The sequence below is a fragment of the Desulfospira joergensenii DSM 10085 genome, from assembly GCF_000420085.1.
Lineage (GTDB): Bacteria > Desulfobacterota > Desulfobacteria > Desulfobacterales > Desulfobacteraceae > Desulfospira > Desulfospira joergensenii.
Genome location: NZ_ATUG01000001.1, coordinates 115,343 through 230,685, shown reverse-complemented (window position 1 = coordinate 230,685; position 115,343 = coordinate 115,343). Strand labels below are relative to the sequence as shown.

The window sequence follows — 115,343 nt, the reverse complement described above, 5'->3', positions numbered from 1 at the left end:
AGAACATGAGCGATGTCTTTTTTGAGGAACTGGGAATCCGGAATCCGGATTACAATCTGGGGGCGGGCGGGGGAACCCATTCTGAACAGACGGCAAAGATTATGGTTGAATTTGAAGCCATCTGTGAAAAAGACAGTCCCGATCTGGTCATGGTTGTGGGGGATGTCAACTCTACCCTGGCCTGTTCCATTGTTGCCAAGAAAATGCACATCAAAGTGGCCCATGTGGAAGCCGGCCTGCGCAGTTTTGACCTGAATATGCCCGAAGAAATCAATCGGATGGTAACAGACGCCATTTCAGACCTGTTTTTTGTTACTGAAGAGCAGGGCATGGCCAACCTCAGGAAGGAAGGTAAACCGGATTCAATGATCCATTTTGTAGGCCATGTAATGATCGATAACCTCTATTATCAGCTTTCCAAACTGGAGAAAATGGCCAAAGATAACCTGGAATCCGGCAAATATAAATCGACTCATCCCCAATATGGTGTGGTAACCCTTCACCGGCCTTCCAACGTCGATCACCGGGAAACTCTGGAGGCGATATTTGATTGCCTTGCCCGGATATCCCGAACCCTTCCCCTGATTTTTCCCATCCATCCCAGGACCCGGAAAAACATGGATGCCTTTGGTATTCAGCCTCCCCCGGCCATTACCCTGACCCGGCCCCTCTCTTATATGGAATTTCTCAACCTCTGGAAAGATGCGAAGCTGGCCCTAACGGATTCCGGCGGCCTTCAGGAGGAAACAACTGCCCTGGGGATTCCATGCCTGACCCTTCGCGAAAATACAGAGCGGCCCATAACCGTCACCCAGGGAACCAATGAACTGGTCGGTACCTCCGGTAAAAAAATTCTGGATGCCTTTGAACGGATCATGGCCGGTCAGTGGAAAACAGGCCGGAAGCCGGAGTTCTGGGACGGACATGCAGCCGAAAGAATCACTGAAATTATCCTCGGATAAATGCAATTGGTCGTGAGGTGAATATGGAAACCGCAAAATTATTCAGGAACGGCAATTCCCTGGCCGTAAGGCTTCCCAAAGCATTCCGGATGCCGGGCAAGGAAGTGAGAGTTTTCAGGAACGGGAACCAGGTGATTCTGGAGCCCATTGAACAGACCTGGGATCTGCTGGTGGAATCCCTGGATGAGTTTCCCGAGGATTTTTTAGAACAGGAAATCAAGGAGCCAAACAGGGAATAATGCGATATCTTCTGGATACAAGCACCTGTATCAGGCTCATAGGAAAAAGATCACTGGAAGCGGTCGTAAACCTTTTGCACCATCCTCCCAGGGATATGGCCATTTCCGTGATATCCTTTTTTGAACTTCGCTGCGGGATTGAAAAAAGCAGATCCCCCGGGCGGGCTGAAAAGGCCCTTGACAAATTCCTGGGGTCCTTTAATCTGATTTTCCTTGACGGGTCTGCAGCCAATGAAGCGGCAAGGATCATGGCCCATCTGGAGACAAAAGGGATTTCCATCAGCCATCCGGATCTCTTGATCGCCGGGACCGCCCGGTCAAGAAAGATGACCCTGGTAACCGATAAAATCGAAAAATTCAAAGGGATTCAAGGACTTTATCTTGAAAATTGGGTTGATCCGGTATAAAAGAGAAGGCTAACTTTTATCTTATTGCATCTTATTGCATGAACGGTACGGAAAAAAACATGGAGAAAAACAAAGATCTTCTGGTGGATCTGCTCGTTGACGATAAACAGCATCAGCTTCTCAAACAGCTGATCTCCACCATGCCCGATGTGACCCTGAACGACAGACAGATATGTGATTTCGAGCTTCTTGCCACAGGAGTCTTCTCTCCCCTCAAGGGATTTTTGAAACAGATCGACTATGAGTCCGTGCTGGATCGCATGCGTCTGGAATCCGGGGAACTCTGGCCTGTTCCCATCTGCCTGGATATCGGGGAAACCCTGGCCTTCACCCTTGAGATCGGCCAGTCCGTAGCGCTCCGGGATCAGGAGGGCTTTATCCTGGGGGTGATGAATGTGGATGACATATGGTCCATGGATGCGGAAAAAGAGGCCATGGCCGTGTACGGTACCCGGGATAAAACCCATCCCGGAGTCGATTATCTGTACAATAAATCAGGCAGAACCTATATAGGCGGGGAAATCCAGGCCCTTAACCTGCCCATCCACTCGGACTTCAGGCGGATCCGGAACACTCCTGGGGAAGTGAGGAAGATCTTTTCAAAGCTGGGATGGAAGAGGATCGTGGGCTTTCAGACCCGCCAGCCCCTGCACCGGCTCCAGTACGAGATGACCATCCAGGCCATGAGGGAAACCCGGGCCAATCTTCTTCTGCTGCCCGTGGCCGGAGTGACCAAGCCCGGGGACTTTGACCATTTTACCCGGATGCGGTGTTATGAAAAAGTGGCGGCCCATTATCCTCCGGATACCCTTGTGATGAATCTGATCCCCCTGGCCATGCGCATGGCAGGACCCAGGGATGCCATCCTGGACATGATCATTGGAAAGAATTACGGCTGTACCCATTTTATCATCGATCAGGACCACTCCTCCCCGGGAAAGGACAGCAATGGGGACCGCTTCTATAAACAGCATGATTTTAAACAGCTCAGCCAAAAAGCCACGGAGGAACTGGGTGTTGAAACCGTGACCTTTGAGGAGATGGTCTATCTTCCCTTTGAAGATGAGTACCAGGTGGCGGAGAAAGTACCTGAAAACACAGAGACCATATCCTTTACCGGGGACGATATCCAGAGGCGGATCCGGACGGGCAGGCGGATACCGGACTGGGCCACCTTTCCCGAGGTGATACAGGAGCTTGAAAGATCCTACCCGTCCCCCGCCCACCAGGGATTTACGGTTTTTCTGACCGGCCTGTCCGGGGCCGGAAAATCCACAATTGCAAAGGTTCTCTACGCCAGGTTTTTGGAGATGGGCACACGTCCCGTGACTCTCCTGGACGGGGACATTGTCCGGCGCAATTTATCCAGCGAACTCAATTTTTCCAAGGAGCACCGGGATATCAATGTGAAACGCATCGGGTTTGTGGCTGCCGAAATAACCAAGAACCGGGGAATCGCCATCTGCGCCCCCATCGCCCCCTATGAAAAGACCCGGCGCAGTATCCGGGAATCCATTGAAGATTACGGCGGTTTTTTTGAGGTTCATGTATCCACCCCCATCACCGAGTGTGAAAAAAGGGACCGGAAAGGCATGTACGCCAAGGCCCGGGCAGGACTGCTCAAGGGATTCACCGGGGTGGATGATCCCTATGAGGCTCCGGCCGATCCCGAGTTGAGGATCAACACCACGGATCTTACCCCGGACGAGGCAGCCCAGGAAGTCCTGCTATTTATCAGTCAGAACCATTATATTTAGAATCAGTCTTAAAAGACAAATATTCACGGAAGGAGAAGTTTGAATGAACATAACGATTATCGGAACCGGTTATGTGGGCCTGGTTACAGGTGCCTGTTTTGCGGAAATGGGCAGTCGGGTGACCTGTGTGGATGTGGACGAAGGAAAGATAAAGGGACTGAAGAGTGGTATCCTTCCCATTTATGAGCCCGGACTGGAAAACCTGGTCGTGTCCAACTACAAAGAGGGAACCCTTTCCTTTACCACCAGCCTGGAAGAGGCATCCAGAGATTCAAATATCTTTTTCATCGCCGTGGGAACCCCTCCGGGAGAAGACGGGTCTGCCGATCTTCAATACGTTCTCCAGGTGGCCAGAGAGATCGGTCAAAACATCACCGAATATTCCGTGATCGTGGATAAGTCCACCGTTCCCGTGGGAACCGCCGACAAGGTCGGCCGGGCTGTCCGGGCCGAGCTGGATAAAAGAGATATGGATCTCGACTTTGACGTGGTTTCCAATCCTGAATTCCTAAAGGAAGGGGCTGCGGTAAATGATTTTCTCAAACCGGACAGGATTGTGGTGGGTGCCAATTCAGAGCGTGCCGCTAAAATCATGAAACGCCTCTATGCCCCGTTTTCAAGGAACCGGGAAAAGGTGTTGCTCATGAATGTGAGGGATGCGGAGATGACCAAATATGCGGCCAACTCCATGCTGGCCACCAAGATTTCCTTTATGAACGAAATCTCCAATATCTGCGAGAAACTGGGCGTGGATGTGGAAAATGTCAGAAAGGGGATCGGCTCCGACTCCAGGATCGGGTACTCCTTTATTTACCCGGGCTGCGGTTACGGAGGCTCATGTTTTCCCAAGGATGTCAAGGCCCTGATCCGGACCAGCCGGGAAATCGAGTTTGAACCGGATCTCCTGGCCGCCGTGGAAACCCGGAATGAAAGGCAGAAAAAAGTTCTGGCCCAAAAGGTAAAAACCCGGTTCGGAAACGACCTGTCCTCAAAGCAGTTCTGTGTCTGGGGGCTTTCCTTTAAACCGGGAACAGACGACATGCGGGAGGCCTCCTCCCTTGTCCTGATCCAGGAACTGATCAAGTCCGGGGCAAGGATTACAGCCTATGATCCCGTGGCCATGGAACAGGCAAAAAAAGAGATGCCGGCAGACTGGTTTTCGGACTCGAAAATCATCATGGTCAACAACCAGTACGACGCCCTTGAGAATGCCGACGGCCTGATTCTGGTCACGGAATGGAAAACATTCCGGCAGCCGGATTTTAAGAAGATGGCCGGGATCATGGGGCAGGCAATCATCTTTGACGGAAGAAACCAGTACGATCCAGAAGAGGTCCTAGAAGCCGGGTTTGAATACCATGGGATCGGCAGGGAAGATACCCCTTAATATACTCAAGACCCGACAAATAGATTTAATCCGGCAAACGCCGGGGAAGTGCATCATGAAAAAAGCATTGATTACGGGAATAACAGGTCAGGACGGAGCATACCTTGCAGAGTTTTTACTTGCAAAGGGATACGAGGTCCACGGGATAAAAAGACGGGCATCCCTGTTCAACACGGACAGGATCGATCACCTTTACCAGGATCCCCACGAAAAAAAACTGAACATGGTTCTTCATTACGGGGACCTGACCGATGCCAGCAATCTCATCCGCATCCTCCAGGAGGTCCGTCCGGACGAGGTTTATAACCTGGCCGCCCAGAGTCATGTCCAGGTCTCGTTTGAGTCCCCGGAATATACGGCGGATGTGGATGCCCTTGGCACCATGAGGCTGCTGGAGGGAATCCGGCTTCTGGGCCTGGAAAAGACAACCCGGTTTTACCAGGCTTCCACCTCGGAGCTTTACGGCCAGGTCCAGGAGGTTCCCCAGACCGAAAAAACCCCTTTTTATCCCCGGTCTCCCTATGCCTGTGCCAAGCTCTACGCTTACTGGATCACGGTCAACTACAGGGAAGCCTATGATATTTATGCCTGCAACGGCATCCTTTTCAATCATGAATCCCCCATCCGGGGGGAGACCTTTGTGACCCGGAAGATCACCCGGGCCCTGTGCCGGATCCACCTGGGAATGCAGGACTGTCTATATCTCGGGAACCTCAACGCCTTAAGGGACTGGGGTCATGCCCGGGATTACGTGGAAATGCAGTGGCTCATGCTCCAGCAGGATTCTCCCGAGGATTATGTCATCGCCACAGGCGAGCAGCATTCAGTCCGGGAGTTTGTGGATGGCTGCGCCCGGGAACTGGGCATGGCCGTGGAGTGGAAAGGAAAGGGGATCGATGAAAAAGGCATCAACGCGGCCAACGGCAAAACCATCGTTGCCGTGGACCCCAGGTACTTCCGTCCCACTGAGGTGGAAACTCTTCTCGGAGACCCGTCCAAGGCCAAGAAGAACCTTGGCTGGGAACCGAAAATCGGTTTTGAGGAACTGGTCCGGGAGATGACCCGGTCAGACCTTGAAGGGGCCAAACGGGACGAGCTCTGCCGGCGGGCAGGATTCCAGGTATACAATCAGAATGAATAAGTCAGACAAGATCTTTATTGCCGGGGCCTCGGGCATGGTGGGAAGCGCCCTGATACGGAATCTGGCGAACAAAGGATACACCCACCTGATCGGCAGCTATCACTCCAGGGCCCTGGATGAGCTCAAATCCCTGCCCGTGAAGCTGATCCAGATGGATTTACGGCGCCAGGAAGCCGTCCGGGAGTTCTTCCGGATTGAAAAACCCGACCATGTCTTCCTGGCAGCGGCAAGGGTAGGGGGGATTCATGCCAACAACACCTATCCGGCCCAGTTTATCTATGACAATCTGGCCATGCAGAACAACATCATCCATTCCGCCTATGAGGCCGGAGTTAAACGGCTGCTATTCCTTGGATCGTCCTGCATCTATCCAAAACTTGCCTCCCAGCCCATGAAGGAGGAGCATTTGCTCACAGGCCTGCTGGAACCCACCAATGAACCCTATGCCATTGCCAAGATTGCCGGTATCAAAATGTGCGAGTCCTATAACCGCCAGTATGGAACCCGGTTTTTCGCAGTGATGCCCACCAATCTTTACGGAACCAATGATAATTTTGATCTTGAAAATTCCCACGTTCTTCCGGCCCTGATCCGAAAATTCCACGAGGCCAAGGAGACCGGGGAAAAACAGGTCACGGTCTGGGGAACCGGATCACCGCGCAGGGAATTTCTCCATGTGGATGATATGGCCGATGCCAGTGTCTATGTCATGTTAATGGACGATTCCGATATAGGCATCCATCTGACTTCCTACCCCTCTCCCTGCTTTGTCAATGTGGGGACCGGAGCAGACTGCACCATCAGGGAGCTTGCTCTGATCGTCAAAGATCAGGTCGGATTTAAGGGAGAACTTGTGTTTGATACCACCAAGCCGGACGGAACCATGCTGAAACTCCTGGATGTTTCCAGGCTGGCGGATCTGGGCTGGAAGGCCAAAATCCCTCTGGAAAAGGGTATTGCCAAGACCTATGAGTGGTATAAGCAGAACCTTGGAATATAGATTCATTTACGAGGCTATTTTGGCCAAGGTGGCTTTGAATGCCTGAGAGCTAAGCCTTTGACGTTGAATAGCCAATATATTAAAGGTTAGCTTTCTAAATTTTTGTAGATCTTGATTTTTATAAAACCTCAGTTCTTAGACTAGTGTCCGTCCATAAGTTTAACTATTCGAAATTATAGAGGAAGCGCATTGGATGGTGAGTTTTTCCATCTTGCTGTAGGAATTCAAAAGTCGACAACTGATTAATATTACGACATATTTTATAAAAGGCCAGCCAAACAATGCACCAAAAAAGACAAAAATAAATACCTCTGATGAATCCCGTTACAGATCATGCACAAAGCCAAGAGTTGAAAATCATCAGCGAGATCATTGATGAAAAATCCAACACTTATGATCTGGTTCCGCAAGATCTGCAAAAGGGTCGAGATACAAGTCGTAAAAAAGGCGCTAATGGAATGAGCGCTGAGCAAGTCTTGCTGTTTGCTATCGTTAAAGTGCTTTTTGGCTAATCTTATCTGGATTTGGCATTTCACACAATTGATTCCAAAATCCCGGGTTGGTTTCGCCGATAAGGGGTTTAAAAAATTCGCTTTGAACAAAAATATCAAAGACGAAGTCTGATCTTCCATTTGAAAAAAAACAAAGAGTTATGAAAATCCGGCCCCATGAAATCCATTTCTTTTATACCCTGACGGACCAGGCAGGGGAGGGGAAGATTACCAGATGGACGGGATTGATCCATCCGGACGAGGCCGCCAGATCCCGGGAATTTGGGCTTGAGAAAAAAAGAAAGGAGTTCATCTCCACAAGGGCCCTAACCCGGTTTGTTCTTTCGGAATTTTCAGGCATACCGGCCCGGAAATTGGAGTTCATCAAGAACCGTCACGGAAAACCGGAACTCAAACCCGGAGAAACAGGGCTGAAGTTCAGCATTTCCCATTCAGGAAACATGGTTGCCTTTGCCGTGGCACTTGAGCAAAATCTGGGAATTGACGTGGAAGATCTTCGCCGGAAGGTCGACCTGAAAATCGCGGACCGGTTTTTTACGAAATCGGAAATCAGGCGAATCAAGACGGGGCCCGGCGAAAAAAGGGGGGCCGCAGACCGGTTCCTCGAGATCTGGACCCTGAAGGAATCCTATATCAAAGCCCGGGGCAGGGGCCTGTCCATCCCCCTGGATCAATTATCCTTTCACCTGGACCCGGGGGGGGCGTCCATCCGGTTCAGCGAAACCATGGACGACACCCCTGAAGACTGGATCTTTTTCAGTTTTGGTCTTCCTTTTTCCCATCAGGCGGCTGCTGCCCTGAACTCTCCTGCAGGCACAGACAGCCAGCTTAAGATCCACCGCTGCCTTCCCTTTGAATCCATTGAGTTTGAACGCTCCCTGTTTCACCCTTGAGACGGTTCACCCCGTTTTCCTTCCTGATTTTTTTTTAATTCTATTCCCCTGCCAGCCTCTGGTCATACATTGAGCCCACCCCGTATTCGTCCCGCCTCATAAAGCGGTCCAGGGGAGGCCCGATAAGCTGCATTTCAGGGTTTGCCCTCTGAACTTCCCAGGCGATTTTCATCTCCTTGGTACATCCGGTGGAGTAAGTTGAATCCTTTCCGATCCACTCCGGCGGGATCTTTTGTTTCATGAGGATAAAGCTCTGGGCGATATCGTCGGCTGTCTGGAACCGCCAGATGTCGATGAATCTGCTTCTTTGGACAATTTCCCACATATACATCAGGTCATCCGCATCCATGCCCGGTTCATAGTACAATGAAGGATTGATGATGAAAAGGTCTGCAGACTGCTGATGGAGATAGTCGATAAACAGGGTCATGATCTTTTTGGCCACGTCTATCTTGCCCGGGATGGAACCGATGATGCCGCTGTAGAACATCACGGTCATGTTTTTGGCCTTGGCCGCTTTCATCTGGTCGATGATGGCATTGGCCTTTTCTTCCAGTTCCTGGTGGGAAAAATTGATGAAATCGGGATGACGGGGCTTATGGGTAACGGACAGAGTATTGTCCCGGGAGCTGATGTTGATGATATCCCGGGTAAATTGAAACCGGGTTAAAATCAACCTGTACTCCTGGTCACTCCCCCGGGAGATGATCACATCCGCCTCCTTGAATATCCGGGCAAAGGTGGTGGAGGCCAGAAGAAGATTCAGGTTCTCACTTGTCCCGTCGGATACCACGTAGATGTTGGCATCCTGTTTGAGGCGCTGGACCAGTTTGTTTTTGCTGATTGCCTTTTCATAGATAAAGTGGGCGGATTCAAGTTCCTTGACCAGAACCGGGTCTGTCCGGGTGTCGGTGAGGGAAACTTTTTTAAAAAAGGATCCTTCCTTGACCGCTAAAATCACGGTGTGACCCAGCTCGGCCAGGAATTTGGCAATGCGGATATCCACCAGTACGGACCCGGCCTCATCCGTGAGCCAGAGAATCTTATTTTTCCTGGCATGGATCAATTCCAGGAGCGCTTCCAGCCCGTTCCCCTTTATATCTGTGCAGAAAATATCCTTAAAGGTTTCCAAAGAGGGAATTTGGAGTTTTTTGTTTTCCCACAGATCTGCGGCCGAGTAAAGACTTAAAAGCCTCCTGAATTCAATCTCTTTTATCTTTTTTCTCAAATCTTCCAGGGAGTATTTGTTCATGTCGGAAAAGGAACCGTCTATCCGGTTCAGGGCCTTTTTAAAGGTTTCAGACTCCAGCAGCCTGGCTGCCTGTTTGTTCTTGTGCTGTTTTTCCCGGGAATAGGGATCTTCTATGTGGGTCCGGCTTAAAAAGATCTTATAGAGCCGCTTTTCAAGCCTTGAGGGAATGATCAGCCCGCTTTGGATCTCATGTTCATATTTTATATTGATCAGGGATTTTAAAAACAGCCGGTCATACTCCTGCTCGATGAATTCATCCACCAGTCCCATGACCTTGTCATAGGCTTTTTTGTAAAGATCCTTTAAAAATTTGTTTTTTTTCCGGGACATGATGGTTTCAAAGGTCTTGTCGGAACAGGGATAATATGCTTGGTTGTTTTCGGGATAAACCATGAATTCGGTCTGCTCCGGGGTTCCCACTTTATTGGGATAGGCAAAGGGATCAATATGGTTTTCAAGGAAAAAAGCGGTAAACCAGGCATCCCGGTCAGGATCGGCCGGAGTTTGGGCCGGCTTTGAATTGTTTTTTGTCATTTTCAGGTCCATTATGGATTTCCCTTTTCATTGGACTGCGGGTTGATTTTCGGGAAATCTACCATTTTAAATATGGTTTTTCAATCAAAGTCGGAGATCGGTTCTGAATCGGGAGAGTTGACTATCCATGGGGTTTGGCCTAATAAAGGAATATGGATAAAAAACGGGCATTCCAAATACTGGGGCTGGGTGAAAACGCCACCCCGGAAGAGGCAAAAAAGGCTTTTCGGCGCCTGGCCAAGATTCATCATCCGGATAATTTTGCAGGAAACCCTAGCCGGGCGGACCAGGAAGAAGCCTTGATGAAGCAGATCAACCTGGCCTTTCATTTTTTACTGCCCAGGCTTTTATCTGAAAAGAGTTTGCCCAGCAAGGATAAGGATGAGCCGGAAGCAAGGCCAGCCGATCCTTGCAGGGCCTCGTTTTTTTCCGCTGTCTTCAAGACCTTTGAAAAAGGGTTTCTGAGAAATAGGGGAAAAAAACAGCAGACCCAGATCCGGACCTGGAACAGGAAGAGGGGTTCCGGCATAAACAAAGGACCTGGAATGCCCGGACCTGAGTTTGATCAGGTCTTCAGCCGGGCTTGTAGAGGTTCCCGGCATGAAAGACAGAGCCTCTCCGGACCCAGGGCAGGGAGGAGATTGAAGACCCTGGGTAAAAAAAGGTTTTCTCCCCGGGGGGCCGGCCCGCCGGACCCGGGGCTGTCCAACCCTGCCTATGCCAATTTCATGAAGCATATGGCTCTGAAGAATTGTGTTGAGTCAAGAACCCGGACCTATGATACAGGGGATCCCGGGAGCGTGGAAAAGATTCAGCCGGTCAAGGGAGTCCCGCAGGTTACCCGCAGGGGCTGAAAAAACATGGAAAAAGGGTGTGGCTCTTTAGGGTCGGCTATTCAAAATTGAGGGAAAAAAGCACCTTTCCCGTTTTCAGTTCTAGAATCCGGATTTCTTCCCGGTCCATGATCCCGTAGGTGGCTGTCTGGTTCCTGGGGCTTGTGATGGAGCCGGGGTTCACGAAGATCTTCTTGTTCTTTTTTTCCAGATGGGGAAAGTGGGTATGCCCCTGGATAACGATTTCACTGTCCCGGGGAAGGGCAGGGCGGGCGTGGCCGTGGTGGAGGAAAATTTTTTTACCAAGGCGGTTGAGTTCAAGGCAATGATCATACCCCGGTAAAAATGCCGGGACATCACAATTCCCGTAGACATAATAAAAAGGGGATTCCATGGAGAGAATATCCTGCCTGATGGAGTCCGGCCTGAAATCGGGGTGGGAAAAGCTGCCGTAGCGCGTGTCAAAAAGGTCCCCGGCAATGACCAGGCCGTCCCCCGGTTCAAGAAGAGCCCGGACGGTCAGCCAGGTGGAAAAGTTGCCATGGACGTCTGCAGTGATAAAGAGTCTGTTCATCCGATCTTTCTCAAGGCCTTGATCCGTTCCAGAACCGGTGGATGGGAATAGTTCAAAAAAACGTAAAAAGGGTGGGGGGTTAGATTGGAAAGATTATGGACAGACAGCTTTTTCAGGGCCTCAATCAGGGGAGCACCGCTGTCCAGGGTCTGGGCGGCAAACCGGTCTGCCTCGTACTCATCCTTTCTGGAAGAGATCTGCAGAATAAGGGATATCACCATATCAATGGGGGTAAAGAGCATGGTAAAAAAGACCAGTCCGGCATAGACCGAAGGTTGTTCAACGAAAAATGCCCTGAACAGGCCCGGGTGGGAGATGAATATGGATATAAGGAAAAAGATGGCTCCCATCTGGCAGATGCCCAGGATCAGTCTTTTGAGGATGTGCTTTTTTTTGAAATGGCCCATTTCATGGGCCAGGATGGACACCAGTTCCGGGTCTGTGTGGCGGCTGATCAGGGTGTCAAAGAGTACGATCCTCTTGTTTTTCCCGAATCCCGTGAAAAAGGCATTGGATTTGGTGCTTCTTTTGGAACCGTCCATGACAAAAACATTGGAAAGGGAGAAGGAAATGGAATCGGCATATTTGAAAATGGCTTCTTTCAGGGATCCCTGTTCCAGCGGGGTGAACTTATTGAACAGGGGCATGATCCATGTGGGAACAATATACTGGACCATAAGGATGAACAATCCGCTTGCCATCCAGCAGTAAATCCAGGCCAGGGGACCCCAGGACTCGAAAAACCAGATGATCAGGGCCAGGAGGGGGCCTCCGAGAATGGCAGTCAAGGCCATGGACCGGATAAGGTCAAGGATAAACAGCTTCAGGGTGGTTTGATTGAATCCGAATTTTTCTTCAATTACAAAGGTGGAATAAAGGCTGAAGGGGAGGGAAACCAGAAATTTTAAAAGGAGAAGAACACCCGTGAACACCAACCCCGTGATAATTGAACCCTGTCCCAGATTTCGGGCAAAAGCGTCCAGGATCCTGAATCCCCCGCAGAACCAGAAGATGAGAATAAGGGATAGGTCAACGGTGGCGGTCACAAGTCCGAACCAGGTGTTGGTTTTCAGGTATTCCTGGGACTCTTCATACTTGGCCGGATCATAGATGCCGGAAAATTCTTCCGGCATTTTACGGCCCAGGTTTACAAGATTGAGAAGATCGGCAACGGCATGGAGCAGATAACCACCTGTCAGGGCAATCAATATGATTGCCGTGATCAGGTTTTCAGAAAAAAACATGTTTAAAATGGGAACGGTGTTAAGAGTTGATGAGTTCTCTCAGTTTTCCGGAGCATTTGAAGGTAACGACTCGTCTGGCCGGCAAAGTCATTTCTTCATCGGTTGCAGGGTTCCTGCCTTTTCTGGCTTGTTTCTCATTCACGCAAAACTTTCCAAAACCGCTGATCATGATGTCTTCACCACTTTCAATGGTTTCCTTGATAATTTCAAGAAACTCTTCCATGATTTCATAGGTGGTGGTTCTGGACAGATCCAGTTCATCCTGGATTTTTTCTGCAATTAAGGTTTTTGTTACAGCCATAAATTTTACTCCTGCAATCTAATCAGTCATTTACCAGTCTGGTCAAAACAAAATTGAGAGCTAAAATACTTTAAAAACCATGGGCTTGTCAAGTAAGACCGTGCCGGTAAGGGTTAAAATTCAAATAAAAACTTCTTTAAAAGAAAACAGCCCCTCTGGAACATTCTATTATTGCCTGTAATAATAGATTCAAATCCGATGCGGATTCGCTTTGGGATTGTTTATTTGCCTATGGTTTGCTATTTTGTGTTCTGAATTTTATATGGATGGATTCTAAGGAATATATTATTAAAAGTCAAATGATTTTAATATCTTAAAGTTTTAATACGGAGTGGTTATGACAAACTTAGAGGCAATAAGTCCTTTGGACGGGCGATACGCCCGTCTGACCCGGGAACTTGGACAGATCTTCAGCGAGTACGGATTGATCCGTCACAGGGTTGAGGTTGAAATTCAATGGCTTAAGTTTATTCTTGGAGATCTGAATCTTGCGCCGGGTCAGAATCTTGAAATAAGCCGGATTGACAGGATCGTTACGGATTTCAGCCTGGAGGATGCCCAAAAGGTAAAGGATATAGAGAAAAAGACCAACCACGATGTAAAGGCGGTTGAGTACTTTATCAAGGAGAAGCTTGATGATGCCGGTCTTTCAGAGATCCGGGAGTGGGTTCATTTTGCCTGCACCTCCGAAGACATCAACAACACCTCCTATGCCCTCATGCTGGACAAGGGCAGGAACGAGGTGGCCTCCCTTTTGCGGGAACTCGTTGAAATGCTGGAACAAAAGGCCCTGGCCCATAAATCCGTGCCCATGATGTCAAGGACTCATGGACAGCCGGCCACGCCCACCACAACGGGAAAGGAGTTCGTAAACTTTGCCTGGCGGATTCTCGAGGAGACCCGGACATTGGAAGGAAAAGCCATCCAGGCCAAAATCAACGGAGCAACCGGGAATTACAATGCCCACCATTTTGTATTTCCGGAAATTGACTGGATCGCGGCATCGGAAAAGTTCATTACCCATTCCCTGGGTCTTGAACCCATCCTGTTCACCACCCAGATCAATCCCAATCCCTCCCTTTCCCATATCCTCCATTGTCTGATCCGTTCCGCGGCCGTCATCATCGATTTTAACCGGGACATGTGGGGATATATCAGCCTGGGCTACTTCAGACAGAGGGTGCAAAAAGGAGAGACCGGATCTTCCACCATGCCCCACAAGGTCAATCCCATAGATTTTGAAAACAGCGAAGGGAACATGGGCATCGCCATTTCCATGATGGAACATCTGGCGGTAAAACTTCAGAAATCAAGGTTCCAGAGAGATCTGAGCGATTCCACGGTACTCAGAAGTCTGGGTTCGGCCTTTGCCTATTTTTCCATTGGCGTGAAAAACTGCCTCAAGGGACTGGGAAAAGTCGATCTTGACACCGCTGCGACCTCAAGGGACCTTGAGGTAAATCCCGAGCTTCTGGCAGAACCCTTTCAGACGGCCATGAGGGTCTTTGGGGAAGAAAACCCCTATGAACGGCTCAAGGAGTTGACCCGGGGGCAGAAAGTGGGTAAAAAGGAACTCCAGACATTTGTGAATGGCCTTGAAAAAGTCCCCCAGGATTTTAAAACCAGAATGGAAAGGCTGACCCCGGATACCTATGTCGGCCTTTCGGAAAAACTGGTGGATCTATATTTTGCCCGGCGAAATTAACCAGGTGAGGGTATGGCCCATATTAAAACAAATACATTCGATGAACAGATCGTTTTCGCCGGTGAAACCGATTCCCGGCTTCCCGTAAAAGACAGGGGCGCGCCCTTGGAATACCAGTGGAAGATCCTTGTGGTGGACGACGAAGATGAAGTCCATCGCATCACAAGGATTCTCCTGAAGGACTACCGGTTCGAGGATAAAAAGATTCAGATCCTGAGTGCCTATTCCGGCGAAGAGGCCAGAGACATTTTAAACCGGGAACAAGACATTGCCCTGATTTTCATGGATGTGGTCATGGAAGAGGATGATACGGGGCTGAAGCTGGTGGACTATGTCCGCAAGGAAATGGACAACTCCATTGTCCGCATCGTGCTCAGAACCGGACAGCCGGGCAAGGCCCCGGAACAAAGGGTGATCTTTGAGTATGACATCAATGAATACCGGACCAAACCGGAATTTACGGCCCAGAAGCTGTTTACGTCGGTGACGGCCTGCCTCCGGGCGTACAAGAGCCTGAAAAGCATCCAGAGGAACAGGGAGGGACTCGAATCCATCATCAACTCCTCATCCGGGATTTTTCAACATCAATCCGTGGCCAGTTTCGGCCGCCAGGCCCTTGGCCGGCTTCTCGATATCCTTAAACTGAACCGGGACCAAAAAATTGACAGCGCCTGTTTTACCGGCATGAGGGGGGAAAATCTTCTTCTCAGGGCCGGAACCGGGATATACTCGGGCAAAGAGAGGGCAGAACCGGGCAGGATCCTGCCCAAAGATATCTGGGCCCGATGCAAAGATCTGCTGGAGTCCGGCGGCGAATTTTTTCTGTCCGGCGCCTATGCCGGGGTGTTTACATCCAAGGAGGGGTTTGCCTGCCTGCTTTATATCGATACGGAAAGACCCCTTTCCTTTACGGAAAAATACCTCTTAAGAATCTATGTCAACAATATTGCCATTGGTTTTGACAATATCTGTCTGGCCCAGGATATCATCAAAACACAGAAAGAGGTGATCCTGACCCTGGGAGAGGTGGTTGAAACCCGGTCCAAAGAAACAGCCAATCATGTCACCCGGGTGGCTGAATTCTGTTATTTTCTGGCCAGGAGATCGGGGTTGGGAAAGGAGGATGCAGACCGGCTCAGACTGGCCTCTCCCATGCACGATGTGGGAAAGATAGGTGTCCCGGAAGCCATATTGAACAAGCCCGGCAAACTGACTCAAGAAGAGTTTGAGGTGATGAAGCAGCACACCCAGACTGGCTACGATATCTTGTGCAAGTCTGACCGGCCCATCATGAAAGCCGCCTCAATCATCGCCCTCCAGCACCATGAGCAATGGAACGGAAAAGGGTATCCCAGGGGACTGGCCCGGGAGGATATCCATATATTCGGCCGGATCGTTGCCATTGCAGACGTGTTTGACGCCCTGAGCCATAAAAGGTGTTATAAGGAGGCCTGGCCGCTTGAAAAGATTGTGGATCTGATCCAGAACTCCTCAGGCAGCCATTTTGATCCGGACCTGGCCGGGTTGTTTATTGATAATGTGGATGAGTTCATGAAAATCAATAAAAAATTTCCGGAATGATCCTGTTATGGAAACTTTTTGAACCAGTGTTGGAAAAGTTTCCAATTTCATTTCTGCTTCTCTGGTTGCGTTCTTTTCTCTTCCTCCCACAAAAGGGTCTTGGTGTGGTTCGTTTTGTTTCCATCTTTTGGGGCAGGCGTCCACCTTTGATCGGAAATATCTGGATCTTGTGTTAAAAAAAATCTTTGATATCAATGGGTTAATAAAAAATAGCAGACTCTGTATTTTTTTTAAAAAGTGGCAAGCTATTTGCTAATTATAACCGATGTTATCATCAATATGGTTATCAACCCAAGTATGGAGGAAAGCAAAAATGATTGTAGGAATACTCAAGGAAATCAAACCCCAGGAAAATCGTGTGTGCATGACCCCTTCCGGCGTGGACCTGATGAAATCCAAGGGCCATACCATCTACGTTGAAAAGAACGCAGGCCAAGGATCCGGATTCAGCGACGAGATGTATGTCCAGGCCGGGGCCGTCATTCTGGACACCCCCAAGGAGGTCTATGACAACTCTGAAATGGTGATGCATGTCAAAGAGCCCCAGCCCTCCGAGTACGGTCTGATCAGAAAGGGTCAGATTGTTTTTACCTATCTCCACCTGGCTGCAGACAGGGACCTGACCGATGCTCTGCTCAAGACCGGTTCCATTGGTATCGCCTATGAAACCATAGAGGACGGAAACGGGGGGCTTCCCCTTCTGGCGCCCATGAGCGAGGTGGCCGGCCGGCTGGCCACCCAGCAGGGGGCAAAATACCTTGAAAGAACCTTTGGGGGCAGGGGGCTTCTTCTGGGCGGGGTTACGGGCACGCCCAATGCCAATGTCCTGATCATCGGCGGAGGTGTCGTGGGAATCCATGCGGCCCAGGTTGCCTGCGGAATGGGGGCCAATGTGACCATGCTGGACATGGATATCGAACGACTCCGGTATCTGTCTGAAATCATGCCGGCCAACTGCACCCCGCTCATGTCATCCCCTGCATTGGTAAGGGAGCTAGTTCAAACGGCCGACATGGTAGTTGGTGCCGTTTTGGTGGCCGGAGCCAAAACTCCCAAGCTGATCACAAAAGAGATGCTGACGACCATGAAAAAAGGTTCCGTTATCGTGGATGTGGCCATTGATCAGGGAGGATGCTTTGAAACTTCAAAGCCCACCACCCATGGTGACCCCATCTATGAGGTTGACGGGGTCATTCATTATTGCGTTGCCAACATGCCGGGAGCCGTGCCCCTGACATCCACCATTGCCCTGACCAATGCAACCCTTCCCTATGCGTTGAAGATCGCCGATAACGGCTGGAAAACGGTCCAGGATGATCCGGGATTTGCCAGGGGAGTTAATTTTGTCGGGGAGAAGCTGGTGTGCAAACCCGTGGCAGACGCCTTCGGTATGGAATACACCCGGCTGGACAGCCTGTTTTAGAAGGGGATTCTCCAGATGGTCTGGGGCAAATAAATAGATTTTGGGGACCTGGCACTGATTGCCGGCCCCGGGCCAAATCAGCAAAGCCCGGTGAATTCACCGGGCTTTGTTTTTGGATGGGTTTGCCTTTGCCAGGACTATTGAATGGGGATATGTGCCCTGAAACTGCTGAGATACCAGGGGGCGGATTTGTACATCAACTGGTTAAGTCCCTTGGTTTCAAAGGAAGTTACGGCAAGCTGAAAGGTGTGGTAATCGATCTCAATATCGGGCCACCCCAGGTATTGCAACCTTTTGTTTGCCTGGGTATGGGACATATCGGGATTGATCAGAAATGCATTGGCCAGACTCCGTATGAACCCGGGAATCAATGAGGCTTCCACTCCGTTTTCCATGAGTTTGTGAATAAGTTTTTGATCAAGCATTTTCATAATATAAGGTCTTTGATTTCGTCAATTTCAACAAGTCTGTTAGGCGATTGTCAGAGGCAGTATTTAGTTGATCTATGGTATTCGAGATCAATAGTCTAGTCAATCCGGATTAAAAACCGTTCAAAAATCTTGCTGTTTGGCATTTCTTTTAAAATGAGTGGTTCCACGATTTTTAATTAAGGTTGCTTTAATAATTTCGCTCGTTTTCTTTAAAATTCTCCATATTTTAATGATTTTGTCATGAATAATTTAAATCTTTGTTCCATGGGAATTTTAAAAATTCCTTTTTTCTCGGCCAAACCAATGCTACTCTGCCTTTGGGAAAATTTAGGCCTGTCCCGGAAATTGCGGCACCGAACCTTTTGTTTTTTGGGCGGGCAAATCCGGGGACAAGAGGCAGGAACAGAAAAAAGACGGAACAGGTTATGGGAAAACAATACTCAAAAACACACCGGGAGGCTCTTCTCAAATTTGCCAGGTCATCCATTGCGGCCAAACTGGGCAGGGCAGGGGAATTGCCCGATGAAAAAATAGCCCATCTTTCCCCGGTTCTTATGGAAGAGAAAAGAGGGGTGTTTGTTACACTGCATAAAAAAGGGAATCTCAGGGGGTGTATCGGGAATATCGAACCGGTAAAAAGCGTCAGGGAAGGCATCCGGGAGAATTCGGAACATGCCGCCTTCCGGGATACCCGGTTTTCCCCCCTTACCCCGGAAGAACTGGATGAAATTGATATCGAGGTGAGCATTCTAACGGACCCGGAGAGGGTCAGGTACAGGGAAGCCCGGGACCTGGTTTCAAAACTGACCCCCAATGTGGACGGGGTCATTCTCAAAAAGGGGCACCAGAGGGCGACCTTTCTTCCCCAGGTCTGGGAACAGCTAGACGATCCGGATGATTTCTTGAGCCATCTATGTGTCAAGGCCGGGTTGAAGGGCGATGAATGGAAAAAAGGGGAGCTTGAGGTATACGTGTATCAGGTGGAGAGTTTTGAAGAGTCAAAAAGATCCTGAAAACAGTGCAATTATAAATAATTTAGAAATACAGGTATAGACATGGCCATTGACCGGGAATTACTGAGGGTGATTTCATCCATAAAAGATTTAGATGAACTGAACCGGTTTTTTAGGGATATCTTTACTCCGGCGGAACTGGACGATATCTCGCTGAGGTGGAAGCTGCTCAAGGATCTTCACCAGGGCATGACCCAGAGGAAGATTTCGGAAAAATACGGGATCAGTCTGTGCAAGATCACCCGGGGATCAAAGGTCCTTAAGCAAAAGGGTTCCGTGGTTCTCAAGGTCCTGGATGCCGGGGAGTAAAATAATCTTCTATAGCCATGGCCTCTGCCCGGAGTTCCGGGCTTTGAATACAAGACGAAGATTATTTTTGGGAAAGATCAAAGAGCTCCAGGGCCAGTTCAGACCAGAGTTCCATATTGAGTTCTTTCAGCGAAGAGGTATCCACCCATTTGAAATCAAAAAGCTCAGGGCCGGGGGTGTACGCTTGGGGTTCCCGGGTGAGTATCCTGAATACGGCGCCCAGGTGAACACTGCCCACATCGGTGAGTTCTTCATTGATAATGCCTGAGAACTGAGGGATATCCCGGTTCGGCCTTTTTTCAAGCTCTTCCGTCAGTTCCCGGATCATGCCGGCCTCTAAAATGTCCTGAAAAGAGTCGATCCGGGAGGAATTGTCCACGGGGTTGATATGGCCACCGATCCCCAGGGACCAAAGGTCATGGAGCCGTTCCTCACTTCCCTGGCGGTTGTAGACCGCGGTCTGGCCAAGGTCCGAGGTCTGGATGACAATATAGGGAATGATCTGTTTCAGGGAATTGTCCTTTTCCGCCTTGGACCGGGCAATGAAATCAAATCCAGCCTGGGTGCACTGGTCAATAAATTTCTTGAACCCTGAAGGGGCAACACTTTTCTTCTCAACCCATGTCCTGGGCAGCCGGTTTCTGGGAATACATAAAACTTTTTCTGAAGCCAAAAGAAATCCTTACATTATAGTGAACAATGACCCGGCTTAATTATCATAATAGGCCTTTCAAAGAAAGGATAAATACTCCATTCTTGCTTTCCCTGATTGGCCTGTGGTATGGGGAAATGAAAAACACAAATCTTAAGGAGCACCATGCTGTATCTGAACAAAGAAAGTATAAGTCAAATTGACCGGTCAATGATCCAGGAAGCGGTCAGGCACGCCTACCACCTTGTTCTGGACAAGGCCTTTAACATGCCGGACAGGATGCATGTGGCAGACAATGAAAATATGCTGCTTTTAATGCCCTGTTTTTCAGAAAAATATTTTGCCACCAAGCTGGTGTCGGTATTTCCCGAAGCAGGGAAACACGGTCTGCCGGCGGTGAACGGGGTTCTGGTACTGTGTGACAATCTTACGGGCCAGCCCCTGGCCTTTATGGACGGGGCGGCGGTCACAGCGGAGAGAACCGGGGCTGTCGGCGGTTTGGGTGTGGACTGCCTTGCTCCGGACAAGGCTGCCACGGCAGGCATTTTCGGGGCAGGGGTCCAGGGCCGAAGCCAGGCCAGGTACCTCTTGCTTAACCGGCCGGTAACAACCCTCTGGGTCCATGACCTCTTTCCCGAGGCTTCCCAGAAAATGGTTAAAGACCTGGAATCTGAATTCCCGGATCTTGAATTCAAAATCGCCCGGGATCCTCTGGAACTGGTCAGGGAATCCCAGATTATCATAGCGGCCACAACCACCAAGAATCCTCTGTTTGAAATTCCAGCGGACAGGGTTTCAGACCTGACAAGGTCAAAGACCTTCGTATCCATCGGATCCTTCCGGCCGGATATGAAGGAATTCCCAGACCCTGTTATTCTCGCCGCCGATACCGTTTACGTGGATACTCCCTTTGCGGCCCAGGAATCCGGTGATATCTGCATTCCTTTGAAAGGAGGGATTATCGGAAAAGAAAAAATTGAAGAATTTGCATCTTTGATGAAGAATCCTGTCCCCAGGGAGGGAAAGACCTATTTTTTCAAATCCGTCGGCATGGCCCTGTTTGACCTGGCAGTTGCCTCGGCAGTCTATGATTTTGCCGTAAAGGAAAGTATCGGCCAGGACCTGTCATGGTAATTTGAAAATCGGGGGAGAGGAAGTGGAGCGGGAAACGGGATTTGAACCCGCGACTTCGACCTTGGCAAGGTCGCACTCTACCACTGAGTTATTCCCGCTCAGCAAAACCGGATCTTTTCTATAGTAAAAACCGATTTTTGTCAAGCGGTTTTGTTGCAGATCTGTCTGTATGAAGGATTGAGGAAATCAGCATGAAAAATGTAATGGTAACGGGGGGAGGCGGTTTTCTGGGAAAGGCCATTGTCCGGGAATTGCTTAAAAGGGATGTCAGGATCACTTCTTTTTCCCGCCAGGCCTACCCCGCCCTTGAGGAAATGGGGGTCAGACAGATCCGGGGAGATCTGGCTGATCCGGCAGCTGTGATTTCCGCCTTCAAGGGGGTGGACACCGTCTTTCATGTGGCTGCCAAACCCGGGATATGGGGTGCCTATGACGACTTTTACCGGGCCAATGTCATGGGGACCCAGAATGTGCTGACCGCATCCAGGAAGAACCGGGTCCGATGTCTGGTCCACACCAGTTCCCCCAGTGTGGTTTTTGACGAGTCGGAAATGGAAAACGTGGACGAGTCTGTTCCCTATCCGGACAGGTACCTGGCTCCCTATCCCGAGACCAAGGCCATTGCCGAAAGAAAGGTGATCCAGGCCGCCCGTGACGGTCAGCCGGTGATCATCCTGCGCCCCCATCTCATCTGGGGACCCGAAGACAATCATCTTGTCCCTGGAATCGTCAGCCGGGCCGGGCGGTTGAAGACAATCGGGAGAAAAGATGACCTGGTGGATACCATCTATGTGGATAATGCGGCCCAGGCCCATATTCTGGCGGCAGATGCCCTCATGGATGATCCATCCCTTTCCGGAAACGTCTACTTTATCAGCCAGGACGAGCCTGTCTCCAAATGGGAGATGGCCAACGCTTTCCTGGATGCTGCCGGGCTTCCCCCCATAAAGGGCCATGTCTCCGCCCGGACAGCCTATGCAGCCGGATGGATTTTTGAGATTCTGTACACGATATTCCGAATTAAAAAGGATCCCCCCATGACCCGGTTCGCGGCCCGGGAACTGGCAACCTCTCACTGGTTCAATATTTCCAGGGCCAAAAAAGATCTGGGATACCGGCCCCAAGTCTCCACCCGGGAGGGACTGGCCAGGCTTAAACTATGGATGCAAGGGGGCTGAAATTCTGGCGGGGCAGGATCGGCAGTCAGGCTTCGGTGGTGATCTTGAAAAAGTCCTTGATATCTTCTTCTTTTCTTTTCAGTTGATCAATGGTTAATCTGAGAATATTTTCAGCGATCCCGATTTTTTTGGAGACGTTTTTTATGGTTACCGGAACCGGATTGCCGCTGTGACCGATTCCGGCCTTCTGGGTCAGGTAATTGGCCAGGTTGATGATCAGGGCCTGATGCCGGTACTGCACCGGGCATGATTCAGGGCTGTGGTGGAACCGGCAGGGGATCATGATGGACTGGGGAAACTGCCACCGTTTCATGAGCAGAGCGGATAAAACGGCATGGTCCAGTTTAAGGATCTCATTCTCCGTGTGGTAAAGGGTTCTTTTGTTCTCTATGGCAGCCTGCCTGACCTGCATATACTCTTTCTTAAAATAAATGGAAAAGATGATTTTACCCATATCGTGGAGAAGTCCGGGGATGAAGATCTTATTGGCAATGGCGGGGTTGGTTCTCATGGCCAGGGCCTTTGATGTGGTCGCCACTCCGATGGCATGGATCCAAAGGGCTTTCATATCCAGACTCATTCCGGATTTGTCTGAAAAGGATGAGAGGATTCCCATGCCCGTGGCAATACCGATGATCTCGTCAAACCCGATTACGGAGATGGCCCTCTTTATGGTGGCCACCCGGGTTTTCTGCGCATAATAGATGGAGTTGGAAAGCTTCAAAAGTTTGGTGGTCATTCCTTGGTCATGGGAGATGAGATCGGCCAGATCTTCGGTGGTAGTCTTTTCACTGGAGGCCGCACTGATGATTTTGTCTATCACAATCGGAAGTGAGGGAATAACACTGTCCCTCTTTTGAATCATTCCCAGGATTTTGGTTTTTACGTCCATTTATTCTTTTGAAGAAAATGTATTGTAACTAATTTTGTCATGGTGGAGGGAATCCTTTCCATGCCCCTTTTTAACCTCATCGGGATATCCCACCGCAATAATTGATTCGATCATAATATGATCGGGAATTTTCAAGGTTTCCTTGATAAAGGCGTCTGCATTTTTTGTCTGATCATGGTCTCGTTTCCGGATCTGGATCCAGCAGGAGCCCAGTTCCAGGGAATGGGCCGCCAGATGGATGAACATGGAGGCGATGGAGCAGTCTTCCACCCAGACATCACTGGCAGAGGCATCGCCGCAGACAACAATGCCCAGGGGGGCGGATTTTAAAAAGGAGGCCCCGTGGGGCTTTGCCCTGGAAAGGGTTTCAAGTAGGTCCGGCCTGTCCACCACGATGAAGCGCCAGGGATTAAAGCTTCTTGAAGAGGGGGAGCGTAAGGCTGCCTCCATGAGCCGGTCTATTTTTTCCTTTTCAACGGGTTTGTCCTTGAACCTGCGGATGCTTCTTCTGGTCTTTATCAAATCAAAAAACATAGGTTTTCCTTTCCCTATCCTGCGTATTTGGGCGTTGTTTTGTATCAGTGAAATCGGTTGATATCAATGGTTCCCCGGTCTCTCATCTCATTGAATTTTTTTCTTAAGAAGGTCTTGAAGCGGTTCCTTGTCACGGGCCAGAGCAGAAAAAGTCCGAATGCATCCGTGATCAGGCCGGGAGTAATGAGAACCAGGCCGGCAATAAATATAATCAGGGCGTCGATGAGTTCTTCTGCAGGCATGATATTGTTCTGAAGGTTCATCCTGACCTTTATCATGGTGTTCATGCCTTCCATGCGGGCCAGCCATGCCCCTGCAAATCCGGTGAAGATCACCAGAAGGATGGTGTTGAAGCCGCCGATGACACTTCCCACCTTGATTAGAAGGTAGAGTTCGACCACGGGTATGATCGTGAAACATAAAAAAAGCCTGAACAGCATAACCTTCTCCCCAAAGAGTTTTTGTATTAGGAAATTATGATGATGAATCAGGGTTTGTCAAGGTAAATCGGCTTTCCCGGCTGTCCGGCTGGTCTTTTCAGGGGCGTATCGGTTTTTTATCGGATGGATTCCGGATTTTTTTCAAGGGGGATGGGATCAAGAAAAACATGGGGGTTCCAGAGTTCGGGATCTGCCTCTTCCCGTACGGACTTGCTTAAGAGGTTGAGAAAGGCATGCCGGGAAATCTCGACTCCCCCCATATTGATCAGATGCTCCGAGGTGACCTGGCAGTCGATAAAGTGAAATCCATGGATTCTCAGATGGTTGGCAAGAGCCACCAGGGCCACTTTAGATGCGTCATTTTCCAGGCTGAACATGGATTCGCCGAAAAAGGCCTTTCCAAGGTGGATGCCGTAGAGTCCCCCGACCAGCCTGTCCCGGGACCAGGCCTCCACAGAGTGGGCAATTCCCAGACGGTGAAGCCGGATATAGGCTTGGATCATCTCCCGAACCAGCCAGGTTCCCTCGTTCTCCTGTCTTCTGGGACGGGCGCAGAACCGGATGGTGGATTCAAAGTCATTGTCCACGGTGATCTGAAAACAATTTTTATTGATGGTCTTTCTCAGGCTCCGGGAAATTTTGATATCCTGGGGGAAAAGCACCAGCCTGGGATCCGGAGACCACCATAAAATGGGTTCGTTTTCCGAAAACCAGGGGAAAATTCCCCTTTTATAGGCAAGGACCAGTCTCTCGGGCGCAAGGTCCCCACCGATACACAGCAGGCCGTCGGATCTTGAAAGCCGGGCCGGCGGGAAATCAATCTGTTCTGAAAGTCTGAAAATAGGCATTCAGCTTTTAAAATTAAAGGTCAGCTGGTCATTTTTCAGGCCAATGGAAAGTCTGCCTCCTTTTTCAAGTCTGCCGAAAAGGATTTCATCGGTGAGCCTATCCTTAATCCTTGTCTGGATGATTCTGGCCAGGGGACGGGCGCCGAATTTGGGATCATACCCCTCTTTGGCCAGAAAAGACCTGGCATTGGCCGAGTAGCTCAGGGATATATTTTTGGTCTTGAGCATGGTTTTCAGCTCTTTCATGTTCTTGTCCACGATCATCTCCATCACCTCTCTGGTGAGGGGATTGAACTGAACAATCCCGTCAAGCCGGTTCCGGAATTCCGGACTGAAGGTTTTTTCAACCGCCTTGAGGCCTTTGCCGTCCAGGGAGGCTGTCTGGGATCCGAATCCGATGCTGTTTGCATCCATCTCCCTGGCCCCGGCATTGGAGGTCATGATGATGACCACGTTCCTGAAGTCGGCGGACTTGCCGTTATTATCGGTGAGGGTGGCATAATCCATGACCTGGAGCAGGATATTGAAAAGATCCATGTGGGCCTTTTCAATTTCGTCCAGAAGCAGGACCGAGTGGGGGTGTTTCCGGATGTTGTCCGTAAGGATTCCGCCCTGGTCAAATCCCACATACCCGGGAGGGGCGCCGATGAGCCTGGAAACCGCATGTTTCTCCATGTACTCGCTCATGTCGAACCGCAGGAACTCAATTCCCATGTGGGCGGCCAACTGCTTGGCCACTTCGGTCTTTCCCACCCCTGTGGGGCCGGAGAACAAAAAGGATCCAATGGGCCGGTCCGGTGCGGCAAGGCCTGCCCTGGACCGTTTAATGGCCGTGGTCAGGGTGGAGATTGCGTCATCCTGGCCGTATATGACCCGGCCCAGCTTCTCCGGAAGGGATTCCAGGTTGGCCTTGTCCGTAGAGGTCACACTGGTCACCGGAACCTTGGCGATCTTTGCCACAATTTTTTCTATGTCCTTGGGGCTGACATTTTTCCGGGTGCCTGCGGCCTTGAGCCTCAGGTAGGCCCCGGTTTCATCGATAACGTCAATGGCCTTGTCCGGAAGGAAGCGGTCATTGATATACTTGTCCGAAAGATAGGCGGCCGCCTCAATGGTCTTGTCCGTATATTTGAGTCCGTGGTGTTCCTCATAGTAGGGCCGAAGTCCTTTGAGAATCAGGGCGGTTTCATCCACGCTGGGCTCTGAAACTTCAATCTTTTCAAACCGTCTTGAAAATGCCCGGTCCTTTTCAAAGTGGTTTTTATACTCTTCGTAGGTGGTGGTGCCGATGCATTTGATATCCCCGGAGGAGAGTGCCGGTTTGAGAATATTGGAGGCATCCATGGAACCGCTGGTGGTGGCCCCGGCCCCCACAACCGTGTGAATTTCGTCAATGATGAGCAGGGCGTTCTCTTTCTGCTCCAGGGCATTGATCACATCCTTGAGCCTCTGTTCAAAATCTCCCCGGTATTTGGTCCCGGCCAGAAGTGTCCCCATATCAAGGGAAAAAAGTTCACAACCGGCCAGCAGATCCGGCACCTGGTCATCGTTGATCTTAAGGGCCAGGCCCTCGGCAATGGCGGTTTTTCCCACCCCGGGGTCCCCCACCAGAATGGGATTGTTTTTCCTTCGCCTGCACAATATCTGCATTACCCTGTCCGTCTCATTGTCCCGGCCGATGAGGGGGTCGATTTTATTGTCCTTGGCCTTTTGCAGCAGGTCCGTGGTAAAGCTTTCCAGGGGGTCTCTTTTCTTTTGGCGCTTGGTTTTTCTGTCATCCATTTTGAACATCTTCTTGGACGGGTCAGGATCAGGTCTGGATTTCTTTTCGATCTCTTCGGAATGGGAGAGCTGCTTTAGGACATCCAGGCGGGTGATACCTTCGGATTCAAGGTAAAACGCAGCATGGGAGTCTTTTTCCTGGAAGATGGATGCCAGGATGTCTCCCAGGTTGACCTCGCTCTTCTCCGCCGACCGGGCGTGGTTGATGGCCCTTTGTATCATGCGCTGGAAACCGATGGTCTGCTGAAGCACGTACTCATCCTTAGAATCGATTCTCGTCAGCTTTTCATCAAAGAATTTTTCCAGTTCCTCTTTTATCTGTTCCGGGCTTCCGCCACATTTTTCAATGGTTTCCGAACCGGTTTCATGGTTAAGGATCGCATAAAGAACGTGTTCCACACATACATATTCATGCCTTCTTTTTTTTGCCTCACGTACGGCAAAACCAAGGGCTGTACTGAGTTCTTTGCTAATCATACCTACTCCTTTTCCATTGTGCTTTTTAAGGGAAATCCTTTGCTGCTGGCCAGATTGTGTACGGTTTCAACTTTGGTCTCTGCGATTTCTCGTGGGTAGATGCCGCAAACTGCCTTTCCCCTATTATGTACATTAAGCATTATTTGGGTTGCTTTTTCAAGTGATTTTCCAAAAACAGTGATTAGAATTTCAACAACAAATTCCATGGTAGTATAATCGTCATTATGAAGGATAACCTTATACATGGGAGGAAGCTGGTTCCTCGATTTTGACGATATAAGTGTTTTGGTTTTTGAATCGGTTGATGCCATGTTCTGCTCCGGATGTTAGGACATGCAGCACTTTTTATATTTTTTACCGCTGCCGCAGGGACAGGGATCATTTCTTTTAATCTTCTGGGAGGACCTTTTCACGGGTTGCTTTACACTGCTGCCGTCGGAATGGGAAAAGGTCAGGTCCTCCTGCTCGTTCTTTTTCATCTCATCCACCTGGGAAGGGGTGGAGATCTGGATCTTAAATAAGATGTCCACCACTTCTTCCTTGATCCGGTCCATGAGACCCTGGAACATCTCAAACCCTTCTTTTTTATAGATCCGCAGAGGATCCTGCTGGGCATATCCCCGGAGCCCGATGCCTTCCTTTAAATGGTCCATGGAAAGCAGGTGTTCCTTCCACCTTGTATCAACGGTCTGAAGGATGATAAAGCGTTCCAGCTGTCTGGCCTGCTCGTCTCCGATAAGAGCCATCTTTTTATTGTACATCTCTCTGGCCGTTTCATACAGATTTTCAGAGAGTTGTTCCGGGGAATCGTTTCGCTGGACCGCGGTCTCAAGATCCGGATCAAAACCGAACAGGGACTTGACAGCCGTCCTAAGGCCCTCCAGATTCCATTCTTTGATCGGGGTTTTATCCTGGGAAAATTCATCCACCAGGTCATAGGCCTTGTCTTCAATCATTTCAAGCACAACGGATTTCAGATCGGTTTCTTCCAAAGCCTGGCGCCGCTGGCGGTAGATGACCTCCCTTTGCTGGTTCATGACATCATCATATTCCAGGAGATGTTTTCGGATCTCAAAGTTATGACCTTCCACCTTAGACTGGGCGTTTTCAATGGCCTTGGAGATGAAGGTGTGTTCAATGTGCTCCCCTTCCTCGATGCCCAGTTTGTCCATGACCGCATGGATCCGGTCCCCGCCGAAGATTCTGAGGAGGTCATCTTCCAGGGAAAGGTAGAACCTTGAGGAACCCGGGTCTCCCTGACGGCCGGACCGGCCCCTGAGCTGATTGTCGATGCGCCTGGACTCATGGCGGGAGGTGCCCAGGATGTGGAGGCCGCCCAATTCCTTTACCCCTTCCCCCAGTTTGATATCCGTGCCCCGGCCGGCCATGTTGGTGGAAATGGTAACCGCCCCTTTCTGACCGGCATTGGCCACGATCTCCGCCTCTGCCTTGTGGTGTTTGGCATTGAGAACGTTGTGACGAACGCCTTTTTTCTTAAGCTTATTGCTCAGGTCCTCGGATACGTCAATGGAGATGGTGCCCACCAAGACGGGCTGGCCTTTTTTATGAAGCTGGATGATCTCCGTTATGGCGGCGTCGTATTTCTCTTTCTGGGTTTTATAGATCAGATCGGGAAAGTCCTTGCGGACCATGGGCTTGTGGGTGGGGATAACCAGGACGTCAAGGTCATAGATCTTTTTGAATTCAGGCGCTTCGGTCTCCGCCGTACCGGTCATGCCGGAAAGCTTGTCATACATCCTGAAGTAGTTCTGGAAGGTGATGGAGGCCAGGGTCTGATTCTCGTTTTCGATCTTGACGTTTTCCTTTGCTTCCAGGGCCTGGTGCAGGCCTTCGCTGTATCTCCGGCCGGTCATGAGGCGGCCCGTGAATTCATCGACAATGACCACCTGGTTGTTTTTGACGATATAATCGGTGTCCTTCTTGAACAGGGTATGGGCCTTTAGGGCCTGATTCAGATGGTGAAGGATTTCAATGTTGGAAGGGTCATAGAGGTTGTCGATCTGGAGCAGTTTCTCTCCCTTGGCAATTCCCTCTTCGGTCAGGGAAACGCTTTTGGACTCTTCGTCCAGGGTATAGTCGGTTTCCTTTTTAAATGCCGGCATGACGGCGTTGACCTGGGTGTAGAAGTGGGTTGATTTTTCAGCAGGGCCCGAGATGATCAGGGGAGTTCTGGCCTCGTCAATGAGAATGGAGTCCACCTCATCCACAATGGCAAAGTTCAGAAATCCCTGGGCCAGGGATTCGCTTTCGAATTTCATGTTGTCCCTGAGATAGTCAAACCCGAACTCATTGTTGGTTCCGTAGGTGATGTCCGACCCATAGGCGGTTTTCCGTTCCTGGTCCGTGATATCATGGAGGACGACCCCCACGGAAAGCCCCAGAAAATTATAGAGCTTTGCCATCCACTCGGAGTCGCGTTTGGCCAGATAGTCATTGACGGTGACGATGTGAACCCCTTTTCCGGACAGGGCGTTCAGATAGGCGGGCAGGGTGGACATCAGGGTTTTTCCCTCACCGGTCTTCATCTCGGCAATGGTCCCCCGGTGAAGGGCGATGCCTCCGATGAGCTGGACATCAAAGTGGCGCATGTCCAGGGTCCGAACAGAGGCTTCCCTGACCAGGGCAAAGGCCTCGGGCAGAAGATCCTCCAGGGTTTCCCCATGTTCCAGGCGACCCTTGAACTCATAGGTTTTACCCGCCATTTCATCATCGGACAGGGCCTGCATTTGAGGTTCAAAGCTGTTTATCTGATCAATAAGAGGCTGGAGGCTTTTCAGGATCCGATCATTGTTTGAGCCGAATACCTTTGTGAAGAATTTGAGTACCATATTAAGAGTTTACCTGACCTTTCTATTTTATCTGTCCCGGCTGCTCCCTGTTTAATCTATTTGTCCGGTGTTCGGCATTGTCCGGGTACGGTTTTTTTTTGCTGTAAAACATATAAGCATTAATTGGAGAAATGAAAACATAAAATTTAAATTTAATAAAACAGAGATGGATTTCAGGGGCAAACCAGCCGGCGCTGACGGTACCCAACCACCGTTGAAAAAGGATTCAGCAATATCATCCAAAAGAAGGAAATGCCTTAAATAAGGATTGGGGAAACTAATTCAGGATATATTTTAAGGGGTTAACCGGAAGGCCGTTGATGATGACTTCGTAGTGGACATGGGGGCCGGTGCTCTGGCCGGTGTTTCCCAAAAGAGCGATCACCTCGCCCCGTTTCACTCTTTGCCCCGGCTTGACCAGAATCTTCTTCAAATGTCCGTATTTGGTCGTTTTGCCGTACCCGTGGTCAAGGATGACCAGGTTGCCGATGTACATTTTCCGGCCTGCGTAGGAGACTCTTCCGTTTGCCGTGGAGATGATCTTGGTTCCTGTTTTATTGGCAATGTCCAGTCCGGAGTGAAAGGAGCGCTGGCCTGTAAACGGGGATTTTCTGTATCCAAATTTAGAGGTGATCCAGCCGTCAACCGGCCGGATGGAAGGGGTAGACGCCAAAAGGTTCTTTTTCTTTTCAAGCTGGGAAATCAGGCTGTTGAAGTCTGTTTTCTGATGCTTTGCCGCAAGGATGGTCTGGTTGACCTGGGTGTGCATTTCCCGCAGGAGGCTGTTGTGCTTTGCCTCCAGAGGAAGATCCGGATCCAGGTCGTTGAGGGGGATGCCGCCGATACCGATGAGACCGCTCTGGTCCCCTTTCTTCTGGATGTCGGCGATGAGTCTGACCCTGTCTTCCAGTTCGGACAGGACCGTCACCTGGTTTTTAAGGGAGTCAATGCTTTTGGCGAAACTCTGAATCTGCATGCGCTGGCTTTGAATCTCCGCTTCCCTGGCCTCGAGATTTTCGGCAAGGGATGCATTGTCGTAAGCCGCGCCTTTTAGCTGGTAATAATCATATCCCACCCATGAAAGCATGGGGAGACAACCCAGGACAATGAGGCTTAAAAACCATAAAAGATATGCAGGAAGGGAAATCTCTTTGATATCCGAGCTGGTGCCTGAATGAAACCATATTTTGATCCGTTTGCTCATTGTCCTTTCTCTTTAGTTATATATTGAGTTTATGTCAAGCATAATCTTACCTGATTCCGCAGGTAAAGTCTATCATTAAAGCCTTTTCCGGGCCGGGCCCAAGATTTAAAAGCAAAGTCTTGGACAATGGGGTAAACATACTTTACACAATAGCAAAACAACAGCAAAAACTGTTCCACAGGAATATAAGAACCATCGGCAGGAGTAGGGCCGGAATTTACTTTTGAATGAAAAATAAGCTGTCCAGGCCTGTGTTGACCGCTCACCATATGCTGTGGATATTTCGTCATATTTTTTTTGCATCATCATTGAAACGGTTAAAACAACAGACCCAACGGCAAAATTTGGGGATACTTCTGCCGCAGGATGTCATGAAATTGACAACCCTGTCCGTTTTTCATAATTTTTCCTGTCAAGGAGAACAGCCGCACTCCCGGGAAAGGGCTCCCGGATCGGCAGGGGCTAATGAAGAATCTGGCTTAAGAAGAGTTTTGTCCGTTCGCTCTGGGGGTTGTTAAAAAATGCCTGGGGTTCGTTTCCTTCGATGATCTCCCCTTCGTCCATGAAAAGGACCCTGTGGGCAACGCTTTTGGCAAACCCCATTTCATGGGTAACCACGATCATGGTCATCCCGTCCCGGGCCAGATTGATCATGACCTCCAGCACCTCTTTTACCATTTCCGGATCCAGGGCAGATGTGGGTTCGTCAAAGAGCATAATATTGGGTTTCATGCAGAGACTCCTGGCAATGGCCACCCTCTGCTGCTGCCCCCCGGAAAGTTGACCGGGGAATTTTTGTGCCTGTTCCGCAATCTGTACCTTTTCAAGGTAATACATGGCGGTTTCTTCGGCCTCTTTCTTGGGCACCTTTCTGACCCAGATGGGGCCTATGGTAAGGTTCTCAACAATGGTGAGATGGGGAAACAGATTAAAGTGCTGGAAAACCATTCCCACTTCGGACCGGACCTTTTCAATATTTTTCAAATCCTTTGTCAGCTCGATTCCGTCAACGATGATCTGTCCTTTTTGATGCTCTTCAAGCCTGTTGATACATCGGATGAGCGTGGATTTCCCCGAACCGGACGGGCCGCAGACCACAATTCTTTCGCTTTTTTTAACCTCCAGGTTAATGTCGTTTAAAACGTGGAAATCCCCGTACCACTTATGCATGTTGGAGATTTTAATGATGGTTTCCTGGTTCGAAACATCTACGGTATTGGTTTTTTCCTGGTTCATAACTCGTCGCTCAAAAAAATTTTGGTTTATTTACAATATTCATAACCCGGTATCCAGTTCCCTTTCCAGTTTCCGGCTGTAGTTGGACATGAAAAAACAGCACAAAAAGTAGATCAGGGCAATAAAAAGGTAGGCCTCTGCTGAAAATCCCATCCATTTGGGTTCGGACAATGTGGTCTGGGTAGTTTTCAGTAAATCGTATAATCCGATAATGACAACCAGGGAGGTGTCCTTAAAAGCCGATATCAGAATGCTGACAGAAGGCGGAATTACAATTTTTAATGCCTGGGGTAAAATGATCAGTCTCATGGTCTGGGAGTAATTTAGGCCGATGGAGTCAGCCGCTTCAAACTGCCCCTTGTTCATCCCCTGGAGCCCCCCCCGGACCACTTCGGCAATATAGGCGGCGGTAAAGATGATGATGGCCACCTGGGCCCGCAAAATCCCATTTATGGTGACCCCTTCGGGAAGAAACAGGGGAAAGACAACCGAAGACATGAACAATAGACTGATCAGGGGAACCCCCCGGATTAATTCAATGTAAAACACGCTAAAGGTTTTGATTACGGGCATTTTGGACTGCCGTCCCAGGGCCAGGATCACGCCCAGGGGATAGGCTGCGGTCAGGCCGAAAACCGAGAGCAGCAGCGTCAGGATCAGTCCGCCCCAGGTTTCAATTTCGACATGCTCCAGGCCGAAAATCCCCCCCCTGAGCAGGATACCCATCACAAAAAGAGAGATAATCCAGGCATACCCAAGATAGGCATTCCAATATTTCCGGTTCCGGCTGATAAAGAGGAGGGAGATCAATAAGGCGATGGCGCTTACAGGACGCCAGAGAATATGCTGGGGATAGAACCCGAACAGGATGATCTTGTAGTTGCTTGTGATAATGGACCAGCACGCGCCCGTGGCCTCCCTGCAGTTGGCGTCCGGATGCCAGCAGGCGTCCAGAAAGGCCCATTTGATAAAGGGAATCATTGTAAACCACAGGCCAGAGCCAATGACAAGGGTTAAAGCCGTGTTTAAGGGGGAGCTGAACAGGTTTTGTTTCATCCATCCCAGAACCCCCACACTGGCAATGGGGGGCTTGACGGTTTCTTTGCCCTTTTTTCCGGTTTCCGTGCCCATAAGATCCTGTTCCATATCCGTTATCTTTCCACCAGGGCCATTTTTTTATTGTACCAGTTCATGAAGGCGGAAGTGGATAAACTGAAGATGAGATATACGATCATGATTAATAAAACCCCCTCAATGGCCTGTCCGGTCTGGTTGATGGCTGTTCCTGCCACGGAAACGAAGTCCGGGTACCCGATGGCCACGGCCAGGGAGCTGTTTTTCGTCAGATTCAGCATCTGACTGGTCAGGGGCGGAATAATCACCCGGAGAGCCTGGGGAAGAATGATCAGGTTCAGCACCTGTCCGGGTCTCAGCCCGATGGCCATTGCCGCCTCGGTCTGACCCTTGGATACGGACTGAATGCCGGCACGGACCACCTCGGCCACAAAGGCGGCTGTATACAGGACAAGGCCCAGGAGCAGGGCAGTGAACTCAGGACTGACCGAGATTCCCCCTTTAAAATTAAACCCTTTTAAAACAGGGAGGTCCATTTCTGTGGGGGCGCCGCCGATCACCCAGCAGGCCAGGGGCAGTCCCAGAAGCAGGGCCACCGAGGTCCAGAAAACTGGAAATGGCTTGCCCGTGGAGTATTGTCTTTTTTGGGCCCATTTTTTGAGCAGAAAAATCAGAACAAGGGCGACCATCAGGGCAGCGGCAACATACTTGTATACAGGATGGGCCTCGGGGATGCCGAAGATAAGTCCCCGATTGCACAGAAACAGACCGCGAAAAGGGCTTACGGCTTGTCTGGGCGAGGGGAGCATCTCGTAAAAAAAAGCATACCAGAAAAAAAGCTGAAGCAGGACCGGGATGTCCTGGAACAGCTCAATATAGAATGCCGCACACTTATTGATCAGCCAGTTCTTTGACAGTCTTGCCACCCCGATAAAAGTCCCCAGAATCACCGTCAGGATGATCCCGATAAAGGATACCATCAGAGTATTTAAAAAGCCCACGGCAAGGGCCCGGGCATACCGGTCCGCCGCAGAATACTCGATCAGGGATTCCCCGATCTCAAAGGCGGCTTCATTGTTCAGGAATCCGAATCCCGTGGCAATGGACTGTTTTTCAAGGTTGGTCATGGTATTGGAAATCAGATACCATGCCACAAATGCAAAGAACAGGGCCGCTCCGACCTGGTAAAGCAGGGATCTCTTGTCCGGATCATACCAGAAGGAAATCGTTTCGGAAGTATGGGGTGATTGGGTCATTATATGATTTCAAAGATTGAAAAGAGCAGGGCGCAAAGCCGATTGCACCCTGCTCTTTTCATGGGTTGGATTTATTTGAACGGGGGAGAGTACATCAGTCCGCCATTGGTCCAGAGTGCGTTGAGCCCTCTTTCTATGCCCAACTGGGTGTTGACGCCGACGTTTCTTTCGAAAACCTCGCCGTAATTGCCCACCATTTTGATGATGTTATATGCAAATTTTTCATCCAGGCCCAGGGCTTTGCCGTTGCCGGGAGTGACGCCCAGAAACCTTTTGATTTTTGGATTGTCGCTCTTGAGCATTTGATCGACATTTTTGGAGGTAATGCCCAGTTCTTCGGCATTGATCAGAGCCAGAACCGTGTAGTTGACAATATCTTTCCACTGGTTGTCTCCGTGCCTGACGGCAGGGGCCAGAGGCTCCTTTGAGATGATGTCGGGAAGGATCATGTAATCACCGGGATTGGGTGCCACGGCCCGGGTCCCGGCAAGCTGGGACGCATCAGAGGTCAGGCAGTCGCACCGGCCGGCGAAAAAGGCCTTGGCCAGTTCTGCCGTATTCTCAATGACCACCGGATTCATCTTCATTCCGTTGGACCTGAAGTAATCGGCAACGTTGAGTTCCGTGGTGGTCCCGGGAAGAACGCATACGGTGGCTCCGTCCAGCTCCTTGGCGCTTTTGACGCCTAGTTTTTTGGGAATGAGAAATCCCTGGCCGTCGTAATAGTTGACCTGGGCAAAATCAAGACCAAGGGCGGTATCCCGGCTCAGGGTCTGGGTGCAGTTTCTAAATAAAACGTCGATTTCGCCGGACTGAAGGGCGGTAAATCTGGTCTTGGCGGTCAAGGGGGTGAATTTTAATTTATCCGGACTTCCGAATACGGCAGCGGAGACCGCCCGGGCACAGTCCACATCCAGGCCCTTCCAGACACCCTTTTCATCTGCCTTGCCAAAACCGAAGAGGCTTCCGTTTACGCCGACCTGGATAAATCCCTTGGCTTTGACATCCTCCAGAGTTCCTGCCACGGCAAAAGTTGACATTGCAAGAACAATCATGCAAACTGCTGAAATTTTTAACAACTTCATAGGTAATCCCCTCCATTTCCTTGAATTAAGTGATTGCGGTACTTCCAACGAATTGTTTGTTTTTATAACATGATATTTAAAACCTCTGTCACTATTAGCACAACAGGAAAATTTATCAAGCTCTTTCTGGAAATAAAGCAAGGGTTTTCGCCTGCAGATCCGAAGATGCAACAACAGGATTTGGTTAGAATAATGTAAAACTTTTATCAAAGCGTTGAATATTTTTTCAAATCAGGCTTAAGTCCTTTTATGTGCGCATGTTCAAAAATTTTCCGGGAGCCCGTAAACACCATCACCCACATGGCAGGAGCCCTGGGGTCAGTGGCCGCCCTTACCCTGATGATCGTGTTTGCGGCCTTCCGGGCCGATGCCTGGCATATCGTCTCCTTTTCCATATTCGGGTCTAGCCTGATCCTGATGTATACGGCAAGTTTTCTCTATCATGGGCTGAGGATTTCCGATAAAGGCCTGGGGATCCTTCGCCGGATCGACCATATCATGATTTTCATGGTCATTGCCGGATCCTATACTCCCCTCTGCCTGGTCCCCTTGCGGGGTCCCTGGGGCTGGAGCCTTTTCGGAACCGTATGGGGGATCGCCCTGGCCGGTATCGTCCTTAAGATCTGCTGCATGAACGTGCCCAGGTGGATCTCCACCCTGATCTACCTCACCATGGGATGGCTGTGCGTCATTGCCGTTTTTCCCCTGGTCCGGACCCTTGAGCCCGGCGGCCTGGCCTGGCTGGCGGCAGGGGGCCTGTTCTACTCCGGGGGGGCCCTGGTCTATGCCCTGAAAAAACCAAATCTTTTCAGGGGCCTGTTTGGGTTCCATGAAATCTGGCACCTGTTCGTTCTTCTGGGCAGTGCCTGCCATTTCTGGCTGGCGTTCCGGTATCTCATGTATGTGGCTTAGCCAAAAGTCAAAAGGCCAAAGCTGAAAGCCTTATTCGCTTTAACTGTCCGGATTATCAAATCCCTACGATGTATTCATTTGATTCTTATTTCATTGACTGGCAATTTGTTTTTCCATACTTATCTTGGAATGAGGATTGATTGAATATCTTTGTCAAAGGAGTAAAAATGAGGATTACCCGGGTCGAAAAGATCACCGATCTCAAACACTTAAATCTTTTCTCCATGGAATACCGGGACAGAAAGGAGCAGGAAAAAACCTGGGTTTATGCGTCCCGAAAAAAGATTGCTCCGGACCCGGACAGAGCCGATGCAGTGGTGGTGGTGCCCTTCCATGTCCGGGAAGAAAAGCTGGTGGTCATAAAGGAGTTCCGGGTGGTCCTGGGCGGTTATCAGTACGGGTTCCCGGCAGGGCTGGTGGACCCGGGAGAGGACCTTATCCAGGCCGGAAAAAGAGAGCTGTTTGAAGAGACCGGACTGAAACTGACCCGGGTCCTGGGGAAGAGCCCTCCGGTATATTCTTCGTCGGGAATGACCGATGAATCGGTAAGCCTGATCCATGCTGAATGCGAGGGCGCACCGAGTTCCAGGTTCAATGAAGATTCTGAAGATATCGAGGTAATGATGCTGTCCAGGGAGGAAGCCGGAAGCCTGATAAAAGAGCCCGGCCTGAAGTTTGATGTGAAAACCTGGATCATCTTGAATACCTATGCGTCAAAGGGAATATTATAACTCATAAGGAAGAATGGGAAATTTACCCATAAGGACTTGTTTTGTTTTCAAATTTTTTATATTTTCTCATCGCCCTGGTGATCTACACCTCTTCCGAACTTTTTGACGGGCCCGACAGGGTGAATCCCATGGGGCTGGTCTACAGCCTGGCCCTGGTTCTGGCGTTTGCCCTGGTTTGCCGGTTTTCTTTCCAGCGTCTTGAAAAAAGGGCTGCCGGGATCGGCCCAGCCGGCCTGGACCATCGCATCAACATCCTCATGTCCAGGCTCTCCATTACCGCCCTGGCCATGTTTGCCCTGAATATCTATGTATTTAGGTTGAATCTTCTTGTCTTGGATCTGTCCCTGTTCAAAACGATTCCCACCCTGGCCGCGGTTCTTTTTCTGGGGCTGTTTCTTTTTTATCTCGTGATGATCTGGAATTGGGCCTACGGGGTACAAAGAGGCTTTTTTTCAGGAGGCGTGACCAAAAGGGAATTTATCCGTTCCAATATATCCTTCTGCCTTCCCGCATTGCTGCCCTGGTTCTGTCTCTCTTTATTCGCAGACATGATCCGGTTTCTTCCCTTTCAGGCAGTAAAGGATTCTCTGAATACCACGGCCGGGGAGATCGGCTATATTCTGGTGTTTCTGATCGTCGTGTCCGTGTTCGGACCGGTGTTGATCCAAAGGCTGTGGAACTGCTCTCCCCTGGAATCCGGGCTTTCACGGGATCTCATCGAGAGAGTCTGCCGAAAGGCCGGACTCAAATATGCAGACATCCTTAAATGGGAGCTTTTCGGAGGGACCATGATCACAGCCGGGGTCATGGGCCTGGTGGGCAGATTCAGATACATCCTGGTGACTCCGGCCCTGCTCAACTCCCTGGAAGAGGAAGAGATCGAATCTGTGATCCTCCACGAAATCGGACATGTCCAGAGGCATCACATGCTATTTTATCTGATGTTTTTTGCCGGATTTATTGCCTGTAATTTTGTCTTTTTTGAACCGGTTATGCTGCTTCTTTATTTGGCAGGCCCCCTGTATGATGGATTTGCTTTACTGGGGGTGGAAAAGGGGAATGCCCATGCCTTGATGATCACCGCTTTTCTGATTTTCTGTTTTGTCCTCTATTTCAGGTTCGGTTTCGGTTTTTTTATGAGAAACTTTGAACGCCAGGCCGATATCCACGTCTACAGATTCAAACCCGACGCATCAGCCATGATTTCAACCTTTAAGAAAATCGCATTTTTAAGCGGTCAGTCCATGGATAAACCCAATTGGCATCACTTCAGCATCGGTCAGAGGATCCGGTTTCTGGAGAAGTGCCAGACTGAGCCTGAACGGGTGGGGCTTCACCATAACCGGGTGAAAAAACTGATCCTGGGATATCTTGGGCTGGTGTTCCTGGTTTTCTTTGCCGGATACAGCATCAATTACGGGTTTGCCAGGGAAGGATTTTCACAGTTTATCACCCAGCAAGTCCTGTTCCAGGAGCTGAAAGTAGATCCGGATAATTCAGATCTTTACGTATTTGTGGGGGATTACCACTATGATAAAAAAGCCTATGAAAAGGCTGTGGAAGCCTATGAAAATGTAATCCGGATAGACCGGGAAAATATCCACGCATTGAACAATCTTGCCTGGCTCCTGGCCACCTGTCCGGACAGGAAATTCAGAAATTATGAACAGGCCCTTGACCTGGCGTCCAGGGCGTTGGCCCTCAAGAAAGAGGCCTTTATCCTGGATACCTATGCAGAGGCTCTGTTTGTGAACAACCGGGTTGACGAAGCCATCCTGGCTGCCAAAGAGGCCCTTGCCATCAGCGACTCGAAAAAATCCTATTATCAGGAGCAGGTAGAGCGGTTTGAGGGGCTCCAGGCAGCCATGTGACGTTTTATAGCCCGATGGGGATAAAGGCCGTGGTGGCAGCCGTATGGACAACCTTAGTGATCAACCGGCCGGACTGGGACGAGACAATGAGGGCCATGGTGTCCTGGAGGGAGATAAGTTTCCCAAAGAGGCGTTCAAAGCTCAGGTTCTTAACAGGCCCGTCGATTTGGTTGGTTTCCAGAACCAGTCTGCCGTCGGGCAGGATCCTGTTTTTAATCCGCCATACAAAGATCTCAATATTCCGGGCGCTGTTGTAAAGGCTCTGCTCATCCAGAAAGTCAACCATATAGAGTTCGCATCTGCCGGAATAGGACTTGAAAATCATGGTATAGAGGCCGTACATCATGGCAAAGATCCGGTCCCCGGGGTAGTCCGGTTCAAATCCAAGCAGGATGGCGTCGATGCTCTCCTTCCGGTCAAGTTCTGAAGATTCCGCCCCGGGCGGGCACTGGAATATCCTCCGGACCTGGGCGTCAACGCTTGCCCCGGGGGTTTTCTTCAGCTCGGCCGGGTTCATCTTATACAGCTTTCGGGTGAGGGATTCCAATAGGGCGGTGGCCTCCTTGATATGGACGTCCGCCACCACGTCTATGTCGGCCTTTGCCAGATTTTGGATCCGGAACCGGGAATCTGTCCCGCATCCGCCCAGGAGCAGGGCCGGCAAAAGGAGCAGGAGGAGGGCGGTTCTTATTTGTTTCCGGATTTTAACTCTTGGATCCCCTGGTGCATGGTTTTGACGGCCAGCTGGATACAATGATGCTTTTTTTCCGGAATGTTTTCAAGGGCTTGAAAGACATCGCCGTCATTTACCCCAAGGGCATGGTCAAGGCTTTGCCCCTTTACCAGGTCCACTGCGGCCATGGCAGCGGAAATGGCCCCTGCGCAGCCGGTGATTTCATATCGGACATCTTCAATGATTTCATTGTCGTCCACCTTGAGGTAGATCTTCATTATATCACCGCAGGAACCGATCTTTTCCGACACCTGACTTGCATTCTCTATGTGCCCCATATATTTTTTTTCAAGAAAATAGTCGATGGCAGGTGCTCCGTATCCGGCATCGGCAAGCATTTTTCGTTCAGATTCCCTGGATGTGATTTCAGTGACCACTTGTTCTTCCTTTTGTTTTAGCGCTCTTGGTTATCTCAATCTTTTACCGGATTCTGGGGCAAAAGATCTGCTTTAAAAACGTATCGCTTCTTAAAATAATAGATATCTTTTTTATGTCAAGCGAAATGGTGTCAATCTGATATAAAATAGCGGTGACCAGGAAAATTTCCTTGACAGGATTTTAAAAATAAAGTCATTAATGTATCATAATACAAATCAGCAGATCCTTTTCCCGAGGGCATTTATGGAACCAGGTCAATACCCCTTTCCGGAACCGAATGGTTCAAGACCGATAAAATCCAGAATAGTGCGTCTAAAGCTCATTGACGGAACCTTAGTCAGCGGTCAGGTCAATATCAATCAGGAATACGGGTATGACCGGCTTTCAGATCTGCTGTCCAGCCGGAAAGAATCCTTTCTGGTCCTGTTTAAGGTGGCGGTTTACGATGAAAAATCCGGAAGTCCCGTAAAACACGAGACCCTTTTTATCAATAAAAGGCAGATTATCTGGGCGGAACCGGATGATCAAAAATAAAACTTGTGATTTAAGAGCGTTATGGTATGCTTGGAAAATCAGGAATACCGACTTAGGTCTTGCAGATCAATTTTCATTACGCATGGTTGTTAGCATTATATTGTATATTCACCTTGGCAGAAAGAAAAGGAGATCCCGCTATGAAAGAGTTGATCGAGTACATTGCTCAGGCACTGGTTGACAATCCCCAGGAGGTTGACGTGCAGGAAATCAAGGCCCAGCAGACCCTGGTTCTTGAGCTAAGGGTGGCAAAAGAGGATCTGGGAAAAGTCATCGGGAAAAAAGGCAGGACAGCCCAGGCCATGCGGACCATTCTATCCTGTGCCTCAGCCAAAGAGCAAAAAAGGGTGATTCTTGAAATCGTTGAATGATTTGAATTCAAGGTTTTCGAAACCAATCCAATAACCGGTATTTTTTAATATATTACCCGGGTGGACTCTGCATCAAACAGATGCATTTCATTCAGATTGAGTGAGAGTTTCAGCGGGTCTCCCGGGGATACAATTCGTCTTCCTTCGCATTTCGACAAAAATTTTATTCCCTGAATCGTCACATGGAGGTGGGTCTCGTTTCCCAGGGGCTCGACCACCAGGACTTCAGCCTCAATATGCCAGGATCGTTCCGACGAATCTTCCTCCTGGGCAGGAACGATCTCTTCGGCCCGGATTCCCATGATCACTTCCCTGCCCAATGTCAGTTCCGTGCCGGGTTTCTCCGGGATGGGGATGGTCAGGCCGGAATCAAACTCCAGGTGAAGTCTGCCGGGCCGGCCCATGATTTTTGCCTCTAGCAGATTCATGGGAGGGGTCCCGATAAATCCGGCTACAAAGGTGTTGGCCGGGTGGGCGAAAAGTTCCAGGGGCGATCCCACCTGCTCAATGATCCCGTCCTTTAAAACAACGATCCGGTCGGCCAGGGTCATGGCCTCCACCTGGTCATGGGTGACGTAGATGATCGTGGAGTCCACCCGCCGGTGGAGCAGTTTGATTTCCGCCCGCATCTGAATCCTGAGCTTGGCGTCCAGGTTAGACAGAGGTTCGTCAAACAGGAAAATGGAAGGTTTCCGGACCATGGCCCGTCCCATGGCTACCCTCTGGCGCTGCCCCCCGGACAATTCGTGGGGTTTTCGTAGAAGAAGATCTTCCAGTCCCAGGATGGTTGCGGTTTCCTCCACCCTCTGCTGGATTTCCTGTTTCGGCGTCTTTGACAGTTTTAATCCAAAGGACATATTGTCCAGGACATTCATATGGGGGTAAAGGGCGTAGTTCTGAAACACCATGGCAAGTCCCCTGTCCTTGGGGGCAATGTCATTGACCACCTGCCCATTGATACTGATGGTCCCGGAAGATATTTCCTCCAGCCCGGCCACCATTCTGAGCAGGGTGGACTTGCCGCACCCGGAGGGTCCGACCAGAACCAGAAATTCCTTGTCCTTCACATCCAGATTGACACTGTGGATAACTTCGGTTTTGCCATATTTTTTGATTACATTCTCAAATTTGAGTTCTGCCATCTCATTCCTTTGGTTTAAGATTGGGTAATCAGAATTTTGGGTTGTTCAGAGGTTATAAACAAAATTTGACACGATTGAAATATTTTTTTTAAAACTCAATTTAACCTTGACTCCCCAAGTCAATCCGACTAAAAATCAAGAATCTGGAGTAAATTTCAGTTGCGAAACAATGACCATTGATCGATCCACAGTAAATTTTGTCAAGGAGGGAATCAAAATGAAAGCGTCCAGGTTTTTAGTGTTATTGATCGTTGTTATCGGTCTGGCATTCCCAATGTCAGCCTTTGCAAAGCCGATTACCATTAACTGGTGGCATGCCATGAGAAGCGCCAGGGGGGAAGTGGCCGCAAAAATGATTGCGGATTTCAACGCGTCCCAGTCGGATTACAGGGTCGTGGGAACCTTTAAGGGAAATTACGATGAAACCATGAATGCCGGCGTGGCCGCTTTCCGGGCCAAAAAACAGCCCCACATTCTCCAGGTGTTTGAAGTGGGAACCCAGACCATGATGCTGTCCGGAGCCATATATCCTGTGTTTGAGCTCATGAAGGATGCCGGGATAGATGTGGACTGGTCCAATTATCTCCAGGCAGTCCTGTCCTATTACATGAACGCCGACGGCAACCTCATGTCCATGCCGTTCAACTCCTCAACCCCTATCATGTACTATAACGTGGATATGTTTAAAAAGGCCGGGATTGAACCCCTTTCCAAATCCGAGCCCATTACCTGGGACGAACTGGGCAGGATCACCAAAATCATCGTGGATAAGGGCATTGCCCCGGCCGGTATGGTGACGGCATGGCAGTCATGGGTCCAGATTGAAAACTATTCGGCCATTCACAACCTGCCCTTTGCCAGCAAGTCCAACGGCTATGAAGGTCTGGACTGTGAGCTGGAGATCAACAATCCCAAGGTTGTCAATCATATTACAAGACTCAAATCCTGGGCCGATGACAAACGGTTCATGTACGGGGGACAAAAATACCAGGGCCCGAAATCCGAGTTCATCGCCCAGAATGCAGCCGTATACATGGATTCCATTTCCGGCATCGCCAAACTCAAAAAAGCGGTCAAGGATTTTACCTGGGATACCGCCCCCCTTCCCGTGGAAGCCTGGATGAAAAAACCCCAGAACTCCATTATCGGCGGGGCATCCCTCTGGGTTCTCCAGGGGCATTCCAAGGAGGAGTACAAGGGTGTGGCCAAATTTCTCGAATTCCTGGCAACCAATGAGATGCAGGAATACTGGCATAAGGAAACCGGGTATTTCCCCATTACCCTCAATGCCTATAACTCCTTGAAAGAAAAAGGGTATTTTGATGCCAATCCCTTCCAGGAAGTGGGTATCAACCAGCTGAACCGGGCCATTCCCACCAAGATCTCCCGGGGTCTGCGTCTGGGATACTTTGTCCAGATCCGGAACATCATCAACGAGGAGCTTGAGCTGGTCTGGAACGGATCAAAATCTCCCCAGAAAGCCCTGGATGATGCTGTATCCAGGAGCAATGCCCAGTTAAGGGCCTTTGAGAAAACTTATCAATAAACCCATGTAAAGAAAGGGCGCCGGGAGGTTTGTTCCCGGTGCCCGGTTTCAACTATGATCAAGCGCGCCCATTTTAAATCCAGAACCCTGCCCTATATCCTGATCCTTCCCCAGTTGGTGGTGACCCTGACCTTTTTTTACTGGCCGGCCATCCAGGGAATCATCCAGTCTTTTCTCCTGAGTGATCCCTTTGGCAGACAGTCCAAATTTGTCTGGTTCTACAATTATCTGGAGCTGTTCAAGGACCCCCTTTATCTGAAATCCATCGGCATCACCATCGTATTCAGCATTGCCACGGCCGCGGTATCCATTTCCTTGGGCCTGCTGATCGCCTCCATGGCCAATCGGGCGCTTAAGGCCAAGGCCCTGGTCAGGACCCTGCTGATCTGGCCCTATGCCGTAGCCCCGGCCATTTCCGGGATTATGTGGCTGTTCTTGCTCCACCCCTCTTACGGGGTGGTGGCCCTGGCGATCAAAAAATGGCTGGGAGTCGACTGGAACCCGGTACTCAACGGGACCGACGCCATGATTATGATCGTCATGGCCAGTGCCTGGAAAGAGGTTTCCTATAATTTCGTATTTTTCATGGCCGGTATGCAGGCCGTGCCCAAATCCCTGATTGAGGCCTCGGCCATTGACGGGGCAGGGCCCTTCAGGAGATTCTGGACCATTACCATGCCCCTGCTGGCCCCGACCTTTTTCTTTTTATCGGTCATGAATATCATCTACTCGTTTTTTGAGACATTCGGCATCATCCACACCGTCACCCAGGGAGGGCCGGGCGGGTCCACAAATATCCTGGTGTACAAGGTCTACCAGGACGGATTCGTGGGCCTCAACCTGGGCTCTTCCTCGGCCCAGTCCGTGGTGCTCATGTCCCTGATCATATTCATCACCTTCATGCAGTTCAGATTTGTTGAAAAGAAAGTCCATTACAGCGGATAAACCATGGTAGAAAAAACACCCATACTCGATACACTGACCTATGCCTTTCTGATGCTGGGAATTTTCATCGTCGGATTTCCCATTATCTACAGCCTTATTGCCGCCACCCAGCCCCTTTCCGAAGTGTCCAAGGTGCCCATGCCTCTGATTCCCGGAGACCAGTTCTGGGTGAATATGAGGGAAGCCTGGAGCCGGGGAAATCTGGGAACCCAGATATTCAACTCCTTTGTCATGGCCTCGGGCATCACCCTGGGAAAGATCGCTGTTTCCATGATCGGGGCCTTTTCCATTGTTTATTTTGACTACAGGTTCCGCAAGATCGCCTTTGCCTCTGTGTTCTGTACCCTGATGCTGCCTGTGGAAGTCAGGATCCTGCCCACCTACGAGGTGGCGGCCAATGTCCTAAGCCCTCTCCAGCCGGTATGGGATTTTCTGCATATGGACGGTCTTATTTCCTGGTTTGCCGGCCACGGCCACGATATGAGCATCACTCTGGACTGGAGCCTGCTGGACTCCTATACCGGACTGATCCTGCCCCTGGTGGCCTCTGCCACCTGCACCTTTTTGTTCCGTCAATTCTTCCTGACCGTTCCCGAGGAGTTGTGCGAGGCAGCCAAGATAGACGGTGCAACGCCCATGACCTTTTTCAGGAAGATCCTGTTTCCCTTGTCCAAGACCAATATTGCGGCCCTGGTGGTCATCGAATTTGTCTACGGGTACAACCAGTACCTGTGGCCCCTGCTGGTCACCACCAATCCCAAGATGACCACAGCCGTCATCGGGCTCCAGAACCTTATCCCCCAGGCCGACGATCTTCCCGAGTGGAACATTGCCCTGGGCGCTGCCGTCCTGGTCATGCTGCCGCCCATTCTGGTGGTGCTCTTCATGCAGAGGTGGTTTGTCAAAGGATTGATCGAAAAAGAGAAATAAGCTTAGAGCCTGGCCCGGATAATCTCTGCCAGATCTCTGTCAGACAAGGGGACGGGATTGTTTTTGAGTCCGGTTGATTTGACGATGGATTCAATATCAGATGTCTGCACACCGAATTCGCCGAGTCTGGGAATTTCAAGTTTTCCTGTCCAATCCTCCAGAATGCGGATCAATACCCCGGCTCCCTTGGCAGGGTCTTCCGGTAAACCGGAATCTTCAGATCCCTGGATCAATGACCCGGCCCGGGCATATTTGAGAAGACCCGGGATTTCATTCCTGCGGATCAGAACATCGATGTTCTTCCGGGTGGTTTGAGCCACCAGGGTACCGCAGACCACGCCATGGGGGATGTCAAACCTTCCCCCCAGGACCGAGGCAAATCCGTGAACCACCCCAAGGCCTGCATTTGCCAGGACCAGGCCCGAAACATAGGATGCATAGCTTAGATTTGTCCGGACTTTGATATCGCCCGGAGTCTCCAGGACCGCCCGGACCAGGGAGTCGCCCAGATGCTCCAGTCCCGAGGCGGCAAGGGCGTCGGTCATGGGGCCGGCCTTTGTGGAGACAAAGGCCTCCAGAAGCTGGGTCAGCGCGTCCATGCCGCAGGCAGACGTAATCCGGGCAGGACAGTCCAGGGTCAGCTCCGGATCCACCAGGGCAATGTCCGGGATGAAATGGTCATGGCGGAGGGATTTTTTGTATCCTTCAGGCCCCACCTGGCTGAGCACTGCGTTTTTGGTGGCCTCGCTGCCGGTTCCGGAAGTGGTGGGCACGGCAATAAAGGGAATCTTTCTTCCGTTGTGTGTTCTTGAGCCCACACCTTCAAGAAACTCCATGACCGAGTCTTTTGGGGAACAGGGGAGCATGGCCGATACTGCCTTGCCTGCATCCAGAACGCTTCCCCCTCCGATGGCCGCGACACAATGGATGTTTTTACGGCGGAATTGCTCCGTGATGGTGTCCACAAGGCCGGGAGAGGGCTCCGCTTTTACCCGGGCCAGGGTAAAGCAGAGAGCATTTTTTTCCAGACTCTGCTTCAACTCCTTCCAGGAAGGACTTTCCATAAAAGAGGCCCTGCCGGTCAGAACCAGCAGGTTCTGCCCGTAACGGGCAGCCAGTTCCGGCAGAAGGTTGAGCCTGCCCGGTCCGAAGATCAGGTGCGGGTTTGAAGAAAAATCAAAATTCATAAAGTTTGCGTCTAATCCGTCTAATCAAAGGCCATTTCAGTCTTCCATTCCTTCCATACATTGCCCACCAAGTCCGGACCCGGATTCAGGGTCTTTTTCCCGGCATCCCGGTATCTTTACAGATTCTGACTCAGGAAGTCCAGCCCGCCCAGGGCCTGATTATCTGTGGTGTCACACCGGATGGGGGTGATGGAGATGGAATGATCCAATACCGCATGGATATCCGTGCCCGGTTCGGCCTGGCCGTTATTTCCCCCTCCGTACCAGAAATAGGGTCGGTTCTTGGGGTCGATCCTCCGGTCAAATTCCCTGGACAGGTTGTTCAGGGACTGGCGGGTGATTTCTACCCGGTTCACCTGAGCCATGGGGATATCCGGTCCGTTAACGTTCAGAAAGGTTCCTGGGGAGAGTTTCAGATCCGGCCACTTGCTGACCAGTCCCAGGGTGAATCCGGCCATCCCCTGATAATCCATGACCTTCCCCTGCACCAGGGATACGGCCATGCCGGGCAGGCCGTTTAATACACCTTCCCTGGCCGCGGAGGCTGTTCCCGAGTAGTTGATGTCAATGCCCAGGTTTCCGCCGGCATTGATTCCGGATATCACCAGATCCGGCGGGGTTTCAAAGATCTCAAACAATCCCAGTTTAACGCAGTCGGCCGGAGTGCCGGTGACCGCGTATCCTTTGCCGCTGCTCTCCAGATCAACCTTTTTAATGCGCAATGGAGAATTCAGAGTGATCCCATGGCTTACCGCGCTTTTTTCCGTATCAGGAGCGATCAGGACAACCTCATGATCCTCAGTAAGGGCTTTGTATAAAGCCTGGATTCCAGGCGCCTTGTATCCATCATCATTGGTCAGAAGAATTCTCATTATTTTCCCTACAATTTATATACATCAACCCCTTAAGGCTTATCATAAACAGGGAACCATTTCATCCTTAAATTTTTCTGAAACAGGAATATACTAATTGGCGTCCTGCACAGGAAAGAGATTTAAAAAACTTGCCCAAATTTACAAAATGTGATTGATGCAGGGGAAGAATAGGTCTTGATTCAACGCTGAAACCCCGGGAGGGATAGTGAAAGTATTATTCTGGTATTGCGACCGGTTTGCCTGGACCCCGACCCTGAAAACCCTGGATCAGGTTCCTGATTCCCAACCCGATGAATTTACAGATACCGTGGTCGCCTTTGTTCACGTGGAGCCCAAGGACCTTGAAACGGGAAGTTCCGCCGAAACCAAGCTTCTGAAAAACGCCAAATGGCTGGCCCGCAAATGGGATGTGGAGAAGATCCTTTTGCACTCCTTTACCCATCTTGCCCGGGAAAAGGCAGATCCGGGCCGGGCAAAAGCTCTTCTGGACCGGGCCGAAGCCAGGCTCAGCAAAGCCGGATATCAGGCGTCCCAGACCGCCTATGGGTATTTCAATGATCTGAGCATGGAGGCCAGGGGCCACCCCCTGGCCCGGATTTTCAAGGAATTCTGATCCGGTCAGAGCGGATTTTCCCTATCTGCCCCGGATCTGCTCAAATGCCCAAAGGTCGCAGGCAGTCTCCTTTTTCTGGCCCCATTTGTTTTTGATGTGGGCGATCTCATGCAGAACCAAATGTTCAAGAAAAAGCATGGAATTGGATGCAAAGAGTCTATTTGCGTGATCTGCCAACCCGGGATGGACCATGGAGCTTTCCCGTTTCATCATTGCCAGAATCACACTCAACTGCTCGGTTATGCTTATGGTTTTTGGGAAGAGAATTCTATCCCTCCTGCCGGGAGAGCCCCACTTTGAAAGCCCGATCCGATTTCCGATATCGCTCCGGGACTCTACGAGGATTAACTCGGCATTCACGTATCTTGCGATGATCTTTTCTATGAAGTCTTTATGACGCGTTAAATATAGATGGCTTAGATTCTCCATCGGTTCATTATTTCATAATCCTCTTATTTTTCAAACGGAAATTTGATGTGAAAGATTAGGTATATCATATTGTCTGATGTTCACCGGTTCGTGTTTTTGTTTATAATGGGAAATCAGATTTTTTCTTTATTTGAGGGAGTTCGACATGATTAAAGGGCTGTGATATTGCCAGCCTTGTGGCTCAATTTTCAAAATATGAGTAAAGGCTGAAGAGTATCAATCGATATTTGACAGACGGACTATGTATTTCTTGGAACAACCTTTATTTCAAGAGCAACTTCTCCATATCCCAGACACTCAATCCCCATATCAGGGCACCTTATCTGACGCATAAAATGGAAGTCATTGGGACACAACCCCTCTAAGCCTTTCATTGATCAAGGCAACAGGTATGGTTAATTGAGATATTAGATACACACACATTCTTTTAGGGCATAGTTTGGAAATGAAATTACCATCTATATCAAGAATGATTTTTTGGCCGACGCGATGACCCGAATTACAATGCCTGGCATCAACAACCGCTGCCTCAATCGAGTACCGCTTGGCAGCTTCAAAAAGACAATTGATTTGCCTGATTCTATGCCCGCCTTTTTTAAATATTTCCAGTTGTGTACTGGAATATCCAACATGATCTCCATATCTTTTAAGAATCATCTGTTCATCCATTTTTCCCCCATACCCCTATGGACACCAAGTCCTTTAATATGCTTTGTTTCTGTGGCAGCGATAAAGGCCTTAAAAATATAATCGTATATTCCCGGCCAAGCACAAGGGTGGTTAAAATACCCTTGTGCCTGGGCTAAAATAAACAGGCCTCTTCTTTTTAAGCGGGTTAGACTATGCCCCAAGTGCCTGGCGGTCAGACATGCCCACCAGAACACGTTCCCTTGCCTTATCAATGCCCAGAGCCTTGCGTTTTTTATTGATGTGGGCGATCATCCTGCGGGCATGTTCTATAGGATCAGTAACGATATCCCACATTCCGCCATATAGCTTTTCCATCCCAGCACCGAGATGATCATGAAATACCGGTGCTCCGGATGTTGGTATTCCATATCCAAAGACGGTATAAACCCCGGAACTGACAAAATAATGGCCAATACTGATGGCCTTTTCACTCATCCACTCCGGCGCACTGCCGGCCAAAGGGAGATCGCTTATATCGGTTCCCAGACCGCCTGCTTCAACAACCTTGCTTGCAGCCAGAAGAAGCCTGCTGTTGTCAACACAGGAGCCCATATGAAGAACCGGAGGGATACCCACTGTTTCACAGACTTCAGCCAGTCCCGGGCCGCAATACGCAGCAGCCGACTCCGGTGTGAGCAAACCTGCCATGGCGCAGGCAATCGCATTGCATCCTGTTGACAATACGATCACATCATTTTTAATCAATTCCTTGATCACTGTCAGGTGATTTTCGTTATGTTTTGTTCTTGCATTGTTGCATCCTACCAGGCCGGCTATTCCACGGATGCGGCCATTAATGATATTATCGTTAAGGGTATAAAAAGAGCCGCGAAAGGTTCCGCCCAGATGATATTCAACCGCTTCAACGCTGAACCCGGCAATTTGCGTGGCCTTCTGGTCTGGTATCATCACTTCTGTACCCCGGTTTTGAAAGTTATCCACAGCTGCTTTGACAATCCGTTCAGCATCCTGCATGGCATAGTGTTCATCAAATTCAATATGCAAGACATTGTCCTGCTCTATTTTGGCCATGGGATTCGTTGTGATCAACTTGGTATGAAAGCATTTGGCAACATTGGCAAGATTTTGAAAAATGCATTGTACATCAACCACCATGGCATCGCAGGCACCGGTAATGATTGCCAGCTCCTGCTGCAAGAATCCGCCTGCTGCCGGAACACCGTGGCGCTGTAGAACCTCGTTGGCAGTACAGCAGATGCCACCCAGTTGAATCCCTTTTGCCCCTTTTTGGAGAGCATACTTCAGCATCTTTTCTGATTGAGATACAGCAACAATCATTTCTGAAAGGGCGGGTTCATGTCCGTGGACAATAATATTAACATGATCTTTTTTCATAATTCCAAGATTTGCTTCAGTTGCCAGGGGAAAAGGGGTTCCAAAAAGCACATCCTGAAGATCAGTCGCAAGCATCGACCCTCCCCATCCGTCGGCAAGGGCGGCCCTTGAGCACTGTTTGGTGATATTGACATAATCCTGGTCAACCCCCATATGTGTGCGGTGCATAATATCCACGATTTCCCGGTCAATATTCCGGGGCAATACCCCGTTTGCTTTCCACTTTTCATACAGAGGTGCTGGCGCCCGCTTAAGATAAAGAAGTTCTCCATTTACTTTGCCCCATTCATTCAAGGCAGCCTCGCCAACCTGTATGGCAATTTCATCAATATCCCGGTCCCTGATTTCACCATCAACGGTAACCGTTGTATCGACATTCAAATACCCAGCAATGGAAATGAGTTTGATCGGATCTTTTATAGTATAATGGTCCGTTTCTTTTAGCGCAGCAGATAAAAAAATCTCTGCTACATTGCGCCCATGGTCAGAATGGGCAGCCACCCCTCCTGCCACCATTCGAGCAAAATTGCGAGCCGCAATGGTATTGGCCGTTGCTCCGCATAATCCTTTGCGATTGTCTGTCCCGTCCGGATCAATTTTTGATTGGGGAAGTCTGCAGGGCCCCATGCCACAAATTTTACAACAGGTTCCCTGCACACCGATCTTACAGGGTTTCATATTCTCAGCCCGGTCGAAAACTGTTTCAACACCTAACTCTTGGGCTCTCCCAATCATTTCCCGGGTGGCCCTGTCCACGGTCACCTTTTGTGCATCTGCTATCCTTGGTGCTTTAACGGGCTTGTTATGCTTTTCGTCCGGATTCATTTTTTTCTCCTTTGCGTATCAATTGTAAACACTGGTCGTTTTGTTTTTAGCAGCCATTTTGTGACCATTGGTCACACACAGGTCCAAAAAAAAGTGCAGAGGTTCCCCCCCCTACAATTATTATATTTATTACCCGTCTAAAATTTTGCTGTTAACAACTATTTTTTCCGGTTTTAATTCCCAACGAACATGTCCTGCTATTGATTCTCCCAGGTTTAAATAATGGAATCACTGGTGATCGTTACTTTAGAACGCTTTTTATAAATCCTTCAACAAGAGCCGCGTTAATGGTTTCACGGTCTGATATGAACTCATTCGACATCTCGTTCATCACACCCAATAACATCCCGGAGACAAGAGCCGTAAGATCCGACGCTGGCATATCCACAACCAGTCCTTGCTCTAAGGCCTCATCAAACATTTTTTCCAGCATTAGATTCTTTTTTTGATACAGTTCTCGATATCTTTCAGCAACGGCTGGATCAAGGCAATTATCAGTAAGGAAGCGACGGAATTCACAGCAAACCTTATGCGCACCCGGATTATTATTAAAAAAGTCCAAATGCAATCGAAGGAACGCTTTCATTCGATCCAAAACAGGTGCCGAAAAATCGAGGTGGTCTGTAATATAATTATGTAATTTTTCCACATGTTGAATCAACAGAACCGCATAGATATCGCTTTTTGATTTAAAATGCTTATAGATGGTTCCCTTGCCGATTTCTGATGCCTCTGCAATCATTTCATTGGTTACAACTTCTGGTCCCTTCTCCATAAAAAGGGTAAATGCAGCATCAAGTATCTCCCGTTCTCTACGCTCAAATTCTCTCGCTTTTCGTTCGGCAATTCCCATATTTTCCTGACCTTTGAAAGTGTGACTAACAGCCACATAATAATTGTCAGCCATGGCCGTGTCAAGAGAATTTTACCGAGCATCGATATAAACAGCCCGATCCCGTTCTACCAGGGTACCAATTAACCTGTAATTACTGCACGATAAATCCCAATCGGGATAGGACTTCCCATCACTGAGGAGCCCTCCACACCACCCGGCATACGGATCACGTACCAAGGCGGTTCGGCTGATCAGGCAGGTTAGTTCCCAGGAAGGAACAACCCCCGATCAAGGAAATACTTATTCGGCATAGCAATTATCACCCACTTTATCCTGCTCATACGCCACATCTTCAGTTCTTTATCCAGTTCATCCAGAACAATGTTGGAAAGCAACGGAGAAAGCGGATCGCCCTGGGGAGTGCCCTCGGTTGAAGATGTCACAAGACCGTTGATCATTGTTCCGGCTGTCAGATATTTCCGGATTAACTTCCCATCAGAAAAAAGGTATCAGTACCCAATTGGTCGACTATATTATCGATCAGGCAAAATTGTATGGAATTAACAGGCTGGTTGTATATTCTCATACTGATCTTGCCGCAGCGATCAACCTTTATTATAAAAAAGGGTTTCGGGCAGGGCCTAAAACCAATCATCATAACAACCGGGCAAATATTAAAATGGAGCCTTTATTAGGGGCCGAACCTAAAAACGGGAAAAATAAAATATGAATGAAACATTATTTGAACAAGCCGTTGCGATACTTACCGTTGTGGTTGGCATTTTGGTCAAAGTAATAGGATTCCCTGATCAGATTATTAAAAATCATCATCGGAGATCCACAGAAGGGTTAGCAACTCCGATGATTATAATATCTGTATTCGATTAAACCCTTTGGACACTCCATGGCCTTTTAAAAGGTGATTGGGTGCTCGTTTTGGGGCAAGGCCTGGGCATATTGACAACGGTCGTCATTTTTATTCAAATTATTATTTATAGGTGAAAATATCCTTATTTGGTATTCACCATCAACCATTTTGACCCCCAAAACAGCACTTTAAGAATTTACGATAAATTTCCAACACCGCTCTTGCAACGGGTCCCAAAAAGCCGCGACCGCTGAAGAGCAAAAAACTGATAAAACGCTTATAATTTCTTCAGCTCAAAAAGTATTTATCAATGGATTAGGATGATGCTAAAATGATTTAATTGTTCTTCTATTTTTTTGCTTAAACATCTTAGGTGTCATTGAAAAAATCTCTCTAAAATCCTTATAAAATGATGACAAGGAGTCATAACCACATGAAAATGCAATACTGGTTATTGTCTCGGAAGAATTGTCCTCACAAAGTTTTAATGCCGATTGGAAAATCCGGCATAGTTTCAGATATTCAAAGATTGATACTTTCAGGTCTTCTTTAAAAATTCTGGAAATGTGTCTATCCGAATAATGGAGAACATTTGTAAACTCAGAAAGTGTCAGTTTCTGGTTAAAGTTGTTTTCAATATATTCAGTGATTTTTTTATTTTCAGGATTTCCGGGAACAGGAATATGAGTTAGACTGGATTTAAAATGAATCTCTTTTTTCATTAATTCAAGCAACAGGTTTAAACATTGAAGACTTATGCCGTCAGTTTTATTTTGAGATGGGTTGATCCTGTTAAAAAGAGCAACGCCCAGTTCACTCATATCAAAAATAACAATTTCATTTATAGCGGGGTTGAAAAGGGACTCATCCAGATAGATTGATTTATAATTTACGATTGTTCCCATTACGCTGGATCGATGGGGAAGACCAGCAGGAATGAATGCTGTCATATTACTGAATAATGGTTGCTTTTCCTTTTCTTCCACAAGAAGTGTAATACCTGTACTTATTCTTAAAAACTGATGGCATGAGTGGTAATGCAGATCTTTAGTTGAGTATTCTTTGAGAGATCCCTCCAAAATAAATACTGGGGTTAAATTTGGTTTTACAGGTATTTCAATCAATTTCATCACTTTGTCCATATTGCATATTAATATGTCATTTATTCGGATGCAAGAAGTAGTTGTTTTCTTTATTTTGGGTTTTAAATGTAATCCAAAGTGAAAAGGAGATGATTATGCAAAAAATAATTTTAGGACAAAATGGACCGGAAGTGTCTTCAGTTGGTCTTGGCTGTATGGGAATGAGTGAATTCTATGGGGGCACCGATGATGAAAATTCAAAACAAGTAATTTTAAGTGCCCTTGAAAATGGTGTAACAATGATAGATACAGCAGACACATATGGAGATGGCCATAACGAAAGGTTGATATCTGGTGTTATTAAAAAATGGGGAAATCGTGTTTGTATCGCGACAAAATTTGGCATTGTCCGAAAACTCGGCTCATATGAAAGGGAAATCTGTGGCAGGCCCCAATATGTCAGGCAGGCTGTTGAAAAAAGTCTCAAGCGATTAGACATAGAAACCATTGATCTCTATTATATTCATAGAATTGATACCACTGTTCCTATTGAAGATACAGTCGGTGCCATGTCAGAACTTGTCAGAGAAGGTAAGATTAAGTACCTGGGTCTTTCCGAGGCTTCTGTGAAAACAGTTTTAAAAGCTCATGCAGTACACCCGATATCCTGTGTTCAATCCGAATACTCGCTTTTTACAAGAGACGTTGAAGATTTTCTGTTACCTGCTTTAAGAAAAAATGGTATTGGTTTTGTATCGTACAGCCCTCTTGGACGGGGTTTGCTAACAGGAAAGTTAACAAAAGAATCTATGGAACATGATGGTGACCTAAGAAAATATCTGCCCAGAACTTCAGTCGAAAATTTCGATACCAATATGTCTCTTGTAAACGCTCTTAAAAAGATTGCTGATTCAAAAGAAATCACTCTCTCTCAACTTGCATTGGCATGGATACTGTCCAAAGGTGATGACATAGTCCCTATTCCTGGGACTCGGAATGTTAAGTACCTTATGGATAATATTAATGCAGCCAAAGTTCACCTTAACGATGATGATATAAAGGAAATTGAAACCATTGTTTATCCAGATGCTGTAAAAGGTGAACGGTATACAAGTGAGGGAATGAAAGGGGTCAATTGCTAATTGATTTAAGGATGGGTTATCAATTATGAAAAAAATACAGATTTTTCATTTATGCATTGCCCTAATATGGTTTACACTCTTTTATGCCACACTGGGATGTGCCACCCAGAAGAGAGGAGCTATTCATTTGGAACAAGAAAAAAACAGTGTGGGTTCAAAATCCGAATCCAAAAAGCCAGAGCATCACACAGAGAGCGGATTTCAGAATTTTCCGGTTGTGCCAATGGATAAACCAAGCCTTTCATTCTATCTGCGAAGGTTCTGGCATTCAATATTTCTTCATGATGTTCCAGATGAACATTATTTATCAGAGACCCAAGCCATAAATCTAAGAAACTCTATATCGGGCGATAATACCACATGGATCGGGCATGCAACATTCTTAATAAGAATCTCCGGGATGACAATTTTAACAGACCCCTTCTTATCTAAATATGCCAGTCCTTTTTCCTGGGGCGGACCAAGAAGGATGCTACCACCTGGGATCTCCCTGGATAATTTGCCCCCAATCGACATCCTAATAGTTTCTCATAATCACTATGATCATTTGGATGATGTGACAATTCGAAAATTGCAGGATAAAGACAAGATTCAGGTCATTGTTCCACTTGGGCTCAAACCGTTTTTTAAAGAGCGTGGATATACCCATGTCAGTGAACTCGATTGGTACGATGAAATCAAAATTAATGATATTAAATTCTCATCTTTACCTGCTGTTCACCACTCAGGTCGGAATCTCAGTGATCACAATAAAACACTATGGTCGTCATGGGCAATTAGCAGTTCTAATAAAAAATTGTATTTCTCTGGTGATTCAGCGTATTCAGAAATTATTTTTAAAAAAAATGGTGAAGAATTTGGTCCATTTGATTATGCTTTTGTTCCCATTGGCGCCTATGAGCCCAAGAAAACTATGAAAACACACCATATGAACCCTGAGGAAGCTGTTACAACCGGAAAAGATTTACAAGCAATGACTTTGATTGCATCCCATTGGGGAACTATTAATTTGTCTGATGAGCCGCCCTGGGAACCCCCAAAACGATTTCATAAAGCTGGTATTGATAACGGGTTGATGGAGAACAACATTTGGGTTATGAAAATTGGAGAAACTCGTCCTCTTGAGGGATTATATCTATTTGGTACCAATAAAAAGAATAAGGCAATCTTAGATGTTAAAAGGGTTTGTGAAAATCTTAATGTCGAATTAACATTATTTGAATAATTTATAGAAGAACCAGAGAACGCATAACCCGTCGCTACACCAGAGTTATTAAATCATACTTTCCTTGAAAATTATCAACACCCTTAAATCTCCTGAATTTGCAGGACCTAACCCCTGGTCCGCCTGATTTCCCCCGTTGGGTCACCTGCTGTTCCATTTTGCATCCTTTAGGTGACCCATCCAGGTCAACGCCACCAACCAAAAGAGCATCAGGGGTACAGTATGTCTACTCCGAACACCTCATCGGCTATATTCGCCGCCTTCCTAAGAGCGCCATTGATAAGATGGGCATACCGTTGGGTCATCTTGATATCAGAGTGTCCCAGGAGTTATAAATGTCCACCTTGCCGAAGAGGCCAGATAGGAAGCATAGGTGCGTCTGAGGTCGTGGAAGCGGAGTCCTTGGAGACCTGCCTGTCTTCTTATGCGTTTCCAGGTCTCGTCAAAAAAATCTTTGTATTACAGGCCGTCTGTATTGGGAAAAACCCATGACCCTTTTCTTATCTTATGAGCCTTCTCTATGATGTTCAAGGTTTGGTATTCAGGGGCAGGGACTGTTTTCTTACCACCTTTTGTTTTCTGAAGTTTGAAGGTACGGCACTCAAAATCAATATCAGTCCATCTAAGATCCAGGATTTCGTTTTTACGTTTCCCTGTGTAAAATTCAAAGAGAACTACTAAGACCGGTCTTTCATTCTCCCAGGTTTCAAGGGTCTTCCTGAGATTCGCAAGGCCTGTTTTATCAAGGATATTCTCGACTCTGTTATCGTCTACTTTAGGCGCTTCCATGTTTCGAAGGGGATTATGCCACGAGGGTAAATACCGTTCTTTATAGACCAGTTTATGACCCGTTTAACCAGCACAAAGACTTGCCTGACGGTAGCCTGGGCATATCCCTTAGATGCCATTCTGGGCAGGATAGGAATATGGTCTTTCTGGGTTATCTGGTTTACCTTGGTGGGCATGAAAGAGGCTATATGTTTTGTCCATCTTATCTGGTCGTCTTTCCATGACTTCTTGTTCAGCTTTGCCCAGGATAGATAGACAGACCACATTTCGTTTATATCTGGACTGTCAACAATAGGAACCAGGGAAAGCGCCTGTTCCTTTATGATATCTTCAGTCATGAACTTTTTTTCAAATTGTCTGGCAAGGGTCAGAGTGGGGACCGTCTTGGATTTCCACTTGCCTGTGGTTTTGTCTTTGATTCTTACTTTGAACTTGGCACTAGATAAGCTGGAACCACACTTAAAACAGCTTTTATCCTTTACGGAATGGGTTTTTGTAACATGCGGGCCAAATCAGGTTTATGGACATTTGACGGTCTCCTTGTGGGAAATCTGTGGGAAACATATGGGAAACTTTTGATCCACGAGAAGGCACAAAAAGAGACTTTTAAGGTTGAGTTGAATATACAATCTTGGGAGGAATTGAAACGCTTTATTGACGCGGGAAAAGAAATGGCGGAAGCACATGGGAATCGAACCCACCCGGGACGGTTCTAGCGCCCCACATCGGATTTGAAGTCCGAGGGCCCCACCAGTGAGCCGCGTGCTTCCATAGGTCTTTACGGTTTCGTTGGTTTCCGTGCACATACAAGGCCAACTGATAGGACGTATACCACAGGCGTATGTTGAATTCCAGAATAAAACGATCGGGTCTGGTAAAAATTCAGGGACAGCCTTTATTTTCTTGGGGGGAAAGGCGTAAGAAATTTTTAATTGCTCGAGGATTTCCGTCCTGGCAGACCATTCCAAAACATTCAGGGCAGGGGAGTCATCCCCCTGTCCTGAATGCTGATTCCGGGTGGGCCTGAATTGTTATTTCATGGAGATCAGTACCCGGCATTTCCAGCCTTGGGGGTGTTCCTGGGTGGAAGGGAGCACCATGATCCTGGGCTGCCGATTGACTGTCCGCACATAGAGCAGGTAGCAGCTTTCCTCAAGATCCCGGATGTACTTGTTGGTGGTCAGGAGCGGCAGGTCATTGGGTACGGATTTGCGGAAAAGCTTTCCCTTTCTGGTGAATTCCGTATAGGTGCCGTCCGGGTTTCTGGTGTATTTATGGCCGGTGGCAGTATCAAAATATGCGTTGCCGGTTGCAGTGAGGGTTTTGCCGTCATATGAAACAGTGGATATGTTGCTGGAGTAGCCCAGCCCGGATGATATGGACGGGTTGTCCCATTTGGCAACACCGTTGTTCCCCATTTGCCGGATATACTTGTTGGTGGTCAGAAGCGGCAGGTCATTGGGTACGGATTTGCGGAAAAGCTTTCCCTTTTTGGTGAATTCAGCATAGGTGCCGTCCGGATTCTTCAGATACCGGTGTCCGGTGGCAACATCCAGGTAGGCGGCCCCGCCTGCAACGGTTTGTTTGCTGTCAGCAGCCCAAAGATTTCCGGTTACTCCCATGATCAAAAAAGATACGATTAATGCGGTTAAAGTTTTCATGTTTCCCTCCTCCTTGGTGGTTTAAGTATTTGGCGAATATTGCCTTTTCTTCGTTGGCTGATAACAGGAATAACAAGAAGCATGCCAGAGGAGAGATAGTAAGATATATTCTATTATTTAAAGATGTTATGTTTTTTACGTTGTGGATTTTTTGATCAGGCAGGAACCGCTTTTTTATTATTGAATAAAGAAAGTATCGTCAGACAATATCGGTTATTGTTTCAGATTGTATTTACGGGTCAGGACATATACCCGGTTTTTACCGACCCCTAAAATACCGGCTGTTTTTTCAACATCCCAATTATTCTCAGCCAGGACGGCTTTCAGATAAATCTTTTCTATTTTATCAAAAAACTGGTTCCGGATATCTTTGAGGTTTGGCGGATTGCCCTTATCAATGCCGGATAGCAAAATGGCCTCAAGAGAATCCTTTCGGGGCTCGGCTTCTGTTTTTTCAAGGTCAGGCAGCCCTTTTTTCACAAAGTTGAGCCGGATATGATCGGGTAGGGAATACGGGTATAAAAGAGGGGAGTCTGGTTCATTGACAATGGACTGTTCAATTGTATGAATCAGTTCTCTCACATTCCCGGGCCAGTCATAGGACTCAAGAAGATCCAGGGTTTCAGGGAGGAGCACTTTCTCTTTTAGATTCTGTTTTTGGCAGATATCACTGATGAAAAAAGAGGCCAGTTCCCGAATGTCTGGTTTGCGCGCCTTTAGGGGAGGCAGCTCAATGTCAATGGTTCTGATCCGATGGAGCAGGTCCCTTCGGAAGGTCCCCTTTTCAACCATCTGGTCAAGATCTCTGTTGGTTGCACTGATCAGCCGGAAATCAGAAGGCTTTTCCATGTGGCTGCCCACTGGCCGGATTCTTTTTTCCTGGAGAACCCGCAAAAACGTGGACTGCAGGGAAAGGGGCAATTCCCCGATTTCATCGAGAAAAAGGGTCCCTTTATCCGCTTTCAGGACCAGGCCGTCCGAGGCTTTGTCCGCACCGGTAAAAGCGCCTTTGACATGTCCGAACAGGACACTCTCGGCAAGGGATTCGGTCATGGCCGCGCAGTCCACCACGATAAAGTTTCCGGCACTTAGCCTGCAATTGCTATGGATGGCATTGGCAAACACCTCTTTGCCGGTACCTGTCTCGCCGTGAAGCAGGACATTGGAGTGGCTTGCAGCGCATTGAGCCACCTTCCTAAGACATTTTTTGATGGCCTTGCTTTTCCCGATGATTTTTCCGGTTTCCAGGACCACGGGCTGCCGCCTGTGGTTCTTCATCTTCCTGAATTCAAGTGCCCGTTCAATTCTGAGATTGATATCTTCCTTTTTCAGGGGTTTGTTCAGATAATCCCAGGCCCCGTTCTTTATGGCGATTTCTGCCCCTTCATGGCTCCCAACTGCCGTAATGATGACGACCTCCGGGCTGTTTGTTTCCTGCTTGATTGACTGAAGCAGATCCAGACCGCTTCCGTCCGGCAGGTTGACATCCAGGAAAATCAGATCAAACACGGTTTCCCGGATCAGTTTTCTTCCCTGTCTGATGGTGGCCGCGCTGAACGGGGAATGGTTCAGCCGCCTGACCCTGACCGACAGGATATCCCTGATATATTCCTCATCATCAATAATCAGAATATTGGCCATGTGTACCTCCGTCAAGGACTGTCCGGACCGTTGATACAAGATGTCTCGCCGGAACCGGTTTATAGAGAAGGGCATTGATCTTCATTTGGTCCATCTTTTTCTGGTCCAGGGCGTCATTAAAGCCGGTGCACAGAATCACCGGGATATCCGGACGGACCTGCCTGGCATGCTTCACCAGGGTGTCTCCTGTCAACTCCGGCATGGTGATATCTGAAATGATCAGATCGTATTCATCCGGCTCTTTTCTAAAATGGGCCAGCGCCTTTTTGCTTTCTGAAAAAAAGACGGTTTGATAGCCAAAGTACTCCAGCGAATCCCGGAGCATTCCAGCCAGGGTGTCTTCATCGTCCACCACAAGAATTTTTTCATTTCCCTCACAGCTTTTGATCTGATCCAGCATTTGATGGTCTGGCTGGCATACCGGCTCATGAACCGGCAAAAAGAGCTCAAATGTGCTGCCGCGCCCCGAGGCAGATGAGATTTTCATCAGCCCGTTCAAGGATTTTACAATTCCGTGGACAACGGAAAGCCCCATTCCGGTACCTTTTCCTTCGGTTTTTGTTGTATAGAAAGGTTCCAGTATCCGGTCGAGAACCTCTTTTTCCATGCCGTGTCCGGTATCTTTTACAGCAATCATGATAAACTCTCCAGGCGCCACCCCTTCATATCCGGCAATGTCTTTTTCATCCAGTACAACGTCCTGCAGGCGTAAGGACAGGATGCCGCCGTCTTCCTGCATGGCATCCCTGGCATTGGTGCACAGGTTCATCACTACCTGGTAGATGCCGGTGGGGTCAGCCATAACACAGCCCTGGGAGTCAAGGTTCTGTTCAATGGTAATGGAGGAGGGCAAAGAGGCCCGAAGGAGTTGGAGAACTTCTTTTATGATCAGGATGACGCTTATGGAAACCGGATCTCTGCTTTTTGCCCGGCTGAAATCCAGGATTTGTCCGATGAGATCCTTGGCCCGCAGGGAAGCTTTGATGATGCGGGCCATCCTGTCTCTGGTAACCGGCCGGCAGTCCATGGCATTCAAATCTTCCTGGATGAGTTCAGCGTATCCCAATACACCGGAAAGGATATTGTTGAAATCATGGGCAATGCCTCCGGCAAGGGTCCCGATGGCTTCCATTTTCTGGGTCTGCCGGAGCTGAGTTTCCATTTTTTGCCTTTGCTCCTGCTCCCGTTTCAGAATAAGGATCTGGGATATGAGGCTGGAAAAAATCTCCAGGGGTCTTACGGTTTCCGCGTTGGGTTGAAGGCCGGATTTGGATTCATCCACTGAAATAACGCCGATGGGCCGGCCCTCTTCATCATTCATTCTGACAAAAAGATTGTCTTCGGGATGCCATCTGTCCTTGGATTCAGGAGGCGGCCCCTTGCCGTAGACGGTGACCGGATGCAGAATGCCTTTTTGGGTGTGGGGAATATAGTAACTGAACTGACCGATATTGTTTTCTTTAATAAAAACTTTATCATACCATTTTTTAGACATCTCCACTTTTCTCAGCCGTTCAATGGTTGCCTGGTCCACTCCGCCAAAGGCGATAATTTCCCTGAAGGGGAACTTGTCTTTAAAAAGAGAGATAATTACCCGTTTAAAATCAGAATATTCCACAATGGCCCTGCTGATTTTATGGAAAACTTCTTTGGCGTCCTTCAGGGATATCATGGATGCGGCTGCCATGCTGAACTGCTCGGTCTGGCTGGAAAGCTGGGATAGTTTTTCGTCCCGGAGCCTCAGTTGGGTTTCAATCTTCTTTCGTTCCGTAATGTCGCGGTTAATGCCGGCGATGGCAATGGCCTTGCCGGTTTCGTCCCGGATAAAGGAGACAACGGTCTCCATGGGATAAATGCTTCCGTCCTTGCGAAAGCTGTCCACCTGGATCACCCTAAATTTGTCCGGGGCTGTCCGGCCCCGGCGTTCCAGCCTGATTTCCTCCTCCATGACTTTCATGGTTTTTGTCAGGGATTCAGGGGGCATACTCTGATCCAGGGGCATGTTCATCTTCTCCTGGACACTGAATCCGGTCTGGGCCTCTACCGAAGGGCTGATATAGGTCAGATTCATTTCCATGTCCCGGGTCCAGACCACATCTGACAGGCTGTCCGTTAACAGGCGGTAACGGGCTTCACTCTCTTTTAAGGCGTCTTCTGCCCGCCTTCGGTGTATGGCAATGGCGATCTGATTGGACACCGCCGTCAGAATACTTAGATCTTTCTTGGTATAAAGATTGGCGTCTTCATAACTCTGGGCCGCTGCGACCCCGATCACCTCCCCTTTGATCATCAGGGGAACGCCCAGCCAAATTTTGGGAACCGTACCGACGATTTTGTTTTTTTTCGCCCGGTCAAAGAGCATGGTTTCGGTTAAAAGCAGGGGCCGTTTCCGGAGGATCACTTCTCCGGTCAGGCTGTTCGGTTCGATCAGGTTTTCGGTCCTGGGCATTGCCTTGTCAAACCGGTCCACAAAATAGTCAAAGGAGACTGTTTGCGTGCGGCTGTCATACAGGGCAATAAAGAAATTGGAAATATTCATGAGACGACCAAGGGAATGATGAATGTGCTCATAGAGCTGTTTTAAATTTTCAGCCTTGTGAACGGCGCTGGCCACCTCGCGCATCACCACGTTGATTTGCTCGGTCTGGAACCGGGCAACCTGGGCCTGTTTTCGTTCAATGGACACGGCAATGAATTCAGCAACAGAATTGAGAAGTACCAGATCCTTTTCATTAAAGGCGTCTTCTGAGCGGTAGCTTTGAACAAGAATCGCCCCAAAGGATTTGCCCCTGATTTTCAAAGGGGCACCTGCCCATACTTTGCATTGGGAATGAAAGGCAATCCTGCCGGCCCGGTCCGGCATTTTCCGGATATCGTCTTCATAGAAAATCAATGGCCTGCCCGCATGGATGACCCGGGCGGTAAGGGATTGTTTTTTACTGATTTCAAAGATTTCTCCAAGCTCGTTATCCAGCTCATCCACGAAATAGGGGAAGGTCATGGAGTCCTTTTCTTCATGGTAAATGGCAATGGCAAAATTTTCCATTTGCAGGATTTTGTTCAGAGACGCATGGATGGCGGCGTACAACTCATCAAGATTTTCTTTGCTGTTGACAACGCTGGAGATTTCAAACAAAGCCTGGATCGTCGCATCCACATCCCTGGGAGATTCCCTGTCATGCATAAGATGATCCCCTGTTTTCGGATTGAACGATAGGGTCTTGGTATCAAGTTCTGTAAATGAAGTAAAGATTTAAATTTATAGGCTATTCAGGAAGGTTCTGCTGATAGACGCGCAGGAAATTCAGGCTCATGATTTTTTCCACTTCCGGCTCCAAATATCCTCTGTTCAATAGTCGATCAACGAATTTCTGCATATCGGAAATACAAGAGGCACCAATGGCAAACTGCAGGTCGCCCCGGTACAGGGGAAATTTTTTTAGATTTTCCCGGGTGAAGTCGATCATGTAATCAATGTAATCCGGTCCGAAACCCACATGGTCGATACCGATGAGATCAACGATGTAATCCAGATGATCCAGAAGCCTGTCAATGGTCTGATTCTCAAAGGCCCCGTCAATCAAAAAGCCCAGGCAGTTCAGCCCGACAACACCCCCCCGGCGGGAAAGGGCTTTAAGCTGATCGTCTGTCAGGTTTCGAAAAGAGTTGCATATGGTTTTGACATTGGAATGGGAGACCACGGGCGGGCGCTGGGCAAGATCCAGTGCCTCAAAGAAGCCATATTCATTGATATGCACCAGATCCAGGATCATGTCGTATCCATTGATTTCTTCAATTAGACATCTGCCCAGGTCACTGAGCCCCCGGCCGGAATCCCGCGCACAACCGTGGGCAAAAATGTTTTTGCCATTGTGGGTCAGGCTCATGGCCCTGACGCCCAGTTCATAGTATTTTCCAAGGGGATAATTACCTGTGATGCAGGCCGCACCTTCCAGGTTCAGCAGCATGGAAAGGGTGCCGGACTCTCCTACCTTTTCAAGATCGTTTTTGGTCAGGACCAGTCTCAGGGAATCCGCGGATTCGGCCATTTCCTGGTGGATGTACGCTATGGTTTTAAGGACGGTTCCGGGGTCTTTGCCGTTCCAGGTCCCATTTGAGAAATCACCGCCCACCGTGGCCACTTCCATGGCAACGCCGCCTTGGGTGCAGAAGGGCAGGTGCTTTTTTTCAATAACAAACCGGCTTCCGCTCTCTCGCTCCCGAAATACCTGTACAGGGTAATCTGAATGTCCGTCAATAACAATAAAATTTCGCATATCAGGCTGCTCCTCTGCTTTTGTTGATTTCTTTGTGTCCGGCCTCCCTGTTCCCGAATGAATCTGGGGAAAGGTGCGGGCGGATGGCTTAAAAGATCTGGATGAAAAAATGAAAAACAAGAAACATGCCAGACCAAATGGCCTGTTTTTCCAGATAATTGTGGATAGATGGAGTCAGTTCCGGGAATTTGGTTCCATAGCTGGACCGAAAGTTGTATCTTATGATAAAAAAGTATTGTCACAGAATATAAACCCTTGAACAATAGAGGACACCATGCTGGATGTTTCCAGAACCACAGATATTGTATTAATGGTCAGGCACTATGATTTTGGGTTTAACGATGAAACCGGCCGGGACAATGAGTTCCAGAAGAGGCTGTAAATCCCCGAGGAGGAGATCAATAAAAGAGCGAACCGGGAATTCCAGGCCATGGCGGACAGGCCCAGGGCTGAGGGGGTAACGGTTCTCATTCTGGAAAAACCGGACCAGGCATAATATCCTTCAGGTCAATTCAGCAGGGGGAATCCCTTTGATTGTCATGTCCCAAACAGCTTTTACCGGGTTCACCCGGAAGCAGATTTCAACACTGGAAACCCATGGCCGTATCCTGCCCATGAATCTGGATACCATTGAGGCTGTGGGCGGGGGAAGTGCCAGATGCATGATGGCCGAGATCTTTTCGGAAGAAATTCAGAAAGCATAAGATAGCATAGTGAAAACATAGTGAAAATATATAGTGAAAACAAAGAGGAAATATGGAAATCAAGAAACTCGAGCCCAAGGAAAAAAAAGGACTGATTCTGGTAATCACTGGGAACGGGAAGGGAAAGACCACCAGCGCCATGGGAATGGCTCTGCGGGCCTCCGGCCACGGAATGAAGGTCGATATTATCCAGTTTATGAAGGGAGATCTCTACTCCGGGGAATGGGACGGGGTCAAGCGCCTGGACGGACTGGTAGAACTGGTCTCCACGGGCAAGGGATTCTGCGGAATCGAGGGCAATCCCTATCCCCACAGCGAGCATCGGATCAATGCCCAGGATGCTGTGAAGCTTGTAAAGGAAAAGATCAGATCCGGACGAGCCCAGATTCTGATCCTGGATGAGATCAACAATGCCCTGAAACTCAAACTCATCGATCTGGATCAGGTCATGGAGATCCTGGACATGAAGCCGCCGCACCTTCACATGATCCTGACCGGAAGGGATGCTCATCCGGATGTGATTCAGAGGGCGGACACGGTCAGTGAGGTGAGGGAGATCAAACACGCCTATGAAAAGGAAATAGAACCCCAGCCCGGAATTGATTATTAATCCCCTGAAGTGGAATGGGGAATTTGTCGGACCCGGAAGGCATCTCACACAAAGCAAAAAGGCTTTCAGCATGGAATTTGGTAGATGGCACCAAAGTCAACGGCCAGGTGAACATTAATCAGGAAAATGGCTATGATAGACTCAGCGATCTTGTGAGCAGCTCCCTGGGAGAATTCATTGTTTTAAATGGTGCCACTTTATACAAAGCCGAGATAGAGGATCCAAGTGTTAAACATAAAGTCCTTTTTGTGAATAAACGGCATATCCTTTGGGCCAGCCCTGAAGAAGATCAGATTTAGGGACAATCCTCTTAAAATGTTTAAATAACATTAGATTTTACATATTATCCAGACTTCCACAATTAGTTATATTTTAGGAAAACAAATGAAATGAAAAAAAACCTCTTGATATTGATTGGCGCTCTATTGGTTTTTAATGGATTTATCAATGTCGTTGATAATGGTCGCGTTTTGGCTTACGACATAACGTCCATTCTTTCAGGATCGGGCTTTTTAATAATCGCCGTAATGAATCGAAAAGCATAGAATAGAAAGTGTCCGGCTATCACAGACGTTAGAATTAGCAGGGGTTGGTGCCTTGGGCACACTATCTTGAAATTCATCAAATAGAAGCCCTGGCTGCTCCTGAGTGGTGTGTTTTCCTCCTTTTTCGAGAGCCTTCTTAATAGGAACAACTCATCTCTCTTTTAAAAAAGTACAAAACAACTGTCCATTTCTGACAATATCTCGATGTATAAACCTGATTTTTTTATTGGGCTTGAAATGGAATCGAAAATAAGGTTACTCTCCAATATTGCTGATTTTCGACCTATTCATGAGCAAGGGGTTCTATGAGTTTACAGTATAATAAAAAACGTTCAAAAAATTTCTATTTCTTGTCAATGCTGGTGATTATGCTTTCGGTATTAGTTACGTATCCATTCCTTCCTCAACAGATCGTATCGACTTCTTTTAATTTAATGGGAAGTGGTGCTAATTCGACGAAAATAACATTTCTGATCGTGCAGTTGATATTCTTGGTCGTTTACACATTAATAGGATATGGGGTCGCTGATTTTTTTATTCGGGTCGCACCAAGTGGAATTAATATTCCAAATAAGGAATACTGGCTTCATCCTTCAAGAATGAACGCCACTATTAATAAAGTTTCTGCAATGGTGTATTGGATATTATCTTACACTAATATATTGATCGGGATAATTTTAGTCAGAATATATATAGAACAAATAGCCAGAGTTGAAATTTCAGCAACATTCTTCCCAATCCTAATTATCCTTTACCTGTTCGTAATAGTAAGTTTCATCATGAAGACTAATAAGGATTTCAAGCGGCAAGTCGACCGTTAACGAGTAAACTTACTACATTATTGTCCGCCTTTTACCAGCTCAGAGCAGGAACTCACGAAAATCAGGTTTATAGAATGGTACTCTACAAAATTGATTTTTAAATATCTGAGATTGCATGCAAGAAAATCTGTGATTGTGTGCCGCGTTACATGTAAGTTGGTTCATAATATATTAACTTTACAGTTGATTTTTTCGGACAGGGATGTTTACTACTCTCAGAGTAAACTGTCTCAAAAAATATTCAAATATGTCTGCGGTTAAAAATCCGCATCAGCCTCTATCTCAAACGGGAATTATGCCTTTTCTACCAGACCCCGATAAATTCTTTTTCAAGACAGTCAATTTTTTATCGAGTCGTTGAATACCAGCATTCATATCTTTGGAGGATATATTGTGAAAACAATAATTACAGATAACTGGCTGACACTTATTGAACAGTCACCGCTGCCCATTGCGATATTTGATCGTCATATGAAATATCTCGCTGCAAGCAAACGATGGCTGACAGATTATAATCTTGGTGACCGCAAACTAACAGGGCGATCCCATTATGATGTATTTCCCGAAATCTCAGACCGGTGGAAAGAATTTCATCAACGGGGGATATGCGGAGAAGCCATCTCAATGCCGGAAGATAAATTTGTCCGGCTTGACGGAACTGTTCTCTGGCTACGCTGGGAAATCCAACCCTGGTATAAGGGAAAGGATATCGGTGGCATTCTTCTTTTTGTTGAAGATATAACGGCACAAAAGCAGGCATTGGAAGATTTGAAAACATTGAATCTGGAACTGGAGAAGCGTGTGGATGAGCGTACGCAGGCATTGAAGAAAAGCATTGAAAAATTAAAGGCTGCCTTGTACAAAGTGAATCAATTGAGTGAATTGCTACCCATCTGCTCCGCATGCAAAAAAATTCGTGACGATCAGGGATATTGGCACCAGGTAGAAGTCTACATCCGGGACCATGCCGGGGTTGAATTCAGTCATGGTATTTGTCCGGATTGCAAAAAAAAGCTTTATCCTGATCTTTTTGACAACTAACCATACATAATTTATAGACTTTGCACCATTACCGCACCTTTTCTCACGATAAAACCATTCAGTTTAATGATGTATTAAATTTAATCAGCAAATCATGAAAATAATATATTAACTTTACAGTTAATTTTTCCAGCAGGGGATGGTTAATCTCCAATTAACCTGATTTTCGTCTCATGAGTTCAGAATTGACCCGACTACCACATATTGGGTGTGGGGATCAGAAGAAAAAGCGATAGCTCATACCATCAGTCAACGCCCTGGAATTACTCAATTGATCAATAGAAAAGTTGTCAAAATCTACTGTTTTTTGAGGGGCTACCGAGGCAACAGTTTATTGTATAAAATTTACTTTTTAACGTTTAAACTGACGGGCCGTGCCAAAGAGTTTGAAAAAGCAGTTAGGCTTCCCGCGGTCCCGTCCAGTGATTGGTCTTTATATCTCACGCCTGAATAAAACTTTCGGGTTATTGATTTCCAGGTAATTCGAAGTAACCGGTATCCCGTCTATTTCACCATCCCCAGCTTCAATTATAAATCCCATACGTTGATGAAAGGTAATCGAAAGCTTGTTAACGGGCGACGTGCATGCTCTAATAATTGTTCTGTTTTTCAATTCACACTGCTTAAAAAACTGATTATATAGTTTTCGTCCAATTCCTTCTTTTCTGAATTGTGGATGAACACCTGCAAAATGTATATAACCGACATTTTCATCTGTTTGTGACATAAAGCCCACAAGAAAACCAATTAATTGATCCGATGCTTCAACAACAAATGAATTGGAACAAAAATGAACAAAAAATACTTTAGGAAGCATAGATCGTAGATCACGACCATCCCACCAATCTGGCATAACAGATATGACTCGCTGGTGGTCAGTTGGTAACGTATTTCGAATTAGGTATTTATCCATATTTCAGCCTTACATGTGTGGAAAAAATAAAAACCGCCAATTAACGTTTACAAAGCCTGCCAAGGATTTGGATTGTATCGGCTACTTTTAAGTTCCATGTACTGGCGCTTAGTCTCATGCAGTTTGTAAATTTATTTTGTAGCGAAAATAAATGACCAGGGGAAAAGAGGATATTTTCAGCCAATGCGTCCTGATAAATCTGTTCAGTATCAATAGGTTCAGGTAATTCCACCCATAAAAATGATCCACCGGAAGGATTGGAGACCCGGGTTGAGTCTGGAAAATGAAGTAATATTTCATTCCGCATGGATTGAACGTTTTCTATTAATTTCCCCTTGACCTTACGTAAATGTCTTTCGTACCCACCCTTGGCTAAAAAACAGGCAACCGCAATTTGGTTAACAGATGCGGTCGAGATGTTCAACAGCATCTTCATTTCTATTACTGACTCATAAAATTTGCCTGGTGCGATCCATCCAATACGCAAACCAGGGGCGATGGTTTTGGAAAAGGATGAGCAGTAAAGCACGTTTCCTGTTTCATCATGACTTTTGCAAGCATCCGGCCGCCGGTGAAAATAAAGATCACCATAAATATCATCTTCTATCAGGGGAATTTTGCTCTGCTCCAGGAGCCAGGCCATCTCCTTTTTCTTCCAGGACGGCATGACAAAACCTCTCGGATTATTAAAATTAGGTATGGAAAAAACAACTTTTACCGGGTGATTTTCAATTACAAATTTAAGCGTGTCCAAAGAGATACCTTCTTCTGGAGAGCTGGGAATTTCAATCACTTTCAAATTCAGCGCCTGCAACAGTTGAAGCAGGTTAAAGTACGTGGGGCTCTCCAAAACGATGGTATCCCCTGGTTTGCATAATGCCATCAACGCCAGAAAAATGGCCTCCTGGCAACCATTGGTGACTATAATGTCATCTGGAGAGAGTGTCAGTCCTGCTGACAAACCCAATCTTGCAATTTGTTGTCTGAGTAATGTGTAACCAGGTGGCAGGAGGTATTCTGCGGCCAAGAGATCATTGTCACTTGCAGCGTCCATCAGATAACGGCCAAAACGTTTTTTGGGCCATAAGTCGGGAGCAACGCCGGAAAGGGCAAGGCTGATCCCGTTTTTATCGAACGCATTGTCTCGAAACATACTGTAAACACGGCAGAACGTAACCTTTTTGGGATCCAACTGCTTTAAGTCTTGCTCGGATGGTTCTACTCGTTCGTTAAAACGATTTTTGACGTAATAACCCGATTGGGGTACGACAGTAATGTAATTCCGGTCTTCCAGGCGCCAATAAGCCTCTTTAACGGTGTTCACGCCGACAGACAGTTCATGGCTTAGTTGTCTGATGGAAGGAATTTTATCACCTTCTTTTAAAGCTCCGCTATGAATCAAGGTTACAATTTTTTCTGCTATTTGCTCGTATCGTGGAGTCCGCATGGTTATCATCCTACAAATTACTTTTGGCCAAAATCTGATAACTATTGTTACCTTATTCGATATATTTTAATTCAATTTCCTCAATTTAAAAAGACACAGTTTGGGTTTGATTTTTGGGTACAGATGACAGAAAAGGACTGCTGTGCCTTAAATATTTTTGTCATTTGCTGCTTATTTTATCCTGTTGAATTCCCTAAATTATCGTCAAAAACGTAATCAAAATGGGGGATTCATGAGATCAAAACTGATGAAATTAAGTCCGGAACAATCTTTTCAATTGGCTAAGAATCAGGTCTTCAACATTTGTGCGGGAGAAGTCAATATTTCATGTATTTCCGGCATTGTTTGGACCACTTGGGCTGGGGGCCGTGAAAAATGCTTGACTCAAGGAGAATCTTTGGTCATTCAATCTCACATTAAAATCTGCATTCAAGCATTTACCGTTTCAAGTGTCCGAATATCGAGAACTCAAACAAGGGTATTGAGAGTTCCACATCGCGTTCTAAATTATTTCACCTTCGATCAATTCCGTCAAATGTAAATTAGTTTTGTTCAATAGATTCATATGGTCAAAAAACAATAAATATGGGGATTAAGGCGATGAAGCAGGATAAAGTATATGTCGACATTAAGGGGGTTATTCTACTTGTAATCCTTTGTGTCTCATGGGGATTGAATCAGGTAGCTATAAAGATATGTATCGCCGTGATACCACCGGTGCTCCAAGCAGGTATCCGTTCCACATGTTCTGCTTTTATAGTGCTGCTTTGGATGTTCTTCCGGGGAAAGTCTGTGTTTGAAAAGGATGGTACTATTTGGTGGGGCATATTAGCAGGATTTTTTTTCTCAGTTCAATTTATCTTATTATTTTGGGGCCTTGAATTTACAAACGCCTCCAGGGCTGTAATTTTATTAAATACTGCTCCCTTTGTAGTGGCATTAGGCGCTCAGCTTTTTTTAAAAACAGAAAGTTTGACTCGAATTCAGATTTTGGGGTTGATAATGGCATTTAGCGGCATCATTGTAGCGTTTCATGAATCATTAAACTTGCCGACCCAGGAAATGTTAATTGGGGATATAATGCTTCTGGGTGCAGCAGTAGCATGGGGGGCAGGCACAGTGCTCATCAAGGCCAGTCCCCTAACCAACGTTTCTCCCAGCAAGGTCCTGCTTTACCAATTATTGGTGTCGGCTCCCATCCTGTTGACGACCTCCGTATTCTTGGAAGAAGGAGGGATTTTAGTCTTGAACTATGTTGCTATAGCATGTCTTATTTACCAAATCATATGGATCGCTTTTATTACTTATGTTGTCTGGTTCTGGCTCATCCGAAAATATCCAGTCTCTCGCATTGCGCCGTTCACTTTTCTAACTCCTCTTTTCGGGGTTATGGCAGGAGCATTTCTTCTCGGAGAGCCAATAACTTCTTTTCTCCTTTGTGCTCTTGTGCTTGTGGGTACTGGTATTTATTTTGTCAATCAGAAATAAAAATTGGTAAAATTTTAGGACACAACCTGGTGAGCCCTAAGTCTATTATCCATCGCTTTGCTGTAAAATTTCAAACCACAACATCTTGGGCCAGATTTGATTCAGGAATCAAACGCTGAGATGAATGAGACCATGATTGTGGACCTTGGTATTTCTCACAAGGCCTGATATTTTTCTTGTAAATTATAGGGTTGCAATATATCCATTAAAATAACAATAAATTGTGGCTTGCCCGACAAGTCTGGGATTTACGTGAAAGCAGTCTGGTAAAGCGTTTTACTGACAAATGCGGGTTTTTGACCCAGCGATGCAAAAAAAGCAGATTTTGGGCCAATCCGTCTAAAAACGTGCAGCAACATAATTAATGTTCGGTTTCAGTCACATAATTAAACAGTAAGATAGAGAAATGAAATTAAACTTATGCGTTCTTGAATGCCTTTTCACAATCCATCGGCTTTCGCCAAATATTGAAATTCCAAATCAAGTCTTCGAAGGCAAATTTTACAGTATCAGTAAAACCGATGATGAATTATCAATCGTCTGTTCTTCGTCTGTGCTTTTGAATTCAGATAGTTCAGAAGACGATTGGTCCTGCATCAAAGTTCTTGGGCCTCTGGATTTTTCTTTAACTGGAATCTTGGCAGATATTTCTGCTGTACTGGCCAAAAAAAATCAGTATTTTTGCAATATCAACATTTGATACTGACTATATATTGGTAAAATCAGACAAACTTCAAGCGGCAAAAATGGCATTACAAAAAGCTGAGTATGCTTTTCAAACTTGAAACCGAATAAATCATTGCAGTGGACCACAAGGGGCAGCTTTTTCTATATTCTGTGGCAATTTTCAAAAGTATTGCTCTCAACAAAATTTAGTGGAACCTTGTTCCCTTCCTGCGGTCGGTGGCCCCCTGAACTCCAACGTTGAAATTTTGAGGAATCATAATACCCACAATGTGTCTATTATCGGTCGCCCAAGCCTAATTGAAAGCGGCATTCAATAGCATAAGCATTGAGTGGTGGGGGTAGGGTTTTCTTGCGACAAGGCTGACAGGGATAGTCCACACTATTTTGGGGCTTTGGGAATCCACACTGGTAATTACGAAGTCCTCACCATTTAATAATACTCTAACCCCGCTCTAAGGGTTAAACGTCGATTTCCCTCCCTTTTTTTGATGAATAGGTAAGGTGTCCCACGATTTCATAAATTAGAGTGCAATTCTGAAAATATAAGATCCGCGCCCCAAGCTTGAGCTGCGGTAAAGGCAAGTTTTCTTTTTTGATGTGATGTTAACGGCTGATCTTGTTTGTAGCCTAAATCATGATTTGCTTCGCTCCATGCATGTTGAAAGAGGGTTTTAATTTGAAGTTCGAAAAATTCTGGCAATTGTGTGCGATCCATTTCATCATCTACAACATCTTCAGGAATCATCAATACATAGTGTTTTCCGACATACCCAAATTCATTCTCCGATTCAGGGATCAGTTGTCTTTTCTCAATTGATCGGTAATATGCTTCTATCTCAGAAGCAACCACCTCGACATCTTCTAAATAAAAAACAATTATTCGTGCTCCTATCTGATCTTGAATTTGATTCAAAGGATCTGAATATTTAGGGGACCCATTCTCTTCTTTTTGTGCTTTTATAATAAATCTATCAAGAGATTTAGGTCTTGCAATTATCCTGTCTATTCTTTGGAAGGCTTCTAACTCGTTAGACAATTTCTTTGATATCCTTTTGGAAATAGACTTCAAATATTTCGTATAGCGTAGCAAGTATTTGTCTTTAAGGTCCATTAATTATTTTGTCCTTTTGAATTTCTCATCAACAATAGATCCAACAGTCGTGAATTTTATCTCTGGGCTATTGTTTCGTTTCTCTGACTTAAAACAGTTATCAAATTCAGCGGATTCAGCTGTTAATATTGCTCCGTTACTTAATTCAATCATTTTATAAGGTAAATACTTTTGAAATTCTTCTTTATCAAAAACAAATTTATCTTCAAGTAGTCTGGTCGGATTCACATTCTGAGACACAGCTTTTGTAGCTTCAGGTGATAAATGAAATAACTTACAGAATTCTGAGATGGCCATTGCCTTATTGGTTATATTTGTTGCCAATTTTACCGATGATGTTATTTCATGTTTTATAGATGGGTCATTACTTTTTTTTATTGCGTCTCGTAATGCAAGAGCAAGCCTTTTAGTCCCTTGTCGTGGTGTGGTTTGAAAATCAGACTTTAGGAATGAGCTGATCCAGTAACCGGCAATTTCTTTGCCACCTGGTAACGCTTGTTTGTCTACCGCTAACCCTTTCCACAAGTTAGGAGATTCTATATTGCATTGATATAGTACTGATTTATAAGAATATGCATTCTTTAAAAAAACTTGCTCAACAAATTCGACTTTCAGAGCCTCTGATTTTTTTTCAGCAACGATCCCTTCATCGGCAGGAAATCTTGATATAATCATTTTCGAATTTTTATCGTTGTATCCAATTGTAAAGAAAAGCAGTCCCATTCCAGATGTTTTAGTTGTAACCGATTGCAAACGGTTTGCCAAAATAAGCCCGTCATCAATTGACCCACTTTCCATGAGAGCTAAAATTTCATCTTTCACGTCATTTTTCTGATCATCATTTTCTGATGTGAAAATAATGGGAATCTTGCAGTCAACCTCAGAATTTTTAAAAATGTCATTTAACATTTTAAAAATCTTTCCTTTTTTAGGGATCTCAACACCACCTATTTCCGGTTGTTCTTCAGCGTTTTTTCCAGGGTAGGTTAAAAAACTAAATATCTTGTCGATTTCCATTTTGATTTCCTTTACTAAAAGTTTCAATTATTTGGAACAATACGACAAATTTTCTATATGTATTTTTGTTGAGAATAAATATATGACCTATAAGCACATGTCAAGGAAGTAACTATTTGAAAATATATATAATTATTTATGAGGATATTTTATATAATAATCGTATTAATTGCGACAAAAAAGATGAATGGGTTTCGACGTCAGAGAGTAGAATAAAAGCGAAGCGTTCAATGTGTCTATTATCCGTCGCTTTCACCCAAATATATTGACCACTACATCTGGGGGTGCCTCTTCCGGATGAGAATTCAACTTTAGTATCCTGCTTTTCGAAGGCTTATCAGAAATCCATAAAAATCATTTTTTAGATTTTAAAAAAGAGAGGAGGCTCACATAGTCCCCCCTCTTTTATTGTGAAAAAGTTACAACAGGATTTACAACGCCTTGTTGTAAATCGGTCCAGATATGCCAACTTGTGCCAGAATATGGATCAAAAAACAAAAAAGCCGAAACGCTTTTCAGAAGCGGATCGGCCTTTGTTTCCGGTGGTGGGCCATCAAGGGATCGAACCTTGGACCTACTGATTAAGAGTCAGTTGCTCTACCAATTGAGCTAATGGCCCCGAAAAATTAACTCGAGAAAAATATCAGCGTTTCTTTGGGAAGTCAATGCTTTTTTGTATTTCCATTGCGGATTTCAGATTTACCGGTTGACCCCTTAAATACAGGTCTGATATACTTCCTTGTTTGTTGGGCCAGGTTGAATGGCTGAAAGGAGCGGCATGAATGGAGAGACGAAAATTTCCGGCCCGGCTTTCTGCTCCTGATTTTTGGCTGCTTTATCCATCATCACAGGGGAAACCAGAATGACAAGAACAAGATCAAATACATTGTTTGCCGAAGCCAGGGAACTGATTCCCGGGGGCGTGAATTCACCGGTACGGGCCTGCGGTTCCGTGGGCGGGCAGCCGGTTTTTATCGAGAAGGGGGACAAGAGCCGTCTCTATGATGCCGATGGAAATACCTATATCGATTATGTATTGTCCTGGGGCCCCCTGATTCTGGGGCATCGGCCGCCCCAGGTGATCAAGGCCCTGGAGGAGGTTCTGGAAACCGGAACCAGTTTCGGTGCGCCCACGGAGCTTGAAACCCGGCTGGCCGCCCTGGTCAGGGATATGGTACCCTCCCTGGATATGGTCCGGATGGTGAACTCGGGCACCGAGGCTACCATGAGCGCAGTCCGCCTGGCCCGGGGATACACCGGCCGGGATATCATTATCAAATTTGACGGCTGCTACCACGGTCATGCCGATACCCTGCTGGTGGCGGCCGGTTCGGGAATCGCCACCCTGGGGATTCCCGGCAGTCCCGGAGTCCCCGACGCTGTCATTAAAAACACCCTTTCCCTGACCTATAACGATAGGGAAGGCTTTGCCCGGGTCATGGAAGAGATGGGGGACAAGGTGGCCTGTGTGATCCTGGAGCCTGTGGCCGGCAATATGGGTATGGTCCGGCCGGTGGAGGGATTTCTGGAGAGCTTGAGGGAACTGACCGCCAGACACGGGGCCCTGCTGATCTTTGACGAGGTCATGACCGGATTCCGGGTGGACAAGGGATCTGCCCAGGGACTATTCAATATCACCCCGGATCTGTCCTGTTTCGGCAAGGTTATCGGGGGCGGACTGCCCGTGGGGGCCTACGGCGGCAGAAAGGAGATCATGGAGGGAATCGCCCCAACCGGATCCATCTACCAGGCCGGGACCCTGTCCGGGAATCCTTTGGCCATGGCCGCGGGAATCGCTACCCTGACCGCCCTCCGGGAGGAGGGAGTGTATGAGGCCCTGGAACAAAAGGCCCATACCCTGATGTCGGGTTTTAAGGCTGCGGCAGACCAGGCCGGGATCCCATTTCAATCCGGAAGCGTCGGCTCCATGGCCGGCTTTTTCTTTACGGATCGGGCCGTGCACAATTTCGATGATGCAAAGACCTGCAACCTTAACCGTTTTGCCGCCTTTTACAGGGGCATGCTGGAACAGGGGGTCTATCTAGCACCTTCCCAGTTTGAGGCCTGTTTTGTGTCCCTGGCCCATACGGACCCGGATATTCAGGAGAGCATCCAGGCGGCCGAGACTGTGATGGCCGGTCTGGAAAAATAATGGCCGGAAAGATCAAACCTTCCCCCCTTAAAATTCATCTTGTTGCCGCCTGCGGTACAGGCATGGGAACCCTTGCCTGCATTCTCAAGGAAATGGGGCACGGGGTGACGGGATCGGACCGGAACGTTTATCCGCCCATGAGCGATTTTCTGGCTGAAAAAGGGGTAAAGCTCTTTTCCGGATTTGACCCGGCCAACCTGGACGAAAAGCCGGACCTGGTGATCATCGGCAATGCCGTGACCCGGGACAATCCCGAGGCCAGGGCCGTGATGGAGAGGGATATCCCCTATCTTTCCATGCCCCAGGCCGTGAACCGGTTTATTGCCTCGGACAAGAAGATCATCCTGGTGACCGGCACCCACGGCAAGACCACCACCTCTTCCATCATGGCCCATATCCTGACCTGTGCCGGCATGGACCCGTCCTTTATGATCGGCGGCATTCTAAAGGATTATCATTCCAGCTTCAGGATCGGCATGGGGGAGTACATGGTGATTGAAGGGGATGAGTATGATACGGCCTTTTTTGACAAGGGCCCCAAGTTCATGCACTATGATCCCCATATCACCATCATGACCGGGGTCGAGTTTGACCATGCCGATATCTTCAGGGATCTTGACCATATCCGGGTGATCTTTGCCGACTTTGTAAAGAAGATCCAGCCTTCATCCCATATTATCGCCTGCCTGGAAAACGAGACCCTCATGGAGATTCTGGAGTCCTGCCGGGCATCCATGGAGACATACGGGCAGGGCAGGGAAGGGCCGGGGGACTGGTATGCAAGCGACCATGAAATCAAGGGCGGGTTTACCCTGGCCGGGATCCACGGACCCGGCAGATCCTATAACCTTGAGACCAAACTGGTGGGCCACCATAATCTTTTAAATTTTCTGGCCTGTGCCGCCGCCGCCCAAAAAATCGGAATTGAACCGGAGCAGATCCAAAAGGCCATGGCCTCTTTTTCCGGGATCAAGCGGCGCCAGGAAATCCGGGGCATAAAATCAGGAATAACAATTATGGATGATTTCGCCCACCATCCTTCCGCGGTCCGGGAAACCATTGCCGCAGTCCGGCCTTTTTACAGACAGGGCAGGGTGATTGCCGTTTTTGAACCCAGGACCAATACCAGCATGCGCCGGTTTTTCCAGGACAGTTATCCAGGAGCCTTTACGGAAGCGGACATGGTCTGCATCTGTAAACCCTGCGTGAAAAAGGACATCCCGGACCCGGAACGCTTTTCCCCGGAGAAACTGGCATCGGACATCAACAGCCTGGGCGTAGAAGCCCGCTGTTTTGAACGGGTGGATGATATCCTGGAATTTTTGCCCCCGGTTCTGCAAAGGGATGACCTGGTTCTGATCATGTCCAACGGAGGATTCGATAATATCCATGCCCGGATTCTGGAACGGATCAGCGGATAAAATGAAAAGAGCCTGGCCCCGCATTATCGGAATCGGTCTGTTTCACTGTTTTTTATACATGTACCTGGTTCCCCGGGTGATCTACCCGAGATTCGGAGAGAATGGATTCATCTTTGCCGCTATAACGGCTCTGGTGGTTTCCGTGGCTGTGCTGGGAACCCTATGGTTGAATAAGAAGACCCAAAAGAATAAATAAAGGAGAAAGATAAATATGAGCCAGAAAGAAGAGAATAAAATGGAATGGGATCCCAAGTACGGGGTGGACATTGAGGAGATTGACAACCACCAGAAAAAGATGTTTGAATTGTTCAACATGCTCATCGACCTGAAACTGGAGAAAGGCGAGGCCAAGGCCTTTGCCGGCTTGATTTCCGATATCAACGACTATGGCAAACTCTTTTTTGCCTCCGAAGAAAGAATTTTAAAGAAAAAGGGGTATCCAGACTACGAAACCCATATCAAGAAGCATCGCAAGTTCATTAAAAATACCATCAATCTGCGAAGGGAAATTGTTGAAGACGTGGACAACCTGACCATGGAGTCGATTCTGGAACTTCGGGACTGGCTGGTCAAACATATTGAAGAAAGCGACTCCAAGTATACCCCTTTCCTGAGAATTCATCAGTATATTGAAGATGTTAACCCAAAAAAATAAAAAGGGTGAAAACCCGCGTCTTTCCTGGAAAGCCTCTGTTTTGAATGGGAATGGGAGTTGACGATCCTTGAGATTTTAGATTAAAGTCTCGCGTCACACATGACGATGGGTATGGTCATAAAGAAGGAATAACCTTTTAACTTTGGATGTTCCCATGGTATTTGACTATAAAATATTACCCATTCAGAATGAGGCCGTTGATTCTCTCCGTGAGATAAGGGGGTTTTCCGAGCGCAGAAAAACCGTAACCAGAAAACTGAAAAAGGACAGGCGCAGATCCAAGACCGACCGAAGAAGCAGCGTCCGGGACGGTGTTTTCGTCAGCCTCTCCTTCAGGAACAACCGAAGAAAAGGGGGCGACAGAAGGACCGGTTCCGACCGCTTCGCCAACAAAAAAAGCGGCGCCTCCTTTACTGTTTAGTTCCAGAGTTTCTATTCGAAATATTGTACTTTCTCATTTTATTGATCATGGCCGTGTGGGATATGCCCAGGGCACGGGCTGTTTTGCGGATGCTGGGATGCCTGGCCAGGGCAGATTCGATCACATCCCGTTCATATCGTCCCACCATCTTTTTGAGGGAAGATCCGGATTCATTCACAGAACCGGACCCTGATCTGAGTTCCCGGATGGTCTTTTCAATTTCATGACCGAATATGACGGCCTGGGGCTCGATGATATCCCTGTCTGAAATAATGGCTCCCCGTTCGATCACATTTTTCAGTTCCCGGACATTTCCGGGCCAGTCATGGTCCATGAGTTTTTCCCGGGATTCCATGGAAAGCGCTTTGGGAACCGATCCCACCTGTTTGGCAATTCTGGATAAAAAATGTTCGGCCAGGGGAGGGATGTCCTCTTTTCTCTCCTTGAGCGGGGGAACGTGGATGGGCAGAACATTGATCCTGTAGTAAAGATCCTCCCTGAATTGATTCTCTTTGATCATCTGTTCGATGAGCCGGCTGGTGGCCGTGATGATCCGGGTGTCCACGGGGATCTCCCGGACCCCGCCGATGCGCCGGACGCTTTTTTCCTGGATTACCCGCAGGATCTTTGCCTGGGATCCCATGGGCATGTCTGCGATTTCGTCCAGGAACAGAGTGCCCTTATCCGCGGTTTCAAACAGCCCCTGTTTGCCCTTTTTTTCAGCCCCGGTAAAACTGCCCTTTTCATAGCCGAACAATTCGCTTTCCAGAAGGGATTCGGGCAGGGCCGCGCAGTTGACCGCCACAAATTCTCCCCTTCTTCCGCTTTGGTTATGGATGGCTTTGGCAAAAAGTTCCTTGCCCGTGCCGCTTTCGCCCCGGATGGACACGATGGAAGAGGAAACAGAGATCTTCTGGGCAAAGGAAATGGCATCCATGAGGGGGGCGCTGGTGCCGATGATGTCGCTGAAGGTAAACTGGGAAGGGGCGGTCACCTCATCTGCCAGTTCCTTGATCTCTTTCATGTCCCGCATGATCTCCACGGCATCGGTGATTTCCCCTTTTGCATCCTCAATGGCAATGCCGGCGGAAAAAAACTGGAATCGTCCATTGGGGGAGATGATATTTCTCTTTTTATTATGAAAAGATTTCCCCTGGAGGCAGTCCAGGATGTCCCTGTTCTCCAGGGGGAGATCCGTGAGTTTTCGTCCGGTGAGCCGGGTCTGGTTCCAGCCGTACATCTTCTTGGCCACAGGGTTGATAAAGGTGATCCGTCCGGTCCGGTCAACGGAGATAATACCGTCGCTGATGCTGTCCAGGATAACTTCCAGTCTTTTTTCACGGATTTCCAGGGGCATGGAGTTGATCCGGGTGATGAAAATGAGGTCCGGTATCTGCCGCAGGCTTTCAATGATCCGGTCATCGGGGGGAGAAGTTTTGGATCCCCGGGTCTCAATATAGATCAGGGTCTGGTTTCCTTTGTTTTCCACCTCCATGGAGATGATGTTCAGTCCATTGGAACTGGCAACCTTGGCAATGTCTTCCACAATCTGCCGGCGGTCGGTGAAAAGAAGCTTTAATCTCAGGGTCGAAAGGATCATAGGGTTTTTAAGGGATGAAGGTTAATTTGAATCATAGGGGAATCCTAATTCATACAAGGCCGTGAATCAAGAGAAATTGAGGCGATCCATCCTGGGTTTCTTTTTTGGACCGGGTTTCTTTTTGGAGAGAAGATTGGTAAAAAGAACTATTTTTTACGGTATGGATCTTTTGTCGGGGAACCTGGAAATTTGGTGGAAACAGAGTACATAGAATTTGAACTGGAAACGCTTTTCAGGCACGGGTTTATCTCTTGTCTGGACTATTATTTTGCCAGATCCATGGCCAGGATTTTCCCGGAAGATCAGGCCCTGGTCTGTCTGACATCCGCTCTGGTATCCCGGGCATTGTCCCGGGGACAGATCTTTCTTGACCTGAAAAAAGAGGCCGGTTCAAGCCTTGGACCCTCTCCTGAAAATCTTCCGGCCAGGGAACGGGACTTAAATTTGATGACCCGGCTCCCGGCATACAACGACTGGATCCTCCACCTGGAAAATGCCGCCATGGTGGAAAATCTATCCGGGAAAAGAAAAGCCTTCCCCCGGGACGGTATGGGTAAGGCTTCCGGGATTGGGAACCGGCCCCTGGTCCTGGACCCGGCCGGGCACCTCTATTTTTCAAAGTATTTTGATTTCCAGTCAAGGCTGGTGGAGAATATCAGCTCCAGGATCAAGGCAGGTCCTTTGGAAGTGGATCCGGATTTCATGGCAACGGGTATTGCCCGGGCCTTCAAAGAGCAGGATCCGGTCCATACGGCGCCCCAGCAGGAAGCTGTGCAAAAAGCCCTGACAGGAAGATTGACAATTATCTCGGGCGGCCCCGGTACCGGCAAGACCCATATCACGGAGATTATCCAAACCCTTTTGGAAGAGTATGCACAAAACCTCGGGCTTGCTCCTCCCGGGATCCTTTCCCTGGCCCCCACGGGAAAGGCCGCTTCCCGGCTTAAGGGAGGGGCCACCATCCATTCGGCCCTGGTCCCTTTGAAAAACCGGCCCGGATTTGTCCACGGCAGGGAAAATCCGCTTATAACGGACATGGTAATCATTGATGAGGCCTCCATGATCGACCTTGCCCTGATGACAAGGCTGCTGGAGGCCGTTCCCCTCCATGCCCGGGTGATCCTGCTGGGGGATGAGAACCAGCTTTCTCCGGTCCAGGCCGGGGCGGTTTTCAACGAGATCTGTCAAACCCGGGGGATGGAGTCCAACCTCGTCTTTCTGGAGCATAATTTCAGATCCGGTGGGAAAACCGGGCTGGAAAACCTGGCCAGGGCGGTCCGGTTCAATGATTTCAAGGGCCTGAAATCCATCCTGGATCAGGGAGGAACCCAGGATATCGTGTTTGAGGACACCAGCGGAGAAGAGTCCCGGGAAGACCTGCTGAATCATTATATCCTTGAGGGGTACCGGGAGTTCATGGGGCAAAACAACCTGATGGAATCCCTGGAAAAACTGGACGGATTCAGGATTCTCTGTGCCCATAACCGGGGGGAGTCCGGAACATTACAAATTAATCATGTCTGTGAAAAAATTTTGCGGATCAGGGATGATTCTGGTATAAAGAGTGGATTTTTCAAACGAATCATCATGATCCGTTTGAACGACTATGACAGGGGATTGTTTAACGGGGACACCGGAGTGGTTTTTTCCCAGGACGGACCGGAAAAGACCGGCCGGACAAGGGTTGGATTCAGAATGGCGGACAAGAGCATCGTAACTTACAGGTACGGGGATCTCCCGGGCCATGAAACCGCCTTTGCCGTGACCGTCCACAAGAGCCAGGGCTCTGAGTTTGACACGGTTCTCATGGTCATCCCGGAGCAGCTGTCGCCGGTGGTCACCCGGCAGCTATTATACACAGGGGTGACCCGGGCCAGGAAAAAGGCCATTATTCTGGGTCCCATCAAGGTCATCAGAGAAGCCATGGAGATCAGCCCTGAACGGACATCAAATGTTTCAGGCTTTCTGGAGGGTTTTCTTTCCGGGAATGAAAAAGATCATTAAGCTGCCCTTTTGCCCCTATCTCATCAATTTAAACGATTGGAAAGAAAAGATTTGGAAAAGAAACAAACCATACCCGATCAGATCTGGCAGTTTTTCAGTTCAGTTAAACTGACCGTTTATACCTTGCTCCTTCTTGCACTCACCTCCATTATCGGAACGGTGGTGCTTCAGAACGGAGCGCCTGCCCAGTATATCCGGCTCTACGGCAGGGGCATGACCAACCTCATCCTGGCCCTGGGCCTGGACGACATGTACCATGTCTGGTGGTTTCTCCTTCTCCTTGTTGTCTTGTGCATTAATATTCTTGTCTGTTCCGTGGAAAGACTCTCCCATACCTGGAAAATTATTTTTCCCAAAACCATAAAAGTGAATCCGGACCGGTTCAGGAAATTGAAAACGAGTCATGGTTTTGATTCCGGTCAAGGGGTAGAGGCTCTGGCTGAATCCTTTTCCGGGATCCTGTCCAAAAAAATCGGGCCGGTGATCCGGACGGATTCGGAAAACAGTATTGGGCTTTACGCTGAAAACGGCCGTTGGACCCGGATTGGTGTCTATCTGGTTCATGCCAGTGTCCTTCTTCTGCTTCTGGGGGCCCTTATCGGTTCTGTATTCGGGTTTAAGGCCGATCTGAAACTGGACGAGGGCGAAAGCGCAGATGCCGTGGTTCCAAATCAGACAAGGATTCCTGTCCCCCTGGGATTTACGATCAAATGCAATGAGTTTGAGGTGAAATTTTACGACACAGGGGCACCGGAAGAGTTTCGGTCCAACCTGACCATCCTTGAGGGGGGCAGGGAGAGCTTTACCACGAATGTCCGCGTCAACCATCCCCTGCGCTACAAGGGCATCAATATCTTCCAGTCTTCTTACGGGGCCGCATCCCCTGAATCGGCCGTCTTCACCATTCTTGATAATGAGACCCAGGAGGAAATCCACCGGGAGATCCGGCTGGGAGAAGCCGTGGACCTGCCCGGTTCCCAAGGCAGTTTTACCTTTCAGGGGTTTCTGCCCCACTTTGATTTTCAGGGGCATAACCTGGGCGAGGCCTTTTTCGGCAAAATAGATATCCGGAACGGGGAAAGCGTTCAGATCGCCCTGCCCACCCGTTTTCCCACCTTTGACAAGATGAGGAAGGGAAGGTTTGCCGTGGTTGTCAAGGATTTTGAGCAGCGGTTTTACACGGGTCTCCAGGTGACAAAGGACCCGGGGGTCTGGTATGTCTATGCCGGATTCATCCTCATGATCCTGGGATGCTGGGTTACTTTTTTCATGGCCCATAACACCTATTTTATAGAGATTGCCCGGACCCGGGAGGGGGGATCCCGGATCCTTGTGGCCGGGAAAACCAACCGCAACCCCCAGGGGATGAAGCTTACACTCAAAAAGCTGGTTCGCAGGTTAGAAAAATAAAGGATATATATATGGTTATCAACAGTTCTTTTGCTTTATCATCGGCCACTTTCATCTACGCTCTGACCTCTGTATTCTATATCGGTTCATTTGCCTTTAAGAAGAATATACTGGCAAGGGCAGGATTCTGGGTTCTATTGGCCGGGCTGATCTTCAACACCGCCGGTATCATCCTAAGGTGGGTGGAATCCTATCAGATGGGATACGGCCATGCTCCCTTTTCCAATATGTATGAATCCCTGGTCTTTTTTTCCTGGACCGTGGCCGTGCTCTATCTCTTTGTTGAACTCAAGTACCAGGAAAGCATCATCGGCGTGTTTGTCTCTCCCCTGGTCTTTCTGGCCATTGCCTACGCCTCTTTTGATCCCAGTGTCAGCTCAAAGATTTCTCCTCTGATTCCGGCCCTGAAATCCAACTGGCTTATTGCCCACGTGATCACCTGCTTTCTCGGATATGCCGGGTTTGCCGTAGCCTTTGGATTCAGCATCATCTACTTTGTCAAGCCCAGAAACCCGGCCCCGGGATCCATATCCTCCCGTTTGCCTGCCTGGGATATTATCGACGAACTCACCTACCAGATGGTGGTGTTTGGATTTCTTTTTCTGACCATCGGGATTATCACGGGAGCGGTATGGGCCAACTCGGCCTGGGGAAAATACTGGTCCTGGGATCCCAAGGAAACCTGGTCTCTGATCACCTGGTTTGTCTATGCCATATTCATGCATCTGCGGCTCATGAGGGGGTGGCACGGGAAGAATCTGGCACTTGTCTCCATAGCGGGTTTTCTGGCGGTCCTGTTTACCTATTTCGGTGTCAATTATCTATTGTCCGGACTCCATAGTTACGGGTAAAAACGATCCGGTTCAGTTTTTCTTTGGCAGGGGAGAATATTTTCTAAATATTCTCCCCTGTTTTATTTCGGGCCCGGGTCTGTAAAGGGATGGCATCCCGGGTAATTTACTTGACAACAAAACAAGATCTTAATATAGAATAACGCTAATTGCCCCAGCGTAAGAATCTATTTGGACGTATTGCAGACAGTCTTGAATCCTGTCCGCAAAAAAGATAAGTCCGGGGACCTCCGGACAATAGGTGATAGGTAACATCAACATTTTAACTTTGATGGAGTTTTCATGAGCGAAATAGAAAACAAAGCGGGTTCCATGGATGGTGCGGGGGACGGCGCTGCCGGAGATCCACAGGATGACAAGGGCCTAGGTCTTGGGGTCATCTTTTTCCTAGTGGCATTTTTGATATGCTTCTTGTCCGGCTGGCTGCTTTTTCCCAAGTTGCTCTATTCGAAAAAAGAGCAACCTTTTAACTTTAACCATGAGTTGCATGTCGACGAAACCGGTGACTGTGAAACCTGTCACTTCCTGAGGGAAGACGGTACTTTTTCAGGGATTCCCAATCTGGAAACCTGTATGGAATGCCATACGGAGGAGGCCATGGGGGAAACCGAGGATGAGACCGTTTTTGCCGAAGAGTACGTGGCAAAGGAGAAAGAGGTTCCCTGGTATGTTTATTCAAAACAGCCTGACTGCGTATTCTTTTCCCACGCGGCCCACATCAATGCCGGCGGCATGGAATGCGTGACCTGTCACGGCCACATCGGGGAGTCCACCTTTTCCAGACCCTACGAGGAGAACAGGCTTACCGGCTACAGCCGGGATATCTGGGGCAAGAACATCTGGGGAATCAAAAAGAATTCCTGGGATAGGATGAAAATGGATGACTGCGCAGAGTGTCACAAGGAAGAGACAGGCCATCAGGGCTATTGTTTCCAGTGCCACAAGTAATCCGCCTGACACAAGAATTTCGAACTTTAAGAGGATTGATTTATGAAAGTTGATAGAAGAAGCTTCTTGGGATTGGGACTTGGCGCAGCGGCCGGTGTCGCGGTTTCCCCTGTGGGAATCAAGTTGACGGATGATTCATCCATCTGGACACAGAACTGGCCCTGGACTCCTGTTCCCAAGGACGGAGAAATTTCATATGACAGCTCGGTCTGCAGTATCTGTCCTGGAAACTGCGGAATCAGCATTAGAAAAATAGACAAGAGGCCCGTGAAAATAGAAGGACAGGAAGGATACCCGGTCAATGACGGAGGCGCCTGTCTCCACGGGATTGCCGGCCTTCAATACCTGTACGATCCGGCCCGGGTCAGACAGCCCCTGAAGAAAACCGGGGATACGTTCCAGCCCATTTCCTGGGACGAGGCCATCACCCTGATGTCGGACAAACTGGCCGTGATCCGGGACAAGGCCCCTGAAAGGCTGGTCTGTATCGGAGATAAAAATACAGGCTCTGTTCCCGGGCTTTTCAAACATTTTTTAACGGCATTCGGGTCCCCCAACTACTATGCCATGCCGGGTCTTTCCACCTATCTTGAGCTGACGGCCCAGACCCTTCACGGTGCCGGCTATACCCTGGGGTTTGACCTTGAAAATGCCGATTTTGTACTGAGCTTCGGTGCCGGCATCATCGAGGGATGGGGATCTCCTGTATCCTGTTTCAAGGCCAATGCCTCACGGAAAGAGCGGCATGCCAAGCTCTATCAGATCGAACCCCGGCTTTCCAATACGGCGGCCAATGCGGACAAGTGGATTCCGGTTACCCCGGGTTCCGAAGGGGATCTGGCCCTGTCCATGTGCGGCGTGCTCCTGGGAAAAAATCTCTTTGATTCGGGTTTTGCGGCCAACTTCAGAGGCGGGTTCAATAAGTTCGTGGCCATGGTCCGGAACGAATATGCGCCTGAAAAAGTAGCGGCAGCTACCGGGATTTCGGCCGAGGATATCGAGAAAACTGCCCTCATGTTTGCCAGGGCAAAGGCCCCTGTGGCCGTTCCGGGCAAGGGCAGGGGAGCAGGGGCCCAGAGCCTCAAGGAATTTGCCGCCATTCATGTTCTCAACTGCCTTACGGGGAACATCAATAAAAAAGGGGGCGTCTTTGTCATGCCCCAGGACGAATACCTGAGCTTTCCCGATCCGGTCATGGATGAAATTGCCGAGGCCGGTGCCGGCAAGGACAAACTGGCCGGCTCGGTCAGCGACCTTGTGGCCAGGCTGAACAAAGCCTCCTCCCCGGCTGTGGAAGGACTTTTGGTCTACAATGCCAATCCCTGTTACACCCTGAACAATCCCAAAGAGGTCAAGCAGGCCTTTGAAAAGATCCCCTTTGTTGCAGCCTTTTCCTCCTTCCTGGATGAGACGGCCATGGCTGCGGACCTGGTTCTGCCCATGAGCACCTTCCTGGAAAAAACCGAAGATGTGCCGCCCAGCCCGGGCCTGTCAAAGAGTATCATCGGCCTTGGCCGGCAGATCATCGATCCTGTATTCCATTCAAAATCACCCGGGGACGCCCTTATCCTTCTGGCGAATGGACTTGAGGGCAGCATTGCCGAGAGTTTTGAATGGGATTCTTATTCAGACTGCCTGGAAAGCCTGGCGGCAGATGTCTGGGATACCCTCAGCGAAGAAGGGCACCTGGTGGTCTCTGAAGAGCCTCCTGCCGGTCTTCCCGGAGTGGATTTCTCTTTTCTTTCCGACAACCCGGAAACCATGGAACCCCAGGGCGACGGCCCGCTTATCCTGGTCCCCATCGACAATATGCGGCTGACCCAGAGCGTTCCGGCCTCTTCTCCCTTTGCCGTAAAAACGGTTTCCGACCGGATCCTTTCCGGAAAGGATATCCTGGTGGAGGTCAATCCTGCAACGGCCAAGGGATTCAAGGACCAGAGCCTGGCCACCCTGACCACCCCTGCGGGATCCGCAAGGGTGAGAATCAATCTCAACGAGGGGATCATGCCCGGTGTCATTGGAATGGCCAGAGGTCTGGGCCACACCTTTGACAATAAATTTGTCTCCAATAAGGGTGTGAATGTGAATGAGCTGATCGGCCCGGTAATTGAGGCCGGATCAGGACTGGATGCCGCCTTTGGAATCCGGGCCAAGCTTTCCTAGGCCTAAATGAATAAAAATCTTAAGAGGTTCTGATGATACACGATAAAAAAGCACATAAGTTCGGAATGGTTATTGATCTGGACAAATGCACCGGATGCGGCTCCTGCATGGTATCTTGCATGTCAGAGAATAATGTTCCGTTTAAGGAGGATGAGTCCAGAAAAAAGGACAGCATCACCTGGATGCGGGTTTATAAACTGACCAATAACAAACCCTTTCCAGATACAGAGGTGGTCTACATGCCCAGACCCTGCCAGCATTGCGGGGGCAAGGGAGACCACGGCCATTCCCCCTGCGTCTCCGTATGCCCGGCCACGGCCACGGATTACGGGCATGACACGGGAATTGTCAGCCAGATCTATACCCGGTGCTTCGGATGCCGGTACTGCATGGGGGCCTGCCCCTACCATGCCAGGTACTTTAACTGGTGGGACCCCACCTGGCCCGAAGGCATGGAAAATTATCTTAGCCCCAATGTATCCCCCAGGATGCGGGGGGTGGTGGAAAAATGCAGTTTTTGCTACCACAGGTACCAGCTGGCCAGGGAAAAGGCCTATGTGGAAGAGCGTGAAATCGAGGAAAAAGAGTATCAGACGGCATGCACCACGGCATGCCCGGCAGGGGCCATCGTGTTCGGCGACTTAAACAATCCCTCCCACGAGGTTCACCAGATCGTCAAGCCGGATCCCCATCCCGATCCCATGAACAGGCACGTGGTGGGGAAATCCAGAAATCCCAAGGTTTTCAGGCTCCTTGAGCGCCTGGGCACCAATACCAAGGTCTATTACATGTCTGAACGGGAATGGGTCAGAAAGGCCGGGGACAATTACCTTGACGGTGAATGGGACAAGGTCAAGAACCATCACGGGTCTGCATCCCATGAATAATTTTTCAAAGACTTAGGAGACAAACACTATGGATTCTGCATTAATACCCGAAGGTGCCAAAAGGTGCTCTTTTCCAAAGTTTATGATTGGGATAGCCCTGGTCGGTGCCGTACTGCTCTGGGGGGTCTTTGCCATGCTGCTGTGCTGGTTTAAAGGCCTGAACCAGACCAATATGAACGATTATTACGGGTTTGCCCTCTGGATCTGGGCCGACCTTGCCGTTATTGCCGTAGGAGGCGGTGCTTTTTTCACCGGCCTGCTCAAGTATATATTCAAGGTGGATGAGCTGAAAAACATCATCAACTTTGCCGTGATCATCGGGTTTATCTGTTACAGCTCGGCCCTTTTGATCCTGGCCATTGATATCGGCCAGCCCCTGCGGGGATGGTTTATTTTCTGGCACGCCAATGTTCATTCCATGCTCACCGAGGTGGCCTTCTGTCTGTCCTGCTACTTTGCGGTTCTCACCATTGAGTTCATTCCCAATATCCTGGAAAACCGGCAGATGAACAAGGTGCCCTTTTTCCATCACCTGGCCCACAATATGCACGGGGTCATGGCTGTATTTGCCGCCACCGGCGCGTTCCTCTCCTTTTTCCACCAGGGATCCCTGGGCGGAGTGGCCGGCGTCATGTTCGGCCGTCCCTTTGCCGTAAGGGAAGGTCTTTTGATCTGGCCCTGGACCTTTTTTCTCTTTACCTGGTCTGCCGCGGCATTCGGTCCCTGCTTTACCCTGCTGGTGACAAAGATCACAGAAGCCGTCACCGGCAAAAAACTGGTGAGCGACAAAACCGTCCACCTGCTGGCCAAGATATCCGGCTGGATGATCACCACCTATATTATTGCCAAGATCATTGATACCATATACTGGGCCACGGTGACCGCACCGAGCCTGGGATTTAAGATCAGTCATTTTTACAGCAACAATGCCTTTTACGGATACTGGATCCTCTTTACAGAGATCATCCTGTGCGGCGTGATTCCCGGATTGATTCTGATCAACAGATCCACCCGGGAAAACCCGAGCTTAAGGCTTGCGGCCATTATCCTGGGGGTTATCGGGGTCTGCCTTAACCGCTGGGTCATGGTCCTCCAGATCATGGCTGTCCCGGTCATGAGTTTTGATACCTGGGCCCTCTACTTCCCCTCCTGGCAGGAAATCGCAACCACCATCCTGCCCGTGGCCTATGGAATTATTCTGATCGCGGTAACATACCGTTACCTGCCCGTGTTCCCCCAGGAACAGGAACTGAACCAGCCCCAGGCTGAACAATAAAGGAGAAGACTTATGTTTCCATTTTGCTTTGAATGGGCCTGGGACATCGGCCATGCCATTTTCTTCGGCGGATTCTGGTATGCCATCGGCATCCTGGGCGCCGGCATGACATTCTGCGTGGCCAAGGCCGCCTATGACACCATGAACGACAGCGGGGATTCGCATCATTAAAAAGTTGCCCTAGTAAGAAAAATACAGAGGTTAAAGGAAAAGCGCATTTCAGATCTTTCGGGGTCTGGGATGCGCTTTTCCTTTTTTGGGGTACAGCTTCCGGTTTCCAGCTGGTAAGATGGAAACTGTATGGCGATCCAGCCATGGAGAACATTATGTTAAACCGGTTTTTTAAAATCCCATAGGGCCTTCCACGAGGATAGCCGGCAGATGGTTAGTATATTTTGCCTGCCTGCCTGCCGATATCGTTTATTGTATAGGTGCCGCTCTCCTCTTGATCAGCGTCATTCATAATTCCTGGAAGGAAAAAACTATTTGTCGTTGATCAGGGATACAATTTCCTCGGTGATTCGAGAGTGTCGGTGGATTATTTTAATTATTTTATTGTAAGCGGATTCGGCAGTTCTGGGGGGGTAAACCATAGTTGATGAAAATGATTAAGGGATAACGAGCAAAGGGCAGGGAATTATTCCTGCCCTTTGCTTAATGGAAACTGCCCTCCGTTTATCCAGGTGTCGGTGGGGTTTTCTACTTGACTCTTCTTCTGGTGACTCCTGCCAGGCTTAAAAGGCCGAAACCAAAGAGAGCTATTGTGGTGGGTTCTGGAACTGGTGCGCTGGCCGTAGCTGTTAGCATGGCTTCAAAGCCCTCTCCCAAATCGTCCATTTCATAAGATGTTTTAGAATAATCTTCTGAGAAAATTGCTTGGGTCGCCTGGTTATAGAAGTATTCGTCATCGCCGTTTATGCCACCAACCCAGAATCTAATTTCATCTCCTATCGAAACACCTACATCACTGCCGTCCCAACCTTCGGTCCCGGTATCGTAATACAAATCGATAGTAAAGCTAAATTCGCTGATGTCAACGCCTCCAGGCTGTAGCAGTTTAGTTGAATCAGTTGTCCACCATTGTACGGATGTGCCTCCAAGTCCGTAAGGGTTTTCAATAAGGCGAAATGTCCAGCCGTCGGCAGCAGTGGCCGAAACTTCGGTGCCAGGTTTTGCAACAGCAGTTTCTCCCCATGACTTCACAGCAGGATTGTCCAGGAACCAAGTGTTAAACATGGCAATTCCTTCTCCATCATCGGTGAGAGAGCTTCTCCAAGCCAAATAATTATTGTAATCAGTTGATTGGTCATGCGGGGCCGCTGGGTTGTAAAAGGTTTCATAATATGTGCTGGCCCAAGATTTGTGGTATCTGCGGGCGTTGACTTGGGTAGCCTTGGTTTCACCGGCTACATTTTCGTCCCCAGCTTCAGATGGGTATAAATCCAATATGTCATTAGGATCAAATGTCAATGTAACCTGTGTGGCCTGAGCCATTCCATTGATGGCCAAAATAATTGCAATTGCAGAAATGAACAATAAAATTTTTTTCATCTTCCCTCCTTGAAATAGATGGATTGTTGTTGGGACTCCAATTTTTTTGGTTCCCGTAATTATAGATGCATTAATCGCCGTAAATTGCAATTTTTATGCCTAATTCCCCTTTTTATGAGGCTTGCGATAAATGAGTTTCAAAGATCGTTATGGAAAGACGATTTGCCGAGAATTAAAAATATAAATTAATTTATAAATATAATTCATAAAATGAACAATCCTATTGTGTGTAAAATTGAGTTGAAAACTTGGGAAAAAAATGTAATATTTATAAGAAAAAAAGTAATAATAGGAAGCCTTGCTCCTTTTTGAATTCTTGACCAACCGTTAACGACTGTTTCTAATATAAAAATGACACATAAGCGAGAATCCGGCCGCTTAGACCTCTTATTTAATATCAGCGAACTCACCGATCTTGTGGCGGGAAGTCCGGATATCCAGGGCTTTCTCCAGAAGGCCGCAGATCTTGTGGCCGGTCACTTCAAAGCCCATGTCTGTTCCATCTATCTTTACAATGAAATCTCAAAAAAACTGGTGCTCAAGGCGACCCGGGGGCTTAAGCCCGGGGCGGTGAACCGGGTGTCCATGAAGCCCGGGGAAGGACTTGTGGGACGGTCCTTTGAAACCCTCTCCCCTGTAAGGGAAGGCCGGGCCAGTCAAAATCCCGGGTTCAAGTACTTTAAAGAGGCCGGGGAAGAAGCTTTTAACTCCTTCTTATGTATGCCCATCAAGCGGGGAGCGGAAAAAATCGGGGTACTGGTGGTCCAGCACAGGGATGCAGACTACTTTGAGCCTTCCGATGAAAAAATTATCCGGGCGGTGGTTACCCAGCTGGCCGGGGCTGTGGAAAACGCCAGACTATTGATCGAGATCGATCAACCCAGGGAAGCTGAACCGGTTTCTGTTCCCCCCTCTTTTATCAAGGGCAGGGCGGCGGCCGGAGGGACAGGCCATGGCAAGGCTGTGATTTTGAATGAGAATCGGAAATCCCTGCTCTATGATGATTCCTTTTTTGAAAAAGAACTCACCTGCCAGGATTTTTCCCGTGCCCTTGACAGAACCCTCCAGGAGCTCACAGATCTTCAAAAGGAGTTTGCCAGGAAGCTGCCGGAAAGTGCTTCCCTGATCTTTACCGCCCATTTCATGATTTTAAAGGATAAGAATTTTACCGGAAAGATGAAAGACCTCATTGATCTGGGAAGATCCCCTTTTCAAGCGGTTCGGGAAATTGCCGGTAAATATATTTCTATCTTTTCGGCAAGCTCCCACGCCCATATGAAGGAAAAAGCCCAGGATGTGGAAGATCTGGCTGTCAGAATTCTGAAGAACCTCACAACCGGGGAAGGGGATGATGATTGCGGGAAGGACAGCATCGTCATTGCCCGTCAGATCTATCCTTCCGATATCCTGAAACTGGTGTCCGGCGGGGCCCGGGGCATTATTCTGACCGGCGGAGGGGTTACCTCCCATGTGACCATCCTGTCCCGGTCCCTTAAGATTCCTTTGATCCTTGTGGAAGAATCCAGGCTTTTGAATCTCGCCCAGGGCACAGAGATCCTCATGGACGGGGACCTTGGAAATATCTATATCCGCCCGGATAAAGAGACCCTTTCCCTTTTCAGAAGCCAAAAGAGGCTGGAAAAAAGAGTCCGGGAGGAAAAACTTGCCGGGAAAACCCTGACCCGGGACGGACAGGAGGTGATTCTTCTGTCCAATATCAATTTACTCAGCGAGATCTCCCTGGCCAAGAGACTCAAGGTGGGGGGGATCGGCCTGTACCGGACGGAGTTTCCTTTCCTGATCCGGTCGGCCTTTCCCACCGAGGGTGAGCAATATCTGATTTACAAGCGTCTTTTTGATGAGGTGGAGGATTGCCCTGTCACCGTCCGGACCCTGGATACCGGGGGGGAGAAATCTTTAGCCTATTCCAATTCCCCAGAAGAGGCCAATCCTGAGCTGGGACTGAGATCCATCCGCTTTTCCCTGAAGCACCCGGATATCTTCCGGGCCCAGATCCGGGCCATTCTCAGGGCCGGTGCCGGGAGGAAAAACCTCCGGATCATGTTTCCCCTGGTTTCATCCCTTGATGAATTCCGCACAGCAAAGCAGATTCTCAATGAGAGCATGGCCGATCTGTCCCGGGAAGAGTTCGACCACAATACCGATGTCGAAATCGGGATGATGATCGAATTGCCCTCGGTTCTGGAGATCCTGGACGGGTTTGCCCGGGAAGCGGATTTTTTTTCCATCGGCACCAATGATTTTGTTCAATATATGCTGGGGGTTGACCGCTCCAATAAAGGAGTGGCGGATTATTATCTGCCCCATCATCCGGCCGTAACCCGGGGAATTGCAAAGATTTCCCGGGCCGCTGCCTTCCACGGGATTGATGTCTCGGTCTGCGGTGAAATGGCCCATGATCCTCTCTATATTCCCTTTCTTCTGGGGGTGGGCATCTCTGCCTTGAGCGTCGATCCTCGGTTCCTGGTCCGGGTCCAGGAAATCATTTCAAATCTTTCCATGGAAGAGGCCCGGACCCATGCTGAAGATCTCTTATCCAAGAATTATGTGAAAGAGGCAGAGGCGGTTCTCCGGACCTGGCAGAATAAGTGAGAACTGAGAAGGGGTAGACAAAGAGGTTCTCCTCTCTGAGTTCAATCCTCCTCCCCATCTATTTTTGATCCTGTAAAAATTCCGGCCTGTGAATAAATGTTCATTTTTTTATTTGGGTGCCTGTTCTAAATAATTCTTAATTTTAAATGACTTATTCAAAAGATATCCAAAAAATTGAGAATGAATTAGTATTCAGTTTTTCCTTGACAAAACCCCGGCACCTGTCTATAGAATCAGTATTCTAAATTTGAAACAATGGTTTATGAATGGCTCAAATGACCCGAAAAGAGAGGGATGATCTAAGAAAACGGCAGGAGATCCTTGAAACCGCCATGGAGATATTTGCGTCCAGGGGGTTCCATTCCACCACCATGGCCCAGATATCAAAGGCCTCCCAATACCCTCTGGGTACCATTTACAAATATTTTCCCGGGAAAAAGGAGATGTACCATGACCTGGTCATTGAAAGGGTCCATGAACTGGGGCATATTTTATTTGAAATCAAACAGGACGAGAACCGCAGGGCCAGTGAAAAGCTTTGGGCCTGCATGAAGGCCCAGGCCCGGTTTTACAGGGCCAACCGGGAAGTGGTGAAAATCTATATTTCCGAAAGATCCAATATCGACGGCGTGGCCATGCCCAAACTCAACCAGAGGGTGAACCGGCTCCATGAGAAGATGGTCAGCCTGTTCCGGGATATCCTGGCCCAGGGGATTGAAGCCGGTGAAATCAAAGCCTACCCCCGGCGGGACATGGCCGAGCTTTTCAGTGATATCGTCCATTCTGCGGCCTGGGCCTCATTGTTCCGGGAAGAGGATGAAGAGGATCTTGATCAGAGGCTTTCAATGATTTTTGAAATGTTCACCCGGGGAATCATCAGAACAATTGAGAATTGAGAATTATTGAGCCTGCTTTGCAGGAGATTGTTTTTAGAATGCAAAACCCATGACTTTTATATAATTTTAAAGGAGAAACAAGCAATGGCACAATCAATCGCAGACAGAAGGGACCAGGAATTCGTACTCCACGAGATGCTGTCGGCATCGGATCTGTCTTCCCATGAGCTGTTTGAGGACTTTAATAAAAAAACCATGGACATGGTGGTATCCGAAGCCAGGAAACTGGCCGTAAAAGAGCTTCTGCCCACGAATAAGGAAGGGGATGAACAGGGATGTGTCCTGGACAAGGGGGAGGTCAGGGTGCCTGAATCCTTTCACAAGGCCTACGATCTCTACTGCCAGGGAGAGTGGGTGGCCATGTGTGATGATCCTGAGTTCGGCGGCCAGGGCATGCCCAGGGTGCTGGCCACTGCAGCCGGGGAGCTGTTTGTCGGCGCCAACTGCGCCTTTCAGATGTATCCGGGTCTGACCCACGGGGCCGGCAAGCTGGTGGAGGAATTCGGCACCGAAGACCAGAAAAAAATCTACCTGGAAAATCTCTACACCGGCAAATGGGCCGGAACCATGTGCCTTACAGAGCCTGAAGCCGGGTCTGACGTGGGCAATCTGTCCACCAGCGCAAAAAAGAACGATGACGGCACCTATACCATCACAGGCAATAAGATATTTATCTCCGGCGGAGACCAGGATCTGACCGAGAATATCATCCATCCGGTTCTGGCAAGGATCGAGGGGGCCCCCGCCGGGACCAAGGGCATTTCCCTGTTCCTGGTCCCCAAGTACAGGATCAACCCGGACGGATCCCCCGGCGAGCCCAATGACGTGGCCTGCACCGGTCTTGAAGAGAAGATGGGGATCCACGGAAATGCCACGGCATCCCTCTCCTTCGGCTCCAAGGGCAAGTGCATCGGCGAACTGCTTGGAGAGGAAAACAAGGGCATGAAGGCCATGTTCGTGATGATGAACGAGGCCCGCCTGGGAGTAGGGCTCCAGGGATTCAGCTTTGCCACCTCATCCTATATCAATGCCGTGAACTATGCCAGGGAAAGGCTCCAGGGTACGGACCTCATGAAAGTCTTTGATGCGGATCCAAAGCCTGTGGCCATTATCAATCATCCGGATGTGCGCCGTCAGCTCATGTCCATGAAGTCCAATGTGGACGGGATGCGGGCCCTTCTCTACTATACGGCCATCTGTTTTGACAGGGCAAAGACCTCGGACACCCAGGAGGAAAGGGAAAAATATGAAGGGCTCATCGAGCTTCTGACCCCCATCACCAAGGCCTATTGCACGGACAGGGCCTTTGAGGTCTGTGTCCAGGGAGTCCAGATCTACGGGGGCTACGGATTCATCCAGGAATATCCCCAGGAGCAGCTGCTCCGGGACTGCAAGATCACCAGTATCTATGAGGGGACCAACGGGATCCAGGCCATGGATCTTCTCGGCCGGAAGCTGGGCCTGAAAAAAGGCAAGCCCTTCATGGATCTCCTGGGGGAGATGAATCTGACCATTGCCGCGGCCAAGGAGATTCAAGGCCTGGAATCCATGGCCGCAAAGGTGGAACAGGCTGTAAATAAACTGGGTGAAGTGGCCATGCACATGGGCATGACCGCCATGTCCGAGAAGGTGCTGAATGCATTTTCCGTGGCCCATCCTTTCCTGGATGTCACCGGAGATGTCTGCATGGCATGGATGGAACTCTGGCGGGCAGTGACGGCCCAGCCCAAGTTGGAAAAGGCCAAGAAAAAGGATCTGGTCTTTTACCAGGGTCAGGTCAAGACCGCCGAATACTACATCACATGGACCCTGCCCGCCGCCATGGGCAAGATGGAAGCCCTGCAGACCAATATGCCGGCCATCATGGAGATGCCGGATGCGGCCTTTGCCGGATAAAAAAGGCTGAGTTAAAAAATTTGATCCCGGGCGGCCAAAGGGATTTAATAAACGGTTTCATACAAAGGTGCGGATCGGGAGACGCTTTCCCAATCCGCACTTTTATATCTCCCTTTTCCGGATTGACTTTCCAAGAGATTGACCGTATCCTCCAGCAACAACGATATGATTACGATTATTAAATTCTGGTTCATTGCTCCATGATGTCCAATATTCTTCCGTCGTCCATCGGTGCGCTGGTGGTTGCCGCCATTGCCCTGTTTCCCGGATGTTTTCACCTGGTATTATCCCTTACGATCAGAAATCAGCCCTGGAACATCTGGGGAAGCGTTCTTTCCTATGTTGTTTTCCAGCACGGGCTCTCCATTTTTTTTCAATATCATCTGAATGCCACTCCCTTTAACCGGGTTTTGGAGCATATCCAGGTCTTGGACTTTGTCCTGCTGGCCCATGCCTGCTATGAGTTCACCGTCCATTTCCTGGGGATCAGGACCCGGGCAGGCGCCCGGAAGATCCTGATCATCCATGCCGTCCTGGCCCTGATGATCTGGTGGCCGGGCCTGATAATAAAATCAGAATTCATATATCGCCATTTTTTATGGCTTTCCAGCCCCCTTGTGGAATTGCCCCTGACCCTGGCGGGCAAGGCCCTGATGGTCTATCTGATCTGTTTTGGAATTTATATATTAAGCCTGTGGTATAAAAACAAGCAGGAAGCCGGAAAAGAAGGCACCCTTTTCATGGGAGGGGCAGGTTTTCTGATTATCCTCTGCGTCCATGATCTCTTCTGCGCCTTTGGGTTTGAGTCGGTCCAATATCTCAATATTTACGGATTTCTCGGTATGTTTGCCGCCATCGTCGGCATCGCAACCATGAAGTATATTCGGGTGTACAAAGAGGTGGAGTTCTCGGCCCGGGCCCTTGAAATCTCCAGAAAGCAGCTGGAAAACAAGGTTCGGGAAAGAACCGATGAACTGGTCCGGAGGAATAAGGAGCTTCAGAATTCCATTGACCGGCTGGAGCAGGGCGAAAGACAGATTTCAATTCTGTCGGACCAGACCGAACAGTTCAGCCTGGCCGCGGCTTCCATGCTGACCATCCGGGACGAAAAAGAATTCTTCAGGACCGTATCCCATGCCATCGTTAAATACTCGGACTATAACCGGGTGATCATCTCCCTGTTCAAGTCCACCCACCCCTTCAGGGATATTATCGGGTATGCCGGCCTGGATGCCGAGGTCATCCAGCGGCTCAGGGGGGTTGAAATGCCGGCCGGCCAATACGATCACGTGTTCGAACAAGGGCATAAGATCGGACGGCAAAGCTATTATATCCCCCATGTCATGAAAGATATCCTCAAGCAGGAGGCAACCGTTTACGGTTCAGGGCCTGAACCGGAAAAGGGGGGGGGCTGGCATCCGGAAGATAATTTGTTTGTGAAAATGATCAATGAGAATGGGGAATTCATCGGCGTCATTTCCGTTGATGAATCCAAATCCGGTGGAAAACCCACCCGTGAAACCGTCCGCCCCCTGGAAATCTTTTCCAGCCTGATTTCCCAGATCCTGCTGCTCAAGAAAGAACAGGAGAAGAACCGGCAATTGGAAGAGAGGCTCATGCAGGCCCGCCGGATGGAGTCCATCGGAACCCTTACCGGAGGGATCGCCCACGATTTTAACAATATCCTGGGGATCATCATCGGGAATGCAGATCTGGGTCTGGAAAAATTATCTTCGTCAGACTCCATCCGCCTCGATCTTGAAACCATTAAGACCGCCGCCAACCGGGCCGCAGGTATTGTCGGACAGCTTCTCAGCTTTGGGAAAAACAATGCCGCGGATCTGAGGCCGGTGAGGGTGGGCCGGGTGCTGGAAGAGGCTGTGGGACTGATGAAATCCACCATGCCGGCAACCATTGAGATTAAAAATGAATGTTCGGCCGAATCTGCCGTGATCATGGCGGACCCGGTCCAGGTCAACCAGGTGTTTTTAAACCTGGGCTCCAATGCGGCCCAGTCCATGATCGATCAGACGGGAAGAATCATTTTTTCCTGTATTCCGGTGGAGGTCGTCCGGGAACAGATCCGGGACCTTCCGGATCTCAATCCGGGAACCTATGTAAAGATTGCCATTTCAGACTCCGGTGCAGGGATAGAGCCTGGGATTCTGGACCGGATCTTTGAACCCTATTTTACAACAAAGGATTTTGGAAAGGGTTCGGGTATCGGTCTGGCAGTGGTTTACGGAATTGTGAAAAATCATAAGGGGTTTGTTACGGTCAACAGCCGCCGGGGCAGGGGGACCACCTTTGAAATCTACTTCCCCCTGGTGGACAAAGCGCCGGAAGATCCGGAAGACCAAACCATGCCCCTGGAAACCGGGAATCTGGAAAGAGTATTAAACGTGGACGATGACCCCATGCTCCTGAATATGATGGGAAAGATGCTCCATTATCTCGGGTATCATGTCACAGATGTGTCCGATCCGGTCAGGGCCCTGGAGATGTTTAAAAAGGATCCGGACGGCTTTGACCTTGTCATCACCGATATGACCATGCCCAGGATGTCCGGAAAGGTCCTGGCCCAGGAGATTATAAAAACAGACCCTGGTAAACCCGTGATCATCTGTACAGGCTATAACGATACCATTCAGGGAAAAACCGCCCGGGACCTGAACGTATCCGCCCTGATGATGAAGCCCGTCAGGATTCATGTTCTTTCCCGAATCCTGAAAGAGGTTCTGGATCAATAAATTATCCAGGGGACGGTTTTCCGTCCCCTGATCGATTATAGGCTAGACCAGCCGCTCTTCCTTGGGAGGATGGGCCTTAAGGTATTCCAGGCGGTTGAGCCCGTTGATATAGGCCAGGGCACTGGCCGTGATGATATCAGAATCAGATCCCTTGCCCAGGGCCACGATTCCGTCTTCCTTGAGCCTTACCGTGACCTCTCCCTGGGCATCGGTCCCTTCGGTCAGGGCGGAAATGGTGAACCTGAGCAGTTCCGACTTGGTGTCCGTGAGTTTGGAAATTACATTGTAGACCGCATCAATGGGGCCTGTGCCCTCCAGGGACCCCTGGACCGGGCGGCCGTTGATCATGAGCTGGACACTGGCCGTGGGAAATACGGTATTCCCGCTCAGGACGTGGATATACTCCAGGGTGAACACCTCGGAACTTCTCAGCACGCCTTCGTTGATCAGGGCCTCGATATCCTCGTCCTGAATCCGTTTTTTCTTATCTGCCAGGGTTTTGAATTTTTTAAATACAAGATTGACTTCATCCTCGGAGAGTTCATAGCCCATCTCCTGGATATGGGCCTTCAGGGCATGGCGGCCGGAATGTTTGCCCAAAACCAGACTGTTGGTGGAGATCCCCACGGTTTCGGGTTTCATGATCTCGTAGGTCATGGGGTTTTTCAAGACCCCGTCCTGGTGGATGCCTGCCTCATGGGCAAAGGCATTGGCTCCCACAATGGCCCGGTTGGGCTGGACCAGAATCCCGGTGATCATGCTGACCAGCCGGCTTAAAGGATAGATCTTGGTGGTGTCGATCCCCGTGGTCTGGGGAAAGAAATTGGGCCGGGTGTTCAGGGTCATGACCACCTCCTCCATGGAGGTGTTGCCGGCCCGCTCGCCGATTCCGTTGACGGTTACCTCCACCTGGCGGGCTCCGTTTTTAACGGCAGCCAGGGTGTTGGCTGTGGCAAGCCCCAGGTCGTTGTGGCAGTGGACGCTTAGGATCGCCTGGTCGATATTGGAAGTGTTTTCCATGACGTATTTGACCAGATTGCCGAACTCCTCGGGAATGGCATATCCCACGGTATCGGGCAGGTTGATGGTGGTGGCTCCGGCCTCGATCACGGATTCGAACACGGTGCATAAGAAGTCCGGGTCGGATCGGGACCCGTCTTCGGCGGAGAATTCCACGTTATCGGTCAGGGTTTTGGCCAAACGGACCGATTCCACGGCCTGTTTCAGAACATCGGCCGGCTCCATCTGAAGTTTGTATTTCATGTGAAGTTCAGAAGTGGCGATAAAGGTATGGATCCTTGGATGGGCTGCATTCTTTATGGCATCCCACCCCCTGAGAATGTCATTCTTGGCGGCCCGGCACAGGGCCGCCACCTGGCATTTTTTCAGGGTATCTGCAATGGCCTTGACCGCCTCGTAATCCCCCGGGGATGCGGCCGGAAATCCCGCCTCAATGACATCCACTCCCAGGGTTTCCAGCTGGGTGGCGACGCGGAGTTTTTCCGCCTGGTTCATGCTGGCCCCCGGGGACTGCTCCCCATCCCTCAATGTGGTGTCAAATACGATAATCCTTCTGTGATCATTCATTTTTTTTGCCCTTTGTATTCTGTTATGAATCCTATCCGGCATCTGGAACCGGCCATTCTTTTCTGAGAATTTGAGAAAAGCTCGGCTTTCCCCGAATCTAAAATCTTCATCCTAAAATCTTAATTTCCCTTGTTCCCGTTGGTTGCCCTGTCATCCAGGGAAAGCTTGTACTGAAAACTGTCGACAAGGGCCTGCCAGCTGGCTTCGATGATATCTTCGGACACCCCGATGGTGGAAAAGATATTCTGGATGTCCCTGGATTCTATGAGGACCCTGACCTTGGCATCTGTGCCGTCGGACCCGTCAATGACCCGGACCTTGAAGTCCACCAGGCGCATGTCCTCGATCTGGGGATAGATGGTGCTCAGGGCCTTTCTCAGGGCGTTATCCAGGGCCGAAACCGGTCCGTCCCCCTCGGCCGAGGTGATCTCTGTCTCATCCCCCACCCGGATCTTGATCATGGCATGGGAATAGCACGGCTTTTCCTTGTCCTTTTCCACCACCACCCGAAAGGATTCCAGATCAAAATAGGATTTATACTGCTCGGTAATCTTTTCCATGATCAGTTTCAGGGAACCTTCAGCCGCGTCAAATTCAAAACCGTCATCCTCCAGCTCCTTGATGGTGGCAACGATCTGGCGGTGGGTAATATCGTCATCTCCGATATTCACACCCAGCTCCCTGGCCTTATACTGGATATTGCTCTTGCCCGACTGCTCGGATACCAGAACCCTTCTGACATTTCCCACCAGCTCCGGCCGGATATGCTCATAGGCCCTGGAGTTTTTCATTACCGCGGACACGTGGACACCACCCTTGTGGGCAAAGGCTGATTTTCCCACAAAGGGCCGGGTGCTTACCGGCGGCATATTGGCGGTTTCAGAGACGAACCGGGACAGGTTCTGCAGTTTGGCCAGGTTTTTTTTGTCCATGCAGTCCCGGTTCATCTTAAGGGCAAGGATGGGGATGATGGCGGTCAGGTCGGCATTGCCGCATCTTTCCCCGTATCCGTTAATGGTGCCCTGGACCATGGACGCCCCGGCATGGACCGCGGTGACGGCATTGGCAACGGCCATGGCGCAGTCGTTGTGGGTGTGGATGCCAATGCAGATCCCCTGGGTTTCTTTGAAATGCTCCTTTACCTCCCGGGTGATGGTCTCGATTTCACAGGGCATGGACCCGCCGTTGGTATCGCAGAGGACCAGGGTGCGCGTGCCTCCCTCAACCGCGGCCTCCAGGGTCTGCATGGTGAAATCCGCATCGGATTTATACCCGTCGAAAAAATGCTCTGCGTCGTAGATCACCTCCCGGTCATGTTTCAGAAGATAGTCAACGGACTGGGAGATCATGGCCAGGTTTTCTTCCCGGGTATTGTTCATGATCTCCATGACATGCAGGTCCCAGGATTTGCCGAAGATGGTAATGACCGGGGCTTGGGAACGGATCAGGGCGTCAAGGTTGGCATCCTGGTCACAGGTGTGGCCGGGCCTCCGTGTGGAACCAAATGCAGCTATCCTGGCGTGGGTAAAGCTCTCCTGCCGGGCCAGCTCAAAAAAATGCTGGGCCCCGGGGTTGGAACCGGGCCATCCCCCTTCAATGTAATGGATGCCGGCATCATCCAGGCGCCGGGCAATTTTGAGCTTGTCTTCCGGGGAGAAGAAGATATTCTCTCCCTGCATGCCGTCCCTGAGGGTGGTGTCGTAAAGAATTGTTTTTTCCATGTCCCCCCCTTTATTATTTCACCTTTTCCCTTGCCAGGGCAATGGAGCCTGTACTGGCCACTTCAATGATGCCCATGGGCTTTATCAGGGAGATAAAGGCCTCGTGCTTTCCCTTGTCGCCGGAGATCTCTATGGTGTAGTGGTTGTGGCCCACATCCACGATCTTGCTTCGGAATATATCCACGATCCTCAGGATTTCCGCCCGCTTATCCGGTTTGGCATGGACCTTGACCAGTGCCAGCTCCCTTTCCACGTAGTTGGTCTCGGTCAGGTCCGTGACCGTGATGACGTTGATAAGTTTGTGGAGCTGCTTTTTAATCTGTTCGATGATGTGGGCATCGCAGTTTGTAACCATGGTGATCCGGGAGACCTCGGGATCAAGGGTGGAGGCCACGCTCAGGGAGTCGATGTTGAATCCCCTACCCGAAAAGAGACCGGCGATCCTGGAGAGCACCCCGGGTTCGTTGTCCACCAGGATCGAGAGTATATATCTGTTTGTTTCCATTTATGATTTCCTTATAATCAAAAGGCTGTGATTTCTCAAATCTTACTGCGCATTTACACCAGCAGCATTTCCGTAAGGGCCCCTCCGGCAGGTACCATGGGATAGACCGACTCTTCCCGGTCAACGATGAACTCCATGATCACCGTACCCGGGGTGTCGATTCCCAGGGCCAGGGTCTCTTGAACCCGGGCAGGATCATCACATCTGAATCCCTTGGCACCGTATGCCTCGGCCAGTTTGACAAAGTCGGGGGAGTTTTCCAGGGGAGTGGAGGCATAGACCTTTTCATAAAAGATCTCCTGCCACTGCCGGACCATTCCCAGAAACCGGTTGTTTAAGATGACGATCTTCACATCCAGACCGGATTCAATGGCGGTCATGAGTTCCTGGATATTCATCTGAATGGAGCCGTCGCCGGCGATGTCCACCACTGTTTTGTCCGGACATGCCGCCTTGGCGCCGATGGCTGCGGGCAGGCCGAATCCCATGACCCCCAGTCCTCCGGAGGTGAGAAAATGGTTGGGCCGGTCAAAGTGATAAAACTGGGCCGCCCACATCTGGTTCTGTCCCACCTCGGTGGAGATAATGGCCTCCCCTTTGGTGACCTCATATAATTTTTCCACCACAAACTGGGGCTTGATGACCTTGTCTTCCTGCTCATATTTAAGGGGGGTGGTCTGTTTCCATTCTTCAATCTGGTCCAGCCAGGCTTTTCTCTCCTTTATCAGATTCTTGGGGTCTTCCTTTTCCAGAAGCTGGAGAATTCCCTCAAGAGCGGTCTTGCAGTCCGCGACAATGGGGCACTGGACTTCGATGTTCTTGTGGATGGAGGTGGGGTCGATGTCGATCTGTGCAATTTTGGCATGGGGGGCAAATTTTTCAATATTGCCCGTGACCCTGTCGTCAAACCTTACCCCGGCGGCCAGGATCAGGTCGCAGGTACCGATGCTCATGTTGGCCCTGAAGGTCCCGTGCATGCCCAGCATGCCCAGCCAGAGCGGATGGGACCCGGGAAATGCCCCGAGGCCCATGAGGGAGCCCGTGACCGGGATCTCGGTCATCTGGGCCAGCCGGGTGATCTGTTCCGAGGCCCCGGAGGAGATCACCCCGCCGCCGGCGAAAATCACGGGTTTTCTGGCGTTTTTGATCATGGAGACCACCTTTGCCAGCTGTTTTTTATTGGGTTTGTAATTGGGTTTATAGGAGCGCAGCTGGGTTTCTCCGGGCATTTGAAACTCGATCTCCGCCTGGAGGATATTTTTGGGCAGATCCACAAGAACCGGGCCGGGCCGGCCGGACCGGGCAATGAAAAAGGCTTCCTGGATGGTGGCGGCCAGTTTGTCCGGATCCTTTACCAGGTAATTATGCTTGGTGCAGGGCCGGGTGATGCCCATGATATCGACTTCCTGGAAGGCGTCGTTTCCGATGAGGGCCGTGGGGACCTGGCCGGTAAAGACCACCATGGGAATGGAATCTGAATGGGCCGATGCCAGTCCGGTGATGGTGTTGGTGGCTCCGGGGCCCGAGGTGACCAGGGCCACGCCGGTGGTGTCATGGGTCCGGGAATAGCCGTCTGCTGCATGGACCGCGGCCTGTTCGTGGCGGACCAGGACATGGCGGATGTCATCCTGTTTTTCCAGTGCGTCATAGATATCAATGGTGGCCCCTCCCGGATAACCGAATATGGTATCCACCCCCTGGGCTTTGATCATTTTAATGAGGATTTGCGCCCCGTTGAGTTTCATCTTTCTCTCCTAAAAGAAGTTAAAAGTTATCATTAACAATAAATTTATTTTGCAGAATAATCCGTTTCCAGGCTCCCGGGCTATTTAAAAACTGCGCCCTGGCCGGCTGAACTTACCTGCCGGGCGTACCTGGCCATATACCCTTTCTTGATTTTGGGCTCAGGCTTTTTCCATTCTTTGAACCGCCTGGAGATCTCATCCTCGGAAACCAGGAGTTCAATGCGTTTCCCTGGAATGTCGATTTTGATCTCATCTTTTTCTTTAACCACGGCAATGAGCCCCCCGTCTGCCGCTTCAGGGGAGACATGGCCGATGGAGGCTCCCCTGGATCCCCCTGAAAATCTTCCGTCGGTGATCAGGGCGCAGGTGGCATCCAGGCCCATGCCGGCAATGGTGGAGGTGGGGGTAAGCATCTCCCGCATCCCGGGCCCGCCGGCCGGGCCTTCATACCGGATCACGATGACATCCCCGGGCTGGATTTCTCCGCCCAGAATGGCCTGGGTTGCGGCCTCTTCAGAGTCAAAGACCCGGGCCGGTCCCTGGTGGACCAGCATCTCTTCCACCACGGCAGACTGCTTGACCACGCATCCTTCCGGGGCCAGATTCCCGAACAGGACCGCCAGACCTCCCTGGGCATGGTAGGGAGATTCGACCGGCCGGATAACGTTCCTGTCCTTGATTTCAACGGTTTCCAGGTTTTTCCCTAGACTGGAGCCGGTTACGGTGATGCATTCGGTATCCAGCATATGGTGGTTGTCAAGCTCCTTCATCACGGCATGGATACCGCCGGCATGGTTGAGGTCTTCGATATGGTCGGGTCCGCCCGGGCTCAACGAGCAGAGATGGGGGGTTTTTTTGCTGACCTCGTTGATCAGGTTCAGATCAATGTCGACGCCGGCTTCGGCGGCAACGGCCTTGAGATGGAGCACGGTATTGGTGGAACAGCCCAGGGCCATGTCCACGGCCAGGGAGTTCATAAAGGCCTTCTGGGTCATGATCCTGTCCGGGGTGATTCCCTTTTCAAGCAGTTCCATGATCTTTATCCCGGTTTCCTTGGCCAGCCGTATCCTCTGGGACATGGGTTCCGGAATGGTGCCGTTGCCGGGCAGGGCCATGCCGATGGCCTCGGTGATGCAGTTCATGGAATTGGCCGTGAACATGCCGGCACAGGACCCGCAGGTGGGACAGGCACAATCTTCGATCCGGGCCATTTCCCGTTCACTGATTTTCTTTGTCTGGACTGCGCCCACGGCCTCAAATACCGAGATCAGATCGATTTTTTTATTTTTATCATCCGGGTGCCTGCCGGCCAGCATGGGGCCGCCGCTGATGAAAATGGCCGGGATGTTGAGCCGGGCCGCGGCCATGAGCATCCCGGGCACAATCTTGTCGCAGTTGGGCACCATGACAATGGCATCAAAGGGATGGGCCATGGCTGTAACCTCGATGGAGTCGGCAATGAGCTCCCGGGATGCCAGGGAATAGTGCATGCCGGCATGGTTCATGGCAATGCCGTCGCATACGCCGATGGTGGAAAACTCCATGGGCGTCCCGCCGGCCATGGAAATCCCGGCTTTGACGGCCCGGACAATATTGTCCAGGTGCATATGACCCGGGATGAGTTCGTTGGCCGAATTGGCAATACCGATCAGGGGCTGGGAGATCTCCCTGTCCGTATAACCCATGGCCTTGAGCAGACTCCTGTGGGGGGCTCTTGCCACCCCTTTTGTTGCAATGTGGCTTCTCATGTTCCTGCCTCCATAAACCAAGAAAGCCGTTATCTGCCCCCTGGGGGCTGATAACGGCTTTTGAATTAAACTTTCGTTTTATGCCACTAGGAGCCCCGTCGTCTGGAGGTGTCAAGGACCACCTCCACGATAATGAGCACTAGTAGTATGTTAATCAGATTCATATTCATAAATAATTCACTTTATCTAAAGAAGATTTATTATATATAAATTTTTAAAAAGTCAAGCAGAAAATCAACATGATACGTGATTGATGGAAGATGCCATATACCCGGCCCCAAATCCATTGTCAATGTTGACCACGGCAATGTTGGAGCTGCAGGAGTTGAGCATGCCCAGAAGGGCGGTCATCCCGTTGAAACTGGTGCCGTAGCCGATGCTGGTGGGAACGGCAATCACCGGTGCGCTGACCATGCCGGCCACCACGCTGGGCAGGGCCCCTTCCATACCCGCAGCAACGATGATGACACTGGCCCCGGCAATGGTCTGCCTGTGGGCAAAGAGGCGGTGGATGCCGGCCACGCCCACATCATAAAGGGTCTGGACCTCGTTTCCCATGGCTTCGGCCGTCAAAGCCGCCTCCCTGGCCACGGGAATATCCGAAGTGCCGGCGGATATGATCAGGATTTTTCCGAACCCCGTGATTTCGGGCTTGGTGTTCCGCATTCTCAGCAGGCGGGCATCTTCAAAGTATTCGGCCCGGTTGAACCGCTCGAGGACGGCTCCGGCCTTTTCCGGGTTTATTCGGGTCACCAGAACCTGGTCCTCATCTGCCATTCTTTCCAGGATGCCCAGGATCTGATCACTGGTCTTGCCCTGGCCGAAGATGACTTCCGGGAATCCCTTGCGAAGGGATCTGTGATGGTCAATGCAGGCAAAGTCAATGTCTTCAAAGGAGATGTTCTTGAGCTTGTCCTGTGCGTCTTCCACGCTCAGACTGCCCTGGGCCACCCGGGACAGGAGGGTCTGTAAGGTTTTCTCGTTCATCTGCTTGGACCAATCATGATTTGTTCTGGCGTCTGAGCCAGGCCAGTCCTTTTGCCTGTCCGTTCCGGTTTTGGGAATCCCCCGGCTCAGAAGGGGGCGGGGAGGGGGGGGCTTTGTCCGGTGAGTCTGGGGAAGCCGGTTTTTCGCTGGGTTTTGGCTTTGATTCCTGTACGGATCCCCCCCATTTGTAATGACCGAATTTACAATAGCCCTGGACGTTGTTGAACCGTGCGTCAATGTTCTTTTTGATGGGGATGACGTTCCCGTCAACAAGGGGGGAGAGGTATTCGGCAAGGGGAATGCTCCCGCCGCCGGAGAGTATAATGGTGTCCATGTCCCAGTCATTTTCCCAGAGCCGGTTCAGGTCGGAGGCAATGGCCGATGCGGCATGGGTGTACACCCGTTTTTTCAGGTTGGTGATATTGTACTCCCGGCCTTTGATCTTGACCATTCCGGATTCAATGAATTTAAATATCCGGTAGAGTTCGATATTGACGCCGCTTTCCTGTCTCAGCTTGTTGGCAATGACGGAAAAGCACTTGGAGATGCCCGTATCCATGGTGGAGGATCCCCTCTCAATATACTGAAGATGATCAAAGATTGAAAAGTCCGTTGTCTTGAATCCAATGTCCACCACACCCAGTTTCTGCCGGGCCAGATTTTTGTCTTTTATTTTACCGAATTCATCAAAGATGAGGTTGAAAATGGAGCCAATGGGCTGGGGGATGACATGGATCTTATCGATGTGGATCTGGCGGGTGGTGTGGCTCCCGTCTGCGGAATGAAAGGAGATCTCATGGACCCCTTTTATCACCTCCTTGAACCGTCTGGAATCCCGTTTTAAAAATCCCACGGGCAGGCCCGTGACCACGTTGAGGGGGCCTTCGGTATCACTGCAGATCCCGGCGGCAGTGACGGCCATGATCTTGACAAAGTCTTCAATGAGTTTTTCCTGGTCCAGGGTGTATTCGGTGATGCTCGACTGGAGTTCGGCATAATTGCCCAGAAAATAGGATTTTCCGTCCAGGCTGATGTGCAGACTGGAGGTGGAGGTATCTTCCCCTAAAGAGGATCGGAACTGGATATCCGTGGCATCGCCGATCAGGGACTTGAAAATTACCGAATTTTTCCCGTTATAGGCTTTTGTGAACCCGAAACCCACATCAATGCCCAGTATTTCCATAATTATTCCTCCTTGTGAGTGTTCAACAGATGGAAGGCAGAACTTAAAGTCGTAGATACCATTAAGAAACAAGGAGAGTCAAGGGGTATCAGTCTTTTGAAGGGGGCCGGGGCACTGAAAAGTCTATGAATCCTGTTCTTTTTTATGATAAATTTATCCCGGCCTAGAGATCCAGGTTAAACTGCCCCATATATTGGGTCAGTTTTTGATTTTCCTTTTCTTCCATTTTCGGACAGTCGTCCGGTCCTTTGGCCCCTTCAGCCACTTTCGTGGCAAAAACCATACAGGTCGGCTCATTGCATTCCCGGCAGTTTGTCTTTGGCAAAAGTTTTAATATTTCAATGATGCCCGGTTTTGGCATCCCAATGGTGCTGGGTTGGATATGCTCTTTTTCGGCCCATGCATGGTTGATTTCATTTTTCAGCCACTCCACGATTTTCCGGGCTTCAGTCTCGTCCTTTAAGGCATTGACTGCAATTTTTTGGCCGTGAACCGTGATCATTTTTCCCTGGGCCTTAAAGGTGACTGCCGGCGGATCCAGCAGAAACTCAAAACCGCCGAGAACGGAGTTCAGATAGGGCAGGCATTCACTGACATCCTGTTCAAGATGGGCATAGCAGTGGACCCCCCTGGCATCTGCCTGGCATTTTGATTTGAATATCTCCAGGGTATACCCTTTTAAAAGCATGGATTTTCCTCCGGCGGTATCTTCAGACTTCTTCCCCTGTTCAAACTAAGATCCGGCTTCCATCAATCCTTGGTGCGGGTGTCAACGTAAATATAGATCTACTTGACAATGGACTCCCCGCATCTGGAGAATTCAAATTCGGATTTGGGCATCTGGGATTGCTTGGCAATACTTCGCAGGGCCGTTCTCAGTGCCTCTTCAAGAACCGGATGATAAAAAGGCATGGCCAGGGTGTCCTGGGCCCGCATTTTGTTCGCGATTGCCCAGGCAAGCAGATGTGCCATATGTTCCCCGGCCGGTGCAATCATTTCCGTCCCCAGTAGTCTTCCATCCTTTTTATCACCGTAAATATGGATCTTTCCCCGGTTCTGCCCCATGATCATGGCTCTTCCCTGGTGCTCATAATCGGTTTCTCCGGTCACAAACTCAACCCGGTTCTTTTTCAGGTCTGCATGGGACTGCCCTGCCACACAGATGTTGGGGCTGGAGAAGGTTATGTTCAAAGGCGTCCGTTTTTCAAAACATTCGACGTCAGATGCCGTGGCATTATACCCGGCAATTCTTCCTTCATCTGCGGCTTCATGGAGAATCGGTCTAGTTCCGTTCACATCCCCGGCAATAAAAACAGGGAAATCTCCCAGCTGCAATGTGGTTTCATTGAAAATGGGGATGCCTTTTTCATCCAAATGAACCCCCAGTTTCTCAAGGCCGAGATCTTTAAGGACAGGGCGCCTTCCCATGGCCAATAAAATACGGTCAACCGTCCATGAATTGCCGTTAGATTCGATTTTCAGCCGGTTGGAGCTTTCTTCCAGAATATCAAATGATCCGATTTGTATATTGAGTTCATCGCTAAAACATTGATGGGCATAGGTTCGAAGATCAGGATCGGTCAGACCGCCGATGGCATTCCGCCTGATCATGGCCACCACGTCAATATTTAACCGGCTCAATGCCTGGCCCAGCTCGATACCAATGGGTCCCAGGCCAAACACGGCGATTTTCCCGGGAAGGGTCTCAAGCTCGAAAAAAGTATCCGTATCCAGAAGGTAATTGCTGAATTTTTTCCATGCATCCGGTATAAAAGGCTTTGAGCCCGTGGCAATGACAATTTTATCCGCCTGGATTTTTTCATCCCCCAGGTCAAGGGTATGCAAATCAATGAATCGACCGTTTTTGGGGATAAAATGATCCTTCCAGCTTTCCATCCCCCGGATAACACCACCGGAAAACCGGTCCCGGAGACTCCGGACATGGGCCATTACCTGTTTGTAATCCGGAGTCTGCATTTTTGAACGGCTGATGCCGTATCGGTCGAAAAGGGTCTGTTTGTGAAATGTATTGGCCACTTCGATTAACGCCTTTGACGGCATGCACCCGACCCGGGCACAGGTTGTGCCCAGAATCCCCCCGTCAATGACCACGTAGTTGTCGGTCTTCTTGGCAACTTCAGCCCGGGCCGTAAGACCTGCGGTTCCGGCACCGATTATGGCGACATCATATTTTTTCATCCTGATCTCTCCTCCCTGAAAACAGATCCTGGTCCCACCTGGTTTGAATACGGTTTTAAAAATCCGCCTGTTTCTTTGGAGTCTGCCGCTGTCAGAGTTGCAGGATCAGGCGAATTGAATTAATTTCCCGGAAAAGTCCCAGTCGTTTTGAACACCTGTCATACCTGACAAGACCCATCCCGGATCGCAGTTGCACGATATCCATGACACTGGAAAGCGACTGCTCTCATCTGTAAACATATACTTTAAGACTATACTCTGGATTTTTCAAGACCGTGGATTCCAATCCGGCATCCTGATCTGTCTGATTTAATGGTCTTTGGGGGGATCCCAGGGCCGGCTCAGCCGGTGATCACATAGAGATAAAGAGCCCGGGGGCCGTGGGCGCCGTGGACCATGACCAGTTCGATATCGGCGGTTTTGCTGGGCCCTGAAATAAAGACCATATGGTGGGGCAGGGGGGTGTGGGCCGGATCCCATTTGAGCAGAGCGTAAAGATCTTTTAGATCTGTAAGGATCTGTTCCCGGCGGATGACAGCCACGTGGATGGAGGGGACCAGGGAAACCGAACGGGCCTCTCCGGGACGGGATTTCATGACCAGGGTGGCCGTGTCGGCCAGGCAGAAGTCGGCCGAGGTCACCCCGATATAGGCGTCGATGACCCGTTCCCGGATCCTCGCTCTCTGCCCGGCCCGGTCTTGATTATTGTTTGTATCAAAGGCGGCCGTATGCACCGGCACACCCTGGTCTTCCAGTGCCTTTGAAAGGTCCAGGGAGTTGATCAGGGGATGGTCCCATTGTACCAGGCTCTTTTGATCCCCCCATTCGGGACGGGTGTCGGCCACCAGCCGGACAATGGCTGCGGATGCCTCTGCCTCGTCCTTTACCGGGATGACATTCAGGTTCAGGGGTTTCCCCTCCTGGATGAGGCGGTTGAGAAGATCTTTTTGTTCTTCCTGGCTCCTTGATTGAACGGCCTCAAGAAGGCGGGCCTGATCCGGAGGAACCGGAGTCCGATTCGAAAAAACAGCAGATTTTCTTTTTTCTGCATTCTCCCGGGATATTCCCAGGGCATTGCGGATATTCTGAATAAACTCTTCTTGGTTGCTGTCTGTCTGCATGCTCTTTCTCACCGCTTATTGGAGTTGAGTTTTTTCCATTGGTCCCGGAAAGGGGTTTTGGCAATGGGCGGGATGTCCCGGGTCTGGGTCCAGCCCTTTGCCGGACCGGGCATGGAGGAGATCATCTCCTTGTTTTTGGGAAAGATCTTCTGACCCAGAGCCCCCAGTTTCAAAAAGAGGCGGTAGAGTCCGGGGTGATTGACCAGAAATGCCCATGCCCGGTAGACCCCTTTTTCCGTCCGACTCACAGGAGTGACGTCCCAGTCGGGGTCTCCGTCGGCAAGCCTTGCCCTCAGCTCCCGGAGCATCCGGGGAAGGTCGATGTTCACGGAACAGGCCTGCTGGCAGGCGCCGCAGAGGGATTCGCCCAGGCAGAGGTCCTTGGCCCGGTTAATGCCGACCATAAGGGGGGTCAGCACGGCGCCGATGGGGCCGCAATAGGTGGAGCCGTAAGCATGGCCGCCGATCTTGCCGTAGACCGGGCAGGCGTTGAGACAGGCCGAACACCGGATGCAGCAGAGGATCTCCCTGAATTCCGGATCTGCCAGTATCCGGCTGCGCCCGTTGTCCAGGATGATCAGATGGAACTCTTCCGGGCCGTCCGGGAATTCCGGTCCGCCCGGCCCGCCGATATAGGTGACGCAGCCCCCCAGTTTCTGGGCCGCGGCCCCCCGGGAGAGCAGCCGGAACAGGATCTCGTGGTCCTCTAAATTGGCCACCACCCGTTCCATGCCCATGACGGCCACATGGACCCTGGGCAGGGTCGTGGACATTCGAATATTTCCCTCGTTGGAGACCAGGGTGATGTGTCCGGTTTCGGCACAGGCCAGGTTGCAGCCGGAGATGCCCATGTCTGCGGACAGAAATTTTTCCCTCAGGGCCTTGCGGGCCGCATGGGTCAGTTCCGGGGGATTTTCCGTGTAGGGGATGTCCAGTTTTTCA

General features: G+C 49.1%; 103 protein-coding genes, 3 tRNA genes and 2 pseudogenes (2 of these 108 running past the window's edge). 53 read left to right on the top strand and 55 right to left on the bottom strand.

What is annotated here, in order from left to right; genetic code table 11:
* The 9 genes from wecB to F608_RS30310 form a co-directional block, all read left to right on the top strand.
* Positions 1 to 962: the 3' portion of a non-hydrolyzing UDP-N-acetylglucosamine 2-epimerase gene (gene wecB, locus F608_RS0101090; protein ID WP_022663767.1), read on the top strand. It extends 124 nt beyond the left edge of the window; 962 of the gene's 1,086 nt are visible here — the last part of the coding sequence; its start codon lies beyond the left edge, outside the window; the stop codon is at positions 960 to 962.
* 23 nt (positions 963 to 985) lie between these two features.
* Positions 986 to 1,201, top strand: a complete 216-nt coding sequence (locus F608_RS0101085) for an antitoxin (RefSeq protein ID WP_022663766.1) — start codon at positions 986 to 988, stop codon at positions 1,199 to 1,201.
* Positions 1,201 to 1,608, top strand: coding sequence for a PIN domain-containing protein (locus F608_RS0101080; RefSeq protein ID WP_022663765.1), 408 nt, complete (start codon positions 1,201 to 1,203; stop codon positions 1,606 to 1,608). Before F608_RS0101085 ends, F608_RS0101080 begins: the two co-directional genes overlap by 1 nt.
* A gap of 59 nt (positions 1,609 to 1,667) precedes the next feature.
* Entirely contained in the window at positions 1,668 to 3,365 is a 1,698-nt protein-coding gene (locus F608_RS0101075; RefSeq protein WP_027362341.1) for a bifunctional sulfate adenylyltransferase/adenylylsulfate kinase, read from the top strand.
* A 43-nt stretch (positions 3,366 to 3,408) separates the two neighbouring features.
* On the top strand, positions 3,409 to 4,752 hold the full coding sequence (locus F608_RS0101070; protein ID WP_022663763.1) for a UDP-glucose dehydrogenase family protein: 1,344 nt from the start codon (positions 3,409 to 3,411) through the stop codon (positions 4,750 to 4,752).
* A 55-nt stretch (positions 4,753 to 4,807) separates the two neighbouring features.
* Positions 4,808 to 5,893: a GDP-mannose 4,6-dehydratase gene (gmd, locus tag F608_RS0101065; RefSeq protein WP_022663762.1), complete on the top strand. Its 1,086-nt coding sequence runs from the start codon at positions 4,808 to 4,810 to the stop codon at positions 5,891 to 5,893.
* Positions 5,886 to 6,893: a GDP-L-fucose synthase family protein gene (locus F608_RS0101060; RefSeq protein WP_022663761.1), complete on the top strand. Its 1,008-nt coding sequence runs from the start codon at positions 5,886 to 5,888 to the stop codon at positions 6,891 to 6,893. Before gmd ends, F608_RS0101060 begins: the two co-directional genes overlap by 8 nt.
* A gap of 314 nt (positions 6,894 to 7,207) precedes the next feature.
* The gene (locus F608_RS36045) at positions 7,208 to 7,405 is read left to right on the top strand and encodes a hypothetical protein (RefSeq protein ID WP_153307428.1); all 198 of its coding nucleotides are present in this window, start codon (positions 7,208 to 7,210) and stop codon (positions 7,403 to 7,405) included.
* Between the two features lie 140 nt (positions 7,406 to 7,545).
* The gene (locus F608_RS30310; protein WP_022663759.1) at positions 7,546 to 8,298 is read left to right on the top strand and encodes a 4'-phosphopantetheinyl transferase family protein; all 753 of its coding nucleotides are present in this window, start codon (positions 7,546 to 7,548) and stop codon (positions 8,296 to 8,298) included.
* A 40-nt stretch (positions 8,299 to 8,338) separates the two neighbouring features.
* Here F608_RS30310 and F608_RS0101045 read toward each other — a convergent pair whose 3' ends face one another.
* Positions 8,339 to 10,096 carry an ARMT1-like domain-containing protein gene (locus F608_RS0101045; RefSeq protein WP_022663758.1) on the bottom strand — a complete coding sequence of 586 codons (1,758 nt, stop codon included), beginning with the start codon at positions 10,094 to 10,096 and terminating at the stop codon, positions 8,339 to 8,341.
* A 140-nt stretch (positions 10,097 to 10,236) separates the two neighbouring features.
* Here F608_RS0101045 and F608_RS0101040 point away from each other — a divergent pair, with 140 nt between their 5' ends.
* Positions 10,237 to 10,938, top strand: a complete 702-nt coding sequence (locus F608_RS0101040; protein WP_022663757.1) for a J domain-containing protein — start codon at positions 10,237 to 10,239, stop codon at positions 10,936 to 10,938.
* Between the two features lie 37 nt (positions 10,939 to 10,975).
* Here F608_RS0101040 and F608_RS0101035 read toward each other — a convergent pair whose 3' ends face one another.
* Genes F608_RS0101035 through F608_RS0101025 form a run of 3 tightly spaced genes read right to left on the bottom strand, consistent with a single transcriptional unit; the run spans position 10,976 to position 13,036 of the window.
* The gene (locus tag F608_RS0101035) at positions 10,976 to 11,491 is read right to left on the bottom strand and encodes a metallophosphoesterase family protein (RefSeq protein ID WP_022663756.1); all 516 of its coding nucleotides are present in this window, start codon (positions 11,489 to 11,491) and stop codon (positions 10,976 to 10,978) included.
* On the bottom strand, positions 11,488 to 12,699 hold the full coding sequence (locus F608_RS0101030; RefSeq protein WP_341833806.1) for a M48 family metallopeptidase: 1,212 nt from the start codon (positions 12,697 to 12,699) through the stop codon (positions 11,488 to 11,490). The genes F608_RS0101035 and F608_RS0101030 overlap by 4 nt, the downstream gene beginning before the upstream one ends.
* Before the next feature lie 55 nt (positions 12,700 to 12,754).
* Complete coding sequence (locus F608_RS0101025; RefSeq protein WP_022663754.1) at positions 12,755 to 13,036, bottom strand: integration host factor subunit alpha; 282 nt, start codon at positions 13,034 to 13,036, stop codon at positions 12,755 to 12,757.
* Between the two features lie 337 nt (positions 13,037 to 13,373).
* Here F608_RS0101025 and purB point away from each other — a divergent pair, with 337 nt between their 5' ends.
* From purB to ald, 3 genes are all read left to right on the top strand, one after another.
* A complete protein-coding gene (gene purB, locus F608_RS0101020; protein ID WP_022663753.1) occupies positions 13,374 to 14,741 on the top strand; it encodes an adenylosuccinate lyase in 1,368 nt (455 codons plus the stop codon).
* A 12-nt stretch (positions 14,742 to 14,753) separates the two neighbouring features.
* Positions 14,754 to 16,322: a response regulator gene (locus F608_RS0101015; RefSeq protein WP_022663752.1), complete on the top strand. Its 1,569-nt coding sequence runs from the start codon at positions 14,754 to 14,756 to the stop codon at positions 16,320 to 16,322.
* A 313-nt stretch (positions 16,323 to 16,635) separates the two neighbouring features.
* Positions 16,636 to 17,745, top strand: a complete 1,110-nt coding sequence (gene ald, locus F608_RS0101010) for an alanine dehydrogenase (RefSeq protein WP_022663751.1) — start codon at positions 16,636 to 16,638, stop codon at positions 17,743 to 17,745.
* Between the two features lie 137 nt (positions 17,746 to 17,882).
* On the opposite strand, the gene F608_RS0101005 is transcribed toward ald, so the two are convergent.
* Complete coding sequence (locus F608_RS0101005) at positions 17,883 to 18,170, bottom strand: hypothetical protein (RefSeq protein WP_153307427.1); 288 nt, start codon at positions 18,168 to 18,170, stop codon at positions 17,883 to 17,885.
* Between the two features lie 431 nt (positions 18,171 to 18,601).
* Between F608_RS0101005 and amrA the strand changes: the two genes are divergently transcribed.
* Together amrA and F608_RS0100995 are read left to right on the top strand one after the other, a co-directional pair.
* Positions 18,602 to 19,189: an AmmeMemoRadiSam system protein A gene (gene amrA / locus F608_RS0101000; RefSeq protein ID WP_027362338.1), complete on the top strand. Its 588-nt coding sequence runs from the start codon at positions 18,602 to 18,604 to the stop codon at positions 19,187 to 19,189.
* Between the two features lie 42 nt (positions 19,190 to 19,231).
* Entirely contained in the window at positions 19,232 to 19,498 is a 267-nt protein-coding gene (locus tag F608_RS0100995; RefSeq protein WP_022663748.1) for a Trp family transcriptional regulator, read from the top strand.
* Between the two features lie 61 nt (positions 19,499 to 19,559).
* Here the strand turns inward: F608_RS0100995 and F608_RS0100990 are convergent, their stop codons facing one another.
* The gene (locus F608_RS0100990) at positions 19,560 to 20,171 is read right to left on the bottom strand and encodes a phosphoesterase (RefSeq protein ID WP_022663747.1); all 612 of its coding nucleotides are present in this window, start codon (positions 20,169 to 20,171) and stop codon (positions 19,560 to 19,562) included.
* Positions 20,172 to 20,315: 144 nt separating this feature from the next.
* Here F608_RS0100990 and F608_RS0100985 point away from each other — a divergent pair, with 144 nt between their 5' ends.
* Positions 20,316 to 21,284 (top strand): ornithine cyclodeaminase family protein, encoded by a 969-nt coding sequence (locus F608_RS0100985; RefSeq protein ID WP_022663746.1) that lies wholly within the window; start codon positions 20,316 to 20,318, stop codon positions 21,282 to 21,284.
* 23 nt (positions 21,285 to 21,307) lie between these two features.
* Here the strand turns inward: F608_RS0100985 and F608_RS0100980 are convergent.
* Positions 21,308 to 21,382 (bottom strand) — tRNA-Gly (locus tag F608_RS0100980).
* 93 nt (positions 21,383 to 21,475) lie between these two features.
* Between F608_RS0100980 and F608_RS0100975 the strand changes: the two genes are divergently transcribed.
* Positions 21,476 to 22,462, top strand: coding sequence for an NAD-dependent epimerase/dehydratase family protein (locus F608_RS0100975; RefSeq protein WP_022663745.1), 987 nt, complete (start codon positions 21,476 to 21,478; stop codon positions 22,460 to 22,462).
* Positions 22,463 to 22,487: 25 nt separating this feature from the next.
* On the opposite strand, the gene F608_RS0100970 is transcribed toward F608_RS0100975, so the two are convergent.
* The 12 genes from F608_RS0100970 to F608_RS0100905 form a co-directional block, all read right to left on the bottom strand.
* Positions 22,488 to 23,354 carry an HDOD domain-containing protein gene (locus F608_RS0100970; RefSeq protein WP_022663744.1) on the bottom strand — a complete coding sequence of 289 codons (867 nt, stop codon included), beginning with the start codon at positions 23,352 to 23,354 and terminating at the stop codon, positions 22,488 to 22,490.
* Entirely contained in the window at positions 23,355 to 23,888 is a 534-nt protein-coding gene (locus tag F608_RS0100965; RefSeq protein WP_022663743.1) for a nitroreductase family protein, read from the bottom strand.
* Between the two features lie 44 nt (positions 23,889 to 23,932).
* Positions 23,933 to 24,328, bottom strand: coding sequence for an FxsA family protein (locus F608_RS0100960; protein WP_022663742.1), 396 nt, complete (start codon positions 24,326 to 24,328; stop codon positions 23,933 to 23,935).
* Positions 24,329 to 24,444: 116 nt separating this feature from the next.
* Entirely contained in the window at positions 24,445 to 25,176 is a 732-nt protein-coding gene (gene aat, locus F608_RS30305; protein ID WP_022663741.1) for a leucyl/phenylalanyl-tRNA--protein transferase, read from the bottom strand.
* Complete coding sequence (gene clpA, locus F608_RS0100950) at positions 25,177 to 27,435, bottom strand: ATP-dependent Clp protease ATP-binding subunit ClpA (protein ID WP_022663740.1); 2,259 nt, start codon at positions 27,433 to 27,435, stop codon at positions 25,177 to 25,179. It abuts the gene before it with no gap.
* Between the two features lie 2 nt (positions 27,436 to 27,437).
* Positions 27,438 to 27,746: an ATP-dependent Clp protease adapter ClpS gene (clpS, locus tag F608_RS0100945; protein WP_022663739.1), complete on the bottom strand. Its 309-nt coding sequence runs from the start codon at positions 27,744 to 27,746 to the stop codon at positions 27,438 to 27,440.
* Between the two features lie 15 nt (positions 27,747 to 27,761).
* Positions 27,762 to 30,284 carry a preprotein translocase subunit SecA gene (secA, locus tag F608_RS0100940; RefSeq protein ID WP_022663738.1) on the bottom strand — a complete coding sequence of 841 codons (2,523 nt, stop codon included), beginning with the start codon at positions 30,282 to 30,284 and terminating at the stop codon, positions 27,762 to 27,764.
* A 277-nt stretch (positions 30,285 to 30,561) separates the two neighbouring features.
* Positions 30,562 to 31,488, bottom strand: coding sequence for a M23 family metallopeptidase (locus F608_RS0100930; RefSeq protein ID WP_022663736.1), 927 nt, complete (start codon positions 31,486 to 31,488; stop codon positions 30,562 to 30,564).
* Between the two features lie 462 nt (positions 31,489 to 31,950).
* Positions 31,951 to 32,724, bottom strand: a complete 774-nt coding sequence (locus F608_RS0100920) for an amino acid ABC transporter ATP-binding protein (RefSeq protein ID WP_022663735.1) — start codon at positions 32,722 to 32,724, stop codon at positions 31,951 to 31,953.
* Positions 32,725 to 32,763: 39 nt separating this feature from the next.
* Positions 32,764 to 33,870: an amino acid ABC transporter permease gene (locus F608_RS0100915; RefSeq protein ID WP_022663734.1), complete on the bottom strand. Its 1,107-nt coding sequence runs from the start codon at positions 33,868 to 33,870 to the stop codon at positions 32,764 to 32,766.
* Positions 33,871 to 33,875: 5 nt separating this feature from the next.
* Positions 33,876 to 35,054: an amino acid ABC transporter permease gene (locus F608_RS0100910; protein ID WP_022663733.1), complete on the bottom strand. Its 1,179-nt coding sequence runs from the start codon at positions 35,052 to 35,054 to the stop codon at positions 33,876 to 33,878.
* Between the two features lie 71 nt (positions 35,055 to 35,125).
* Complete coding sequence (locus F608_RS0100905; protein WP_244154220.1) at positions 35,126 to 36,109, bottom strand: amino acid ABC transporter substrate-binding protein; 984 nt, start codon at positions 36,107 to 36,109, stop codon at positions 35,126 to 35,128.
* 279 nt (positions 36,110 to 36,388) lie between these two features.
* On the opposite strand from F608_RS0100905, the gene trhA reads away from it, so the two are divergent.
* The 3 genes from trhA (at position 36,389) to F608_RS0100890 (ending at position 39,653) form a co-directional block, all read left to right on the top strand.
* Positions 36,389 to 37,051: a PAQR family membrane homeostasis protein TrhA gene (trhA, locus tag F608_RS0100900; protein ID WP_022663731.1), complete on the top strand. Its 663-nt coding sequence runs from the start codon at positions 36,389 to 36,391 to the stop codon at positions 37,049 to 37,051.
* Between the two features lie 167 nt (positions 37,052 to 37,218).
* Positions 37,219 to 37,782, top strand: coding sequence for an NUDIX hydrolase (locus tag F608_RS0100895; RefSeq protein ID WP_022663730.1), 564 nt, complete (start codon positions 37,219 to 37,221; stop codon positions 37,780 to 37,782).
* Between the two features lie 41 nt (positions 37,783 to 37,823).
* Positions 37,824 to 39,653 (top strand): M48 family metallopeptidase, encoded by a 1,830-nt coding sequence (locus F608_RS0100890; RefSeq protein ID WP_022663729.1) that lies wholly within the window; start codon positions 37,824 to 37,826, stop codon positions 39,651 to 39,653.
* A 4-nt stretch (positions 39,654 to 39,657) separates the two neighbouring features.
* On the opposite strand, the gene F608_RS0100885 is transcribed toward F608_RS0100890, so the two are convergent.
* Both F608_RS0100885 and F608_RS0100880 read right to left on the bottom strand, forming a co-directional pair.
* Entirely contained in the window at positions 39,658 to 40,317 is a 660-nt protein-coding gene (locus tag F608_RS0100885; protein WP_022663728.1) for a hypothetical protein, read from the bottom strand.
* A gap of 23 nt (positions 40,318 to 40,340) precedes the next feature.
* On the bottom strand, positions 40,341 to 40,763 hold the full coding sequence (locus tag F608_RS0100880) for an iron-sulfur cluster assembly scaffold protein (protein ID WP_022663727.1): 423 nt from the start codon (positions 40,761 to 40,763) through the stop codon (positions 40,341 to 40,343).
* 244 nt (positions 40,764 to 41,007) lie between these two features.
* On the opposite strand from F608_RS0100880, the gene F608_RS0100875 reads away from it, so the two are divergent.
* Together F608_RS0100875 and F608_RS0100870 are read left to right on the top strand one after the other, a co-directional pair.
* A complete protein-coding gene (locus F608_RS0100875; protein ID WP_153307426.1) occupies positions 41,008 to 41,298 on the top strand; it encodes a DUF6812 domain-containing protein in 291 nt (96 codons plus the stop codon).
* Positions 41,299 to 41,438: 140 nt separating this feature from the next.
* Positions 41,439 to 41,669, top strand: coding sequence for a KH domain-containing protein (locus F608_RS0100870; RefSeq protein WP_022663725.1), 231 nt, complete (start codon positions 41,439 to 41,441; stop codon positions 41,667 to 41,669).
* Between the two features lie 44 nt (positions 41,670 to 41,713).
* Here F608_RS0100870 and F608_RS0100865 read toward each other — a convergent pair whose 3' ends face one another.
* Entirely contained in the window at positions 41,714 to 42,811 is a 1,098-nt protein-coding gene (locus F608_RS0100865) for an ABC transporter ATP-binding protein (protein ID WP_022663724.1), read from the bottom strand.
* A gap of 217 nt (positions 42,812 to 43,028) precedes the next feature.
* Here F608_RS0100865 and ugpB point away from each other — a divergent pair, with 217 nt between their 5' ends.
* Genes ugpB through F608_RS0100850 form a run of 3 tightly spaced genes read left to right on the top strand, consistent with a single transcriptional unit; the run spans position 43,029 to position 46,232 of the window.
* Positions 43,029 to 44,357 (top strand): sn-glycerol-3-phosphate ABC transporter substrate-binding protein UgpB, encoded by a 1,329-nt coding sequence (ugpB, locus tag F608_RS0100860; RefSeq protein ID WP_027362335.1) that lies wholly within the window; start codon positions 43,029 to 43,031, stop codon positions 44,355 to 44,357.
* 54 nt (positions 44,358 to 44,411) lie between these two features.
* Positions 44,412 to 45,302, top strand: a complete 891-nt coding sequence (locus F608_RS0100855; protein WP_022663722.1) for an ABC transporter permease subunit — start codon at positions 44,412 to 44,414, stop codon at positions 45,300 to 45,302.
* 3 nt (positions 45,303 to 45,305) lie between these two features.
* Positions 45,306 to 46,232 carry an ABC transporter permease subunit gene (locus F608_RS0100850; protein ID WP_022663721.1) on the top strand — a complete coding sequence of 309 codons (927 nt, stop codon included), beginning with the start codon at positions 45,306 to 45,308 and terminating at the stop codon, positions 46,230 to 46,232.
* A gap of 2 nt (positions 46,233 to 46,234) precedes the next feature.
* On the opposite strand, the gene F608_RS0100845 is transcribed toward F608_RS0100850, so the two are convergent.
* The 3 genes and pseudogenes from F608_RS0100845 to surE all read right to left on the bottom strand — a co-directional run bounded on the left by F608_RS0100845 (position 46,235) and on the right by surE (position 48,291).
* The gene (locus tag F608_RS0100845) at positions 46,235 to 47,419 is read right to left on the bottom strand and encodes an iron-containing alcohol dehydrogenase (RefSeq protein ID WP_022663720.1); all 1,185 of its coding nucleotides are present in this window, start codon (positions 47,417 to 47,419) and stop codon (positions 46,235 to 46,237) included.
* A gap of 20 nt (positions 47,420 to 47,439) precedes the next feature.
* Positions 47,440 to 47,520, bottom strand: a pseudogene (locus F608_RS37280) (peroxiredoxin); the annotation flags it as partial.
* Between the two features lie 15 nt (positions 47,521 to 47,535).
* The gene (gene surE / locus F608_RS0100840; RefSeq protein WP_022663719.1) at positions 47,536 to 48,291 is read right to left on the bottom strand and encodes a 5'/3'-nucleotidase SurE; all 756 of its coding nucleotides are present in this window, start codon (positions 48,289 to 48,291) and stop codon (positions 47,536 to 47,538) included.
* 208 nt (positions 48,292 to 48,499) lie between these two features.
* On the opposite strand from surE, the gene F608_RS0100835 reads away from it, so the two are divergent.
* On the top strand, positions 48,500 to 48,907 hold the full coding sequence (locus tag F608_RS0100835) for a threonyl-tRNA synthetase editing domain-containing protein (RefSeq protein WP_022663718.1): 408 nt from the start codon (positions 48,500 to 48,502) through the stop codon (positions 48,905 to 48,907).
* Between the two features lie 21 nt (positions 48,908 to 48,928).
* Here the strand turns inward: F608_RS0100835 and F608_RS0100830 are convergent, their stop codons facing one another.
* The 4 genes from F608_RS0100830 to F608_RS34285 all read right to left on the bottom strand — a co-directional run bounded on the left by F608_RS0100830 (position 48,929) and on the right by F608_RS34285 (position 53,114).
* The gene (locus tag F608_RS0100830) at positions 48,929 to 49,336 is read right to left on the bottom strand and encodes a hypothetical protein (protein WP_027362334.1); all 408 of its coding nucleotides are present in this window, start codon (positions 49,334 to 49,336) and stop codon (positions 48,929 to 48,931) included.
* A 342-nt stretch (positions 49,337 to 49,678) separates the two neighbouring features.
* Positions 49,679 to 50,005, bottom strand: a complete 327-nt coding sequence (locus F608_RS0100825; RefSeq protein WP_022663716.1) for a hypothetical protein — start codon at positions 50,003 to 50,005, stop codon at positions 49,679 to 49,681.
* Positions 50,006 to 50,176: 171 nt separating this feature from the next.
* Complete coding sequence (gene cooS / locus F608_RS0100820; protein ID WP_022663715.1) at positions 50,177 to 52,207, bottom strand: anaerobic carbon-monoxide dehydrogenase catalytic subunit; 2,031 nt, start codon at positions 52,205 to 52,207, stop codon at positions 50,177 to 50,179.
* Positions 52,208 to 52,448: 241 nt separating this feature from the next.
* Entirely contained in the window at positions 52,449 to 53,114 is a 666-nt protein-coding gene (locus F608_RS34285; RefSeq protein ID WP_244154219.1) for a TetR/AcrR family transcriptional regulator, read from the bottom strand.
* 448 nt (positions 53,115 to 53,562) lie between these two features.
* On the opposite strand from F608_RS34285, the gene F608_RS0100805 reads away from it, so the two are divergent.
* Together F608_RS0100805 and F608_RS35525 are read left to right on the top strand one after the other, a co-directional pair.
* Positions 53,563 to 53,772, top strand: coding sequence for an N-acetyltransferase (locus F608_RS0100805; RefSeq protein ID WP_161626798.1), 210 nt, complete (start codon positions 53,563 to 53,565; stop codon positions 53,770 to 53,772).
* A complete protein-coding gene (locus F608_RS35525; protein ID WP_022663711.1) occupies positions 53,769 to 53,930 on the top strand; it encodes a PQ-loop repeat-containing protein in 162 nt (53 codons plus the stop codon). Before F608_RS0100805 ends, F608_RS35525 begins: the two co-directional genes overlap by 4 nt.
* 306 nt (positions 53,931 to 54,236) lie before the next feature.
* Here the strand turns inward: F608_RS35525 and F608_RS0100795 are convergent, their stop codons facing one another.
* Complete coding sequence (locus F608_RS0100795; protein ID WP_022663710.1) at positions 54,237 to 55,040, bottom strand: AraC family transcriptional regulator; 804 nt, start codon at positions 55,038 to 55,040, stop codon at positions 54,237 to 54,239.
* A gap of 107 nt (positions 55,041 to 55,147) precedes the next feature.
* On the opposite strand from F608_RS0100795, the gene F608_RS0100790 reads away from it, so the two are divergent.
* Both F608_RS0100790 and F608_RS30290 read left to right on the top strand, forming a co-directional pair.
* Positions 55,148 to 56,134, top strand: a complete 987-nt coding sequence (locus F608_RS0100790; RefSeq protein WP_022663709.1) for an aldo/keto reductase — start codon at positions 55,148 to 55,150, stop codon at positions 56,132 to 56,134.
* A 25-nt stretch (positions 56,135 to 56,159) separates the two neighbouring features.
* Positions 56,160 to 57,359 (top strand): MBL fold metallo-hydrolase, encoded by a 1,200-nt coding sequence (locus F608_RS30290; protein ID WP_022663708.1) that lies wholly within the window; start codon positions 56,160 to 56,162, stop codon positions 57,357 to 57,359.
* A 459-nt stretch (positions 57,360 to 57,818) separates the two neighbouring features.
* Here the strand turns inward: F608_RS30290 and F608_RS0100780 are convergent, their stop codons facing one another.
* The 7 genes from F608_RS0100780 to F608_RS0100750 all read right to left on the bottom strand — a co-directional run bounded on the left by F608_RS0100780 (position 57,819) and on the right by F608_RS0100750 (position 65,727).
* The gene (locus tag F608_RS0100780; RefSeq protein WP_022663706.1) at positions 57,819 to 58,148 is read right to left on the bottom strand and encodes a tyrosine-type recombinase/integrase; all 330 of its coding nucleotides are present in this window, start codon (positions 58,146 to 58,148) and stop codon (positions 57,819 to 57,821) included.
* Positions 58,130 to 58,486, bottom strand: a complete 357-nt coding sequence (locus F608_RS0100775) for a hypothetical protein (protein WP_022663705.1) — start codon at positions 58,484 to 58,486, stop codon at positions 58,130 to 58,132. Before F608_RS0100775 ends, F608_RS0100780 begins: the two co-directional genes overlap by 19 nt.
* 334 nt (positions 58,487 to 58,820) lie before the next feature.
* A tRNA-Sec gene (locus tag F608_RS0100770) sits at positions 58,821 to 58,918 on the bottom strand.
* Positions 58,919 to 59,179: 261 nt separating this feature from the next.
* Positions 59,180 to 59,809 carry a hypothetical protein gene (locus F608_RS0100765; protein ID WP_022663704.1) on the bottom strand — a complete coding sequence of 210 codons (630 nt, stop codon included), beginning with the start codon at positions 59,807 to 59,809 and terminating at the stop codon, positions 59,180 to 59,182.
* A gap of 213 nt (positions 59,810 to 60,022) precedes the next feature.
* Positions 60,023 to 61,450, bottom strand: a complete 1,428-nt coding sequence (locus tag F608_RS0100760; RefSeq protein ID WP_022663703.1) for a sigma-54-dependent transcriptional regulator — start codon at positions 61,448 to 61,450, stop codon at positions 60,023 to 60,025.
* Positions 61,428 to 64,634: a GAF domain-containing protein gene (locus F608_RS34280; protein ID WP_022663702.1), complete on the bottom strand. Its 3,207-nt coding sequence runs from the start codon at positions 64,632 to 64,634 to the stop codon at positions 61,428 to 61,430. The genes F608_RS0100760 and F608_RS34280 overlap by 23 nt, the downstream gene beginning before the upstream one ends.
* An 82-nt stretch (positions 64,635 to 64,716) precedes the next feature.
* Positions 64,717 to 65,727 carry a dipeptidase gene (locus tag F608_RS0100750; protein WP_153307424.1) on the bottom strand — a complete coding sequence of 337 codons (1,011 nt, stop codon included), beginning with the start codon at positions 65,725 to 65,727 and terminating at the stop codon, positions 64,717 to 64,719.
* A gap of 497 nt (positions 65,728 to 66,224) precedes the next feature.
* On the opposite strand from F608_RS0100750, the gene F608_RS35515 reads away from it, so the two are divergent.
* The 4 genes from F608_RS35515 to F608_RS0100715 all read left to right on the top strand — a co-directional run bounded on the left by F608_RS35515 (position 66,225) and on the right by F608_RS0100715 (position 69,448).
* On the top strand, positions 66,225 to 66,431 hold the full coding sequence (locus F608_RS35515) for an arginine deiminase-related protein (RefSeq protein WP_279615077.1): 207 nt from the start codon (positions 66,225 to 66,227) through the stop codon (positions 66,429 to 66,431).
* A gap of 52 nt (positions 66,432 to 66,483) precedes the next feature.
* On the top strand, positions 66,484 to 67,041 hold the full coding sequence (gene cobO, locus F608_RS0100735; RefSeq protein WP_022663698.1) for a cob(I)yrinic acid a,c-diamide adenosyltransferase: 558 nt from the start codon (positions 66,484 to 66,486) through the stop codon (positions 67,039 to 67,041).
* A gap of 14 nt (positions 67,042 to 67,055) precedes the next feature.
* Complete coding sequence (locus tag F608_RS0100730; protein ID WP_022663697.1) at positions 67,056 to 67,340, top strand: DUF6812 domain-containing protein; 285 nt, start codon at positions 67,056 to 67,058, stop codon at positions 67,338 to 67,340.
* A gap of 1,460 nt (positions 67,341 to 68,800) precedes the next feature.
* Positions 68,801 to 69,448, top strand: coding sequence for a PAS domain-containing protein (locus F608_RS0100715; RefSeq protein WP_022663694.1), 648 nt, complete (start codon positions 68,801 to 68,803; stop codon positions 69,446 to 69,448).
* 433 nt (positions 69,449 to 69,881) lie between these two features.
* On the opposite strand, the gene F608_RS0100710 is transcribed toward F608_RS0100715, so the two are convergent.
* On the bottom strand, positions 69,882 to 70,361 hold the full coding sequence (locus tag F608_RS0100710) for a GNAT family N-acetyltransferase (RefSeq protein WP_022663693.1): 480 nt from the start codon (positions 70,359 to 70,361) through the stop codon (positions 69,882 to 69,884).
* 40 nt (positions 70,362 to 70,401) lie between these two features.
* Complete coding sequence (locus F608_RS0100705) at positions 70,402 to 71,808, bottom strand: aminotransferase-like domain-containing protein (protein WP_022663692.1); 1,407 nt, start codon at positions 71,806 to 71,808, stop codon at positions 70,402 to 70,404.
* Positions 71,809 to 72,408: 600 nt separating this feature from the next.
* Between F608_RS0100705 and F608_RS0100700 the strand changes: the two genes are divergently transcribed.
* Together F608_RS0100700 and F608_RS34070 are read left to right on the top strand one after the other, a co-directional pair.
* Positions 72,409 to 73,296 (top strand): DMT family transporter, encoded by an 888-nt coding sequence (locus F608_RS0100700; RefSeq protein WP_022663691.1) that lies wholly within the window; start codon positions 72,409 to 72,411, stop codon positions 73,294 to 73,296.
* Positions 73,297 to 73,702: 406 nt separating this feature from the next.
* Positions 73,703 to 74,081 (top strand): annotated as a pseudogene (locus F608_RS34070) (ACT domain-containing protein).
* A gap of 416 nt (positions 74,082 to 74,497) precedes the next feature.
* Here the strand turns inward: F608_RS34070 and F608_RS0100690 are convergent.
* The 3 genes from F608_RS0100690 to F608_RS0100680 form a co-directional block, all read right to left on the bottom strand.
* On the bottom strand, positions 74,498 to 75,094 hold the full coding sequence (locus F608_RS0100690; RefSeq protein ID WP_022663690.1) for a GTP pyrophosphokinase: 597 nt from the start codon (positions 75,092 to 75,094) through the stop codon (positions 74,498 to 74,500).
* Positions 75,095 to 75,097: 3 nt separating this feature from the next.
* Entirely contained in the window at positions 75,098 to 76,111 is a 1,014-nt protein-coding gene (locus F608_RS0100685; protein WP_022663689.1) for a hypothetical protein, read from the bottom strand.
* A gap of 543 nt (positions 76,112 to 76,654) precedes the next feature.
* Positions 76,655 to 76,730 (bottom strand) — tRNA-Lys (locus tag F608_RS0100680).
* Positions 76,731 to 76,973: 243 nt separating this feature from the next.
* On the opposite strand from F608_RS0100680, the gene hemL reads away from it, so the two are divergent.
* The 5 genes from hemL (at position 76,974) to F608_RS30275 (ending at position 80,760) form a co-directional block, all read left to right on the top strand.
* Complete coding sequence (hemL, locus tag F608_RS0100675) at positions 76,974 to 78,263, top strand: glutamate-1-semialdehyde 2,1-aminomutase (protein ID WP_027362330.1); 1,290 nt, start codon at positions 76,974 to 76,976, stop codon at positions 78,261 to 78,263.
* The gene (gene mpl / locus F608_RS0100670) at positions 78,263 to 79,684 is read left to right on the top strand and encodes a UDP-N-acetylmuramate:L-alanyl-gamma-D-glutamyl-meso-diaminopimelate ligase (RefSeq protein WP_022663687.1); all 1,422 of its coding nucleotides are present in this window, start codon (positions 78,263 to 78,265) and stop codon (positions 79,682 to 79,684) included. Before hemL ends, mpl begins: the two co-directional genes overlap by 1 nt.
* Before the next feature lies 1 nt (position 79,685).
* Positions 79,686 to 79,880, top strand: a complete 195-nt coding sequence (locus F608_RS0100665) for a hypothetical protein (protein WP_027362329.1) — start codon at positions 79,686 to 79,688, stop codon at positions 79,878 to 79,880.
* A gap of 15 nt (positions 79,881 to 79,895) precedes the next feature.
* Positions 79,896 to 80,339, top strand: coding sequence for a bacteriohemerythrin (locus tag F608_RS0100660; RefSeq protein ID WP_022663685.1), 444 nt, complete (start codon positions 79,896 to 79,898; stop codon positions 80,337 to 80,339).
* Positions 80,340 to 80,493: 154 nt separating this feature from the next.
* Positions 80,494 to 80,760: a hypothetical protein gene (locus tag F608_RS30275; RefSeq protein WP_051148481.1), complete on the top strand. Its 267-nt coding sequence runs from the start codon at positions 80,494 to 80,496 to the stop codon at positions 80,758 to 80,760.
* Here F608_RS30275 and F608_RS0100650 read toward each other — a convergent pair.
* A complete protein-coding gene (locus F608_RS0100650) occupies positions 80,750 to 82,360 on the bottom strand; it encodes a sigma 54-interacting transcriptional regulator (RefSeq protein WP_022663683.1) in 1,611 nt (536 codons plus the stop codon). The two genes, F608_RS30275 and F608_RS0100650, sit on opposite strands and share 11 nt — an antisense overlap.
* 192 nt (positions 82,361 to 82,552) lie before the next feature.
* Between F608_RS0100650 and recD the strand changes: the two genes are divergently transcribed.
* The 8 genes from recD to F608_RS36540 all read left to right on the top strand — a co-directional run bounded on the left by recD (position 82,553) and on the right by F608_RS36540 (position 92,070).
* Positions 82,553 to 84,364, top strand: a complete 1,812-nt coding sequence (recD, locus tag F608_RS0100645) for an exodeoxyribonuclease V subunit alpha (RefSeq protein ID WP_022663682.1) — start codon at positions 82,553 to 82,555, stop codon at positions 84,362 to 84,364.
* A gap of 51 nt (positions 84,365 to 84,415) precedes the next feature.
* On the top strand, positions 84,416 to 85,774 hold the full coding sequence (gene resB, locus F608_RS0100640; RefSeq protein WP_027362326.1) for a cytochrome c biogenesis protein ResB: 1,359 nt from the start codon (positions 84,416 to 84,418) through the stop codon (positions 85,772 to 85,774).
* A 17-nt stretch (positions 85,775 to 85,791) separates the two neighbouring features.
* Positions 85,792 to 86,625, top strand: a complete 834-nt coding sequence (gene ccsB / locus F608_RS0100635) for a c-type cytochrome biogenesis protein CcsB (protein WP_027362325.1) — start codon at positions 85,792 to 85,794, stop codon at positions 86,623 to 86,625.
* Positions 86,626 to 86,907: 282 nt separating this feature from the next.
* Positions 86,908 to 87,573 carry a menaquinone reductase multiheme cytochrome c subunit QrcA gene (gene qrcA / locus F608_RS0100630; RefSeq protein ID WP_022663679.1) on the top strand — a complete coding sequence of 222 codons (666 nt, stop codon included), beginning with the start codon at positions 86,908 to 86,910 and terminating at the stop codon, positions 87,571 to 87,573.
* A gap of 42 nt (positions 87,574 to 87,615) precedes the next feature.
* Positions 87,616 to 89,736: a menaquinone reductase molybdopterin-binding-like subunit QrcB gene (gene qrcB / locus F608_RS0100625; protein WP_027362324.1), complete on the top strand. Its 2,121-nt coding sequence runs from the start codon at positions 87,616 to 87,618 to the stop codon at positions 89,734 to 89,736.
* A 32-nt stretch (positions 89,737 to 89,768) separates the two neighbouring features.
* Positions 89,769 to 90,623 (top strand): menaquinone reductase iron-sulfur cluster-binding subunit QrcC, encoded by an 855-nt coding sequence (gene qrcC, locus F608_RS0100620; RefSeq protein ID WP_022663678.1) that lies wholly within the window; start codon positions 89,769 to 89,771, stop codon positions 90,621 to 90,623.
* A gap of 28 nt (positions 90,624 to 90,651) precedes the next feature.
* Positions 90,652 to 91,899, top strand: coding sequence for a menaquinone reductase integral membrane subunit QrcD (qrcD, locus tag F608_RS0100615; protein ID WP_022663677.1), 1,248 nt, complete (start codon positions 90,652 to 90,654; stop codon positions 91,897 to 91,899).
* A 12-nt stretch (positions 91,900 to 91,911) separates the two neighbouring features.
* Complete coding sequence (locus F608_RS36540) at positions 91,912 to 92,070, top strand: hypothetical protein (RefSeq protein ID WP_022663676.1); 159 nt, start codon at positions 91,912 to 91,914, stop codon at positions 92,068 to 92,070.
* A 528-nt stretch (positions 92,071 to 92,598) separates the two neighbouring features.
* Here F608_RS36540 and F608_RS0100605 read toward each other — a convergent pair.
* Positions 92,599 to 93,450, bottom strand: coding sequence for a PEP-CTERM sorting domain-containing protein (locus F608_RS0100605; RefSeq protein ID WP_022663675.1), 852 nt, complete (start codon positions 93,448 to 93,450; stop codon positions 92,599 to 92,601).
* 351 nt (positions 93,451 to 93,801) lie between these two features.
* On the opposite strand from F608_RS0100605, the gene ptsP reads away from it, so the two are divergent.
* The 4 genes from ptsP to F608_RS34275 all read left to right on the top strand — a co-directional run bounded on the left by ptsP (position 93,802) and on the right by F608_RS34275 (position 101,605).
* Entirely contained in the window at positions 93,802 to 96,063 is a 2,262-nt protein-coding gene (gene ptsP, locus F608_RS0100600; RefSeq protein WP_022663674.1) for a phosphoenolpyruvate--protein phosphotransferase, read from the top strand.
* 275 nt (positions 96,064 to 96,338) lie between these two features.
* Positions 96,339 to 96,959 (top strand): TetR/AcrR family transcriptional regulator, encoded by a 621-nt coding sequence (locus F608_RS0100595; protein WP_022663673.1) that lies wholly within the window; start codon positions 96,339 to 96,341, stop codon positions 96,957 to 96,959.
* Positions 96,960 to 97,043: 84 nt separating this feature from the next.
* Entirely contained in the window at positions 97,044 to 98,855 is a 1,812-nt protein-coding gene (locus F608_RS0100590) for an acyl-CoA dehydrogenase (protein WP_022663672.1), read from the top strand.
* A 200-nt stretch (positions 98,856 to 99,055) separates the two neighbouring features.
* Positions 99,056 to 101,605, top strand: a complete 2,550-nt coding sequence (locus tag F608_RS34275; protein ID WP_022663671.1) for an ATP-binding protein — start codon at positions 99,056 to 99,058, stop codon at positions 101,603 to 101,605.
* A gap of 42 nt (positions 101,606 to 101,647) precedes the next feature.
* Here the strand turns inward: F608_RS34275 and F608_RS0100580 are convergent, their stop codons facing one another.
* The 11 genes from F608_RS0100580 to F608_RS0100525 all read right to left on the bottom strand — a co-directional run.
* Positions 101,648 to 103,192, bottom strand: a complete 1,545-nt coding sequence (locus F608_RS0100580) for a 2-isopropylmalate synthase (RefSeq protein WP_022663670.1) — start codon at positions 103,190 to 103,192, stop codon at positions 101,648 to 101,650.
* Between the two features lie 119 nt (positions 103,193 to 103,311).
* Positions 103,312 to 104,913: a citramalate synthase gene (cimA, locus tag F608_RS0100570; protein ID WP_022663668.1), complete on the bottom strand. Its 1,602-nt coding sequence runs from the start codon at positions 104,911 to 104,913 to the stop codon at positions 103,312 to 103,314.
* A gap of 13 nt (positions 104,914 to 104,926) precedes the next feature.
* Positions 104,927 to 105,418, bottom strand: coding sequence for an acetolactate synthase small subunit (gene ilvN / locus F608_RS0100565; RefSeq protein WP_022663667.1), 492 nt, complete (start codon positions 105,416 to 105,418; stop codon positions 104,927 to 104,929).
* 53 nt (positions 105,419 to 105,471) lie between these two features.
* Positions 105,472 to 107,163, bottom strand: coding sequence for a biosynthetic-type acetolactate synthase large subunit (ilvB, locus tag F608_RS0100560; protein WP_022663666.1), 1,692 nt, complete (start codon positions 107,161 to 107,163; stop codon positions 105,472 to 105,474).
* Between the two features lie 80 nt (positions 107,164 to 107,243).
* Entirely contained in the window at positions 107,244 to 108,911 is a 1,668-nt protein-coding gene (gene ilvD, locus F608_RS0100555; RefSeq protein ID WP_022663665.1) for a dihydroxy-acid dehydratase, read from the bottom strand.
* 234 nt (positions 108,912 to 109,145) lie between these two features.
* Positions 109,146 to 109,898, bottom strand: coding sequence for a nickel pincer cofactor biosynthesis protein LarB (gene larB / locus F608_RS0100550; RefSeq protein WP_022663664.1), 753 nt, complete (start codon positions 109,896 to 109,898; stop codon positions 109,146 to 109,148).
* 13 nt (positions 109,899 to 109,911) lie between these two features.
* A complete protein-coding gene (locus F608_RS0100545; protein WP_022663663.1) occupies positions 109,912 to 111,081 on the bottom strand; it encodes a ParM/StbA family protein in 1,170 nt (389 codons plus the stop codon).
* 163 nt (positions 111,082 to 111,244) lie between these two features.
* Positions 111,245 to 111,769, bottom strand: coding sequence for a (Fe-S)-binding protein (locus F608_RS0100540; protein WP_022663662.1), 525 nt, complete (start codon positions 111,767 to 111,769; stop codon positions 111,245 to 111,247).
* A gap of 98 nt (positions 111,770 to 111,867) precedes the next feature.
* Entirely contained in the window at positions 111,868 to 113,280 is a 1,413-nt protein-coding gene (locus tag F608_RS0100535) for a dihydrolipoyl dehydrogenase (RefSeq protein ID WP_022663661.1), read from the bottom strand.
* 341 nt (positions 113,281 to 113,621) lie between these two features.
* The gene (locus F608_RS0100530; protein WP_022663660.1) at positions 113,622 to 114,401 is read right to left on the bottom strand and encodes a LutC/YkgG family protein; all 780 of its coding nucleotides are present in this window, start codon (positions 114,399 to 114,401) and stop codon (positions 113,622 to 113,624) included.
* Between the two features lie 8 nt (positions 114,402 to 114,409).
* Positions 114,410 to 115,343 carry the 3' portion of a LutB/LldF family L-lactate oxidation iron-sulfur protein gene (locus F608_RS0100525; protein ID WP_022663659.1) on the bottom strand. The gene runs 506 nt beyond the window's last position, so the window shows 934 of its 1,440 coding nt (coding positions 507-1,440); its start codon lies off the right edge, out of view — the gene reads right to left on this strand; its stop codon occupies positions 114,410 to 114,412.

Bases quoted from the DNA above. Each gene is read 5' to 3' on its own strand.
- F608_RS36540 (WP_022663676.1), top strand. From the start codon at position 91,912: ATGTTTCCATTTTGCTTTGAATGGGCCTGGGACATCGGCCATGCCATT.
- qrcB (WP_027362324.1), top strand. From the start codon at position 87,616: ATGAAAGTTGATAGAAGAAGCTTCTTGGGATTGGGACTTGGCGCAGCG.
- trhA (WP_022663731.1), top strand. From the start codon at position 36,389: ATGTGCGCATGTTCAAAAATTTTCCGGGAGCCCGTAAACACCATCACC.
- F608_RS0101045 (WP_022663758.1), bottom strand. From the start codon at position 10,096: ATGGACCTGAAAATGACAAAAAACAATTCAAAGCCGGCCCAAACTCCG.
- F608_RS0100710 (WP_022663693.1), bottom strand. From the start codon at position 70,361: ATGGATAAATACCTAATTCGAAATACGTTACCAACTGACCACCAGCGA.
- F608_RS0101040 (WP_022663757.1), top strand. From the start codon at position 10,237: ATGGATAAAAAACGGGCATTCCAAATACTGGGGCTGGGTGAAAACGCC.
- F608_RS0101035 (WP_022663756.1), bottom strand. From the start codon at position 11,491: ATGAACAGACTCTTTATCACTGCAGACGTCCATGGCAACTTTTCCACC.
- F608_RS0100865 (WP_022663724.1), bottom strand. From the start codon at position 42,811: ATGGCAGAACTCAAATTTGAGAATGTAATCAAAAAATATGGCAAAACC.
- qrcD (WP_022663677.1), top strand. From the start codon at position 90,652: ATGGATTCTGCATTAATACCCGAAGGTGCCAAAAGGTGCTCTTTTCCA.
- qrcC (WP_022663678.1), top strand. From the start codon at position 89,769: ATGATACACGATAAAAAAGCACATAAGTTCGGAATGGTTATTGATCTG.
- F608_RS0100875 (WP_153307426.1), top strand. From the start codon at position 41,008: ATGGAACCAGGTCAATACCCCTTTCCGGAACCGAATGGTTCAAGACCG.
- purB (WP_022663753.1), top strand. From the start codon at position 13,374: ATGACAAACTTAGAGGCAATAAGTCCTTTGGACGGGCGATACGCCCGT.
- F608_RS0100775 (WP_022663705.1), bottom strand. From the start codon at position 58,486: ATGACTGAAGATATCATAAAGGAACAGGCGCTTTCCCTGGTTCCTATT.
- qrcA (WP_022663679.1), top strand. From the start codon at position 86,908: ATGAGCGAAATAGAAAACAAAGCGGGTTCCATGGATGGTGCGGGGGAC.
- F608_RS0100970 (WP_022663744.1), bottom strand. From the start codon at position 23,354: ATGGACGTAAAAACCAAAATCCTGGGAATGATTCAAAAGAGGGACAGT.
- F608_RS0100605 (WP_022663675.1), bottom strand. From the start codon at position 93,450: ATGAAAAAAATTTTATTGTTCATTTCTGCAATTGCAATTATTTTGGCC.
- F608_RS0100995 (WP_022663748.1), top strand. From the start codon at position 19,232: ATGGCCATTGACCGGGAATTACTGAGGGTGATTTCATCCATAAAAGAT.
- F608_RS0101005 (WP_153307427.1), bottom strand. From the start codon at position 18,170: ATGCTTGATCAAAAACTTATTCACAAACTCATGGAAAACGGAGTGGAA.
- surE (WP_022663719.1), bottom strand. From the start codon at position 48,291: ATGAGAATTCTTCTGACCAATGATGATGGATACAAGGCGCCTGGAATC.
- F608_RS0100595 (WP_022663673.1), top strand. From the start codon at position 96,339: ATGACCCGAAAAGAGAGGGATGATCTAAGAAAACGGCAGGAGATCCTT.
- F608_RS0100790 (WP_022663709.1), top strand. From the start codon at position 55,148: ATGCAAAAAATAATTTTAGGACAAAATGGACCGGAAGTGTCTTCAGTT.
- F608_RS30275 (WP_051148481.1), top strand. From the start codon at position 80,494: ATGGTATTTGACTATAAAATATTACCCATTCAGAATGAGGCCGTTGAT.
- cooS (WP_022663715.1), bottom strand. From the start codon at position 52,207: ATGAATCCGGACGAAAAGCATAACAAGCCCGTTAAAGCACCAAGGATA.
- F608_RS0100870 (WP_022663725.1), top strand. From the start codon at position 41,439: ATGAAAGAGTTGATCGAGTACATTGCTCAGGCACTGGTTGACAATCCC.
- F608_RS0100700 (WP_022663691.1), top strand. From the start codon at position 72,409: ATGAAGCAGGATAAAGTATATGTCGACATTAAGGGGGTTATTCTACTT.
- gmd (WP_022663762.1), top strand. From the start codon at position 4,808: ATGAAAAAAGCATTGATTACGGGAATAACAGGTCAGGACGGAGCATAC.
- larB (WP_022663664.1), bottom strand. From the start codon at position 109,898: ATGAACGAGAAAACCTTACAGACCCTCCTGTCCCGGGTGGCCCAGGGC.
- F608_RS0100830 (WP_027362334.1), bottom strand. From the start codon at position 49,336: ATGGAGAATCTAAGCCATCTATATTTAACGCGTCATAAAGACTTCATA.
- F608_RS0101080 (WP_022663765.1), top strand. From the start codon at position 1,201: ATGCGATATCTTCTGGATACAAGCACCTGTATCAGGCTCATAGGAAAA.
- F608_RS0100965 (WP_022663743.1), bottom strand. From the start codon at position 23,888: ATGTTTTTTGATTTGATAAAGACCAGAAGAAGCATCCGCAGGTTCAAG.
- secA (WP_022663738.1), bottom strand. From the start codon at position 30,284: ATGGTACTCAAATTCTTCACAAAGGTATTCGGCTCAAACAATGATCGG.
- F608_RS35525 (WP_022663711.1), top strand. From the start codon at position 53,769: ATGAATGAAACATTATTTGAACAAGCCGTTGCGATACTTACCGTTGTG.
- F608_RS0100825 (WP_022663716.1), bottom strand. From the start codon at position 50,005: ATGGATGAACAGATGATTCTTAAAAGATATGGAGATCATGTTGGATAT.
- F608_RS34280 (WP_022663702.1), bottom strand. From the start codon at position 64,634: ATGCATGACAGGGAATCTCCCAGGGATGTGGATGCGACGATCCAGGCT.
- F608_RS0101070 (WP_022663763.1), top strand. From the start codon at position 3,409: ATGAACATAACGATTATCGGAACCGGTTATGTGGGCCTGGTTACAGGT.
- F608_RS0101075 (WP_027362341.1), top strand. From the start codon at position 1,668: ATGGAGAAAAACAAAGATCTTCTGGTGGATCTGCTCGTTGACGATAAA.
- F608_RS30290 (WP_022663708.1), top strand. From the start codon at position 56,160: ATGAAAAAAATACAGATTTTTCATTTATGCATTGCCCTAATATGGTTT.
- F608_RS0100665 (WP_027362329.1), top strand. From the start codon at position 79,686: ATGAAAAGAGCCTGGCCCCGCATTATCGGAATCGGTCTGTTTCACTGT.
- mpl (WP_022663687.1), top strand. From the start codon at position 78,263: ATGGCCGGAAAGATCAAACCTTCCCCCCTTAAAATTCATCTTGTTGCC.
- F608_RS0100530 (WP_022663660.1), bottom strand. From the start codon at position 114,401: ATGCAGACAGACAGCAACCAAGAAGAGTTTATTCAGAATATCCGCAAT.
- ilvB (WP_022663666.1), bottom strand. From the start codon at position 107,163: ATGAAACTCAACGGGGCGCAAATCCTCATTAAAATGATCAAAGCCCAG.
- F608_RS36045 (WP_153307428.1), top strand. From the start codon at position 7,208: ATGAATCCCGTTACAGATCATGCACAAAGCCAAGAGTTGAAAATCATC.
- F608_RS0100705 (WP_022663692.1), bottom strand. From the start codon at position 71,808: ATGCGGACTCCACGATACGAGCAAATAGCAGAAAAAATTGTAACCTTG.
- clpS (WP_022663739.1), bottom strand. From the start codon at position 27,746: ATGGCATCAACCGATTCAAAAACCAAAACACTTATATCGTCAAAATCG.
- F608_RS0101085 (WP_022663766.1), top strand. From the start codon at position 986: ATGGAAACCGCAAAATTATTCAGGAACGGCAATTCCCTGGCCGTAAGG.
- F608_RS0100905 (WP_244154220.1), bottom strand. From the start codon at position 36,109: ATGATTGTTCTTGCAATGTCAACTTTTGCCGTGGCAGGAACTCTGGAG.
- F608_RS0100685 (WP_022663689.1), bottom strand. From the start codon at position 76,111: ATGGAAATCGACAAGATATTTAGTTTTTTAACCTACCCTGGAAAAAAC.
- ald (WP_022663751.1), top strand. From the start codon at position 16,636: ATGATTGTAGGAATACTCAAGGAAATCAAACCCCAGGAAAATCGTGTG.
- F608_RS0100760 (WP_022663703.1), bottom strand. From the start codon at position 61,450: ATGGCCAATATTCTGATTATTGATGATGAGGAATATATCAGGGATATC.
- F608_RS0100660 (WP_022663685.1), top strand. From the start codon at position 79,896: ATGAGCCAGAAAGAAGAGAATAAAATGGAATGGGATCCCAAGTACGGG.
- F608_RS0100930 (WP_022663736.1), bottom strand. From the start codon at position 31,488: ATGAGCAAACGGATCAAAATATGGTTTCATTCAGGCACCAGCTCGGAT.
- ugpB (WP_027362335.1), top strand. From the start codon at position 43,029: ATGAAAGCGTCCAGGTTTTTAGTGTTATTGATCGTTGTTATCGGTCTG.
- cimA (WP_022663668.1), bottom strand. From the start codon at position 104,913: ATGGAAAAAACAATTCTTTACGACACCACCCTCAGGGACGGCATGCAG.
- F608_RS0100580 (WP_022663670.1), bottom strand. From the start codon at position 103,192: ATGAATGATCACAGAAGGATTATCGTATTTGACACCACATTGAGGGAT.
- F608_RS0100750 (WP_153307424.1), bottom strand. From the start codon at position 65,727: ATGCGAAATTTTATTGTTATTGACGGACATTCAGATTACCCTGTACAG.
- ilvN (WP_022663667.1), bottom strand. From the start codon at position 105,418: ATGGAAACAAACAGATATATACTCTCGATCCTGGTGGACAACGAACCC.
- F608_RS0100590 (WP_022663672.1), top strand. From the start codon at position 97,044: ATGGCACAATCAATCGCAGACAGAAGGGACCAGGAATTCGTACTCCAC.
- ptsP (WP_022663674.1), top strand. From the start codon at position 93,802: ATGACACATAAGCGAGAATCCGGCCGCTTAGACCTCTTATTTAATATC.
- F608_RS0100975 (WP_022663745.1), top strand. From the start codon at position 21,476: ATGAAAAATGTAATGGTAACGGGGGGAGGCGGTTTTCTGGGAAAGGCC.
- F608_RS0100915 (WP_022663734.1), bottom strand. From the start codon at position 33,870: ATGGAACAGGATCTTATGGGCACGGAAACCGGAAAAAAGGGCAAAGAA.
- F608_RS0100540 (WP_022663662.1), bottom strand. From the start codon at position 111,769: ATGCTTTTAAAAGGGTATACCCTGGAGATATTCAAATCAAAATGCCAG.
- F608_RS0100895 (WP_022663730.1), top strand. From the start codon at position 37,219: ATGAGGATTACCCGGGTCGAAAAGATCACCGATCTCAAACACTTAAAT.
- F608_RS0100545 (WP_022663663.1), bottom strand. From the start codon at position 111,081: ATGGAAATACTGGGCATTGATGTGGGTTTCGGGTTCACAAAAGCCTAT.
- F608_RS0101060 (WP_022663761.1), top strand. From the start codon at position 5,886: ATGAATAAGTCAGACAAGATCTTTATTGCCGGGGCCTCGGGCATGGTG.
- F608_RS0100690 (WP_022663690.1), bottom strand. From the start codon at position 75,094: ATGGACCTTAAAGACAAATACTTGCTACGCTATACGAAATATTTGAAG.
- F608_RS30310 (WP_022663759.1), top strand. From the start codon at position 7,546: ATGAAAATCCGGCCCCATGAAATCCATTTCTTTTATACCCTGACGGAC.
- F608_RS0100535 (WP_022663661.1), bottom strand. From the start codon at position 113,280: ATGAAAAAATATGATGTCGCCATAATCGGTGCCGGAACCGCAGGTCTT.
- ilvD (WP_022663665.1), bottom strand. From the start codon at position 108,911: ATGAGAAGCCACATTGCAACAAAAGGGGTGGCAAGAGCCCCCCACAGG.
- F608_RS0101015 (WP_022663752.1), top strand. From the start codon at position 14,754: ATGGCCCATATTAAAACAAATACATTCGATGAACAGATCGTTTTCGCC.
- cobO (WP_022663698.1), top strand. From the start codon at position 66,484: ATGGAAATCAAGAAACTCGAGCCCAAGGAAAAAAAAGGACTGATTCTG.
- F608_RS0100920 (WP_022663735.1), bottom strand. From the start codon at position 32,724: ATGAACCAGGAAAAAACCAATACCGTAGATGTTTCGAACCAGGAAACC.
- F608_RS0100985 (WP_022663746.1), top strand. From the start codon at position 20,316: ATGCTGTATCTGAACAAAGAAAGTATAAGTCAAATTGACCGGTCAATG.
- amrA (WP_027362338.1), top strand. From the start codon at position 18,602: ATGGGAAAACAATACTCAAAAACACACCGGGAGGCTCTTCTCAAATTT.
- F608_RS0100795 (WP_022663710.1), bottom strand. From the start codon at position 55,040: ATGAAATTGATTGAAATACCTGTAAAACCAAATTTAACCCCAGTATTT.
- clpA (WP_022663740.1), bottom strand. From the start codon at position 27,435: ATGATTAGCAAAGAACTCAGTACAGCCCTTGGTTTTGCCGTACGTGAG.
- F608_RS0100650 (WP_022663683.1), bottom strand. From the start codon at position 82,360: ATGATCCTTTCGACCCTGAGATTAAAGCTTCTTTTCACCGACCGCCGG.
- F608_RS34275 (WP_022663671.1), top strand. From the start codon at position 99,056: ATGATGTCCAATATTCTTCCGTCGTCCATCGGTGCGCTGGTGGTTGCC.
- F608_RS34285 (WP_244154219.1), bottom strand. From the start codon at position 53,114: ATGGCTGACAATTATTATGTGGCTGTTAGTCACACTTTCAAAGGTCAG.
- F608_RS0100845 (WP_022663720.1), bottom strand. From the start codon at position 47,419: ATGAATTTTGATTTTTCTTCAAACCCGCACCTGATCTTCGGACCGGGC.
- hemL (WP_027362330.1), top strand. From the start codon at position 76,974: ATGACAAGAACAAGATCAAATACATTGTTTGCCGAAGCCAGGGAACTG.
- F608_RS0100765 (WP_022663704.1), bottom strand. From the start codon at position 59,809: ATGAAAACTTTAACCGCATTAATCGTATCTTTTTTGATCATGGGAGTA.
- F608_RS0100850 (WP_022663721.1), top strand. From the start codon at position 45,306: ATGGTAGAAAAAACACCCATACTCGATACACTGACCTATGCCTTTCTG.
- F608_RS0100910 (WP_022663733.1), bottom strand. From the start codon at position 35,054: ATGACCCAATCACCCCATACTTCCGAAACGATTTCCTTCTGGTATGAT.
- F608_RS0100855 (WP_022663722.1), top strand. From the start codon at position 44,412: ATGATCAAGCGCGCCCATTTTAAATCCAGAACCCTGCCCTATATCCTG.
- aat (WP_022663741.1), bottom strand. From the start codon at position 25,176: ATGCCTATTTTCAGACTTTCAGAACAGATTGATTTCCCGCCGGCCCGG.
- F608_RS0101025 (WP_022663754.1), bottom strand. From the start codon at position 13,036: ATGGCTGTAACAAAAACCTTAATTGCAGAAAAAATCCAGGATGAACTG.
- F608_RS0100730 (WP_022663697.1), top strand. From the start codon at position 67,056: ATGGGGAATTTGTCGGACCCGGAAGGCATCTCACACAAAGCAAAAAGG.
- F608_RS0100780 (WP_022663706.1), bottom strand. From the start codon at position 58,148: ATGGAAGCGCCTAAAGTAGACGATAACAGAGTCGAGAATATCCTTGAT.
- F608_RS0100960 (WP_022663742.1), bottom strand. From the start codon at position 24,328: ATGCTGTTCAGGCTTTTTTTATGTTTCACGATCATACCCGTGGTCGAA.